General features: G+C 53.7%; 107 protein-coding genes and 1 rRNA gene (1 of these 108 running past the window's edge). 62 read left to right on the forward strand and 46 right to left on the reverse strand.

Going from position 1 to position 115,343, the window contains the following annotated elements:
- The 13 genes from WC359_09120 to corA form a co-directional block, all read left to right on the forward strand.
- A partial coding sequence (locus tag WC359_09120) for a molybdopterin dehydrogenase (GenBank protein MFA5400587.1) occupies positions 1-209 on the forward strand: 209 nt, incomplete at its 5' end.
- Between the two features lie 75 nt (positions 210-284).
- Positions 285-656: a hypothetical protein gene (locus tag WC359_09125; protein ID MFA5400588.1), complete on the forward strand. Its 372-nt coding sequence runs from the start codon at positions 285-287 to the stop codon at positions 654-656.
- A 31-nt stretch (positions 657-687) separates the two neighbouring features.
- Complete coding sequence (locus WC359_09130) at positions 688-921, forward strand: MoaD/ThiS family protein (protein ID MFA5400589.1); 234 nt, start codon at positions 688-690, stop codon at positions 919-921.
- Positions 922-983: 62 nt separating this feature from the next.
- A complete protein-coding gene (locus WC359_09135; protein ID MFA5400590.1) occupies positions 984-2,192 on the forward strand; it encodes an MFS transporter in 1,209 nt (402 codons plus the stop codon).
- A gap of 46 nt (positions 2,193-2,238) precedes the next feature.
- On the forward strand, positions 2,239-3,444 hold the full coding sequence (locus WC359_09140) for a DegT/DnrJ/EryC1/StrS family aminotransferase (GenBank protein ID MFA5400591.1): 1,206 nt from the start codon (positions 2,239-2,241) through the stop codon (positions 3,442-3,444).
- A 292-nt stretch (positions 3,445-3,736) separates the two neighbouring features.
- Complete coding sequence (locus tag WC359_09145; protein ID MFA5400592.1) at positions 3,737-4,723, forward strand: DUF362 domain-containing protein; 987 nt, start codon at positions 3,737-3,739, stop codon at positions 4,721-4,723.
- Positions 4,713-6,221, forward strand: a complete 1,509-nt coding sequence (locus WC359_09150) for a 4Fe-4S binding protein (GenBank protein MFA5400593.1) — start codon at positions 4,713-4,715, stop codon at positions 6,219-6,221. The genes WC359_09145 and WC359_09150 overlap by 11 nt, the downstream gene beginning before the upstream one ends.
- 100 nt (positions 6,222-6,321) lie before the next feature.
- Positions 6,322-6,537 (forward strand): twin-arginine translocase TatA/TatE family subunit, encoded by a 216-nt coding sequence (tatA, locus tag WC359_09155; GenBank protein MFA5400594.1) that lies wholly within the window; start codon positions 6,322-6,324, stop codon positions 6,535-6,537.
- Positions 6,538-6,584: 47 nt separating this feature from the next.
- Entirely contained in the window at positions 6,585-6,815 is a 231-nt protein-coding gene (locus WC359_09160) for a twin-arginine translocase TatA/TatE family subunit (protein MFA5400595.1), read from the forward strand.
- Positions 6,799-7,548 carry a twin-arginine translocase subunit TatC gene (gene tatC / locus WC359_09165; GenBank protein ID MFA5400596.1) on the forward strand — a complete coding sequence of 250 codons (750 nt, stop codon included), beginning with the start codon at positions 6,799-6,801 and terminating at the stop codon, positions 7,546-7,548. The genes WC359_09160 and tatC overlap by 17 nt, the downstream gene beginning before the upstream one ends.
- Before the next feature lie 109 nt (positions 7,549-7,657).
- The gene (locus WC359_09170) at positions 7,658-8,452 is read left to right on the forward strand and encodes a nitroreductase family protein (GenBank protein MFA5400597.1); all 795 of its coding nucleotides are present in this window, start codon (positions 7,658-7,660) and stop codon (positions 8,450-8,452) included.
- A gap of 17 nt (positions 8,453-8,469) precedes the next feature.
- Positions 8,470-9,852: an MFS transporter gene (locus WC359_09175; GenBank protein ID MFA5400598.1), complete on the forward strand. Its 1,383-nt coding sequence runs from the start codon at positions 8,470-8,472 to the stop codon at positions 9,850-9,852.
- A 16-nt stretch (positions 9,853-9,868) separates the two neighbouring features.
- A complete protein-coding gene (corA, locus tag WC359_09180; protein ID MFA5400599.1) occupies positions 9,869-10,864 on the forward strand; it encodes a magnesium/cobalt transporter CorA in 996 nt (331 codons plus the stop codon).
- Between the two features lie 3 nt (positions 10,865-10,867).
- Here corA and WC359_09185 read toward each other — a convergent pair whose 3' ends face one another.
- The 4 genes from WC359_09185 to WC359_09200 are packed head-to-tail and all read right to left on the reverse strand — an operon-like array spanning position 10,868 to position 15,441.
- Positions 10,868-12,406, reverse strand: coding sequence for a DHA2 family efflux MFS transporter permease subunit (locus WC359_09185; protein MFA5400600.1), 1,539 nt, complete (start codon positions 12,404-12,406; stop codon positions 10,868-10,870).
- Between the two features lie 11 nt (positions 12,407-12,417).
- A complete protein-coding gene (locus WC359_09190) occupies positions 12,418-13,140 on the reverse strand; it encodes an efflux RND transporter periplasmic adaptor subunit (protein ID MFA5400601.1) in 723 nt (240 codons plus the stop codon).
- Positions 13,141-13,192: 52 nt separating this feature from the next.
- On the reverse strand, positions 13,193-14,908 hold the full coding sequence (locus WC359_09195) for a biotin/lipoyl-binding protein (GenBank protein MFA5400602.1): 1,716 nt from the start codon (positions 14,906-14,908) through the stop codon (positions 13,193-13,195).
- A gap of 47 nt (positions 14,909-14,955) precedes the next feature.
- The gene (locus tag WC359_09200; GenBank protein MFA5400603.1) at positions 14,956-15,441 is read right to left on the reverse strand and encodes a MarR family transcriptional regulator; all 486 of its coding nucleotides are present in this window, start codon (positions 15,439-15,441) and stop codon (positions 14,956-14,958) included.
- Between the two features lie 89 nt (positions 15,442-15,530).
- Between WC359_09200 and gatB the strand changes: the two genes are divergently transcribed.
- From gatB to WC359_09215, 3 genes are read left to right on the forward strand one after another with little or no spacing between them, the layout of a single operon-like run.
- The gene (gene gatB, locus WC359_09205; protein MFA5400604.1) at positions 15,531-17,003 is read left to right on the forward strand and encodes an Asp-tRNA(Asn)/Glu-tRNA(Gln) amidotransferase subunit GatB; all 1,473 of its coding nucleotides are present in this window, start codon (positions 15,531-15,533) and stop codon (positions 17,001-17,003) included.
- A 1-nt stretch (position 17,004) separates the two neighbouring features.
- Entirely contained in the window at positions 17,005-17,229 is a 225-nt protein-coding gene (secG, locus tag WC359_09210) for a preprotein translocase subunit SecG (GenBank protein ID MFA5400605.1), read from the forward strand.
- Between the two features lie 17 nt (positions 17,230-17,246).
- Positions 17,247-18,092 (forward strand): SAM-dependent chlorinase/fluorinase, encoded by an 846-nt coding sequence (locus tag WC359_09215; GenBank protein MFA5400606.1) that lies wholly within the window; start codon positions 17,247-17,249, stop codon positions 18,090-18,092.
- On the opposite strand, the gene cysS is transcribed toward WC359_09215, so the two are convergent.
- The 9 genes from cysS to WC359_09260 all read right to left on the reverse strand — a co-directional run bounded on the left by cysS (position 18,089) and on the right by WC359_09260 (position 34,113).
- Entirely contained in the window at positions 18,089-19,453 is a 1,365-nt protein-coding gene (gene cysS, locus WC359_09220) for a cysteine--tRNA ligase (GenBank protein ID MFA5400607.1), read from the reverse strand. The genes WC359_09215 and cysS overlap by 4 nt on opposite strands.
- A gap of 23 nt (positions 19,454-19,476) precedes the next feature.
- Positions 19,477-19,947, reverse strand: coding sequence for a 2-C-methyl-D-erythritol 2,4-cyclodiphosphate synthase (gene ispF, locus WC359_09225; protein MFA5400608.1), 471 nt, complete (start codon positions 19,945-19,947; stop codon positions 19,477-19,479).
- A 4-nt stretch (positions 19,948-19,951) separates the two neighbouring features.
- Positions 19,952-20,632 carry a 2-C-methyl-D-erythritol 4-phosphate cytidylyltransferase gene (gene ispD / locus WC359_09230; protein MFA5400609.1) on the reverse strand — a complete coding sequence of 227 codons (681 nt, stop codon included), beginning with the start codon at positions 20,630-20,632 and terminating at the stop codon, positions 19,952-19,954.
- Complete coding sequence (gene radA / locus WC359_09235) at positions 20,625-22,028, reverse strand: DNA repair protein RadA (protein MFA5400610.1); 1,404 nt, start codon at positions 22,026-22,028, stop codon at positions 20,625-20,627. The genes ispD and radA overlap by 8 nt, the downstream gene beginning before the upstream one ends.
- Positions 22,029-22,170: 142 nt before the next feature.
- The gene (locus WC359_09240) at positions 22,171-24,690 is read right to left on the reverse strand and encodes an ATP-dependent Clp protease ATP-binding subunit (GenBank protein MFA5400611.1); all 2,520 of its coding nucleotides are present in this window, start codon (positions 24,688-24,690) and stop codon (positions 22,171-22,173) included.
- 151 nt (positions 24,691-24,841) lie between these two features.
- Positions 24,842-24,958: ribosomal RNA gene (gene rrf, locus WC359_09245) — 5S ribosomal RNA — on the reverse strand.
- A gap of 72 nt (positions 24,959-25,030) precedes the next feature.
- A complete protein-coding gene (gene ruvB, locus WC359_09250) occupies positions 25,031-26,068 on the reverse strand; it encodes a Holliday junction branch migration DNA helicase RuvB (GenBank protein MFA5400612.1) in 1,038 nt (345 codons plus the stop codon).
- A 133-nt stretch (positions 26,069-26,201) separates the two neighbouring features.
- Positions 26,202-30,374: a DNA-directed RNA polymerase subunit beta' gene (rpoC, locus tag WC359_09255; protein MFA5400613.1), complete on the reverse strand. Its 4,173-nt coding sequence runs from the start codon at positions 30,372-30,374 to the stop codon at positions 26,202-26,204.
- A 19-nt stretch (positions 30,375-30,393) separates the two neighbouring features.
- Positions 30,394-34,113 carry a DNA-directed RNA polymerase subunit beta gene (locus WC359_09260; GenBank protein ID MFA5400614.1) on the reverse strand — a complete coding sequence of 1,240 codons (3,720 nt, stop codon included), beginning with the start codon at positions 34,111-34,113 and terminating at the stop codon, positions 30,394-30,396.
- A gap of 266 nt (positions 34,114-34,379) precedes the next feature.
- On the opposite strand from WC359_09260, the gene WC359_09265 reads away from it, so the two are divergent.
- Complete coding sequence (locus WC359_09265) at positions 34,380-35,426, forward strand: DNA polymerase III subunit (GenBank protein MFA5400615.1); 1,047 nt, start codon at positions 34,380-34,382, stop codon at positions 35,424-35,426.
- On the forward strand, positions 35,426-36,238 hold the full coding sequence (gene ricT / locus WC359_09270; protein MFA5400616.1) for a regulatory iron-sulfur-containing complex subunit RicT: 813 nt from the start codon (positions 35,426-35,428) through the stop codon (positions 36,236-36,238). Before WC359_09265 ends, ricT begins: the two co-directional genes overlap by 1 nt.
- 11 nt (positions 36,239-36,249) lie before the next feature.
- Here ricT and WC359_09275 read toward each other — a convergent pair whose 3' ends face one another.
- The 5 genes from WC359_09275 to rplI all read right to left on the reverse strand — a co-directional run bounded on the left by WC359_09275 (position 36,250) and on the right by rplI (position 40,759).
- Positions 36,250-36,687 carry an HNH endonuclease gene (locus WC359_09275; GenBank protein MFA5400617.1) on the reverse strand — a complete coding sequence of 146 codons (438 nt, stop codon included), beginning with the start codon at positions 36,685-36,687 and terminating at the stop codon, positions 36,250-36,252.
- A 147-nt stretch (positions 36,688-36,834) separates the two neighbouring features.
- Positions 36,835-38,247, reverse strand: coding sequence for an ATP-binding protein (locus WC359_09280; GenBank protein MFA5400618.1), 1,413 nt, complete (start codon positions 38,245-38,247; stop codon positions 36,835-36,837).
- Positions 38,162-38,884, reverse strand: coding sequence for a DnaD domain protein (locus tag WC359_09285; GenBank protein ID MFA5400619.1), 723 nt, complete (start codon positions 38,882-38,884; stop codon positions 38,162-38,164). The genes WC359_09280 and WC359_09285 overlap by 86 nt, the downstream gene beginning before the upstream one ends.
- Positions 38,885-38,898: 14 nt before the next feature.
- Positions 38,899-40,302 (reverse strand): replicative DNA helicase, encoded by a 1,404-nt coding sequence (dnaB, locus tag WC359_09290; GenBank protein ID MFA5400620.1) that lies wholly within the window; start codon positions 40,300-40,302, stop codon positions 38,899-38,901.
- 4 nt (positions 40,303-40,306) lie between these two features.
- On the reverse strand, positions 40,307-40,759 hold the full coding sequence (rplI, locus tag WC359_09295; GenBank protein MFA5400621.1) for a 50S ribosomal protein L9: 453 nt from the start codon (positions 40,757-40,759) through the stop codon (positions 40,307-40,309).
- A gap of 964 nt (positions 40,760-41,723) precedes the next feature.
- On the opposite strand from rplI, the gene rpmF reads away from it, so the two are divergent.
- Genes rpmF through WC359_09315 form a run of 4 tightly spaced genes read left to right on the forward strand, consistent with a single transcriptional unit; the run spans position 41,724 to position 43,693 of the window.
- The gene (gene rpmF, locus WC359_09300; GenBank protein ID MFA5400622.1) at positions 41,724-41,924 is read left to right on the forward strand and encodes a 50S ribosomal protein L32; all 201 of its coding nucleotides are present in this window, start codon (positions 41,724-41,726) and stop codon (positions 41,922-41,924) included.
- A gap of 45 nt (positions 41,925-41,969) precedes the next feature.
- A complete protein-coding gene (gene fabD, locus WC359_09305; GenBank protein MFA5400623.1) occupies positions 41,970-42,923 on the forward strand; it encodes an ACP S-malonyltransferase in 954 nt (317 codons plus the stop codon).
- Positions 42,924-42,965: 42 nt separating this feature from the next.
- Entirely contained in the window at positions 42,966-43,397 is a 432-nt protein-coding gene (gene nusB, locus WC359_09310) for a transcription antitermination factor NusB (GenBank protein ID MFA5400624.1), read from the forward strand.
- 38 nt (positions 43,398-43,435) lie between these two features.
- A complete protein-coding gene (locus WC359_09315; protein ID MFA5400625.1) occupies positions 43,436-43,693 on the forward strand; it encodes an acyl carrier protein in 258 nt (85 codons plus the stop codon).
- On the opposite strand, the gene mfd is transcribed toward WC359_09315, so the two are convergent.
- Positions 43,690-47,043: a transcription-repair coupling factor gene (mfd, locus tag WC359_09320; protein MFA5400626.1), complete on the reverse strand. Its 3,354-nt coding sequence runs from the start codon at positions 47,041-47,043 to the stop codon at positions 43,690-43,692. The two genes, WC359_09315 and mfd, sit on opposite strands and share 4 nt — an antisense overlap.
- A 295-nt stretch (positions 47,044-47,338) precedes the next feature.
- Between mfd and WC359_09325 the strand changes: the two genes are divergently transcribed.
- Together WC359_09325 and nadC are read left to right on the forward strand one after the other, a co-directional pair.
- Complete coding sequence (locus tag WC359_09325; protein ID MFA5400627.1) at positions 47,339-47,827, forward strand: TspO/MBR family protein; 489 nt, start codon at positions 47,339-47,341, stop codon at positions 47,825-47,827.
- A 19-nt stretch (positions 47,828-47,846) separates the two neighbouring features.
- Complete coding sequence (nadC, locus tag WC359_09330) at positions 47,847-48,704, forward strand: carboxylating nicotinate-nucleotide diphosphorylase (protein MFA5400628.1); 858 nt, start codon at positions 47,847-47,849, stop codon at positions 48,702-48,704.
- Positions 48,705-48,794: 90 nt separating this feature from the next.
- Here nadC and WC359_09335 read toward each other — a convergent pair whose 3' ends face one another.
- From WC359_09335 to dtd, 7 genes are all read right to left on the reverse strand, one after another.
- A complete protein-coding gene (locus WC359_09335) occupies positions 48,795-52,550 on the reverse strand; it encodes a hypothetical protein (protein MFA5400629.1) in 3,756 nt (1,251 codons plus the stop codon).
- 32 nt (positions 52,551-52,582) lie between these two features.
- On the reverse strand, positions 52,583-53,326 hold the full coding sequence (locus WC359_09340; GenBank protein MFA5400630.1) for an ABC transporter ATP-binding protein: 744 nt from the start codon (positions 53,324-53,326) through the stop codon (positions 52,583-52,585).
- 3 nt (positions 53,327-53,329) lie between these two features.
- Entirely contained in the window at positions 53,330-54,100 is a 771-nt protein-coding gene (gene cbiQ, locus WC359_09345) for a cobalt ECF transporter T component CbiQ (GenBank protein ID MFA5400631.1), read from the reverse strand.
- Positions 54,090-54,374 carry a PDGLE domain-containing protein gene (locus tag WC359_09350; protein ID MFA5400632.1) on the reverse strand — a complete coding sequence of 95 codons (285 nt, stop codon included), beginning with the start codon at positions 54,372-54,374 and terminating at the stop codon, positions 54,090-54,092. Before WC359_09350 ends, cbiQ begins: the two co-directional genes overlap by 11 nt.
- A 13-nt stretch (positions 54,375-54,387) precedes the next feature.
- Positions 54,388-55,026 (reverse strand): energy-coupling factor ABC transporter permease, encoded by a 639-nt coding sequence (locus WC359_09355; protein MFA5400633.1) that lies wholly within the window; start codon positions 55,024-55,026, stop codon positions 54,388-54,390.
- A 40-nt stretch (positions 55,027-55,066) separates the two neighbouring features.
- Entirely contained in the window at positions 55,067-55,477 is a 411-nt protein-coding gene (locus tag WC359_09360; protein ID MFA5400634.1) for a Fur family transcriptional regulator, read from the reverse strand.
- Positions 55,478-55,541: 64 nt separating this feature from the next.
- The gene (dtd, locus tag WC359_09365) at positions 55,542-55,994 is read right to left on the reverse strand and encodes a D-aminoacyl-tRNA deacylase (GenBank protein MFA5400635.1); all 453 of its coding nucleotides are present in this window, start codon (positions 55,992-55,994) and stop codon (positions 55,542-55,544) included.
- 208 nt (positions 55,995-56,202) lie between these two features.
- Here dtd and WC359_09370 point away from each other — a divergent pair, with 208 nt between their 5' ends.
- The 10 genes from WC359_09370 (at position 56,203) to WC359_09415 (ending at position 64,072) form a co-directional block, all read left to right on the forward strand.
- Positions 56,203-56,985, forward strand: coding sequence for a bifunctional nuclease family protein (locus tag WC359_09370; GenBank protein MFA5400636.1), 783 nt, complete (start codon positions 56,203-56,205; stop codon positions 56,983-56,985).
- A 110-nt stretch (positions 56,986-57,095) separates the two neighbouring features.
- Positions 57,096-57,437, forward strand: coding sequence for an AtpZ/AtpI family protein (locus WC359_09375; protein ID MFA5400637.1), 342 nt, complete (start codon positions 57,096-57,098; stop codon positions 57,435-57,437).
- Positions 57,430-58,410 carry a FoF1 ATP synthase subunit a gene (locus WC359_09380; protein MFA5400638.1) on the forward strand — a complete coding sequence of 327 codons (981 nt, stop codon included), beginning with the start codon at positions 57,430-57,432 and terminating at the stop codon, positions 58,408-58,410. Before WC359_09375 ends, WC359_09380 begins: the two co-directional genes overlap by 8 nt.
- Before the next feature lie 28 nt (positions 58,411-58,438).
- A complete protein-coding gene (locus WC359_09385; protein MFA5400639.1) occupies positions 58,439-58,669 on the forward strand; it encodes an ATP synthase F0 subunit C in 231 nt (76 codons plus the stop codon).
- Between the two features lie 110 nt (positions 58,670-58,779).
- The gene (gene atpF / locus WC359_09390; protein MFA5400640.1) at positions 58,780-59,280 is read left to right on the forward strand and encodes a F0F1 ATP synthase subunit B; all 501 of its coding nucleotides are present in this window, start codon (positions 58,780-58,782) and stop codon (positions 59,278-59,280) included.
- Positions 59,281-59,293: 13 nt separating this feature from the next.
- Positions 59,294-59,833 carry an ATP synthase F1 subunit delta gene (gene atpH / locus WC359_09395; GenBank protein MFA5400641.1) on the forward strand — a complete coding sequence of 180 codons (540 nt, stop codon included), beginning with the start codon at positions 59,294-59,296 and terminating at the stop codon, positions 59,831-59,833.
- A 24-nt stretch (positions 59,834-59,857) separates the two neighbouring features.
- On the forward strand, positions 59,858-61,369 hold the full coding sequence (gene atpA / locus WC359_09400; protein ID MFA5400642.1) for a F0F1 ATP synthase subunit alpha: 1,512 nt from the start codon (positions 59,858-59,860) through the stop codon (positions 61,367-61,369).
- 9 nt (positions 61,370-61,378) lie between these two features.
- Positions 61,379-62,236: an ATP synthase F1 subunit gamma gene (gene atpG, locus WC359_09405; GenBank protein ID MFA5400643.1), complete on the forward strand. Its 858-nt coding sequence runs from the start codon at positions 61,379-61,381 to the stop codon at positions 62,234-62,236.
- 10 nt (positions 62,237-62,246) lie between these two features.
- The gene (gene atpD / locus WC359_09410) at positions 62,247-63,638 is read left to right on the forward strand and encodes a F0F1 ATP synthase subunit beta (GenBank protein MFA5400644.1); all 1,392 of its coding nucleotides are present in this window, start codon (positions 62,247-62,249) and stop codon (positions 63,636-63,638) included.
- A 2-nt stretch (positions 63,639-63,640) separates the two neighbouring features.
- The gene (locus tag WC359_09415) at positions 63,641-64,072 is read left to right on the forward strand and encodes a F0F1 ATP synthase subunit epsilon (GenBank protein ID MFA5400645.1); all 432 of its coding nucleotides are present in this window, start codon (positions 63,641-63,643) and stop codon (positions 64,070-64,072) included.
- Positions 64,073-64,141: 69 nt separating this feature from the next.
- Here the strand turns inward: WC359_09415 and WC359_09420 are convergent, their stop codons facing one another.
- Both WC359_09420 and rpsP read right to left on the reverse strand, forming a co-directional pair.
- The gene (locus tag WC359_09420; GenBank protein MFA5400646.1) at positions 64,142-64,369 is read right to left on the reverse strand and encodes a KH domain-containing protein; all 228 of its coding nucleotides are present in this window, start codon (positions 64,367-64,369) and stop codon (positions 64,142-64,144) included.
- A complete protein-coding gene (gene rpsP, locus WC359_09425) occupies positions 64,366-64,716 on the reverse strand; it encodes a 30S ribosomal protein S16 (protein MFA5400647.1) in 351 nt (116 codons plus the stop codon). The genes WC359_09420 and rpsP overlap by 4 nt, the downstream gene beginning before the upstream one ends.
- A 181-nt stretch (positions 64,717-64,897) precedes the next feature.
- Here rpsP and WC359_09430 point away from each other — a divergent pair, with 181 nt between their 5' ends.
- Positions 64,898-66,340: a CoA-binding protein gene (locus tag WC359_09430; protein ID MFA5400648.1), complete on the forward strand. Its 1,443-nt coding sequence runs from the start codon at positions 64,898-64,900 to the stop codon at positions 66,338-66,340.
- A 13-nt stretch (positions 66,341-66,353) separates the two neighbouring features.
- On the opposite strand, the gene WC359_09435 is transcribed toward WC359_09430, so the two are convergent.
- Positions 66,354-66,818, reverse strand: coding sequence for a hypothetical protein (locus tag WC359_09435; protein ID MFA5400649.1), 465 nt, complete (start codon positions 66,816-66,818; stop codon positions 66,354-66,356).
- A gap of 232 nt (positions 66,819-67,050) precedes the next feature.
- Here WC359_09435 and nfi point away from each other — a divergent pair, with 232 nt between their 5' ends.
- The 7 genes from nfi (at position 67,051) to WC359_09470 (ending at position 73,917) form a co-directional block, all read left to right on the forward strand.
- Positions 67,051-67,746 (forward strand): deoxyribonuclease V, encoded by a 696-nt coding sequence (gene nfi, locus WC359_09440; protein ID MFA5400650.1) that lies wholly within the window; start codon positions 67,051-67,053, stop codon positions 67,744-67,746.
- Between the two features lie 8 nt (positions 67,747-67,754).
- A protein-coding gene (prfB, locus tag WC359_09445) for a peptide chain release factor 2 (protein ID MFA5400651.1) occupies positions 67,755-68,859 on the forward strand; the annotation gives its coding sequence in 2 pieces (ribosomal slippage) (positions 67,755-67,820 and positions 67,822-68,859; 1,104 coding nt in all).
- Positions 68,856-70,049, forward strand: a complete 1,194-nt coding sequence (locus WC359_09450; GenBank protein ID MFA5400652.1) for a peptidase MA family metallohydrolase — start codon at positions 68,856-68,858, stop codon at positions 70,047-70,049. The genes prfB and WC359_09450 overlap by 4 nt, the downstream gene beginning before the upstream one ends.
- Positions 70,050-70,745, forward strand: a complete 696-nt coding sequence (gene radC, locus WC359_09455) for a DNA repair protein RadC (protein MFA5400653.1) — start codon at positions 70,050-70,052, stop codon at positions 70,743-70,745.
- Between the two features lie 8 nt (positions 70,746-70,753).
- A complete protein-coding gene (locus WC359_09460; protein ID MFA5400654.1) occupies positions 70,754-72,358 on the forward strand; it encodes a peptide ABC transporter substrate-binding protein in 1,605 nt (534 codons plus the stop codon).
- Between the two features lie 52 nt (positions 72,359-72,410).
- Positions 72,411-72,863, forward strand: a complete 453-nt coding sequence (locus WC359_09465) for a DUF3795 domain-containing protein (GenBank protein ID MFA5400655.1) — start codon at positions 72,411-72,413, stop codon at positions 72,861-72,863.
- A gap of 16 nt (positions 72,864-72,879) precedes the next feature.
- Positions 72,880-73,917, forward strand: coding sequence for a histone deacetylase (locus tag WC359_09470; GenBank protein ID MFA5400656.1), 1,038 nt, complete (start codon positions 72,880-72,882; stop codon positions 73,915-73,917).
- A gap of 62 nt (positions 73,918-73,979) precedes the next feature.
- On the opposite strand, the gene WC359_09475 is transcribed toward WC359_09470, so the two are convergent.
- The 4 genes from WC359_09475 to WC359_09490 are packed head-to-tail and all read right to left on the reverse strand — an operon-like array spanning position 73,980 to position 77,911.
- A complete protein-coding gene (locus tag WC359_09475) occupies positions 73,980-74,111 on the reverse strand; it encodes a hypothetical protein (protein ID MFA5400657.1) in 132 nt (43 codons plus the stop codon).
- Between the two features lie 48 nt (positions 74,112-74,159).
- Positions 74,160-75,056: a protein translocase subunit SecF gene (secF, locus tag WC359_09480; protein ID MFA5400658.1), complete on the reverse strand. Its 897-nt coding sequence runs from the start codon at positions 75,054-75,056 to the stop codon at positions 74,160-74,162.
- Positions 75,053-76,372, reverse strand: coding sequence for a protein translocase subunit SecD (gene secD / locus WC359_09485; protein MFA5400659.1), 1,320 nt, complete (start codon positions 76,370-76,372; stop codon positions 75,053-75,055). The genes secF and secD overlap by 4 nt, the downstream gene beginning before the upstream one ends.
- Before the next feature lie 57 nt (positions 76,373-76,429).
- A complete protein-coding gene (locus tag WC359_09490; GenBank protein ID MFA5400660.1) occupies positions 76,430-77,911 on the reverse strand; it encodes an HD domain-containing protein in 1,482 nt (493 codons plus the stop codon).
- A gap of 112 nt (positions 77,912-78,023) precedes the next feature.
- Between WC359_09490 and proB the strand changes: the two genes are divergently transcribed.
- Together proB and WC359_09500 are read left to right on the forward strand one after the other, a co-directional pair.
- Complete coding sequence (proB, locus tag WC359_09495; protein MFA5400661.1) at positions 78,024-79,136, forward strand: glutamate 5-kinase; 1,113 nt, start codon at positions 78,024-78,026, stop codon at positions 79,134-79,136.
- 19 nt (positions 79,137-79,155) lie between these two features.
- Positions 79,156-80,430 carry a glutamate-5-semialdehyde dehydrogenase gene (locus WC359_09500; protein ID MFA5400662.1) on the forward strand — a complete coding sequence of 425 codons (1,275 nt, stop codon included), beginning with the start codon at positions 79,156-79,158 and terminating at the stop codon, positions 80,428-80,430.
- Here WC359_09500 and rph read toward each other — a convergent pair.
- Positions 80,427-81,146 carry a ribonuclease PH gene (gene rph / locus WC359_09505; GenBank protein ID MFA5400663.1) on the reverse strand — a complete coding sequence of 240 codons (720 nt, stop codon included), beginning with the start codon at positions 81,144-81,146 and terminating at the stop codon, positions 80,427-80,429. The two genes, WC359_09500 and rph, sit on opposite strands and share 4 nt — an antisense overlap.
- Positions 81,147-81,227: 81 nt before the next feature.
- Here rph and WC359_09510 point away from each other — a divergent pair, with 81 nt between their 5' ends.
- From WC359_09510 to WC359_09530, 5 genes are read left to right on the forward strand one after another with little or no spacing between them, the layout of a single operon-like run.
- Positions 81,228-82,094, forward strand: coding sequence for a sulfite exporter TauE/SafE family protein (locus WC359_09510; protein ID MFA5400664.1), 867 nt, complete (start codon positions 81,228-81,230; stop codon positions 82,092-82,094).
- A gap of 1 nt (position 82,095) precedes the next feature.
- On the forward strand, positions 82,096-82,467 hold the full coding sequence (locus WC359_09515) for a DUF1634 domain-containing protein (protein MFA5400665.1): 372 nt from the start codon (positions 82,096-82,098) through the stop codon (positions 82,465-82,467).
- 39 nt (positions 82,468-82,506) lie between these two features.
- A complete protein-coding gene (locus WC359_09520; GenBank protein ID MFA5400666.1) occupies positions 82,507-83,103 on the forward strand; it encodes a uracil-DNA glycosylase in 597 nt (198 codons plus the stop codon).
- 6 nt (positions 83,104-83,109) lie between these two features.
- On the forward strand, positions 83,110-84,762 hold the full coding sequence (locus WC359_09525; GenBank protein MFA5400667.1) for a ribonuclease J: 1,653 nt from the start codon (positions 83,110-83,112) through the stop codon (positions 84,760-84,762).
- 12 nt (positions 84,763-84,774) lie between these two features.
- Positions 84,775-86,976 (forward strand): DNA translocase FtsK, encoded by a 2,202-nt coding sequence (locus WC359_09530; protein MFA5400668.1) that lies wholly within the window; start codon positions 84,775-84,777, stop codon positions 86,974-86,976.
- Positions 86,977-86,981: 5 nt separating this feature from the next.
- Here WC359_09530 and WC359_09535 read toward each other — a convergent pair whose 3' ends face one another.
- The 4 genes from WC359_09535 to WC359_09550 all read right to left on the reverse strand — a co-directional run bounded on the left by WC359_09535 (position 86,982) and on the right by WC359_09550 (position 90,119).
- Positions 86,982-87,953, reverse strand: a complete 972-nt coding sequence (locus WC359_09535) for a DUF4928 family protein (GenBank protein MFA5400669.1) — start codon at positions 87,951-87,953, stop codon at positions 86,982-86,984.
- Positions 87,934-89,556, reverse strand: a complete 1,623-nt coding sequence (gene vsr, locus WC359_09540; protein MFA5400670.1) for a DNA mismatch endonuclease Vsr — start codon at positions 89,554-89,556, stop codon at positions 87,934-87,936. The genes WC359_09535 and vsr overlap by 20 nt, the downstream gene beginning before the upstream one ends.
- A gap of 96 nt (positions 89,557-89,652) precedes the next feature.
- The gene (locus WC359_09545) at positions 89,653-89,847 is read right to left on the reverse strand and encodes a YwbE family protein (protein ID MFA5400671.1); all 195 of its coding nucleotides are present in this window, start codon (positions 89,845-89,847) and stop codon (positions 89,653-89,655) included.
- 29 nt (positions 89,848-89,876) lie between these two features.
- On the reverse strand, positions 89,877-90,119 hold the full coding sequence (locus tag WC359_09550; protein MFA5400672.1) for a DUF3820 family protein: 243 nt from the start codon (positions 90,117-90,119) through the stop codon (positions 89,877-89,879).
- Between the two features lie 170 nt (positions 90,120-90,289).
- On the opposite strand from WC359_09550, the gene WC359_09555 reads away from it, so the two are divergent.
- The 5 genes from WC359_09555 to WC359_09575 all read left to right on the forward strand — a co-directional run bounded on the left by WC359_09555 (position 90,290) and on the right by WC359_09575 (position 99,686).
- Positions 90,290-91,450 carry a Xaa-Pro peptidase family protein gene (locus tag WC359_09555; GenBank protein MFA5400673.1) on the forward strand — a complete coding sequence of 387 codons (1,161 nt, stop codon included), beginning with the start codon at positions 90,290-90,292 and terminating at the stop codon, positions 91,448-91,450.
- A 13-nt stretch (positions 91,451-91,463) separates the two neighbouring features.
- Positions 91,464-92,756 (forward strand): MFS transporter, encoded by a 1,293-nt coding sequence (locus tag WC359_09560; GenBank protein ID MFA5400674.1) that lies wholly within the window; start codon positions 91,464-91,466, stop codon positions 92,754-92,756.
- Between the two features lie 16 nt (positions 92,757-92,772).
- Positions 92,773-93,153 (forward strand): hypothetical protein, encoded by a 381-nt coding sequence (locus WC359_09565; protein MFA5400675.1) that lies wholly within the window; start codon positions 92,773-92,775, stop codon positions 93,151-93,153.
- Between the two features lie 135 nt (positions 93,154-93,288).
- Positions 93,289-95,829 (forward strand): PAS domain S-box protein, encoded by a 2,541-nt coding sequence (locus WC359_09570; protein ID MFA5400676.1) that lies wholly within the window; start codon positions 93,289-93,291, stop codon positions 95,827-95,829.
- Between the two features lie 185 nt (positions 95,830-96,014).
- On the forward strand, positions 96,015-99,686 hold the full coding sequence (locus tag WC359_09575; protein ID MFA5400677.1) for a PAS domain S-box protein: 3,672 nt from the start codon (positions 96,015-96,017) through the stop codon (positions 99,684-99,686).
- 13 nt (positions 99,687-99,699) lie between these two features.
- Here WC359_09575 and WC359_09580 read toward each other — a convergent pair whose 3' ends face one another.
- Together WC359_09580 and WC359_09585 are read right to left on the reverse strand one after the other, a co-directional pair.
- Entirely contained in the window at positions 99,700-100,764 is a 1,065-nt protein-coding gene (locus WC359_09580) for a DUF2804 domain-containing protein (protein ID MFA5400678.1), read from the reverse strand.
- 36 nt (positions 100,765-100,800) lie between these two features.
- Positions 100,801-102,198, reverse strand: coding sequence for a CoA-binding protein (locus WC359_09585; protein MFA5400679.1), 1,398 nt, complete (start codon positions 102,196-102,198; stop codon positions 100,801-100,803).
- A 175-nt stretch (positions 102,199-102,373) separates the two neighbouring features.
- Between WC359_09585 and WC359_09590 the strand changes: the two genes are divergently transcribed.
- From WC359_09590 to WC359_09605, 4 genes are all read left to right on the forward strand, one after another.
- A complete protein-coding gene (locus WC359_09590) occupies positions 102,374-103,126 on the forward strand; it encodes an enoyl-CoA hydratase/isomerase family protein (protein MFA5400680.1) in 753 nt (250 codons plus the stop codon).
- 247 nt (positions 103,127-103,373) lie between these two features.
- A complete protein-coding gene (locus WC359_09595; protein MFA5400681.1) occupies positions 103,374-104,339 on the forward strand; it encodes an alpha/beta hydrolase in 966 nt (321 codons plus the stop codon).
- A 17-nt stretch (positions 104,340-104,356) separates the two neighbouring features.
- Positions 104,357-104,761, forward strand: coding sequence for an SCP2 sterol-binding domain-containing protein (locus WC359_09600; GenBank protein ID MFA5400682.1), 405 nt, complete (start codon positions 104,357-104,359; stop codon positions 104,759-104,761).
- 18 nt (positions 104,762-104,779) lie between these two features.
- Positions 104,780-106,006, forward strand: coding sequence for a M24 family metallopeptidase (locus tag WC359_09605; protein MFA5400683.1), 1,227 nt, complete (start codon positions 104,780-104,782; stop codon positions 106,004-106,006).
- A 125-nt stretch (positions 106,007-106,131) separates the two neighbouring features.
- On the opposite strand, the gene WC359_09610 is transcribed toward WC359_09605, so the two are convergent.
- The 6 genes from WC359_09610 to WC359_09635 form a co-directional block, all read right to left on the reverse strand.
- Complete coding sequence (locus WC359_09610) at positions 106,132-106,482, reverse strand: hypothetical protein (GenBank protein ID MFA5400684.1); 351 nt, start codon at positions 106,480-106,482, stop codon at positions 106,132-106,134.
- A 64-nt stretch (positions 106,483-106,546) separates the two neighbouring features.
- Positions 106,547-108,541, reverse strand: a complete 1,995-nt coding sequence (gene uvrB, locus WC359_09615; protein MFA5400685.1) for an excinuclease ABC subunit UvrB — start codon at positions 108,539-108,541, stop codon at positions 106,547-106,549.
- Positions 108,542-108,710: 169 nt separating this feature from the next.
- Entirely contained in the window at positions 108,711-109,295 is a 585-nt protein-coding gene (ruvA, locus tag WC359_09620; protein ID MFA5400686.1) for a Holliday junction branch migration protein RuvA, read from the reverse strand.
- A 4-nt stretch (positions 109,296-109,299) separates the two neighbouring features.
- On the reverse strand, positions 109,300-109,806 hold the full coding sequence (gene ruvC / locus WC359_09625; GenBank protein ID MFA5400687.1) for a crossover junction endodeoxyribonuclease RuvC: 507 nt from the start codon (positions 109,804-109,806) through the stop codon (positions 109,300-109,302).
- A 16-nt stretch (positions 109,807-109,822) separates the two neighbouring features.
- The gene (locus tag WC359_09630) at positions 109,823-110,608 is read right to left on the reverse strand and encodes an Ada metal-binding domain-containing protein (GenBank protein MFA5400688.1); all 786 of its coding nucleotides are present in this window, start codon (positions 110,606-110,608) and stop codon (positions 109,823-109,825) included.
- Positions 110,609-110,704: 96 nt separating this feature from the next.
- On the reverse strand, positions 110,705-111,457 hold the full coding sequence (locus WC359_09635; GenBank protein MFA5400689.1) for a YebC/PmpR family DNA-binding transcriptional regulator: 753 nt from the start codon (positions 111,455-111,457) through the stop codon (positions 110,705-110,707).
- A gap of 149 nt (positions 111,458-111,606) precedes the next feature.
- Here WC359_09635 and WC359_09640 point away from each other — a divergent pair, with 149 nt between their 5' ends.
- The 4 genes from WC359_09640 to WC359_09655 form a co-directional block, all read left to right on the forward strand.
- Positions 111,607-112,320, forward strand: coding sequence for a hypothetical protein (locus WC359_09640; protein ID MFA5400690.1), 714 nt, complete (start codon positions 111,607-111,609; stop codon positions 112,318-112,320).
- Positions 112,317-112,946, forward strand: a complete 630-nt coding sequence (locus tag WC359_09645) for a VTT domain-containing protein (GenBank protein ID MFA5400691.1) — start codon at positions 112,317-112,319, stop codon at positions 112,944-112,946. Before WC359_09640 ends, WC359_09645 begins: the two co-directional genes overlap by 4 nt.
- 61 nt (positions 112,947-113,007) lie before the next feature.
- Entirely contained in the window at positions 113,008-114,546 is a 1,539-nt protein-coding gene (locus WC359_09650; GenBank protein ID MFA5400692.1) for an AMP-binding protein, read from the forward strand.
- Between the two features lie 38 nt (positions 114,547-114,584).
- Positions 114,585-115,343, forward strand: partial view of a M20/M25/M40 family metallo-hydrolase gene (locus WC359_09655; protein MFA5400693.1) — the 5' portion only. It continues 420 nt past the right edge of the window; the window shows 759 of its 1,179 coding nt (coding positions 1-759); it begins with the start codon at positions 114,585-114,587; its stop codon lies beyond the right edge, outside the window.

Raw genomic sequence — 115,343 nt, forward strand, 5'->3', positions numbered from 1 at the left:
GGATCTGCCTCAACGCCGTTCACGTCATACCCTACAGGGCGGTCCAGGCGGAGCAGGTGGTTATCGGCAAGAAAATAGATGAAGCGCTGGCTGAAGAAGCGGGCCAGGCCGCTGTATCCGCAGCCAAACCGCTCGAACACAACAAGTACATGGTGGCGGTCGCCAGGACGCTGGTTAAAAGGTGTATTCTCGCATGCGAGGGGAAATAGCAGGTGACGTTATGGCGTACGTAAAGAAGATTTCCAGTCACCTATCAGACGAATCGGTTCCAGGGGGTGCTTGACATGCTGTTTCGGCTGCTGTTGTCAATTCTCGATCTGGCTATAGGCATAGGCGCCAAACGCAATAAGGCGATGAAAGACATGATTAAATCACACAATCAGGCTTTCGTGATAAAGACCAGGGATGACAAGATCGGCAGGCGTTTCATTTTTAAGAATGGGAGATACTCATCCGATAAAGTGCTGACGGGATATGATATGGCCCTGGTGTTCGAAAGCGCTGACGCCGGATTTAAGGCCCTGGCGCTGGGTGGAGACGACGGGATACAGGATGCTATTAACGACTGGAAGCTGCTGATTCTGGGAGATGACTATCATATGATCTGGTTCGGTGTAATTATGCAGATGGCACTGGGCGCTTCAAAAAGGAAATGAACGCCATTCTTACGTTATTGGAGGTTGCTGCATGAAGATAACCATTGAATACAGCAAGTTAATCAGGATCGATAATTATGCCAGCAATTCCGTGATCGAGGTGCCTGATAACTGCGCGGTTCGTGACTTTCTTGCATTATTGAAATTGCCGCCCCACCTTCAGCAGTCCGTGATAGTCCTGGTCAACGATGAGCCAGTCTGGGCCTCAACCGTTTTAAAGGAAAATGATAGAGTCAAGCTAAATTCCATTATAACTGGCGGCTGAATTAAAAATAATACCGGATTGAGACATCCGTTAAAAATCTAATGAATAAGGAGAGGACGTCAATGAAACAGGAATACAAGGTATACGGGTCCCGGTGGGGAGTGCTGATTGTTTTCATGTACCTGGTCGCTCTGACACAGCTTTACTGGCTGAATTTTGCAGCGATTGAGACCTTCATTGAAGACTATCTGAAAATACCGCCCAGCGACGCAATGTGGTTGACTCTGGTGCAACCGGTCTTCATGATTCTGCTCACCATACCGGCCGGGATGATTATCGATAAAATCGGGCTCAAGTGGGGTGTGTGGATCGGCGCGCTGTTTACCGGCCTGGGTGCGATCCTGCGTGTTTTCGATCCGGCTTCTTTTACAGTGCTTCTGATCGGTCAGACTTTGATCGCAATCGGCCAGCCATTTATTCTGAACGGCTCGACGAAGATAGCCACCTTATGGTTCGCGCCCCGGGAAGAAGGCACCGCCATCGGGCTGGCTTCGCTGGCGCAATTTATCGGCATGATGGTGGCGCTGGGCTTGACGCCGTCTATCGTGGAGGGTGCGGGTTTCGATGCCATGATCTGGATATACGGCATAGCCGGACTGGCCGGCACCGTGGCCTTTTCCTTAGTCCCCAAACAGCCCAGGACACTCTCCAGGGCGCCTGATCAGGACCAGTCGGCAGTGCGCTGGGGGGGCATCGGCACTATTCTCAAAAACCGCAATTTTGTCCTGCTGGGCTTTATCGCATTCGCCGGCATCGGAGCCTTCAACGGCCTCGCCCTCTGGGTGGAGAAGATATTGAACGAGATGCACGGCATCGCCATGACGGACGCCGGCGCAATATCGGGAATCATGGTTATCAGCGCCACCATCGGCTGTTTTATCATACCTTTCATATCCGATAAGATCGGGAGAAGAAGGATTTTTATCTTTATTGCCACGCTGGTGGCGCCGGCCTGTCTGACCTTCATGATCTTTGCGCCTGACTTTACAGCCAACCTGATTAACGGCATATTAATAGGTTTCCTGTGGCTGTCCGCCCTTCCCATCATACTGACCATGTCTGCCGAGATGACCGGAGCCAAATACGCAGGTGTGGCAGCAGGATGGTTGTTCCTGCTGGGTAACATCGCAGCGCTGGTTCTGGGCGCTGCGGTGGAGTCTTTGCGCGGCCTTACCGGCAATTTCGTGGCCGCTCTGCTGATGCTTGCAGCAGTAATGCTCGCGGCCTTCTTCGTGGCGCTCTTCATGAAGGACACGCATCCTCAGCAGTGATCGGACATAATAAAAATCCTCTATCATGCTTTGAAGGAGCAGAAAAATGAATATTTACGAGAGCCTGGGAGTTAAGACTCTGATCAACTGCCAGGGCGAGGTGACACGCCTGGGCGGCGCCCTGATGGAGCAGGAGACGATCGATGCTATGGCTGAGGCGGCAAGGTACTCGGTGCGCATGGATGAGCTTCAGGCTGCGGCCAGCAGGATAATCGCCAGAGTAACCGGTGCGGAGGCGGGCTATGTCACCTCGGGAGCCTCTGCAGCACTGACACTGGCCACAGCCGCCTGCCTGGCGGGCCTTGACGTGGGCCGTATGAATCGACTGCCGGACACCAGCAACATGCCCAACGAGGTGCTGATGGATCAGCGCCAGCGGCAGGGCTACGACCATGCCATCCGGCTGGCCGGCGCAAAGATAATCAATGTGGGCATGCCAAATTTCAGGATACTTGGTGACGAGGCCTATACGACCAAATGGTGGGAATTCGAATCGGCCATAACCGAGCGAACGGCGGCCATCGCCTATTTCCAGGTGCCGGACCACAATCCTCCCATGGAGGAGATTGTCAGGCTTAGCCGCAAATACAAGCTACCGCTGATCGTGGATGCCGCAGAACAGGTCCCGCCCATGGAGAACCTGCGCAGGTTCATCGAGATGGGCGCCACGCTGGTGGCTTACAGCGGAGGCAAGGGAATCCGGGGCCCGCAGAACTCCGGCATACTTTGCGGGAAAAAGGAGCTGATCGCATCTGTAGCGCTGCAGAATCTCGACATGGGGCTGACCAACTTCGAAGCCTGGGAGATTTCCCCCGATCTCATAACGAAGGAGAAGCTGCGCGGCATACCGCAGCAGGGGCTTGGCCGCGGCATGAAGGCCAGCAAGGAGTCAATCGTCGGCCTGCTGGTAGCCCTGCAGCGCATGGAGAGCCGGAGCTCTACCAGCATGGAGCAGCTCAGCCGTAATATCCAGCCCATCGGGGAGATGGTGAAGGGTATCCCCGGTGTGGAGACCGAGATCAGGGCGCTCTTCCCCGGCAGCCACCCCATGCTAATGGTAAAGCTCGATGAGGGCAAAGTGGGCAAGAGCGCCGTCGACATTGTCAGGAAGTTGAAAGAGGGTGAGCCCAGCATCTATGTAACGGATATGCTGGCGCCCTTTGGTATGATATTTATCTCTGCGGTCAACATGATCTATAAAGAACAGGTGAAAATAGTCGGGCAACGGTTGCTGACCGCACTGAAAAATTAGCTGTAGCTGTACGACGGGTATACCGTTATATAAAGGCAGTCGTGTTTAAATAAACTACTGTCAGTAAGTTAGGCATCCAGTGACAAAGCTGTCGGTACCTGTATGAATATATGCCAAGCAAAAAGCACATTTTAGAGAAATGAAATTCGCCAAGGTAATTGAAATAACTGAAAATCCGGGCCTCTTCGGATTTTATTAAAAACCATACTGAAGTGACTATTTTTCCCAGTCATTCTGATCGACTTACGACACTATTTTGACCCTCTGCCTGCTGGCTTCCTATAATTCATTAATGGCAGAATTCACCCGCCGTGATTTCCTTAAATACGCCCTGGCCGGAGTTGGCGCCGTCCTGGCTGCCAGGTTCATCACCGCCTGCTCATCACCTCAGACCGCACAGAACAATCCACCGATGCCAGCACCCGTTACACCGGCGACAGAGGAAAATGACACTTCCGCAGTGAAATATCCCGACCTGGCTGTGGTACGCGGCGGAGAGCCGGAGGCACTGGCCAGAAAGGCTGTTGAACTGCTGGGCGGTATCAGACGATTTGTTAAGAAGGGAGACAACGTCATCATTAAACCCAACATCGGACCCGCAATGCGTACTTATGAGTATGCCGCCACCACCAACCCCTGGCTGGTGGCAGCCGTGGCCAGGCTGTGTCTGGAGGCCGGCGCCGGCAGGGTCCGGGTCATGGACCAGCCCTTCAGCGGTACCGCGGAATCGGGCTTTTTAAACAGCGGCATCCGGGAGGAGGTTGAAAAGGCAGGCGGGGAGATCGAGCTGATGTCGCGATTTAAATATGCGTCAACCGATATTCCACTGGGCAGGGACATCAAGAAATGGAACATCTACGAGGATATTCTCAAGGCCGACGTGCTGATCAACATACCCATCGCCAAACAGCACGGCTCAGCGCTGCTCACGCTGGGCATGAAAAACCTGATGGGCGCGGTCCAGGCCGCTCAGCTCTTTCACCTAAACCTCCACCAGCGCATCGCTGACCTGGCCAGCCGCGTCAGGCCGACACTGACCATACTCGACGCCATTCGCATACTCACGGCCAATGGCCCGACGGGAGGCGACCTCAGGGACGTTAAGAAACTCGATACCGTGATCGCCGGCTGCGATATAGTAGCGGTGGACAGCTACGCCACCTCTCTTTTCGGTCTCCGGCCGGACGATATACCGCACATAAAGATAGCCGCGGAGATGGGGCTGGGCAGCAACGACCTATATAAACTGAACATCAGGGAAGTAACGCTTGGCAGCTGAGAATAAAAGCAGCGCCGGCTGGAATACGCGTAGCTGGCTCAACCTGCGCACGGCCATACAGGCGCTGGCCTTTATCGGATTTCTGGCGCTCTTCCTGAACGCTGTCCCTCTTCTCATGCGCCTCGACCCCCTGGCCGTTCTGGCAAACTTTATCTCCGGCAGGAGCTTACCGCCTTTCGCATTCATAGCCCTTGCGATGACATTGCTGGCGCTTATCTTCGGACGCGCCTGGTGCGGATGGCTCTGCCCCATGGGCACGCTGCTGGAATGGATCTCCTTCAATAAGTGTCGTACGAAGAAGATCACGATACCCGACGGCTGGAGGTCGGTGAAATACGTCATTTTAATTGCCATCATCCTCGCCGCCGTCTTCTCCAACCTGACATTAATGATATTCGACCCGCTGACCATCATGGTACGCACCTTCGCCACCGCCATATGGCCCGGTCTCGACCTTGCCGTCAACGCCGCGGAGTCGCTGCTCAATAATGTGCCGGTATTCCAGGCCCCGCTGGCGCGCTTTGACAATGCTTTAAGGCCACTGCTCTTGCCGACGACCCAGCTCAGCTATCCGGAGGGTTGGATCTTTGCCGTTGTGCTAGCCGCGATAATACTGATGAACCTGGTTGCGGAACGGTTCTGGTGCCGCTGCCTCTGCCCACTTGGCGCGTTCTACGGGTTGGCCGGCAAGATCAGTCTCATTCGCCGCCGCGTCAACGAAAGCTGCATCAAATGCAAGCTTTGCGAGGACACCTGCCCCACCGGCACCATACGCAGGGATAAGGATTGCTCCAGCGATCCCGGCGAATGCATTGTGTGCCTTAAATGCATGGATTCCTGCCCCTGCTCCACCAGCGATTTCGGCCCGATGTTTTCCCCGGCTAAATTCAACAGTTACGATCCCGTGCGCCGCCAGCTTTTCCTGGGACTGGGCGCCGGCGCCGTACTGGCGCTGCTGTTCCGCCTGGGCCTACCGTCAAAGCAGCGTAATCCTTATGCCATCAGACCTCCGGGTGCCGGCGAGCAGGACATGACGGCTAAATGCATCCGCTGCGGCGAGTGCATCAAGGCCTGCCCGACAGGTGCCATACAGCCTTCGCAGATGGATAGCGGCCCCGAACAATTATGGACGCCCGTGATCGTGCCGCGCATCGGCTTCTGCCAGTATTCCTGCAACGCTTGCGGAAGTACCTGCCCGGTATCAGCCATACCTGCGCTTTCCCTTGCAGAGAAGAAGTCCACCATCATCGGCAGGGCTTTTATCGACCGCGACCGCTGCCTGCCCTGGGCCCAGAACACGCCCTGTATAGTCTGCGAGGAGATGTGCCCCGTGCCGCGCAAGGCCATACTACTGCACACGGTCCGGACTAAAAGAGAGGACGGCGGCACGATGCTGCTGCAGCTCCCCACAGTCCAGGCCGGGCGCTGCATCGGCTGCGGACTGTGCGAATACAAATGCCCGGTGGAAGGGGAGTCTGCCATCCGCGTCACGGCCTGAGCATACGATAAGCCCCTTTGACTAAGCAGCGTATTTGTGTTAGAAATTACCCGTACGTATCTGTTGTAAAGATACGACTGATTTGAACAGGAAGTGAGCTATGTTTCGCAGTTTCGGCATACCTGAGCTGTTACTTGTCCTTCTTATAGTGTTGCTCGTTTTCGGCGCGGCGCGACTGCCGCAGATCGGCGACGCCCTGGGCAAAGCCATACGCAATTTCCGCAAAGGCGCTTCGGGCGAGGGTGATAAAGATAAGGCGGATAACGTAAGCAAGTCCGATGCCGGGGCCGCCGATACAAATAGCCCCAAAACGTAATCTTAATAATCGCCGTTCCAACCATTTCTGTGAGGCAGTTGTAAGCCATGGACTTTTTCGGGATAGGTCTGCCGGAGATAATTTTCATCCTCCTCATCGCCTTTGTGCTTTTCGGTCCCAAACGCATCGTGGAGATCAGCAGATCGGCCGGCAACGTCATGCGTAACCTGTCAAAAGACGCCTCGGATATACAAAGAAAACTGAGCGAAGAACTGGAAGGAGAGAAACCGGGCGGGCACGGCACGCCGGATAGGAGCTCGGATGGGGCAAAGCCCTGAATCACACCTCATGAGCAAATCGAGTTCCAAAGGCATCTCGCTGCATCTTGAAGAATTGAGGCGGCGTTTAATAGTCAGCCTGATAGCCGTTGCCGCAGGCGTCATTATCTCCTTCGCCTTCGCCAACCAGCTTTTTGCCATACTCATCCAGCCCGCCGGGGGGGTCAGCCTGATTTTCGTAGAGGTGACCGAGATGCTGAGCACCTATATGCAGGTGTGCCTGATCGGCGGCATCATCCTTTCCATGCCTGTCCTGGTCTACGAACTAATCGCCTTCGTCACCCCGGCCTTAACAGCGCCGGAGAGAAAATATGTCTGGATAATCCTGCCCTTCATCATACTGATGTTCGCGGGAGGCGTACTTTTCGGCTATTTCATTCTCATCCCACCTGCCATGCAGTTCCTGCTCAACTTCGGCTCGGACATTGCCACGCCCCAGATCAGGATAGGCAACTACATCTCGCTCGTATCCAGGCTGCTTCTGGCCATCGGCCTGGTTTTCGAAACACCTGTCATCACCACCTTCCTGGCCAGGCTGGGCATACTGTCCTGGAAATGGCTGGCAAAGCAGTGGAAATGGGCCATCGTATTGGCCTTCGTGCTGGGCGCCCTGATCACGCCTACGCTCGATCCGGTCAACCAGACGCTGGTGGCCCTGCCATTGATCGTTCTTTATCTGCTGAGCATTCTGCTGGCGCGGCTGGTCCAGAAACGCAAGAGCGGACGCAGCTAAAGCAACGCCCCTACAAGATAAAACGTAGGGGCGGATTTTTAAATCCGCCCGAAACGGGCGTACCTGAAGGTACGCCCCTGCAGGATTCAAATCAGATATAATATTGGTCATGATGGAAATATCGCCAAACTGGTACCCGGCCATCAACGCGCGCCGATCGCGGCGCAGCTATGACAGGAACAGTGCTATAGATGCGGAGGCCCGCAGCCGTTTGCACGACGTATGCAGCGGCTTCAGACCATTCAACGGCGTGCGCGTGGAGTTCATCGACCAGCCCCCCGACGATATCTTTGCCAACGCGCTCGGCTTCTACGGGAACATCAAGGGCGCCCCTGCTTTTCTGGCCTTCATAGGCGACAGTGCCGACCTCAACGTGCAGGAGAAGATGGGGTATACGGGAGAGGCTGCCATACTCGAGGCAACCTCGCTGGGGCTGGGCACCTGCTGGGTGGCTCTCACCTACAACGCTAAAACGGTCAAATCCCTGATACAGCTGGAAAGGAGCGAGAAGCTGATCTGCGTTTCGCCGGTGGGCTATACCACCAATAAGTGGTCCTTCGGAGAAAATGTGTATAGCGGCTTCGGATCCAACCATCAGCGAAAACCGCTGCAAACCTTGGTCACCGGGCTTTCTGAAGCGCAGCGGCCGGACTGGGCAAAGACGGCTGTTGAAGCGGCACGCCTGGCCCCGTCGGCCATGAACCGCCAGCCGTGGGGTTTCCTCGTTGATGAGCGCAGCGTCACGGTGTACATTAAAGACCGCGGGCCGGAGTTCAACGTGGCCAGGCGTCTGGACTGCGGGATAGCCATGCTGCACATCGAGCTGGGCGCTTTGAGCAAAGGAGCGACAGGCAGCTGGACTTTCTTGAAGCATCCGCAGGTAGCACGTTTCACCGTGAGATAGCCGCCATTACCGTACCTATGGAAACACCACACAAGACCAAAAGCCACAAGATAGCCGTTATGCTGGTGACGTCCATCGCGGCGTTCGTCACGCCTTTCATGGCGGCGTCGGTCAACATAGCCCTGCCCTCCATCGCAAGAGATTACTCGATGGATGCGATCACCCTGAGCTGGATCGCCACATCATTCATACTTTCCGCCGCCGTTTTTCTCATACCTTTCGGCCGCATAGCCGATATCAGCGGAAGAAAAAGAGTCTTCATCTGGGGCGGCGCCATATTCGGCGCCGCATCGATACTGGCTGCACTGGCATGGTCACCCGTTATTCTCATCACCGTACGCGTTATACAGGGTATCGGCGGGGCAATGCTCTTCGGCACAAGCGCAGCCATCATCTCCTCGGTCTACCCACCCGGCGAGAGGGGTCGGGCCATGGGCATCAACATAGCCATAGTCTATCTGGGGCTGTCGCTGGGACCCTTCCTGGGCGGACTGATGACGCAGTACATGGGATGGCGCAGCATCTTTTGGCTCAATGCCCTGCTCTGCGCACTGCTGGTGATGATAACCGTATGGAGGCTCAAGCCTGAGTGGGCTGAAGCGCGCGGCGAGAGATTCGATTACTTCGGATCGTTCGTCTACGGGGCAGGGCTGGTGGCGCTGATGTATGGCCTGTCCGAACTGCCCTCCATACACGGGTTTGTCTCGCTGGGCGCCGGCCTGGTGATATTGCTGGTCTTCCTCAGATGGGAAGCCACCATCACCAGCCCTATACTCGATATAAACCTCTTTGCCGAAAACCGGGTTTTCGCCTTCTCCAATCTGGCGGCATTTATCAACTACAGCGCCACCTTCGCCGTCGGCTTCCTGCTCAGCCTGTATCTTCAATATATAAAGGGGCAGAATCCCAGCGATGCAGGAATGGTACTGGTAGCCATGCCGGTGGTGCAGGCCGTCTTTTCTCCGCTGGCAGGACGGCTGTCCGACAGAGTCGAACCGCGGCTGCTCGCCTCGGTGGGCATGACGCTCACGGCCGCCGGTCTGTTGCTACTGGTCTTCATCGGATCTGATACCGCCATCTGGTATATTATAATCAGCTTGGTAGTGCTCGGCGCCGGCTTCGCCCTCTTCTCCTCACCCAACGTCAACGCCGTGATGAGCTCGGTGGATAAGAAATCGCTGGGCGTGGCATCAGCTACACTGGCCACCATGCGCCTTACCGGTCAGATGTTCAGCCTGGGTATCGCCATGCTGCTGATCTCTCTTTTTATGGGACGTGTCGCAGTCTCGCCCGAAGTGTATCCACAGTATATCTTAAGCCTGCAGTCAGCCTTTGCCATCTTTACGACACTCTGCATTGGTGGTATATTTGCCTCGATGGCAAGGGGTAAAGCACATTGAATCGGGACGGGTACTTATGAGTGAACCAGGCGCTTCCGCAATCAGCATCATTCACTTCGACAAAACCGACTACCGGATCAAGACCGACGCCTCCATCGAAGACTGCAAAGCCTGCAGGGAGCAGGCCGGCATCACATGGATCAATGTCGACAGCGTCACCGATGCCGATCTGCTGCAAACGATCGGCAGCATCTTCAACCTGCACGAGCTGACTATCCAGGATATCTCCAACACGGGGCACAGGGTAAAGCAGGAGGACTTCGACGGCTACATGCTGATAATCCTAAAAATGCTGGAGTTCAACAAGGCCAGCAGCTCGATCGAAGCGGAGCAACTCAGCATCGTATTCGGCAAGAACTACCTGATAACCTTCCAGGAACAACCAGGGGATTTTTTCGGTGACCTGCGCGCCGAGATAAAGATCGCCGGCTCGGTGGTGCGCAAGATGGGCCCGGATTTCCTGGCCTGCCGTATTATAGATACCATCGTAGACAACTATTTCAACGCCATCGAGAGTTTCGGCGACCTGATAGAGGCCAGGCAGGACGAATTGATGGGCAATCCCACACGCCGGACACTCAATTCCATACAGGGCATCAAGAAGAGCATGATGCAGCTCAGGCAGTACGTATGGCCGGTGAGGGAGATACTGAGCGAGCTGGGCAAAAAGGAATCGCCGCTTATCATGGACAAGACCGTGGCTTACTTCCGCGATGTTTACGACCGCATTTTCGAGGCCATGGACCTGATAGAGAACACACGGGAGATGGTCGGCAGCCTGATAGATATCTATCTCTCCAGCATGAGCAATAAGACCAACGAGGTGATGAAGGTGCTGACCGTGGTTGCCACCATATTCATACCTCTCACCTTCATCGTGGGACTCTACGGCATGAACTTCCGCTATATGCCTGAATTAAACTCCGAATGGGGTTATCCGGGCGTGCTCCTGTTGATGCTGCTGGTGGCGGGAGGCATGCTGCTCTACTTCCACAGGAAAAAGTGGATTTAGGCTTTATTCCATGGGCATGGATGGACCACCGGCCTTCTTAATGCGCCCGAACGGCAGAAACAGGGCGGGGATGATGCCGACTATAACCACCAGTGCACTGATCACATAATCCATCTGAAAGGCCGTTACGCTGGCCCTTAGATTTATATACTGGTACAGGTAGGTGGCGGCCGCCTGCTGGGCAGCCTGCAGCGTCATGCCCAGCCGCATAAAGTAGACCTGCATCTGCGACAGCACCTGCAGCGCTATGACCGAGTCAGGGGTGATGGTCTGCACCATCATCGACAGGTTGGTCTTCTGGAATGTATCCAGCATGGTGGCGAAGACTGCAATGCCCAGTGAGGCGAAGATGGTCCTGGCTACATTTATCAGGGCCGAGGCCTGAGCCGTCATATGCTGGGGAACGGACGCCAGCGCATAGGTCATGACCGGCATCATGGCAAAGCCTACACCGATGCCCCTGATAAAAAGTATCCACCGCAGCGTATCGTCGGGCGTGGTGACGTCCAGCACCTGCAACCAGAGGGAGGTGATCCCGGTGATCACCAGGCCCACTACTGTTGGTAAGCGCGGCCCGATCCTATCGTAAAGCCGGCCGGCGAAGGGCATGGATATCATGGAGCCGATTACCGAGGGTAGCACCATCAGCCCGCTGGCCAGCGCGGAGAATCCGCGCAGGTTCTGCAAAAAAAGCGGCAACAGGAACACCAGTGAGAACAGCCCTATGGTGGTAACAAACGTTAAACCTATGGCAAGCGAGAAACCGCCTATCCTGAACATATGCAGGTCGAGCAACGGCGCCTTAACACGCAGCTCGACTATGATCCAGGCCAGTATGCAGGCGCAGCCCACGATCAGCAGCGTGACGATGCGCCAATCGTTCCATGTCCAGGTGGGCGCATAGGAAAACGCGTAGAGTATGGCGCTGAATCCAACCGCTGCCAGGAAGAAGCCTTTGATATCGAAGCTGGTATCCGTAGTGGATGTCTCCTCAATCCATGAGATGCCCAGCATGATGGCAATCAGCACAATGGGCACGTTTATATAGAAGACCATGCGCCAGCTCCAATAGTCCACGATGTAGCCCCCCAGAGTCGGCCCGATGGCGGGCGCCAGCATCATGGGTACTCCGAAGATGGCCATAGCCGTGCCTCTATCCTGAGGGGGGATATTTATAAAGAGGAAGGTCATGGCCAGCGGATTAAGCAAGCCTCCGGCCAGACCCTGCAATACCCTGAAGGTTATCAGCGAGCTCGTGTTCCAGGCAATACCGCACAGCACGGAGCCCAGCAGAAATCCCGCCTGGCTCCAGAGGTATACCTTCTTTATACCGAATCGCTGCGCCAGGAAGGCTGCGGCGGGCGTTGAGATGGCAGTAGCCATAAGATAAGCGGAAACCACAAGCTGTGCGCGATCGGTGGTCTCGTTGAAGACCGCCATGATATGCGGAAGTGCCACATTCATGATGGTCTGGTCCAGTATCACCATGAAGGTGCCGATGATGGCAACCGCCAGGACGCGTGATTCGCTGGTCTTGGGCATAAACTGACGCCTTATCTGGTGGTTATTTTGACCTCAACCGATGTGCCCGGTATCAGCACATAATTGTCCGGATTGTCCACCGAGATCTTGACCGGCACGACCTGTGCAACCTTGATGAAGTTGCCGGTCGTATTGTTCTGCGGCATCAGGGAGAAGGTCGCCGCCGTGGCGGCTGCTATACCGTCCACCCTGCCTTTGAGCCTGGCGCCCCCCAGGCTGTCGACGGTTATCTCGACCTCCTGTCCCGGCTGTATGCGGTGCAACTCGGCCTCGGCCACATTGGCCGTTATCCAGGTGTTGGACGCATCATATAAAGTTACGATCGAGGCGCCGGCCGACACCACCTGTCCGGGATAAGACCAGACCGCGGCCACGTAGCCGCTGACGGGAGCATCCAGGCTGGCCCGTCCCAGCGGCACATCTTTCAGACCCAGCCTGTCTGCCGGATTGTCAGGGCGTGGCACGCCCATAAGGGCTATTCTGTCACCTCTCTCTACATAGCTTCCCAGGTCGACATCAAGGCTGATGATCTGGCTGGAGGTCAGCGCAGGCACCGCTATAAGCGGGGCGCTGATGCGCGCGTTGTCGGTGCTGACATACTTATAGCTCTGGTAAAGCAGGAAGCCCAGCGTGATAAGGCCACCCACTACCACTACCAGCGCGACAATGAATATCACCTTCCCCCGTGTGGTGGAAAGGCTCGATTTCATTTTCTCAGATAACTTAGATGCCATAGTTGTTGCCTCCGCATGTATTTGGAACGGCTTGATTAATCTTCATAGCACTTTATTTACGCAGGGCATTGGCCGGAACAACAGCCTTATCAAGTACGACCATCTCACCCTCGACCAAACCCGAAGTAATCTCGGTATAATTTTTACTCTGCAGCCCGATTTCAACAGGACGCTCCTCGATCAGGCCCTTTTCCTCATCCTTTAGCACACGGACAGTATATATACCGCTCTGCTCGCTTACGGCGTTGTTCGGCACTATCAGCACCCCGCTGCGGGAATCGACCGTTATCTCCGCCGTCGCTGTCATACCGCCCGTCAGATAAGCGGTCTCAGCAGGGTCCAGGGCTATCTCGATCTCATAGGTCGGCAGCGTAGTCTGCACCGTGCCGTAATATTGTATGCCGGCGGCCTGTGAGGCGCCGAAGGAAGAGATAAAAGTGACACGGCCCTTGAACTCACGGCCGGGGAAGGCGTCAACCGATATCACAGGCTTCATTTCATCCAGCGGTTTGCCTGCTATCCTGCCGATATCGATCTCGTCCACAAGACCAACCATGCGTACGGAATTGACGTTTGCAAGCTGGATCACATAGGAATCGATTGGCATGCCCGTCACCGCGTACCTCTGGCTTATCATATCGCCTGCCCGCAGGTTGATATCTGTGACTCTGCCGTCGAAGGGGGCCATTAACTCGGTTTTCAGCAGGGCCTGCTTGGTACGCTGCAGATTTACAATAGCCGTTTGGACGGCGATATTGTAGTCACGCATGGTCTTGAGGTTGAGCCCCGCGCGAAATGTGGAGATATTCTCGTCCAGTATCTTCTCGGTCAGTTCCATATCGTGTTTAACGATCTGCAACGTTTCGGCGAATTTAACATCGTCGAATTCCTTCTGCTGCGAAATATCGTCCAACATCTTCAGCGAACTCTGTATCTCACTCACCATCGTGTATGCCGTGCAGGTATCGGGGTAAACGGAGTTCTGCGGGAGATGGTTCAGTCTCTTGACCACGCTGTGCGTATCCACCATCTCAGACAGTATCGACTGTATGGTGTCCGCAGCAGCGGAGTAGTCACCCTCTTTCAACAGCCCCTGCAGCACCGATAGTCCATTTATTTCCGCAGAGAGCTTCGCGATAGCCAGATCGATGTCATAGTCGGTAAAACCAGACTGTGTTATGTCTATAAGGTCGGACCTCACATGGCGGTAATTAGGATCACTGTAAAATGTCCGTGCGCTTTCGAGGTCGGATTTGGCCAGCGAGACCTGCACGGCTGCGTCTTCATACCTTCCCATCTGCATCAGTACACGCGCTTTCTCCAGCTCCTGCCGGGCAAATTCAAACCGCAGCAAAGCCACGGCGTTGCAATAAAATCCCGGCGAGCGGGTTACCCCGCAGCACACGGTCTGCACCACGTTATTGATCGCCAGCTCCAGCGCATACTGCGCCGCCTCCACCGCCATCCTCTGCGTTGTATCGTCCAGCTTGGCCAGTATCGTGCCGGCCCTGACCGTGTCACCTTTCTCAACGTATACAGCTTTAATACGTCCGCTGTAGGGAGGTGTGAACATGGTTGTATCGAAATAAAGATTGACCGCCGCGGGCATCTCGATCGCGCCATCAGCGGAGATCGTTACCTCAAGGTCGTCTTTCTGAACACGAGCCACAGACAGTTGTCCCGGCGCCGGCGCTCCGTTGCAGCCTCCTAAAATAACAGCCGCTACCATAACCATGGCAATCAATCCAGAAAAAAATCTCACGTTCATACCGGCTTTACTCCTGAGGAAATTCCTGATTATTTTCAGTAGCATAATTACATTTGGCTCATCTTCGAGATTATCTTATTGAAGGTATCGAGGGCCATATTGAGGCTGTCCAGCTCGACATGGTCCAGACCTGATAGATTATTCTTAATGCCTTTCCTGACCTGCTGAAGGCGGTTTGCCACAAACCTGCGGCCCCTTGCCGTGATGGCAATATGTATTACACGCCGGTCCTTCTCATCCGGCCTGCGTTCCACATGTCCCAGCACAATCAGTTTATCTATCAAAGCAGACACGTTGGGTTTGGAAATGCCCATCCTGATTCCAATGTCCGAAGGCTGCATCATTCCTGCGTGTGTGAGCATGATGAGCACGCGCAACTGCATGGTTATGGGATTCACCCTGTTGTTCCCATGCGCCAGCTTGAGTATGTTTTTATAAAATAACGGGAAAAACTGCAATATGTTTTCGCTGACCCTGTCCAGGCTGTCTTCCCTGTGTTTTGCAGAAATAGTTATGTTATCTGAACTATTCATAATTTATAATTGTTTCATTTATATAACTTTTTAATATCAATGTCAATAGTTTGAAGCGCGAGTACGATGCTGCTATACTATGCGACGTTGTGAACTATGAGACAGTCATAGGCCTGGAGGTCCACGCACAGCTGCTGACGGACAGCAAGATGTACTGCGCCTGCAGCACCAATTATGCCAGTGACCCTCCCAATACACATGTCTGCCCGGTCTGCATGGGCATGCCGGGCGTTCTGCCCACCATAAATCAGAAAGCAGTGGAGTTCACCATCATGACCGCCCTGGCGCTTAACTGCTCCATCCCGAATCATGCCAAGTTCGACCGCAAGAACTATCCATACCCTGACCTGATGAAGGGTTACCAGATATCGCAGTATGATATGCCGATGAGCGCCAGCGGCTACCTGATCATCGATATCGAGGGTAAAAAGAAAAAGATCGGCATCACGCGCGTTCATCTCGAGGAGGACGTGGCCAAATTGATGCACCGCACCTCCCCGGAAGGCGAAAGCTACAGCCTGGTTGACATCAACCGCGCCGGCATGCCGCTGATGGAGATAGTCAGCGAGCCGGATATGAGCTCGCCCGAAGAAGCTCGCCTTTATCTTGTAAAGCTCCGTGCCATCCTTCAATACCTCGGTGTGTCGACCGGCAATATGGAGGAGGGGAGCTTCCGCTGCGATGCCAATATCAGCATCCGCCCCACGGGGAGCAGTGAATACCTGGGCAAGGTCGAGGTCAAGAATATGAACAGCTTCCGCGGTGTGTACCGCGCCCTCGAATATGAGGAAAAACGGCAGCGCGAGGTGCTGGCGAGCGGCGGCAAGATAGCCCAGGAGACGCGTGGATGGGTGGACGATCGGGGCGTAACGGTCAGCCAGCGCAGCAAGGAATATGCCCACGACTACAGGTATTTCCCCGAGCCGGATCTGCCCCCTCTTTCCTTCAGCCGCGAGTTGGTGGAAAAAATAAGGGCCTCTTTGCCCGAGCTGCCTGAAGTAAAATTCGACCGCTTCGTCAGCCAATACAGCCTTACATCTTACGACGCCGGCCTGTTGACCGACAGCAGGCCGATGGCCGCTTATTTTGAGGAGTGCCTGGCCGGTGTACCGGCGAAGGGCAAACAGGAGATAACTAAAAAAGCCACAACTATTGCTCATTGGATGCTGGGAGATTTCGCCCGCCTGCTCAACTCGACCGGCAGGCAGATCGGTGACAGCCTCGTGCAGCCGGCGCAACTGGCGGAGTTGCTGGAGTTGATAGAAAAGGGAACCTTGAGCGGCCCGCTGGCCAAAACGGTCTTTGAAGAAATGTTCGAGACCGGAAAATCCGCTGCCGCCGTTGTCGCAGAGAAGGGTCTGGTTCAAATCAGCGACAGCGGAGAACTTGCTATAATAATAGACAGAGTAATAGCAGATAACGAGAAGGCCGCTGCCGACTATAGAGCGGGCAAGGAAGCATCGTTGACCTTCCTCATCGGGCAGGTCATGAAAGCTTCCAGGGGAAAGGCCAACCCAGCCGTCGTCAGGTCTATAATCGTTGATAAACTCGGAGGAAATTAGCATGCCCATATATCTGACCATCGCACAGATCGTACTGTCGCTCGCGCTTATCGTCATCCTGGCCTTGCAGGTCAAGGGCGGCGGCCTGGGCGGTATCTTCGGACAGGCCGACGGCGTGTACCGCACCAGGCGCGGCGTGGAGAAAACACTTTTCCAGGTCACCATCGTTATGTCCGTTCTGTTCATCATCCTTTCCATCGTGATAGTCAGGGTTAGCGCGGCTTAACAGGGAGGCACAGCGGCATGTCGCGTGTTATCACGCTGACGACCGATTTCGGCACAGGTGACGGCTACGTCGCAAGCATGAAAGGCGTCATCCTCGGGATCAATCCGCAGGCAAAGGTGGTGGATATCTCTCATTCTGTGGAACCCCAATCGATCCGGCAGGCCTCTTTCCTCCTTCACACCTCCTGGCGCTATTTCCCCGAGGGCAGTATACATGTGGTGGTAGTCGACCCGGGCGTGGGCAGCCACCGCAAGGCGGTCATACTGAAAACGCCCTCGGCTTGTTTTATTACACCCGATAACGGAGCTTTAAGCTATGTGCTCCACGAGATAGCCGAGACACAGGCGCAGCTTAGCCTCGCCAGGATAAGCCAGGCGACCAGCCGATCATTACCGGCTGAATGTGAGGCTGTCTCGATCACCAGGAAAGAGTACTGGAGGCATCCGGTGAGCGCTACTTTCCACGGCAGAGACATTTTCGCGCCCGTTGCCGCCCATCTTTCGCTGGACCTGCCTATTACGGAATTCGGTGAAAGCATCAGCAGCCTCACGGTTTTCCCCATCCCCACACCATTCCAGGACGCCACAGGCCAGATGGTGGGTCACATCATACATATCGACCGCTTCGGCAACCTGGTCACAAACCTGCGCAGCCGCCATATACCGCACGGCGGGGCCGCAATCGAGGTCAGGAATCAGCGTATAGACAATACCAGCAGGTACTATTCACAGGGCAGCGGATTGATGGCCCTGATAGGCGGCAATGACTACCTCGAGCTGTCATACAGGGATGGCAGCGCGGCTTCCGTACTGGGTGCACAGGTGGGGGACACGATAAAGCTGCTTAATCCGCCTGCCTACTAAACCTGCCTGGATATTTTCCAGACAGTTCCACTAGCAGTATCCTCGATTGCCACGCCCATTTTGGTCAGCTGGTCTCGCACTTCGTCGGCCTTCTTCCATTCTTTGGCCTTACGGTACTCACTGCGTGCGGCAATCAGCGCCTCTATCTCTTTTTCCTCCACTGCGGACAGCTTCTTGTTCTCCTGCAGTGTGAAACCGATCACGCCTGCCAGTTCCCTCAACATATCCTGCGCCGCCCGGATATCCAGGCCTTTCTCGTTGCCTCGATTGATCTCTCTCACGAGCTCGAACATGGCTGCCACCGCCTGCGGCGCGTTGAAATCGTCGTCCATGGCCTCGATGAAGCGGGACTTGAACTGCTCTGCCTCAAGCACGACACCACCCGGCTTTCCTTCCGCCTTAAGCGCCTGCCGCAGGCGATCAAGGCCGGTTTCGGCAGCGTCCAGCGCCTCCGTACTGTAGCGGAGGGGCATCCTGTAATAGGAGCTGATGATGAAGAGGCGTATGGCATCGGCGCTGTTGCGCGCCAGCGCCTCTTTGATGGTGACCAGATTGCCCAGGGACTTGCTCATCTTATCGGCGCCGAGCTGCAGGAACCCGTTATGCATCCAGATGCGCACGAAGGGAACGACGCCTGTATAGCATTCCGACTGGGCCATCTCGTTTTCGTGGTGCGGAAAGATAAGGTCCTGCCCGCCGCCGTGAATGTCCAGCGAGTTGCCCAGGTGGCCGGTGGACATGGCGGTACATTCGATATGCCAGCCGGGACGCCCCTCTCCCCAGGGGCTGGGCCAGGAAGGCTCATCCGTCTTTGAAGCCTTCCAGAGGGCGAAATCCAGAGGATCCTCTTTCTTCTCTGACTCGGACGTAGCCGTGACGCGCATATCGTCGGCGCTCTGGTGTGTGAGCCTGCCGTAGCCCGGGAAACTCCTGACGCGGAAATAAACGCTGCCCTCGGATTGATAGGCATGCCCTTTCTCAAGCAGTACCCTGATCACCTCGAGTATCCTCGGTATCTCCTCGGTGGCACGGGGGTAGAAGGTAGCTCTCTTGATATTCAGCGCATCGGTGTCGGCGTAATACTCCGCGATATATTTCTCCACCAGCTCCTGCCAGGGGATACCCCTTTCCCTGGAACGATTGATGATCTTATCGTCGATATCGGTGAAATTCTGCACATATTTCACCCTGTATCCCCGGTATTCGAGGTAACGCCTGATGACGTCGAAGGACACGTAACAGAGGGCGTGACCGAAATGGCAGACGTCGTAAACGGTCACGCCGCACACGTACATCTTTACCTCGTCGCCGGCGGGCGCAAAATCCTCTTTTTGCCCCGACAGAGTGTTGAATATCTTCATGGAACACCTCAAATCAAGAAAATTTATTCCCCCAGCATGGCAACAGCGTAGGCGGCCATCCCTTCACCCCTGCCCACAAATCCCAGCCCGTCCGTCGAAGTGGACTTCACCATCACCTGGTCCTCATCAATGCGCAGCGCCAGGGCGATATTATGCCTCATCTGATCGATATAGGGCGCCACTTTGGGCTCCTGGGCTATCAGCATACTATCGACATTTTTAATAATATAGCCGGCCGATGCAACCTTGCGCCCGACATGCTCCAGCATATGAATGCTGGCAGCATCCTTGTGCTGCGGGTCATCCGAGGGAAACTGATGCCCGATGTCCTTTAATCCGGCCGCGCCCAGCAGCGCGTCCATGACGGCATGCACCAGCACGTCGGCGTCGCTGTAGCCGTCCAGCCCTTTCTTAAAGGGAACGTTAACTCCTCCCAGCACCAGGGCGCGTCCTGCCACCAGTGGATGAACATCATAACCTATGCCTGCTCTCATATCGTCACCTTCGCTTTGCTATTATTTCCGCCAACACCAAGTCTTCCCGGGTGGTGATCTTGATATTATCGTAATCACCGGCATATAGCTTCACTTTCAAGCCGATGCGCTCCACGGCGGCGGCATCGTCCGTGACCTCACCGTCCAGCGAAGCGTAGGCATCTTTCAATATTTTATATCGAAAAACCTGCGGTGTCTGAACCGCCATCAGCCGGCTTCGCGGCAGGGTTGCAGACACGATCCCGTCATCATCCACCTGCTTGATGGTGTCCTTGACCGGCACAGCCGCAGCGGCGGACCCGGTGGAATCCGCAGCCTCAATGCCATCATCTATCAGCTTATCCGTGAGAAAAGGGCGAGCGGCATCGTGCACCAGAACCAGCTCGCAGTCCCGGATGAATTCCAGGCCTTTCCTCACCGAATCCTGCCGCAATTTGCCACCGGCACAGACATGCGTCACTTTGGACCATCCCCGCTCAGCCGCAAGGCATTTACCTTCATCCATGTTGTTATTATGTAAAACTAATACAATCTCGCTAATATGCTTGTTATGCTGTAGAACCTCAACCGGCCAGGCGATAACCGGCCTCCCCGCCAGATTTAAAAACGTCTTCTCCGCACCCATCCGACTGCCGCTGCCGGCGCCCACCACTATGGCAACCAGACCGCCGGCTGCCTTACTCATCGTCAATATCCTTTTTCCCGGACTTTTTCTCCAGGCCGACCTTGAGAGCCTCGGCTATGCTGCCTGCCCTGATGATCTCCAGACCGTCCGGTCCTCGAGGTATTTTTTTAACGGCGACAGGTATTATGCACCTGGTGAATCCCAGCCGGGCGGCCTCAGAGATCCTCCTGTCCATCTGCGGGACGGACCTGAGCTCACCGCTCAATCCTATCTCACCCACCGCCACAGTTCCGGGTATGGACCTGGCATCCCGGAAACTGGAGGCGATAGCCATGGCGATGCCCAGATCAGCGGCCGGCTCGGATATCCTTATACCTCCTGTGACGTTAACTATGACATCCTGGTTATACAATCCCACGCCTGCGCGCCTGGTCAATACGGCGCAAATCAGCAGGAGCCTGTTGAAATCGACGCCGTTGCTTATCCTCCTGGGAGGGCCGTAGGCAGCCGAACTGGTGAGTGCCTGAATCTCGACCAGCAGTGGACGGCTGCCTTCGAGGGTCGGCACAACCGCGGCGCCGATGGCTCCGTTAACGTATGATTCCAGGAAAAACTGCGAGGGATTGGCCACTTCGGTCAATCCGGCGCTGCCCATTTCGAAAACTCCGACCTCGTTGGTAGAGCCGAACCTGTTCTTGGTGCTCCTCAGTATACGATAACTGTTAAATGACTCGCCCTCCAGGCTCAGTACGACATCCACGATATGTTCGAGTGCTTTAGGCCCGGCGATCGATCCGTCCTTGGTCACGTGTCCCGAGATAAAGACCGGCACACCCGTCTTTTTAGACCATCTCAACAGGCGCAGAGTGCATTCCCTGATCTGGTTTATGCTGCCCGGCGCGCCGTTGATATCCTCCAGGTAGACGGTCTGAACCGAATCGACCACTACCAGCGACGGCTGCATCGATTCCAATCCAGCCATTATGTTTTCCATATTGGTTTCGGGATAGACATACAGGCGATCACCCCTGACACCCAGTCTCTCCGCACGCATCCTGAGCTGCTGTGACGATTCCTCGCCGGAAACATATACGACTTGGCCTTCTCTGCTTTTGGTTACCGCATCCGACACCTGCAACAATAGCGTCGACTTACCAATGCCGGGGTCGCCGCTGACCAGCACCACGGACCCTGCGACCAATCCACCTCCCAGAACGCGATCCAGCTCGCCGATGGTGAGGCTGATGCGCGAATAATCGTCACGCTTCAGTTTCACCAGCTCCAGCAGGCGACCGGCCGTGTCCGGCCTGCTTTCTGTTGAACGTTTGCCCGCCGTGACCGTGGTCTCAACCAGGCAGTTCCATTCCTGGCAACCGGGACAGCGCCCTTCCCACTTCGGGCTTTCCCTGCCGCATTTCTGGCAGACAAATACGGTTTTAAACTTCTGCTTTTCCAATTTTGTACCTGCGCCGTTTGACCGCCGGCCAGCAAATGATAACAAAAACAGACACAACTTTCTTTAATGAGCCCGTAAAACATCGAGGGCGCGCCGTACGACCGGTCACGCCCTCTCATATGATTCGATTGTATTGCGCCGCTTACGGATTGCTGCTGCCCAGCAGGTGGTTGCCTTCTCCCGCGAGCAACTTGCTCTCTGCGGCGGGTGCTACGGCTTTCTCAAGCTTTCGAATAATTACCTCGCTGCCGTCGTAGTCTACCAGTACCTTGGAACCGGCCTCGAATTTGCCCTGCAGAACGCTCTCCGATAGACGGTCCTCAACCTCCTGCTGAATGACGCGTCGCAGCGGCCGGGCGCCAAAATCAGGATCGTATCCCTTCTCCGCTATGAATTCCTTGGCGGCGTCGGATATCTCCAGAATTATCTGCTTTTCCCTCATGGAGTTGATCGCCTCCCGCAGCATGAGATCGACTATGAGGCGGATATGCTCCTTATTGAGCGCATGAAAAACCACAGAAGCATCGATGCGGTTGAGGAATTCAGGTCTGAAGACCTTTTTCATCTCGCGCATAACGATATCTTTCATATGTTCGTAGGCACTCTGCCTGCTCTTAACTTCGTCGGAGTGGACGCTGAAGCCCAGGCCCTTATTCTTCTTAATCTCCTCAGCGCCTACGTTCGATGTCATGACCAGTATGGTATTGCGAAAATCCACCCTCCTGCCTTTAGCGTCGGTCAGGTGGCCATCGTCCATGATCTGCAGCAGGATGTCATAAACGTTTTTATGCGCTTTCTCGATCTCGTCGAGGAGAACTACGCAATAAGGATTGCGCCTTACTGCCTCGGTCAACTGACCACCCTCTTCGTAGCCTATATATCCCGGAGGTGCGCCTACCAGCCGGGCTACGTTATGCTGCTCCATGAACTCCGACATGTCCAGCCTGACCATAGCGTCTTCGCTCTTGAACATGAACTTTGCCAGCGCCTTGACCAGCGCGGTCTTGCCCACACCGGTGGGACCCAGGAATATGAAACAGCCCATGGGACGCCTGGCCTCCTTCAGCCCCGCACGGGCGCGGCGGACGGCCTTGGCGATTGTGATGATGGCCTCATCCTGTCCCACGATATCCTGGTGGATACCCTCCTCCATCTTGAGCAGCCGTTCGGATTCGTCCATGGTTAAACTGATCACAGGTATGCCGGTCCACATGCCGACGACTTCGGCGATATCTTCCTTGGTCACGATGGGAGTTTCCTTCTTCTGCGTGTCCTGCCACTCCTGTTCCATGTTCTTGATCTTGGCCTGCAACTGCACCTCGCGATCCCGCAGCTCAGCCGCCATCTCGTACTGCTGTGAGCCGATGGCATTGTCCTTATCACGCCTGACGATCTCCAGCGCCTTCTGCGCCTCGGCGATGCCGATGGGAACCACCCCTTTCTTGATCCTGACACGTGATGCAGCCTCGTCCATAATATCAATAGCCTTATCCGGCAGGAATCGGTCGGAGATATAGCGCGATGCCATGGAGGCGGCTGCACTCAGAGCCTCATCGTGGATAATCAGCTTGTGGTAATCCTCGTAGTGGTGTTTGATGCCCTTTAAAATGGCCACCGTCTGCTCGACGGTCGGCTCCGCCACCGTCACGGGCTGGAACCGCCTCTCCAGGCCGGCATCCTTTTCAATATATTTGCGGTATTCATCCAGCGTCGTGGCCCCGATGAACTGAATCTCTCCCCTCGATAGCGAGGGCTTGAGTATATTTGAGGCGTCCACGGCACCCTCGGCCGCACCTGCCCCAACGATAGTGTGTAACTCATCGATGAAAACGATGCAGTTGCCGGCCCCTTTTATCTCGTCGAGGACTTTTTTCAGTCTCTCTTCAAATTCTCCGCGGTACTTGGTGCCGGCCACCAGTGACCCTATATCGAGGGTAACCAGCCTCTTGTTCCTGAGCGGCTCCGGAATATCACCGGTTATGATCTGCTGCGCCAGCTTGGTCACAATGGCTGATTTGCCCACGCCCGGCTCACCGATGAGCGCAGGATTATTCTTGGTGCGACGGCTGAGAATCTGGATGATACGCTCGCATTCCTTTTCCCTGCCGACGATGTTGTCCAGCTTGCCCTGGCGCGCCAGATTGGTCAGGTCTACACCGAGTTGGTCCAGGATGGGAGTCCTGGCCCCCTCCTTGGTTACAGCCCTGGCCTGACCGCCGGCCGCGTTCAGCAGCTTGTTGACCTCGGCCAGCACCTTGTCGAAAGTGACTCCCAGGCTCTCAAGCACACCGGCTGCCGAGCCTTCCCTCTCTTTGAGCAGCCCCAGCAACAGGTGCTCGGTGCCGATATAGCTGTGATTGAGGCGTCTCGCCTCGTCGACAGCCAGCTCGATGACTTTTTTAGCCCTCGGCGTAAGCCCGACTTCATTGGTATTAGGACGTCCGCCCCTTCCGACGATGAATTCAACGGCGGAACGAACCTTGCTGGTCGCCACGCCCAGGTTATTGAGCACCTGGCTGGCCACGCTGTCTTCTTCAGCGATCAATCCCAGCAATATATGTTCCGTATCGATATAGCTGTGTCCGAAATGCTGTGCCTCTTCCTGGGCGCGCGTAAGCGCCCGGCGGGCACGCTCCGAGAATTTCTCAAATCTACTGGCCATAGTAACCTCGAAAAGCGGGATTCAGATGTAACCTTGATAGGCTCTGTGTAATATGAATTATATGTCGTAGTATGAGGCAAGTCAAAGATCAACAGCTTCAAATGAAGCTGACAGGAGCGAACTACACGGGAAAAAGGGCAATAAAAAAAGTCCCTGGCAGTGGCATATTTTCCCGAGGAATCCCTCCCTCAGTATCGTCTGCGCTGAAGCGTTTCACTTCCGTGTTCGGGATGGGAACGGGTGGTTCCGCCTCGCTCTGACCACCAGAGGACTTTTAATGAATAATAGTTTATATAAATACTGCAGCTCTGTCAAATACCGGCCTGTGACTGCCACCCTTCTACCAGAGTGAACCCTGCGGAGAGCGCCCCCTTTTATAAGCGATACCGAGGTGCTCGTAGGCCAGCCGTGTGGCCACGCGTCCCCTGGGAGTCCTCTCCAGGAATCCCAGTTGCAGCAGGTAAGGCTCGTAAACACCTTCTATTGTGTCGGACTCCTCGCTGATGGAGGCCGCAATGGTATCCAGGCCCACCGGCCCGCCATCGAATTTCTGTATGATGGTCCTCATTACCTTGCGGTCGATCTCATCCAGTCCGAGCTGGTCCACCTCCAGTTTGCCCATCGCCTCGAGGGTTACTTCCTGCGTGACCACTCCATTGGCCTTGACCTGGGCATAGTCGCGGATGCGCTTGAGCAGGCGATTGGCCACGCGCGGGGTGCCGCGGGCGCGGCAGGCGATTAAATTTATGCTCCCGTCATCTATCTTCAGCTTCAAAATACGGGCCGAGCGATTGATAATAGAGCCGATGGCATCAACATCATAGAAATCCAGCCTGTGCACCGAGCCGAACCTGTCCCTCAGGGGGGAGCTCATAGCGGCATAGCGTGTGGTGGCGCCGATGAGTGTAAAGCGGGGCAGGTTCAGCCGCAGGCTCCTGGACCCCGGCCCCTTTCCCAAGATAATATCCAGAGCATAATCTTCCATTGCGGGATAGAGTATCTCCTCTACAATCCTGCTCAGCCTGTGAACCTCATCGATGAAGAGCACATCGCCCTTCTGCAGATTGGTCAGTATGGCCGCCAGGTCGCCAGGACGCTCGATGGCCGGCCCCGAGCTGACCTTGATATTTACGCCCATCTCACCGGCGATAATGAAAGCCAGCGTGGTCTTGCCCAGCCCGGGAGGCCCGTAAAGCAGGATGTGGTCGATGGCCTCGCCACGCTTCTGCGCAGCTTTTATCCCGATATCGAGGTTCTCTTTGACCTTATGCTGCCCGATAAAATCATCCAGCTTTTTGGGGCGGAGGTTGGCATCCAGCGTGGTATCCTCCGGACCCAGCTTACCTGATACTATGCGCGGTGATTCCTCTTCCTGCATTCCGGATACGCCTTAGTTATTCAGTAGCATTATAGCACACGGTTTAGCTGCCGAACGTTGCAGTTATCGGATGAAATAAAGCGACCCTGCCGCAGCGGCAGGGTCGCTCTGAATTACGCTGATATGACTATCATTATTCCTGTTCGACCTGGCTATCGGCCGGCTCTTCAGCCTCTACCTCGTCGACAGCCAGAGGATTAACGAAGTTGCTCACTGATTCGGCGAATACCTCGGGACTGTCCTCCAGCAACCTGTTGATGGGTTTGCCCAGCTTCTGTGTCAGGGTTATGGTGGACGGTATCAGCTTACCGATGATGACGTTCTCTTTGAGTCCGTGAAGCCTGTCGGTCTTGCCCCAGATGGCCGCTTCGGCCAGCACCCTCGTCGTCTCCTGGAAGGACGCTGCCGCCAGCCAGCTGTCAGTATTCAGCGATGCCCTGGTTATGCCCAACAGGACCGGCCTCGCAACGGCCTGGTCGCCGCCTTCAGCTTCCATCATGGCATTGATATTCTCGAAATCGAGCCTGTCGACCAGGTCGCCCACCAGCAGGTCGGTATCGCCCGAGAACTCCACCCTGACCATCCTCAGCATCTGCCTGACAATGGTCTCGATGTGCTTGTCGTTTATATTCACGCCTTGAGAGCGGTACACCTTCTGTACCTCGTCTATCAAGTAGCGCAGTACGTCCTGCCTGCCGTTGATATGAAGGATGTCCTGCGGATCTTTAACGCCCTCGATGAGCTTGTCACCGGCGCGAACATAATCGCCCTGTTTGACCAGGATATGCGCGGTCACCGGTATATCATCGTATTTGCGCTCGTCCTTCTCTTCGTAGGTCAGGGTGATTTTGCCACCCTCGATTTTAGTCACACCGTCTACACGGGCAAGCAGCGGCTTGAGGCCCTGTTCCCCCGATTTAACCAGCGAGGCATCAGGCTCAGCCAGAACATCGCCTCCCCTGACATAGGCGTTGTTCTCAGCCAGAGTCTTATAGCCGGCAGGTATATCGTAATCGATGGGGTATTTCTCGATATGCGTAATGATGATCTCGCGTTTCTTAAGAATCCCCTCTTCGACGACCTCGTTCAGGTTCACTGTGCCATCTATCTCCGTAAGTATAGCTTTGCCTTTGGGGATCCTGGCCTCGAAAAGCTCTTCCACGCGCGGCAGACCGGTGGTGATATCCATACCTACCACACCACCTGTGTGGAAGGTCCTCAGCGTCAGCTGTGTGCCCGGCTCGCCGATACTCTGGGCTGAGATGATACCGACCGCCGTGCCGATCTTAACCAGCTCGGTGGAGGACAGGTCCCGCCCGTAGCAATGGCGGCAGACGCCGCGCTTGGAGTTGCAGATGAGCGGAGATCGTATGCTTATCTCTTTAATATCGGCCTGGACGATCTGCTTTATCTTGTCCTCGTCGATCATTTCGTTCCTGGCAACGATGACTTCACCGGTCCCCGGATGAGCGATGTCCCTGGCTGCCAGCCGCCCCTTGATCCTCTCCTCAAATGAGGGCAGCAGCCCCTTCTCTTTATCGCCGTAGACGGCTGAGAATACAAGCCCTTCGCCGGAGTACCCGCAGTCCTCTTCCAGAATGATCAATTCCTGCGCCACATCTATCAGGCGACGTGTGAGGTAACCCGCGTCCGATGTCCTGAGCGCCGTATCGGCAAGGCCCTTGCGCGCTCCGTGGGTGGACATGAAATATTCCATCACCGATAGGCCTTCCCTGAAGCTCGCCTTGATAGGGAACGGGATGATGCGTCCGGAGGGGTCGGTCATGAGACCCCTCATGCCGGCCATCTGTCTGATCTGCGATATATTACCTTTGGCGCCGGAATTGGCCATCATGTAGACGCCGCCGTAGCGGTCCAGCGATTTTTTGATCTCATCCTCTATCTGATTGGTCGTGCGCGTCCATACGTCGATAGCCTGAGCCTCGTATTCTTCCTCGGTTATCAGGCCTTTGTTGTACTGGCTCTGCAGGATGGCGATGTCCTCGTCCCCCCTGCTCATGAGCTTCTGCTTGACCTTGGGCACCTCTATATCCCTGGCGGATATGGTAGTGCCGGATTTGGTTGTATACTCAAATCCCAGCCTTTTGAGCTCGTCCAGCATGCGCACTGTTTTTTCACGGCCGCACCAGCGAAAGCACTCTGATACAAGGCGACGCAGGTCGCCCTTGCTGGTGGCGAAGTTGCAGAACCCATTGTAGGGCTCATGGTATCTCAATTCGTCCGGCAATATCTGATTGAATATGATGCGTCCGATGCTGGTCTTGAATGTCCTGCTGTCCGGCCCCGGCAAACGCATCTCTTTGTATTGCGACGGCTCTGTTTCCGCAACGGCCTCTGTTTCCGCGGCCTCTGCTTCCGCAACGGCCTCTGTTTCGGCATCGATCTTCTCTTCCTCCGGCGCCTGTTCAGATCCCTTGATCCTGACCAGTATTTCCTCATGCAGGTCAGGGAAAGTGGCATCACCTGTGATCTTGAACATCTCGTAGGCAAGGATAGCCTCGGCGGGTCCGCCGAACAGCTTGGGTTTATCCACGGTGGACGGCTTCATATTAGTCAGGTAATAGCACCCAAGCACCATATCCAGGGTGGGCGTCATCACAGGCTCGCCCGAGCTGGGCAACAGCATATTGTGTACGCTCAGCATCTGCTCCCGCGCCTCGCGTACAGCCGACCTGGAGAGCGGCACATGCACGGCCATCTGGTCACCATCGAAGTCGGCGTTGAAAGCCGAGCATACCAGAGGATGCAGCTGAATAGCGCTGCCCTCGATCAGGGTGGGCTCGAAAGCCTGGATGCTCAGCCTGTGCAGCGTAGGAGCGCGGTTTAACATCACCGGACGTTCCTTGATCACCTCGGCCAATATATCCCAGACTTCCGCCCGGGCCCGCTCAACCTGTCTGCGGGCGCTTTTAATATTGTGCGCGTATCCCTGTTCTATCAGCCTGCGCATGACAAAGGGCTTGAAAAGCTCCAATGCCATATGCTTGGGCAGGCCGCACTGATGCAGCTTGAGTTCGGGCCCTACCACGATAACCGAGCGACCGCTGTAATCAACACGTTTTCCCAGCAGATTCTGGCGAAATCTTCCCTGCTTGCCTCGCAGCATATCTGAAAGCGACTTGAGTTTATGAGTGCTGGCGGCGCTGGGCAGCCTTCCCCTTCTGCCATTGTCGATCAGGGCATCGACCGCTTCCTGCAACATCCTTTTTTCGTTGCGCACGATGATCTCGGGCGCCCCGAGCTCCATCAGTTTCTTGAGACGGTTATTGCGGTTGATCACCCTGCGGTAAAGATCGTTAAGGTCGCTGGTGGCAAACCTGCCGCCGTCGAGTTGCACGATCGGGCGCAGCTCGGGAGGCAGCACCGGTAGTACCGTAAAGATCATCCATTCCGGCTTATTGCCGCTGCGCCAGAACGCTTCCACGATGCGGAGGCGCTTGCTTAATTTCTTGTGCTTCTGTCCTTCACTTTGCCTGATATCTTTGACCAGTTGCTGACGGAGTTCTTCCAGGCTCATCGCCCTTAAGATATTGAGTATGGCCTCGGCACCCATGCCCACCTCGAAGGCATCGCCGTATTTTTCCCTGTGTTGCTGGTACTCGTTCTCGCTCAATACCTGCATATGAAGCTTTTTGATCTCGGTATTATCGATCCTGTTGTCATTCTCCAGATCGGCCAGCTTCTCCTCGATTGCTCGCTTCTTCTCCTCCAGGCTCTCCTGATCAGCCTTATCAGACTTATCGGTTTTATCAGCCTTGTCGGCCTTATCGGGCTTATCGGCTTTGTGGCTGTTCTCAAGCTCTTCCAGGGAATTGAGCAGCGACTGTTTCTTATGGGAATAATAGGCTTCCAGCTTTTCACGGCAGGTCTCCTCGTTCCTTGAGACAACCACGTACTGGGCAAAATAGAGCACGCGCTCAAGGTTGCGCGGGGATATATCCAGCAGTAGGGCCAGCCGGCTGGGCACGCCCTTGGCAAACCAGATATGTGCAACCGGAGCGGCCAGGGTGATATGGCCCATGCGCTCACGGCGCACCTTGGAGTGCTCCACGGTGACACCGCACCTTTCGCAGGTAACACCGCGATAGCGGATTTTCTTGTACTTGCCGCAATAGCACTCGTAGTTCTTGACCGGGCCGAAGATCCTTTCGCAGAAGAGACCGTCCTTCTCTGGTTTAAGCGTACGGTAGTTGATGGTCTCCGGCTCGGTTACCTCGCCGTAAGACCAGTCCTCGATTTGTGTGGGCGACGCCAGGGAGATGCGTATTGCGTTAAAATCGTTTATTTCGAACACTTTATATCCCCTATCTTAAAGCTTTGGGCAGCCCGCCCATTTTTTTCTTATCTTCAAACAGGTTGATGCTCTGGTCCTCCTCGTTCAGTAGCTCCACCGCCAGTCCAAGGCTGCGTAGCTCCATAAAAAGAACCTTGAATGATTCGGGAACTCCCGGCTGCAACACATCCTCTCCCTTGACCAGTGCCTCGTATGCCTTGGCCCTGCCCTGGACATCATCCGATTTGACCGTCAGAAGTTCTTGCAGTGTGTGGCTGGCGCCGTAAGCCTCGAGCGCCCAAACTTCCATTTCACCGAAGCGTTGCCCTCCGAACTGCGCCTTCCCGCCCAGAGGCTGCTGTGTGATCAACGAGTAGGGTCCCGTCGACCTGGCATGAACTTTGTCATCCACCAGGTGGATCAATTTCATCATATAGATTATGCCCACGGTTACAGGCTGGTCGAAAAGCTCGCCTGTCTTGCCGTCGCGCAGTTGGATTTTGCCGAATGTGGGCGGTACGATCTTGGTCTGCATATATTCCGCCTCCACCTTCTCGTCCAGTTCCTCTTTGCTGATATCCCTGGGAACCGCTCCCTTTCCGCCGATCTCTTTTTCCAGCCACAATATCAGGCTGGCCCGCCTGGCCTCACCATGATACTTGCCGCTTTCATCAAACACCTTATCGGCGTTTATAACATGATCACTTAACCATTTCTTAACCAGTGCAAGCCCTTCGTCGTCAAGGCGATCCTGGTTTATAACGCCCTCTTCCCGGGCCCTGCGCACGATCCATGCCTTGCCCAGCGCATCTTCAACAGCCTCGGTATCCGCACCATCGAAGATGGGATTGATCACCCTCTCGCCGAAGATGTCGGCGGCCAGGCCCAGATGTGTTTCCAGTATCTGGCCGATATTCATTCTCGAGGGCACACCGATGGGATTGAGCACAATATCCACGGGCCTGCCATCAGGCATGAACGGCATATCCTCTTCCGGCAGAATAATAGAGATAACACCCTTGTTGCCGTGCCTTCCGGCCATCTTGTCTCCGACCGAGATCTTGCGGCGTTGGGCAATCCAGACTCTGACCAGTTTGATTACGTTTGCTGGAAGGTCAGCATGGTTATCGCTATTGAATTCCGTTACCTCGATTACTTTGCCGCCCTCACCGTGGGGCACCCGCAACGAGGTATCCTTAACTTCGCGCGCTTTCTCACCGAATATAGCCCTGAGCAGCTTCTCCTCTGCCGTCAGCTCAGTTTCACCTTTAGGTGTAATTTTGCCAACCAATATATCGCCCGGTCCGACCTCGGCACCGACCCTGATTACGCCGAACTCATCCAGGTCCCTCAGACTCTCTTCTCCGACATTGGGGATATCCTTGGTAATCTCCTCCTTGCCCAGCTTTGTTTCGCGCGCTTCAACCTCATACTTCTCAATATGGATTGAGGTAAACTTGTCCTGTTTTACCAGCCTTTCGCTGATGATAATGGCGTCTTCAAAGTTGTAGCCCCTCCACGTCATAAACGCGCAAAGCACGTTCTGGCCCAGGGCAAGCTCACCGTTTTGAGTGGCAGCCCCGTCAGCTATTACCTGTCCGGTTGTGACGATGTCTCCCCGCCTGACAACCGGGCGCTGGTTAATGCACGTCCCCTGGTTGGTGCGGTAAAATTTGGTCAGGTTATAATCACGTTTTCTGCCGTCGCTCTTGACGGTTATTTTCTTGCTGTCGACGGCCACGACCTCGCCTTTCTCTGCGGCGTAGACCACCTGCCCGCTGTACTTGGCAACCTCACTTTCCATGCCCGTGCCGATAAGGGGAGCTTCTGGTTTGACCAGGGGCACGCCCTGACGCTGCATATTCGAACCCATAAGCGCACGGTTGGCATCGTCGTGTTCAAGGAAAGGGATCAGTGCCGTGGTAACGCTGAAAACCTGTTTGGGTGAAACGTCCATATAGTCGATTTTCTCGGGCGGCTCCGTCACATATTTTCCGCTCCGGATAGCGCCGACACGCTCCTCCATGAATTCGTCCCTGGCATTGAGCGGCGCATTGGCCTGTGCAATACATTTATTGGTTTCCCTGTCAGCGGTGAAATATTCGATCTCACCTGAAACATACGGTACTATTTTGATGGCGCAGGATGGCAACGCGGCAATCTTTTTAGCCAGAGATTCGTCTATCAGCGTACCTGCCGCCGCCACCGGCTTTTTCTTGCTGTCGAGAACATCCTGCCGCAGCATCCTGCCGGGCAGCATTTCGGAGGTGTTGCTCAATTCTACATAAACCTTGCGGTAGGGAGTCTCTATGAAGCCCAGACCGTCTATGCGCGCATAGGTCGCCAGCGAACCGATAAGACCGATATTAGGACCTTCCGGAGTTTCGATCGGACATATCTTGCCGTAATGAGAATGGTGGACGTCGCGTACATCGAATCCGGCGCGCTCGCGGGAGAGGCCACCCGGCCCCATCGCAGAGAGTCGGCGCTTGTGAGTGAGCTCAGCCAGTGGATTGGTCTGATCCATAAACTGCGAGAGCTGAGAGCCGCCGAAAAATTCCCTCATGGAGGCAATGATGGGCCTGTTATTAATAAGGTTAGTGGGGGTGGGATCATCGCTCTGCAGGCTCATCCTTTCCTTTATTGTACGTTCCAGCCTGATGAGGCCGACCCTGAACTGGTTCTGGATCAGGTGGCCGGTCGTCCTGACGCGCCGGTTACCCAGATGGTCGATATCATCGGGCATCACCTTTTCATTATTTATCTGTATTATCTTGCGAATAATTTCAACCAGGTCGCGCGGTTTGAGAGCGCGCGAGGTCACTTTGTAACCAAGTTCCGCGTATTCCAGCCGCTTATTAAGCTTGAACCTGCCTATCCTGCCCAGGTCATATCTCCTGGGATGAAAAAACATATTAATTATTAAGCTTTTGGCGCTGTCGCCATCCGGCGGCTCGCCGGGACGCAGTTTCTTATAAATATCGATCAGCGATTCTTTCTTGGTCCTGATCGATTCCGGCTCCTTGTCGATTGTCGTAGAGATATACTTGTGCTCGGGATTATCATCATCGACCTTGAATAATTCCAGCAGTTCCTCATCCGTATTACAGTTCAGCGCATCTTCGGGATCGCCCTCCCCGCTGATGGCACGCAGCAAAGTCGTAACACCTATCTTGCGCCGCCCGTCTATCTTGGCCCAGATCACGTCTTTGCCGGAGGTCTCAAATTCGAGCCATGCGCCGTGCTCAGGGATCAGCTTGGCGTTGCAGAGCCGCCTCCCGCTGTCCTCTGTCACCAAGGTAAAATACACACCGGGCGAACGAATCAACTGGTTGACAACCACCCTCTCCGCACCACTGATGATGAACGTCCCGTTCTCAGTCATGAGAGGAATCTCGCCCAGAAAGACTTCCTGTTCCTTAATTTCCCCCGTCTCTTTTATCAGCAGGCTGGCACGCACATAAAGATTTGACTGATAGCTCATGTCTCTCTCACGACAATTAGCAACATCGTGCGTGGGAGGGCGAAATTCGTAACCCGTGAAAGAAAGCTCCATCTTGCCGCCCGTGAAGTCCTTTATAGGGGACACTTCCTGCAGCAGGTCCTTAATTCCTTCCTCCATAAACCATCTGAAAGAATCAAGCTGTACCTGTATAAGGTTGGGTATCTCGAGCACCTGGGGCAGGCGGGCATAATTTTTGCTCTTGACAACAGGCAGGTTGTTATTCTCTGCGGCGATAGAAATAGACATATCTTCTCCTGTCCTATTAGTTACCGGTCGTCTGCGAACTGCTTTGTCAAATTAAATAGAAGATGACAATAGCTGGAATATTTATACGGGACAATGATTTGACGCCCTAAGTAGAAATGGCATAATAGCAAATTTATAATATAGCAGTAATCTTATCATCTGTCAAATCGTATTAATGAACCGGCTGTTCAGAAGGGACAATGCCCTCCGGATTTCCCAGCAAAAGCAGGACAGCTTTTATACATAATTGTTGTATAATACCTAAAATGTGGCAAACGGCCGGCCAGGATCGAATTATAGAATTTCTCAGAGACTCCATAGCGAGGAGTTCCCTGGCTCACGCATATCTTCTGGTGGGGCCTCCGCATGTCGGTAAAATGACGCTTGCCCTGGATCTGGCCAGCGCCCTGAACTGCGGTGAGGGCGCATCCCCCTGCGGCTCATGCCGGGCCTGTCAACGCATTCAACAGGGCAAATATCCTGATGTAATCGTCATCGATAAATATGCAGGCCGTGATCAGAAAGACAGGAGGAAGGCAACTGAGATCGGCATAGATACGATAAGGGAACTGCTGCAGAGAGGTTCCAGTTTACCTCCTTATGAAGGCAACTACAAGGTCTATATTATCGACGATGCCGACCTGATGTCGGCGGAGGCGTCTAATTGTTTGCTTAAAACGCTGGAAGAGCCTCCGCGGCACGTGATTATTCTCTTGCTCACATCTCAGGAAAGTGCGCTTCTGCCTACGGTCGTTTCAAGATGCCAGCGCTTCGAGCTCAAGCCCGTAGCAATCGCCGAGATAGAAAACAGGCTGAATAAATTTAATGGGCTGAATCCCGATAAAATAAAATTATTATCGCGGCTCTCAGGCGGTTGCCTTGGTTGGGCTATATTGGCCCTCAAAGACGATGGCTACCTGCAAAGCCGGGACCAGAGACTGACTGAGTTTTCGGGCCTCCTGACCCGGTCATGGTCTGAAAGGTTAGCCTACATCCAGCAGATGCCTGCAGACAGAAACAGCGTGGAAGAGGTCATCAAGCTCTGGCTTTCATGGTGCCGGGACGTAATGCTGCTAAAATATAACTGTGAAGACGATGTAACCAACCTGGATAAGCTGAATGATATCAAATCGTGGGCAAATATGCTGACAATCCTTGAGATCAAAGAATTCATCAACAGCCTGAACAAGATGCTGATGAACCTGTCATATAATGCCAACCTGCATCTTCTCTTCGAAGTTATCATGCTGGATATGCCTAAGAAAGAGAAAAAAGCCGATTACTCCATGAATTCGGCAGGTGTAAATAACTGATGTCTAACGTAGTGGGAGTCAGGTTTATGCGGGCGGGTAAAATATATTCCTTCGACGCTGCCGGATTCGATCTTAAAGTGAATGACATGGTCATTGTCGAAACCAACCGTGGCATCGAGCTGGGAAAAGTGATCGTCGGCGTTAAGGAAGTGACTCCCGCTGAGAACGCCGAGCCATTCAAACCAGTCATACGTATAGCCACAACCGAAGATATGAATCAAGCGAAATTTCAAAAGGACCGCACCAAGAAAGCTCTCTCCAAATCCAAGGAACTGATCGAGAGCCTTAACCTTCCCATGAAAGTGATCTACCTCCAGTACAACCTGGACGGCAGCCACCTGATTATATTCTTCTATTCAGAGAAACGGGTTGACTTCCGTGAGCTTGTCCGCAAGCTCAGCCACGAATTGAGGACACATGTCGAGCTGCGCCAGGTTGGCGCCAGGGATGAAGCAAAGCTTATCGGCGGCGTCGGTAAATGCGGCTGCCAACTGTGCTGCGTCTCTTTTCTCAGCGAATTCATGCCCGTATCCATCAAAATGGCCAAGGAGCAGGATATCGCCCTTAATCCCATGAAGACTTCGGGGCTGTGTGGACGGCTTCTATGCTGCCTGAGCTATGAATATGAGCAGTACCACTGCATGAAGGGGAAATTGCCCGAAATGGGGCAGGAGATCCTCACAAAGATGGGGAAAGGCAAGATCGTCGGCAGAAACGTGATTAAAGAATCACTCATGGTGGAACTGGAAACCGGTATGACGATCGAGGTCCCCAATGCCGAGGCCACAGTCGTCAACCCCAGAAAGCCATAAGGCCGGAAATATCACCTTTTATGAGGCAGATATTTCTCCCATTCGGACCTGGCGCGTAAATACTGATAAGGCACGTAGAAACCGATGTTGCCGGGCGCGCGAGGGGACCTCAACAACGGCATCCCGGCTTCAGCCGGCGTCCGGCCCGCCTTCTTTCTGTTACAGGGGATACATGCCGCTACGATATTTTCCCATGTATGCTCTCCGTTCAGTCGCCTCGGCATAACATGGTCCAGCGTCAGCTCCTTCCCCTCCTTTCCACAGTACTGACACGTGTATTTATCACGGTTAAATATCTCCAGTTTGGTCATCTTGCGCGGGTGCGTCTGCTTGCGCACCAGGTAAACAAGCCTGATCACGGAAGGGATCTCGTAACTGCCGGAGCTGGCGGAAAAATACCCTCGCCCATTCTCCACCACCTCGGCTTTCCCCACCAGCACCAGAACCACTGCCCGCCGCACTCTGCAAATGTTCAGTGGGAGGTAGTTCTCATTTAAAACTAATACCGGTTGATTAACTATAGTGCTTTCCACTTTCGTATTAGAAAATATTTTATCAGGAAAAGCAGCCAGCTTCAAAGAACCGGCTGTGCCCGGTTAATTCTTAGCCCTTGGACGCGACCTCACCGTTCTCGAGGCTTTTATATCACCCCTGTAATCGGGAGCCATAATATTGAAGACCAGGCTGATGCTGGGATCAACCATCCGCGAGCTGACACGGTTTTCGATCTCTTCCAGATACAGGCAGGTGGTGATGACCGTAGCCAGGCGGGCGTTATAGCGGTAGTTTATTATTTGATACAGCTTCTCCTGAGCCCATGAAGTGGCAGAATGCTCTCCGAAATCATCCAGCACCAGTACGGGGATCTTCTTAATTTTTTCGAACAGCGCATCATAGGACACCCGGCTGTCGGGAGCGAAAGACGCTCTCAGGTGATCCAGCAGGTCCGGCACTACGATAAACAGAACTTCTTTGCCTGATTCACGAAGCTCGTTCGCTATTGCTGCCGCAAGGTGCGTCTTGCCGCACCCGTTCACACCCTGATAAATCAGCCAGCCCTGCGGAGCCCGGGCGAACTCACGGGCATTGTTAAACGCCTGTGCCAGGTTCTGCCTGACATCTTCTTGCAGGCTCAAACGCTTGCTGTCGAAATTGCTGAACTTCATATTCTTTAGCAGCTCGAGATCGAGACTATCGAGGCTCTGCAGGCTGGATGATTCCTTTTTCAAAATGAGGACCTTGCTGAGTTCAGGATCGTTCATATGGCCGGCATAATCAGTGGCAAAATCTTCCACCGACATGCCGGTGGTGATAAGCGTTGGCAGCCTGCCGTTGAAACGATGCTCGAGCAGTTGCTCGAGTTTACCCTTGGACCATACGGTTGTTGCCGAGTAATTCAGGTTATCAAGTATCAGCAGGGGGCTGTTCTTGATCTGCTCAAATAATTCATCATATTCGATCTCGCTGCTGGGGCTGTAAGCCGATCTGAGGTGATCAAGCAGCTCCGCGGCAGTGATGTAAAAAGCCGAATGGCCCTGGCTTATGCGAAGGTTGGCGACAGCGCAGGCCAGATGCGTTTTACCACTGCCGACGGGCCCGGCCAGCACGATCCACCCCTGTGGATTTTCCGCGAATTTGCGGATCTCATCCAAAGCGAGCTGAAAGAGTTTCTGCGATACCTGGTCGCTGCTTCGTCCCAGCGGAGCCAAATTGTTGAAAGACAGTTTCGAGAGGTTCCCCAGATTACTTAAAGCCTGAAGGCGTGCCGCTCTTCTTCGGTTGATATCGTCTTTCGCGCATATGCACGGCACCAGACGCGAATAATCGGAATCACCTGAGGGCAATGCGGGGTGAACGAAGCGTGTACCCCTGCATACGGGGCAGACTTCTACCGGTAGCCCGTCCGGTGCGGATTCCTCCGTACTATCGCCGGACCATATGTCCGTATTTTCCACTGATGTATTTATCGGGATCTCTTTCTTTTTGAGTATCTCCGACAGGTTTTCCATCTTTCTTTCCTTCGCGTTCCCAGCGCTTTAGAATGCCGTTTATATATTTCCAGTTCCTGACATTAGCTCTCAATGCCTCTCTAAAAGCATCATGTATCCATTCTGGAGGATAGCGGTGTTCCGCCTCCTGCAACTCCTCGGCCAGAATAGGAGTGAGCATACCGATATTGTGTTCATAGAGACTGTAGATATCCCGGGGCTGTTCACTGACGCGCTCCTCCTCATACCTGATCTCCACACTGGGTATCTTCAGAGCCCCGCTCACTATCTTATCGATGGTGTTCTTTTCGGTCTGATTGTTGATGAAGTAGGCTTCGTCCGATTTCCCGTCAACGTTGACAGGGATATGCAGCAAAATACCGTGCTTAACAGCAGATTGGAGAGCATCTCTCAGCAGTATATCTGCATCTCCCTTCATTTTATCCAACTCTTTCTCAATCACAGCATTGCGGCTCAACTCGCCAAAGCTCACAAACCTGGGATAACCTCTTCTGCGGCTGAGCAGGAAAAATATCTGCATAACCGTTTTCAGCTCAAGCAGACTATTAATATTCAACAACACCTCGCTGAAAAACACATTGGGCAGAGGAGTCACCTCGACCCTCGGAGGGAAACCCTTAAAACTGCTTCCTGGCATATTCTTTATACCTTTTAATATAAAGTCCCGACCTCAACCACGCTGCTGTCAAAGTTATCGAATTTGGTTGTTTCCTGTATAAACCTGAGCGGGACTTCACCCGTAGGACCATTGCGGTTCTTGGCTATGATGATCTGGGCAATGCCCTTGGGATAAGGTTGGTCTTCTCCAACTTCACGGATCCAGTCGTCCTCAGTGGCATAAATCTTGTCCCAGCGATGAATAAACATTACGACATCCGCATCCTGTTCTATGCTGCCGCTGTCGCGCAGGTCTGAGAGCTGTGGTTTGACCTGCTGCTTCAATCTTTTACCTTCCTGGCGGTGCTCGATATTGCGGCTCAACTGAGATAAAGCCAGGACGGGCGTGTCCAGCTCGCGGGCCAGCGCTTTAAGCGACTGTGTTATCTCGGTCATCTCCTGGACACGGTTATCGCTTTTAGAATCACCCCTTAACAGCTGAATATAGTCGAGGACAACCATATCGACACTGTGTTTTAGATGGAGCCTCTTGGCCTTGCTGCGCACCTCGCTGATACGCATGTTGGGAGTATCATCTATATATATGGATGTCTCGGCCAGCCTGGGTATTATGTCACGTTGAAGCAGACGCTCCTCGAGGTCCGAAAAGCGTCCCTTCCTGAAATGCTGCGATTCGATATTGGATTCACTCGATAATAACCTCTGGATTATCTCGCGCCGGGACATCTCGAGGCTGAAGAGGGCGATACAGGCCTTCTGATTAACGGCTGCGTTGCGGGCGATATTCAGGGCCAGGCTCGTCTTACCAATGCTGGTCCTGGCAGCCAGTATAACCAGTTCTGAGCGTTGCAACCCGCCCAGCGCATTATCAATAGCCTTAAAACCCGTCCTGATATTCTGGATATCCCTGTCGAGTGTAGTCCTGTGAGCCGCTTCCTCAAAATAGCGGTTGAGCGCATCCTGAATGGGAATAAATTCACCCCGCCCCTGTCTCGTCCTGAGCTTGAAGATGATATCCTCCGCCCGTGTAAGCGAGAGATCAACGTCGGGATCAGCTTTATATCCAAGCGATTCAATCTGACCGGCTGCGCTGATCAGGCGGCGCATGGTAGCCAGCCGGTACACAATCTGCGCGTAGTGCCTTACATGCAGGGACGTCGGCACCATGGATACGAGATGGCTGAGATAGGCGGCCCCCCCTGCATCATCCAACTTACCGAGCCTGACCAGTTCCTGAGCGACCGTTATTTGATTAATGGCTTCATCACGCTGGAACAGGTTGCGACAGGCGCCAAATACGAACTGGTTCTGCTCGCTAAAAAAATCCTCGGTTCCCACTATGGTGTCTATCTCTGTGATAGACTCGCTATCGATCAATAGTGAGCCGAGCACCGCTTCTTCGGCATCCAGGTCATAGGGCGGCAGGGTCTCTCTCATAGCTTCAGGCTGTTTCCCTCTCAATTATGACCATAATTTTGGCTGTCGCATCTTTGCTGAAAATCAGTTCGACCTCATATTCTCCGATGTTATGAAGAGAGCTTTTCATGGATATTTTTTTCTTATCGATGTCCACATTGACCAGATCAGACAATCTGTCGGCTATATCGGCTGCTGTGATCGATCCATGCAAAGTGCCCTTGGAGCTGGCCTTTCCCTTGAAACGCAGTTCCTTACCCTCAATCTGCCTGGCCAGTTCAACGTATTCCTCATGCATCCGCTCGCGCTTCCTCTCACGCTCCTGGGCGATTTTCTCGGCCGCTTTTACAGCGCCCGGGGTTGCAGGCAAGGCCAGACCTCTTGGCAATAAGTAATTTCTGGCATATCCGGCAGATACCTCTTTAATATCGCCTTTTTTCTCTTTGGCCGAGATGTCTTCAATAAATACGACTTTCATACCCTGTGTCTTTACTCCTTCTCAAGATTCTTTACAGGAACAGTTTAGCATTATCCGGAATAATTGACCGCCTAAATATTCTTTCCGAAAATATCCGCGAACCAGTCAAAACGGCAATTCAGCTGCGATCAGGGAAAATTGACCTGAATTCCTGGAGATGGGGGTGATTCACAGCTATTAAAACCGTCAGCATACACTTACTCTTCCCGCAGGTGGTACATGCCGCTGTCACCCCGGCGTTAGACAGTTTAAATCCTTTTATCAAGCTCAGTCAAGACATGTATGATCTTATGTTAAACGGTTGTTACTACTGTATACCAAATATTATACGGCTCGATATCCAACACGCCACACGGCGCTTACGCAGTAGCCAATATCCCGGCGACCTTTATTTTCTTGACATTACACATATCTCTACTTATAATGAGCCAAATTCGAAGTCGTATCTATCATAATGCAAATAAATGTCGCCCAGCTCCTCAAGGAGCCGGTCGGAGCAAAGCGTAATTACGAAATAGATGGGCCGGCCGGCGAAAATGGCGAGAACCACGTTATAGGAAATATTGAACTGATCCGCACCAGCCGAGGTATCCTCGCTGAAGGTACATTCCTTGTTGATATCAAAGGTTCCTGCTCACGCTGCCTGGCTGAAGTAAAAAAACAAATTTCATTTATAATGGAGGAGGAATTCTTTCCGATTATTGATATCGCTTCAGGCGCTCACCTTAATCCACCGCCTGAAGAATTTACGATCGCCGATAATCATATCCTTGACTTAAACGAAGCAATCAGACAGTATATAATCATGACGACACCGACCAGGCTATTGTGCAGGCCGGATTGTCCGGGCATATGCCCTGTCTGTGGCCAGGAACTCGCTCGCGGGGATTGTGGTCACACAAGCCGATCTCATGATAGCAGGTGGGACAGATTAACGCAGATAGAAAAGGAGAGCAAAATATAAATGGCACCACTTCCTAAAAAGAAATATCCCAAGGCACGCCAGGGGAAAAGACGCAGTCACCTTGCGAAGTCCCCTGCAGCAATTATCGAATGTTCCCGCTGTCACAGTTTAAAACTCCCTCACCAGGTATGCCCGTCTTGCGGCACTTACGATGGAAGGGAAGTAATCGAGATCAAAAGCCCCAAAAAGAAACGCAAATAAAAAGTTGCCTGCAAAGCTGATATGGTAAATCAAGGAGGGAATTAGATGGTAGAAGATGTGAAAGTGGCCTATGTGTTTCCTGGCCAGGAATCCAGGCAGGTCGGAATGGGGCTCGACTTTTACGTCCACTACAATTCTGCCAGGAAAGTGTTCGACGAAGTTGATAAGGCACTGGGATTTCCTCTCTCAAGGCTTTGTTTCGAGGGCCCGGAAGAGGACCTCGCGCAAACCATGAATGCCCAGGCGGCCATCATGACCGTAAGCATTGCCTGCCTTAGGGCCGGAGAGGAGATCAGCGGCGGAGCGCTTCCAACTCCTACACTGGTGGCAGGCCATGGATGCGGCGAATATGCCGCAATGGTGTCATCCGGCATGATGAAACTGGGAGACGCCGTCCGCTTGATTCGCGAGCGTGGGCGTCTCATGAACGAGGCCGGCCGCCGCAAGCCGGGCGGTATGCTGCAAATTATGGACCTCAGCAAGGATCTCGTCGAAGGTGTTTGCCTTACCACCGGAGTTGAACTGGCCAATATCAATGCGCCCGAAAATACGGTTATCAGCGGAGATGAGCATAAGCTGGCCAAGGCCAGGAGGCTGGCGCAGGTCAAAGGGGCAAAACGCATGCAGCCGGTTAAAGTCAGCGGCGCCTTTCACTCTTCATTGATGGAACCCGCCTTGGCCGGCATGATAAATGCCGTAGCACAATTTAATTATGAAACTCCACAGGTACCCGTCGTATCCAATGTTACGGCACAGCCCATGCATTCGCTTGAGGCTCTTAAGGAAGAGTTGATAAGCCAGATAGTACATTGTATTAAATGGCAGCAATCGGTTGAGACCATGCTTGCCCGTGGTATAACCACTTTCTTTGAAGTTGGTCCCGGAGACATCCTGACAAAATACATTAAATCAATTAGCCCCGGAGCATTGACTTTTAACCTCAGCAACGCTGAGAAAACGAATGAGATTATCAAGTGGCGTAAAGGCGGCAGGTTCTAGGTCAGGGACCACCGGCTGAAGTGACTCGCTCCCAGTGATTGTATGCCCACAGGTCTAAGACGTCTGGCCAGGATTGCTGCACTGCAAACACTCTTTGAACTGGAATTTGCAGCCAACAGCCCGGACTCCGTCCTTGAACGCACGCTCTCCCTTAAAGCGCTGACCGGCGACGGAGCCAGCTTTGCACGTGAGCTGGTGCACGGAGTGCTTGAAAACCAGGACCGGTTGAACAGCACGATTAAACGCTACGCAACTGCCTTTCCAGTGGACCAACTCGCCGGTATGGATCGTAATATCTTAAAAATTGCGCTTTACGAGATTTTATTGGATGATAAAACACCGGCTAAGGTGGCTATCAATGAGGCGATAGAGCTTGCCAAGGAGTTCGGCGCCGAGACCTCCCCCAAGTTTATCAACGGGGTGCTTGGAACTGCAATATCTAAGGAAGAAGAACGAAAAAAACAGATTGATTGACAGGTATCGCACATCGTATAATTGACCGGTAATATCAGATGTCAAAACTTTTCGATAAGATTAAGAAAATCCTGGTTGATGAACTGGGCGTGGACTCCGCTTCCATCGCGCCGTCCGCTTCATTCATCGAAGATCTGAACATGGACCCGGATGACCTGGCCGAATTCTTTACTACAGTTGAAGACAGCTTCAGCAAACCAGGAAATAAATTCGAAATACCAGAGAAAGACGCCGATAACCTGGTCACCGTTCAAGATATGATGGATTACCTACAGGACGCCGGTGTCGAGGACTAAGCGCCTTTTTCCCCCGCGGTCGATATTCCGGTGTAAGATAATTGCAGCACCAGTTCTTTTAACAGCTTCATCCATCTGTGCCCCGCTATCTCAGTATCAATCTTGATCTGTCTGTTGCCCCGCCTGACCGCTCTGTTTTCTAAAGCAATTATTTTGTCCGCATTCTTAATATCTCCGTCACCGCAGGATACGGTGACATTTTCACCGTCCCGAACGATCGATTCAATCCCCGCCGCGACAGCCGCCTGCCGTAATTCCACAACGTACAACAAATTGGTCACCTCTTCAGGCATATCGCCGAACCTGTCGATCATTTCCTCACTTATATCGCATACTTCTTGCGCAGTGACCATGCCGGCCAGCCTGTGATAGATGTTGAATCTCGTCCGCGTATTCTCGATATAATGATCCGGAATAAAAGCCGGTATCTTTAAATCAATAGTGACGGCGTCCGGCTCCACCTTTTTTGGCAGGGTGCGGCCCTCGCGCCGGGCTTTTATCTCTTCAACCGCCTCCTCAAGCAGATGACAATAATAGCTGAATCCCACAGTAGCGATATTGCCGCTCTGCTCAATCCCCAGCAGGTTACCCGCTCCCCTTATCTCAAGGTCTTTCATAGCGATGGCATAGCCTGCTCCCAGCTCGGTGGCCCGCGCAATCACCTTCAGCCGTTCAATGGCCTGGTCAGTCAGGCTTTTACCAGAATCAAATAAGAAGTAAGCATAAGCCGAATTTGCGCCACGTCCTACCCTGCCACGCAGCTGATAAAGCTGGGTCAAACCCATTTTATCCGCATTGTCTACGATCAGTGTATTTACATTCGGCATATCAAGACCCGACTCAATAATAGTTGTTGTAACCAGCACGTCGCTCTTACCCAGCATAAACTCAGACATAATGTCTTCCAGTTTATCCTCTTCCATCTGTCCATGCGCCACCGATATCCTGGCCTCCGGCGCCAGCTCCGCCACCTTTGATGCCAGTTCATTGATGCTGTGAACCCTGTTATGTACAAGGAACGCCTGACCATCCCGTTCCAACTCCCGCAGCAATGCTTGCCGAACCAGCCTGCCATTGTATTCCCCCACATGTGTGATCACAGGCAGACGGCTTTCCGGCGGTGTCTCAATTGTGCTCATATCGCGGATACCCGAAAGCGCCATGTGCATCGTCCTGGGTATAGGTGTAGCGCTCAGTGTCAGCACGTCAACCGATTGCCTCATTTTCTTGAAATGCTCCTTGTGCACTACGCCAAAACGTTGCTCCTCATCGATTATCACCAGCCCGAGATCCTTAAACCTCACGTCCTTTTGTAGCATCCTGTGTGTGCCTATGCATATATCCGTCGAACCCTCCGCCAGCCCTGCGATCACATCCGCCTGTTCCCTGGCCGAACAGAAGCGGCTGAGCACGGCAACTTTGACAGGGAAGGTCTTTAACCTGTCACTGAAAGTGCTCATATGCTGCTGCGCCAGGATCGTGGTCGGCACCATAATGGCCACCTGTTTGCTGTCCATGACAGCTTTAAAGGCGGCGCGCAGAGCAATCTCGGTTTTTCCATAACCCACATCGCCGCAAACCAGCCTGTCCATCGGCCGCGCCGATTCCATATCCGCTTTCACTGCCTCGATGGCCTCCATCTGGTCTGGAGTTTCTACGTAGGGGAAAGAAGCTTCCAGTTCTTTTTGCCAGAGGGTATCCCTGGAAAAAGCAATGCCTCCTCCTGCGGTTCGCCCGGCATACAGTTCAATAAGCTCACCCGCTATATTTGCCACAGATTCCTTCACCCTTTGCTGCGCCCTGATCCACTCCTGTGATCCCAGCCTGCTCAGAGATGGAGTTCTCTCACTTCCGCCTATATAAAGACTCACCCTGTCGACTTGATCTACAGGTACATAAAGTATGTCTCCACAAGCATATTCCAGCATCAAGTATTCCCTCTCCACTCCCGCAGAGACTTTCCTGACGGTTCCGGCAAAGCGCCCGATGCCGTGCTCAACATGTACTACTGCATCTCCGATATTTATATCGTTGAGGAAAAGGTGGTGTCTGACTGGTCTGGTTTTAGCAAAACGCCGCCGCTTTATGTTCCCGAAGAGTTCGGCATCGGTCAGCAGCAATAGCTCATTGTCAAGCTGCCATCCTTCATCCAGCGAACCCTGCAACAGGACGATAGAATTGCTTACCGGCAGCCCTTCAAGTGTTCTTAAAACGTCTATGCTGATATCGCGTTCCTGCAACAGTTCCCTTATCCTTTCAGCCTGCTGGCTGACGATCAAAACCCTGCCGCTCTCCCGCCTCAATTCCAATAGTCTATCTAAAAGCGCCGTAAATTTCGCAGAGAAATCAGGGGCGCCCCTGATAGGAAGACGATAATGTTGCTCATCCTGCACTGCAGCTTCATCCCAGCGGCTGAATTCCACAACCTGGTCCCGGCTCCTGATTTTATTTTCAATCGCCGCCCACTCAAAGCCACCGGGGGCGTTACCCGCCTCTCCGGCCGCGGATTGACCTGGGCTGCTGAACTCCCCCCTGATTCGCTCTACCTCGGACTCGATCTGCTGGACATCGTCCAACAACAGAATGGCCTCATCCGGCAGATAATCAAGTAAATTGGCGACACCGTCATTGGACGTCTCCTCTGCGGGAGGTATTAATAACACCGGCACTTTTTCCATCGACCGTTGCGATCTTGAATCATACAGCCTCAGGCTTTCTATCTCGTTCCCGAAAAATTCTATCCTGGCCGGCGAGTCGTGACCACAGGGATACACATCGACGATGCCGCCCCGCTTACTGAAAGTACCCGGTATCTCTACAACGTCCTCATATTTATAGCCCGCTGATTGCATCCTCTCAAGCAGGGTGGATTGATTCATGTTCATACCATTTATAATCCTGATGCAGCCTGATTTGTATCTGTCCCGCCCCACAGACCGGCTGATCAGAGCCGCCGCACAACACATAATAAAGGAAGAGGATTGCTGGCTTTCATCGGCGCTATTACAGCCGGCCAGGAGAGAGATTACTTTTATCCGTTCTGAATTGATAACAGGATCGTCCGGAGAGCCGTTACCGGGCAGACCGGCTTCCGGGAAAAACAGCGGCACAACCGTGTCAGGCAGCCACAGCTTAATCTGTTCGAAGCGACGCCTGGCAGCTTCGGCATGAGCTGTGACAAACAGAACTGTCCTGTTGAAACGACCGTAAATGGCTGCCGCCACAATCGGTGTAGCCTGGTCGGGAAGGGATAACCTCACCCTTTTACGCCGCTTATCAGACAGCGAGTCAAGCAGCCGTTCAAATTCAGGCAGGCCGTGAATTAACTGGCTTATATAATAGAGTTTCATATCAAATAGCAGGGGGATGGTTTCGACCGGTGCAGTCCAGAAGGGATTTTAGCACAGCAATTTGGAGGCAAACAAACATATCACGGCAGTTTAACACATGCCGTGCTCGATTCCTGAAGGGCGCAAGAAGAGGGTAACGGAGAGGCCAATCCCGGGATTGCACGGAACGAAGGTCCGTTCCACCCGGCAGGTAATACGATTTGAGTTCGTCGGCCTGTTGATATATTATTTCTCAAGATTTCGAATCCCTCATATGTCCGGTGTTTAATGTTTATCGGCAGTTGGTTCATAACTAATGCGCAATAAAAGACTGAGTGACATCATCAAGCTGCTTATCAGCCTGGTGGCCTGCTTCGGCGCAGGTTTCATCGGCTCGCTTTTCACGCGGGCAGCCATACCAAACTGGTACATATTGCTGGAAAAGCCTTCTTTCACTCCGCCCAACTGGCTGTTCGCCCCCGTGTGGTTCCTGCTTTACATCCTCATGGGCATATCGGCGTTCCTTGTATGGCGCAAGGGTATAAAGGTCTTTCATGTCAGAGAAGGACTGATCATCTTCATCATTCAGCTTGTGCTCAACACGCTTTGGTCTTACGCCTTCTTCGGGCTGAAATCTCCGCTCTGGGGACTTGTCGTGATTGTACCATTGTGGACAGCCATCCTTTTAACCATGATAAATTTCTACCGCGTGTCCAGAACCGCGTCATTATTGCTGATTCCTTATATTCTCTGGGTCAGTTATGCCACAGCCCTCAACTTCTCTATCTACCTGCTGAATCCATAAGCAAGAAGGTCAACCCTTGATGCAACTAAACGATTATATCCCTGAACTGGAAGACCTGGTGGAGAGGGCCCTGGACGAGGATCTGGCAGGTGGGGACGTCACGTCCAGTGCTCTGATCCCTGCCCATGTAATAGGCAGGGCCAGCTTCATAGTTAAGGATCGAGGCATACTGGCTGGTATCGAAGCAGCCAGGCTGGTATTTAATATCATCGATCCATTTTTGAAATTTTCCATCCTGACGGCAGACGGGAACCGGGTTAAACCGGGAGATATTGCAGCCAGGGTTGAGGGCGATATAGCCGATATTCTGAAAGGCGAGCGCACGGCCCTCAATTTTCTTCAGCACCTGAGCGGTATTGCGACACAAACGTCTTTGTATGTTGAGGCGGTCAGGGATTTCCCTGCCAAAATACTGGATACACGTAAGACCCTGCCCGGACTGCGCCTGCTGGAGAAGTATGCGGTATCCGTCGGCGGCGGCGTCAACCACCGTATGAACCTGGGAGACATGGTTCTTATCAAGGACAATCATATAGCCATACTTCGCCGCCGGGGAATGAGTATCTCCGAGATTGTCCGCCAGGCGAGGGACAAAACACCGCGAACTATCAAGATCGAGATCGAGACCACCAATCCTGAGGAAGCTGCAGAAGCTGCCGAAGCAGGGGCAGATATCGTCATGCTGGATAACATGAGCCTGGATCAAATGCGTCAGGCGGTCTCGTTGATTTCCCACAAGTCAATCGTGGAAGCTTCGGGTGGAGTAAGCCTGGATAATGCGCGGCTGATCGCGGAAACAGGTGTTGATTGGATTTCGGTGGGCGCGCTGACACATTCCGCCAGGGCGCTGGACATCAGTATGAAACTGACCCTCTAATCCGTTACCGGTTTACTATTTGTATAGTCAATAAATACAACATCATATTTTACTGAATAGAAAAAGGGGCGCTTATAAGCGCCCCTTTTTCTATTTACTGCGTACCCGCATGACAAGTATAAGAACGGTAATAACGAAGATGGCGCCGATAGCGATGATGACCCAGACCCACAGCGGGGTTGCAGGCTCTGAAGGAGCAGGCGCCGGCGGTTCCGGAGCTGCTTCTGTCTGCATGCTGAAGGTGGCGGACCAATCACTCGGGATGTTCCGGCCGTTGACTTCCAGGGCCTTCACACGCCAGAAGTAATTGGTGCTGTAGTCCAGGGTGCCGTCGTATTCGTAACCGGTGGTGGTGGTGGCGGCGGTTACGACCAGGCTCTTGAACTCAGGATCCTTGGCGAGGTCGAACTGATACTTGGTCGCCTCTTTCCAGGGGCTCCATGAGAAGGAGGCCGGCTTTACTTTGCAGCCGAGGCAGCCGTTGTTGGGGGCCAGCAACTGTACGCCGTAGTACGGGGTGTTGACGATGAATCCCGCCTTGACGGTGAAGCTGCGTGTCTCGGACCAGTCAGAATAGGCCAGTTGACCCGTGGCGCTGCGATATACACACACATGCCAATAGTAAATAGCTCCTGCTTCCGGCAAAGCCCCGGGTGCGATCCAGACAGCCGGACTTGTCATATTGGTTGCGTCCATATCGATCTGGATCTCGTCTATCACGGAACCAATCGTGGTCGCATTATTGAGTGTCGGATCTATTTTCAACGTGAAGTCTTCATCTTTGGCTATCTGTATCAGGTAACCAGTGGCCAGACAGAGCTGCTCCCAGGCCAGGTCCACCTGCTGGTTGCGGCCCGTTACCGGGTCGGCGCCCACCAGGAAACCATCAGCCGGGCTCTTCAGGATCGGTCCTCTCTTGGCCAGGCAATCGGTGTAAGCCCAGAGCATGCCGCGCCTGATAGTCGGCGCATAGCCGAATCCGGTGAGATCGGCTGCGGCGATGTACTGCGGGAAGTTCCACATGCGGCCGAGGAGCCTTGTGGCAAGGTAGTTGTTCCTCAGGCCTGCGATGTACTGCCAGTTGCCGCTCTCGTCATCAATGGCGTAGAGGGTGGTGTTGGTGTCGAGCGTGCAGCAGCCGCAGTATTTAAGCGAGGTCGGCTCGAGCGTGAACTTTACGCCGGCAGTGGTGATGGGCGCAAAGATGTCGAGACAATCCCAGGTGATGCCCGGCTTGGGCATGCCGTCGCGCGGCGCAAGCGTTCGGCACACAGCCGAATTATCCGCAAAGACTGAAGTCGTTACATTATCATGTGCGGCGTAGACTGCCGGATCAGGACTTCCGGTCCAAGCCTGAGCCAAACCGAAAACGCCTGTGATATGAGGCGGGCCAATCGTACCCACCGGCCACGCTATACCGGTGGGATTATTATCGATACTCATCATGTCGTTGTCGACCCACCTCTGGAACGAAGGAGCCGTGTTGCGATAGACGGTGCCCATGCCGGTGGCGGCCAGGGCGTCATCGCCGACGTAGATGAAGCTGTTGTTCTTGAAGTCAACGTCGAAAATGACATGCTCCCTGCCGTGGCCGGAGATGGACTCGGAGCCGGAGGTGAAGCTCACGCCCTTATCGGCGGAGTAGGCCACCGGGTAGGATGAGACTGCGCCTGCGCCGACCAGTACTTTACCGTCGGGAACAGCCACGATGGTGTGGGTGGTCTCGAGGTTGGACTGGTAGGTGGGCAGGTTGGTGGACCAGGCGGTGCCGGTGTAGGGCAGCCTCTGGACCATGCCTGATCCGTTAACGGTGTACATGGTGGTGCTGGTCTCGAAGGCGAAGTCCTGGATGGCGAAGCGCGGTGTGACTGTCGCCCAGTAATCGCCGTAGTCCGGAGACCAGGCCATTGCCCTTGTATTCTGCGCGGCCCAGCCGACGATCTCGCCGTCAGGCTTGTCGGTGCAGGACGGGACGACCCTCAGTATGGGCAGGTCGCTCTGCGGTCCCGGAGGGCAGGTCATGAGGGAGGTCGGGCGTGCGTACACGCGCTCCCAGTAGGTGCCCAGCGGGGGAACCGCGGGCAGCGGGGCAGCCACGTTGGGATTGATGGTGGCGCGCCACACGCTGTCAAACGAGTTACAGGTGGTGAGGCCAAGATTGGTGTTGGACGAGGCCAGGTAGATGGTGGTGCAATCGGGCGCTACCGCCACGTCGTTGAACCAATCGATGGTGGTGTTGATCAGGACGAGCTGGTTCCAGGTCTCGCCGTTGTTGCGGGAGATGGCGAATGCAGACTCGTCGTTGACTACCGGGATTGCATACTGCTGGAGATACCAGGGTGTGCCGAAAGCCTCGGCAGGCTGCGAGCCGGTGGCTGCGTAGCCCAGTGAGCCGTCGGCATTCCAGGCGACGATAGCTGCGCCCTCGCCGGTCTTGGCTACTGCGCAGGCTATGTTGGCGGCGCCGGTGGTCGGCTTAAGGGCCGGGTACCAGCACGGGATGGGACAGGTGGTCGGCGAATCCGTGAACCAGGTGGGCACGGTCGCCGAGCAGGAGAAGCCCATGCGCTCGCCTGCCAGCAGTTTGCCGGAGGCATAGGTGCCGAAGTAGGCGATGGTGTAGATCTGTTTGTCGGCGACGGCGGTGTTGTCCATCAGGGTGTAGACGGTGGTGTCGTCGACACGATAGATACCCTGGTTAAATCCGCCGCCGGGGATGACGTCAAGGCTGATGTATGCCCTGCGCAGCGAGGCCGACTGTCCGGAGAAGTCGGACGGGAGCTGCAGGGATACGTTCCTCAGCACGGCATTGGTGGCGACAACCGGTGCCGTCGGGTTGGCTACTACGATGCCCGGGAATGTGTAGGCGTAGGCTGTAGTAGTGTTCATGTTGAGGTCGCGCATAGCTACGTTGAAGTAGGTGGCTGCGGGGACGGAGTAGACCAGCGCTACCGCGGAGTCGCCGCTGTAGGTCGGCGAGAATTTGAGGGCATAGATACCGGTGTCAATAGCAGCCAGACCGCTCCACGGGCTGAGCTGCTGATTCCAGGTGGTGAAACCGGTGGAAGACCTGACATACCAGGCGCCGGTGCCGGCAGCGGTGACGGTGCCGAAACCGATGTCACGCTTTCCGCCGTAGTCTATCGAGATGTCGAGACAGCGGATGGTCGTGCCCGCTCCCAGTGTGTAGGTCGCGGTTGCGAAGTCATAACCCGCAAAAGCCAGGTCCCAGTTGTTGCCGCCGTCGGAGGAGTACCAGATGTTGACGGGGCCGGTGCCCGCGGCAACGGCACCCACTGAACCAACGTCGGAGGTGACGGCCATGACTTTGGGGTCGTCAGGGGCGATGGCAACCTGGAACAGGTTGGCGCCGCCGGGGAAGTTGGGGCTGCGCACCAGGGCCAGGTCGCGGGTGATGGTGGCAGCGATGCCTGAGTTGGTGCTGTAGTAAAGGCCGGTGAAATATCCACCGTTGGGATACAGAGCCCACTCAGCAGCGGGGTTGTTATTCACACCGACCGTGGTGCTGGTCGGGGCTACGGCCGTGACTACGCCCGCGGACACACGGTCAAACCACGTGCGGTCGATGAAGGCGATGGTCATGCCGTCGTTGCCGGCGGCCATGCCGTTAATGCTGCTGCCCATGCCGTTAAAGTTACCGATGGTGACGTCCTTTTCATTAAGGATGTCGTTCTTTCCCGATACCGACATCGGGGTCGAGACGGTGTCCCACTTCATGATGCCCGGGTCCGCAGACACCGCTGACGGCGCTGCGATATTGACCGGTACCACGAAGGAGGCAACCATCAATAAAATAAACAAACCGGAATACAGCTGTTTACCCATGGACTCCTCCTTGGCCTATTATTTACTGTCTCTTACGTCAGCGAAGGAGCTGCTTCAGCGGCCGGAACGGCCAGGCCGTGCTCCGCCAGCATTGTTTTGTCGCTAAGTATCTGCTCTGTCCTGCCATCCGCCACGATCTTTCCCTCGTCAAGAACAATAATCCTGTCACACAGGCATGAGACCAGGTCGAGATCATGAGAGGCGATAATCTTTGTCACGTGAAGACTGCGCAGCAGCTCGATCAGGGCCCACTTGCCCCGAGGATCGAGACTGCTGGTCGGTTCATCGAGAGCAAGTATCTCTGGATCCAGGGAAAGCACAGTTGCGATGGCCACCCGCTTTTTCTCCCCGATGCTGAGATGGTGGGATGATCTTTTCTCAAAACCCCGCATGCCCACTTTTTGAAGGGCCCGTTTGACCCTGCAATCAATCTCTTCCTGTGTAAATCCCATATTGACGGGGCCGAATGCCACGTCCTCAAATACATTTAAGGAGAAAAGCTGATCCTCAGGATCCTGAAAGACCATGCCTACCTTTTTTCTTATCTCCCTGATATTCTTGTCAGCTACCGATAACCCATGAATACTGACGGCAGTGCTCCCTCTTAAAATCCCATTTAAGTGCAATAGAAGCGTGGATTTCCCGGCCCCATTGGGACCGATTAAAGCCACGCTTTCTCCGCTACAAACCGTCAGGTCTATGTCCTTCAGGCCGCACTGGCCGTCGGGATAAACATAGGAGAGTCCCTTTATTGCAACTGCTTTATTAACTGACATAACTTACCACCACAGTACCGCCGGGCAAACCAGCAGCAGGCACAACGATAATGCGAAATAGGCGTCGGGCAAGCGGAACCTGAGCCGGTTTACCACAACAATGTCACCATTATAGCCCCGCGATAACATTGCGGCATAAATCCTCTCCGCGCGTTCATAACTGCGAATAAAAAGTATGCCTATCATATTCCCCAGCGTTTTAAAAATATTCCCTCTATTCAAACCGAAATTCCGGCTGTCCCTTGCCATCTGCATGCGCATGGCCTGATCGGCCAGCACAAACATATATCGGTACATAAATGAAGTTATCTGCACAAATACCAGAGGTACCTTCAGCTTGTGCATCCCGTGCAAAAGCTCCTCAAACCTGGTGGATGACGACAGCACTATCAGGCAGAGGATGCACAGCCATGACTTGATTATTACATTTACCAAAACTGCCAGCCCTTCATATGTAACAGCTATATGCCAGGCGCCTATATCATAACCAACAGCCTCATGTCCCTGTTTAAAAAAGGGCACAAAGACGACTATTACAATGACAAAAGGGAAGATGACCAGCGATCTTCTCAGTACATACCCGAGCGGCAGCCTGGATAGCAATATCAATACCAGCATGATAAGCAGATAGACTGCAAATGCCCTCCAGGTTCCTTCCGGTGTTAATACCACGGCCAGGATGAAAGCAAGGCTGCACAGCAGCTTGGTGCGCGGATCCAGGCGGTGCACGAAGCTGTCGAGACCGCTGTACTCATCGATAAAATTATGCTTCATTCTTTGTCTTCAAAAGACTTGCCAGGCCGAATACCAGGCCGAACAGTATTAAAGTGCCCAATACGCCCGCAATTATGGTGGCGGTCGCCTCGCTGGCAATGCCCGGGAAAGAATAATCCGGTATCATGCTAAAAGCCGGCTCGACGGCCTTGTCAACGAAGTTATTGTCCTCAGCAAACCTGTCCAACCCGTCGGGGAATTGAGAAGCTATGGGAGAAATAACAGCCAGAAGTAGCGCGATGCAAAGGCCGATAATCCACCATTTCGATTTCATAAAATCAGTCCTCCTAAGCAATCTGCAGTTTCAAGAGGTCCGCCCGGGTAGCCATGATAAGGCTGAGAACGGCCACCGTGATTAACCCTTCGCCGACACCGATCAGCATATGCACGCCGCCCATGGCGGAAATAGCTATCACCCAGGGAGATGTGCCGGACAGGGACAGCTCAACAGCGCATGCCAGTGAAGCCAGCACTACGGAGAACCACGCCCCCACCCCGGCACCGACAAGAGTTCCTGTCCTGCCATTTTTGAATAGCATGTCTATACCTTTATATATATAGTAGCTGCCGAAACCTGCGATCAATCCCATGTTCGTGATATTGGCGCCCAACGCAAGCAGTCCGCCGTCCTGAAAGACCAGCGATTGCACAACGAGCACGCTGCTTAAGATGAGCACGGTTGCCCATGGCCCCAGCAATACAGCGGCAAGCGCCGCACCTACGAAGTGGCCCGAGGTCCCTCCCACAACCGGAAAATTTAACATCTGAGCGGCAAATATAAAGGCTGCCAGCACTCCCATCATGGGAACCTGTTTCTCACCCATCTTCTTATTTGTCTCTTTTACAGCCACGGCAATCGCTGCCACCGCAACCACTCCCGTTGCCACTGCAACAGGCGCGCTGAGAAAACCATCCGGTATATGCATGCTAACCCCCAATTTTTCGGTTATTTATGAGGAAACAGACTCACACCTGGCATTTCGGGCACAGCCCGAAAATAGCCAGGTGTCTTACATCAGCTTTAAACCTGTACTTCGAGAGCAGGGAGTTTGCCAGCGGCTGCAGGTCAGCCTCGGGCAGCTCGATGGCATTTCCACATTTATTGCAGATTAGATGATGGTGTTTGCTATGTTCCCTGGCGTGATAACGCGCAATGCCGTCGCCAAGCTCTATCTCCGCTGCCAGACCCAGCTCTTTCAATAGCTCTAAAGTTCGATAGACTGTGGATATATTGGCATAGGGATATTTCTCTTTGAGCTTGTCGAAAATCTCATCGGCACTGATATGGGTTTCCACGCTGTGCAGAGCATCTACAACCATTATGCGCTGAGGAGTAAGCCTGTAACCTTTTTTTTGTAACGTCTCTATACAACTCATCAGTCACTATTATTACACAGAATAATAGCAATTGCAACTGGTCGCAATTAATACCGATTGCCAGTCAGGCAAGTTTATCTTTGCTGTCCAGCATTATAGTGACGGGGCCGTCATTAACGATACTGACCAGCATATGTGCCCCGAATACGCCGGCCTGGACTTTCAGGCCTGTTTCCGAGACGCGTCCGATGAAATAATTATAGAGTTTTTCCGCCATCTCCGGCGGCGCAGCCTCAGTAAAGCTGGGGCGGCGACCCCGGCTGGTATCCGCCAGCAGCGTAAACTGGCTTATCACCAGCAGTTCCGCTTTAATCTGCAGCGCTGACAGATTAAATTTACTATTGTCATCACTGAACATCCTGAGGTTGACTACTTTATCGGCCAGGTAATCGGCGTCTTTCTCGCCATCATCACCGCCCACACCAAGCAATATGACAAAACCCTGACCTATCCGGCCGGTTACTCTACCGTCAACCGTTACCTCTGCTCCTGTTACACGCTGTAAAAGTGCTTTCAAATCGTGTCAATCCTCATTACAATCCTCACTATTTTATTAAATACCAAAGCGGATAACAACGACGAACATCTGGCATTTCAAATCAAGCATCAGCAGACGTTTTTGTATACAACATTGTATATCGCATATGTATTTATAGTAATTGACACTACTGGGGTTTGGCGTTACAATCAATCCTAACTGAGCGACGATGCTCAGGAGGTTCCCTATGAAAGAGATGCAAATCGACAGTATACGTGTCAGCCTGATGAATTATCAGCATGTGGTCATACTTAAGGAGAGGCAGACCGACCGCTACCTGCCGATCTGGATAGGTCCAGCGGAGGCCGATGCCATTTCCATGAAGTTGCAGAACGTCGATGTTTCACGTCCCATGACACATGACCTGTTGAAAAATACCTTCTTTGCACTCAAATCGCTGTCAGGAACCAACATATCAAAGATTGTGGTCAACGACCTGCGTTCAGATACTTTTTATGCACAAATCGTCTTTGAATTCACTGAAGGTCCCCCTGTTGTTGAGCTTGAGGCTCGTTCGGGCCGCGGCCGTCTACAGGATCTGGACAGGGACGCCAAATTGTCTTTGGTATGGCAGGGCCATGAATTTAAATCCACTATTGTGAACAGGTGGCAGGACGGAAAAAAACACTTTATGGAAATCGATGGCGGGGAAGGCTGGGTGTTTGAAGTGTTCTACGACGAGCAGAATAAACGGTGGCTAATGACTAAAATGAAGCTGGACTCCCGTCCCAGTGATGCTATAGCCCTGGCTGTAAGGGTCACAGCGCCCATTTACGCGGAAGAATCGGTCCTCGATAAGGCCGGTATCATCCTCGACGGCGAATCGGGTAAGATCACCGCTCAACCCAAGGCCGGCGACGGCAGCGTCAACCCTGGAAAGGTCAACGAGCAGGAAATAATGAAATATCCGGCAATTTACGATTTCATTAACACTCTTGATCTGGATGACTTTGGCAAAAAGAAGTCCTGATTATTGAGCGCCTGCAATACACTGTAACCGACCTGATATTTACTATAGTAATCACTGCCACTTCTTAAAATGCGTAGTTACTAAGGCGTATACTATGTTGCCAAAAATCAATGGATTTTCCGTTGACGGTTAAAATACATGCTTGTTATAATGCAGTGATTAAAAAAGACAGCGAACTGAAACCAGATAAAAAACAGCTACTCAGAGGATTTTGGTTTCTCTTTAATGTCGGTTGGTATGTAGCGCTAAGTTTGATACTGCCAACGGCCCTCGGCCTGTGGTTGGATGCTCCAGAGCGATTGAACAGCAGGCCACTATGCACGTTGATTGGCTTTGTGCTTGGGACCTCGGCAGCAGGGTACGGATTGTACCGCATGCTGCGCCAGTTTATTGACGAGCAAAAGAAGATGGATGCAAAAAAGAACTCGATAAAGGAGCAGGACAGTGAGTAAACTTGGTTGCTCCAGCCGGTTAATGGTTATCCTCGGCATATTCCTTCTGGCACTCTTACTGACCTCATTTGTGATGGGCCCCCTCGGCAGCAAATTCTTTAATATCAGCGTGCCGCAGGACTTACAGGTCAGCAAGCCACATGTTGTGCTTCCCTCGGAAGCGATGTTCCATATAGGCGAGTTCAAGGTCACCAATACCCTTATCTCATCCTGGGTTACCATCCTGTTGCTTTTCCTCGTATTCTTCTTTGCCACCAGAAAAATGAAGGTAATACCAGGCAGGCTGCAGAGCTTTGCAGAGGTAGTAGTCGACGGCATCTACAATACTATTGAAGGCGTTGCCGGACCCAAGAACGTCCGCACTTTCTTCCCCATAGTTACAACGATATTTTTATATGTTGTCACCAATGCCCTGCTGGCGCTTGTGCCGCTCTGGGGCACATGGGGACCGGTTGAACACATAGGTGAAGGGTCCCACTCAGCCACCGTTGTTGTGCCATTCCTGCGTGCCGCCAATACGGATGTGAACCTCACACTTTCGATCGCGCTCGTTTCTTTCGTATTTATTGAATACCTCGGATTTTCCAAGATCGGCCCGCTTAAATACGTGGACTCGTTCTTCCAGTTCAGCGCACTGGGCAAGGCCTTCGGAGACCTTTTCAAAGGCAATGTGAAGCCATTCCTCAGCGGACTGGCGTTTGGGTTCATCAATATCTATGTCGGGCTGCTGGAAATATTAAGCCACTTCATCAGGATCGTCAGTTTTACCTTCCGTCTATTTGGCAACATGACTGCAGGAGAAATTCTGCTTGGCGTTATGACATTCCTGGTGGCCTTCATAGCACCTGTACCGTTCTATGGTCTGGAAACCCTTGTCGGTTTCCTGCAGGCTATGATTTTCGCAGGCCTGACACTCGTATTCGGTGTAATGGCAGTAACCTCGCACCATGAAGAGGGTGCTGAACACAATTAATCTGTACTCAAGTAAAAGGAGGGATCTAATGGACGCTGAAACTATGAAAATGCTGGGTGCTGGCCTTGCCGGTGGACTGGGTATGCTTGGGCCGGGCATCGGTCTTGGCCTTATCGGCCTGGGCGCCATGCAGGCGCTGGGCCGCAATCCTGAAGCCAGGGGCGTACTCCTGACCAACATGATCCTGATCGGCGCTCTGACGGAGGCGGTCGGCATCTATGCTCTGATCATAGCCATACTGCTCGCCATGGTAGTCTAATTCCTGTTTATTGCTGAGGAAGGACCGCTTCAATTGTCGTCCTTCCCGGTTCCGGCAATAAACGCCGGCGCCCTTTAAGAAAAAAACAGGATTGGAACTTTGAGGTAAATATGGAAAGTATCGGAATAAATTGGCAACTGCTGGTTGCATTTCTGATCAATTTCCTTGTCCTCTTCGGGCTGCTCACTGCGATTCTATACAAGCCGGTCCTTAAAATGCTTGACGAGCGGGCCGCCAAGATAAAGGAGAGCCTGGAACAGGCCGAGAAGATAAAGGAGCAGACGAGCCGCAGCGAGGAACAGATCAAAGCTGCTGTCGAAGCTGCACGCAGAGAAGGCCAGGTGATCATCACGCAGGCCTCTCAGATAGCCGATAAGATCAAGGAAGAGGCCAAAGATGGTGCACGCAAGGAAGCAGATGCAATCATAAACAAGGCCAGGGATGAGATCAAGCTCGAACGCGATAAATCCATCGCAGAGCTGCGGTCAGAGTTCTCCAGCCTCACTATCCTGGCGGCTGAAAAGGTCATCAATGAGTCTCTTGACGCACAGAAACACCGCAAGCTGATCAACGAGGTACTGGACCAGAGTAATACGTTCAAACAGAATTAAGCAGGATAGAAAAATGATTTCAACGATTTCTGCCAGGCGCTACGCGCAAGCGATCTTTCAGATCGCGCAGGCGAATAACAACCTGGATGAATGGAAAAAGGAGCTCCGCAAGCTGGCTGACCTGATGAAGGACAGTGAGATTGTGGATTTGATAGATCATCCCAAGGTCTCATTCAACCTGAAAGCGGAATTGATCAAACAGAAGCTTAATACGTCCAATGAGCTTGTCCTTAATCTGTGCTACCTGCTCATTCTGAAAGGCAGGATAAAGAACGCGGAACAGATAGCCGATGAATATGACAACCTGGTCGATGAACAGCGCGGCATCAAGCACGCGGTGGTCACGACGGCTGTCCCGATAGATGAAAACGATAAACAGAAGGTAACCGGTCAGCTCGAAAAGATAACCGGCAAGAAAGTTACCGTTAAGCTCAAGGTCAATCCTTCCATAATCGGCGGCATGGTAGCCCGCATTGAAGATACTTTAATAGACGGCAGTATCCGCAACAGGCTGGAACTGCTGAGGAAAGACCTTGTAGAAGCTACGAAATAAACAACCTTTAAGGGGGTGAGCAGATTGAAATCCCAGGAAAAAGATATAGTTTCGGTAATCAAGGAGCAAATCGAGCGCTTCGGCGCCACTGCCACCATGGTAGACGTTGGAACCGTGGTGGAGGTCGGCGACGGCGTTGCCCGCATACAGGGCCTGCGCAAAGCCAAGAACAATGAACTTCTGGCATTCCCCAACGGCATCATGGGACTGGCACTCAACCTGGAGGAAGACAATGTGGCCGCCGTGATCCTTGGCGAATACAGCCATATTAAGGAAGGCGACGAGGTCCATTGCACCGGCCGCGTAGTCGAGGTCCCTGTCGGCAACGAGCTCATCGGCCGCGTGGTAAACACACTCGGTCAGCCCCTCGACGGCCTTGGCCCCATCAAGACCTCTAAATCCCGGCCTGTCGAACGTATCGCCCCCAACGTCGTTGACAGGCAGCCGGTTAATGTATCCGTGCACACCGGTATTAAATGTGTCGATGCCCTGGTGCCCATCGGGCGAGGGCAACGTGAGCTGATCATCGGCGACCGCTCCATCGGCAAATCCGCGGTTGCCATCGACGCCATCATCGCCCAGAAAGGCAAAGACCTTATATGCATCTACGTGGCGATCGGCCAGAAGACGGCCAAGGTAGCAAACACTGTTGAAACGCTTAGAAAATACGGCGCCATGGAACACACCGTAGTGGTGGTTGCCACATCGTCCGACCCGGCGTCAATGCAATACCTGTCGGCATATGCGGGATGCGCTATCGGTGAAGAGTTCATGGAGCAGGGCAAGGACGCCCTCATTATATACGACGACCTTTCCAAGCATGCATGGGCATACCGCCAGGTATCGCTCATCCTGCGCCGTCCTCCCGGACGCGAAGCCTACCCCGGCGATGTTTTCTACCTGCACAGCAGGCTGCTTGAAAGGGCGGCCAAGCTCTCCGCCGAGCTGGGAGGAGGCTCGCTTACAGCTCTTCCCGTTATCGAAATTCAGGCCGGCGACATGTCGGCATATATTCCAACCAATGTCATCTCCATTACCGACGGACAGATCCTGCTCGAGACAGATATGTTCAACGCAGGCATCCGCCCGGCGCTTAACGTTGGCCTCTCCGTTTCCCGCGTAGGCGGCAATGCCCAGACCAAGGCCATGAGGCAGGTGGCGGGCAAATTGAGGCTCGATATGGCGCAATATGCCGAGCTGGCTACTTTCGCTCAATTCGGCGCTTCGGACCTGGACAAGGCCACCCTGGCACAGCTGGAGCGCGGCAAGCGCATGATTGAGATACTCAAACAGCCGCAATATGACCCGCTTTCACTGGAAAACGAGGTTATGATACTGTTTGCCGTCACCAACGGATATATCGACGATGTCCCGGTTGAGAAGGTTTCGGCCTTCGAGAATGCATTCTATAAATTCATGCTCAATAACCATCCCGCAGTCGGCAATACAATTGCGGCCGACAAGGCGTTAAAACCTGAAACTGAGGCAGAACTCAAAAAGGCCATAGCAGAATTTAAGCAGAGCTCTGCTTATTGAGGCGATTAGATGGTAAGTCCAAAAATACTTAGACGGCGGATCCGCAGTGTCCAGAGCACGGCCAAAATAACCCGTGCCATGGAGATGATCGCCACTGCCAAAATGAAGAAGGCCCAGGATATGGCCATCGCAGGCAGGCCTTACAGCGACAAGATCATGCACATCATAGCCGACCTGTCCGCCCAGGCTGCCGCCGGAGGAGCCAGTCACCCGCTGCTGGTAGCACGCCCCGTAAATAAAATAGGCATCGTGCATATAACGACTGACCGGGGTTTATGCGGCGGTTTGAACACCAACCTGAACCGGCTGGTAGGCAATTTTATTCTCGAACAGAAGGTCCCGGTCACGGTTATTACAGTGGGCTCCAAAGGCCGTGATTTCATGCGCCGATCGATGCGTGAGATCCGCGCCGAGTTCACCAAACTGGGTGACCGGCCCAAGATGGCAGACACCATGGCTATTTCGCAGATTGTGATAGACGACTACACCAACGGGCTCTATGACCGCGTCTATATCGCCTATTCCCGGTTCGTCAACCTGATGAGCCAGAAACCCGTACTGGAACTTTTACTGCCCGTGGAGCCGGCGCAGTTGCCCAAGACCGTCAGCCCGGAATATATTTTCGAACCCAACGCTATGCATGTCCTCGGCGAGCTACTGCCAAGGTTCGTCGAAATGCAGGTGTATCACTCCTTACTTGAATCAATCGCCAGCGAACAGTCGGCGCGCATGATGGCTATGCGCAATGCCACCGACAATGCCTACGATGTAATCGCCGAGCTTACGCTGACAATGAATAAAGCCCGCCAGGAGATGATCACCAAGGAACTGCTCGATATCGTCGCAGGCGTTGAAGGTCTCAAATAGGAGGTGCAATTTGGCAAAAGGTAAAGTAATTCAGGTCATCGGCACGGTAGTCGATGTCGAGTTTCCTCAGGAGGAATTGCCTGCGATTTACAACGCCCTCGAGATAATGCAGGACGGCGAGAAGATCGTGCTGGAGACGGTGCAACATATCGGCAATAACTGGGTGCGCTGCCTGTCCCTCTGCCCTACCGAGGGCCTTCAGAGGGGCGCGGTGGCCGTCGATACCGGTGCTCCCATCTCCGTACCGGTCGGCAAAGCCACACTCGGACGCCTGTTCAATGTGTTCGGAGATCCCCTGGACAGGCTGGGAGAGATAAAGACTAAAGACAAGTTGCCCATTCACCGCGATCCCCCCAGCCTGGCAGAACAGGAGACAACCATACAGATGCTGGAGACAGGCATCAAGGTTATCGACCTCATCACTCCTTTCACCAGGGGAGGCAAGATCGGAGCCTACGGCGGCGCCGGCGTGGGCAAGACGGTCATCATCCAGGAGCTAATCCACAATATCGCCACCGCGCACGGCGGCTTCTCGGTATTTGCCGGCGTGGGAGAGAGGTCCAGGGAAGGCAACGACCTCTGGCGTGAAATGAAAGAATCAGGCGTCATCGAGAAGACCATCATGGTCTTCGGCCAGATGAACGAGCCTCCCGGCGTCCGTGCCCGCGTGGCGCTCACCGGGGTAACATTTGCAGAACACTTCCGCGACCACGAGGGATTGGATGTGCTGCTTTTCGTCGATAACATTTACCGCCACATTCTCGCCAACATGGAAGTATCAGCGCTGCTCGGCCGCATGCCTTCAGCCGTGGGCTATCAGCCTACGCTGGGCACCGACGTGGCCGAGATGGAAGACCGCATCACGTCGACCAAGAAGGGTTCGATCACCTCGTTCCAGGCCATCTATGTGCCGGCGGATGACTACACCGATCCCGGCATCGTCACAACCTTCGGCCATCTCGATGGAGTCGTATCGCTCGAGCGCGCGATCGCGGCACAGGGTTTCTACCCGGCGGTGGACCCCCTAGCCTCCACCTCGCGCATTCTCGATCCACAGGTCGTGGGAGAGGACCACTACCAGGCTGCCCGCGGCATTCAGAAGGTGCTGCAGCGCTACAAGGACCTGCAGGACGTTATCGCCATCCTGGGAATGGAAGAGCTGAGCGAAGAAGACAAGGTGACCGTCAACAGGGCGCGCCGCATACAGAGATTCCTTACGCAGCCTATGTTCGTGGCGGAGCCTTTCACGGGCATACCGGGCAAATATGTGACGATTAAGGAGACCGTCCGCGGGTTTAAAGAGATACTTGAAGGCAAATGGGACCACCTCCCCGAATCTGCATTCGTAATGGTGGGTACTATTGAAGAAGCTGCAGAGAAAGCACAAAAATTAGAGGCGTAATCATGCCGACAATGAAGTTAGAGATAGTCACTGCCGAGCGCCAGATCTTTTCCGGCGATGTAACTACAGTCATTGCCGAGGGCACCGAGGGGCAGATGACCGTACTTCCCAAGCATGCCCCCCTCATCACCATGCTTGCACCGGGCGAGCTTGTCATACGTAAAGATGGAGACGAGCAATATATGGTTATCACCGGCGGTTTCATGGAGGTCATGCCGGAAAAAGTGATCGTGCTGGCCGACTCTTGCGAGAGATGCGATGAGATCGATCTTGAACGCGCCGCTGCAGCAAAGCAGCGAGCAGAAGAACGGCTCAAGTCAATCACCTCTGATATCGATCAGTCGAGGGCGGAGGCTGCCCTCAGGCGTTCTCTCGCCCGCCTGCGCGTTGCTGAAAAACGCCGCAGAACACCAGGCTACAAGCCCCGCGTATAGATTGCAGAAAAAATATAAGCCAATATCGATCGTTCGGTCGATATTGGCTTTTTAATTGCCGGCTAATATTTAGATTATCTCGAGTCTGACTCTGGTACCTTCTTTGGTGGCGACCACGCGCAAAAGGGTGCGCATGGCTTCAGCAACCCTTCCCTGCTTGCCGATTACCCGGCCCTTGTCCTCTGCATTGACCTCCAGCTTGATGACCACACCCCCCGCATCAGTCTCCTGCGTTACCTTGACATCATCGGGCGCGCTCACGATACACCGGGCAATGTATTCGACTAACTCCTTCATGCTGCCTTCACCTCAGTTGTAGATTTGGACTTCTTCTTCACCTTCTGAGTAGTCTTCTGTACTGCCTGTTTGAATTTTCTTGAAGGATGCGCCGCGTTAAATTTTGCCATCACGCCGGTTTTAGCCAGCAACCTGTATGTCGTCTCCGTCGGCTGGGCGCCTTTCTCCAGCCAGGCCAGAGCCTTGTCCTCATTTATATTTACAGTCTCAGGGTCATTTAGCGGATTATAATTCCCTATGACTTCAATGAAAGCGCCTTCTCGGGGTGACTTGCTGTCGGTCACCACAATCCTGTACATAGGCTTATGTCTGGCGCCTGTCCTTCTTAACCTGATTTTTACCATGATATCGGTTTACCTGTAGTCCTTTATTTTTTACTGGTTATTATGCCGGAAGCGTTCGTACCTGTCAACAATATCGCATATTACATCCATCGTTAATGCTCGTGACCCGGCATATATCCGGCCATGAAATCAGGAGGGGAAATGGTTTATAATCCATCCAACGCCTTTATCCGGAGGTCCTGCCTTGCCATCGATAATAGAGCAGCTCGATTGCATATTTAAACCTGGATCCATGGCCATCATCGGCGTCTCGGACAATATCGCCAAATGGGGATATATGATGGTCGAAAGGCCCTTGCGCACAGGCTATCGCGGCCGGATATATCCCGTTAATCCTCAGGGCGGCACATTACTGGGTTTGCCCTCTTACCGCTCAGTTAAAGACATACCCGGACAGGTGGACCTGGCCGTTAAAACGGTCCAGGCAATACATGTGCCTGCTGTTATGCAGGAATGCGTGGATAAGGGTGTCAGGGGAGCTATATTGATATCTGCCGGCTTCGCTGAAACAGGTGGAGCAGGAAAGGCGCTTCAGGAAAGAGTCATGAGTATCGCGGCGAATGGAGGCATACGCTGCGTGGGACCCAACTGCATGGGTATCTGGAGCGCGGCAGCTTGCCTCAACAACGCCTTCGAAAAGGCACCCAAACAGGGACATATCACCTTTATCTCGCAAAGCGGCACGTTCGGGGGATACATGGCGGACATGGCCGGTAGCAAGGGCTTCGGCCTCCGAACTTTCATCAGCATCGGCAACCAGGCTGACCTAACCGTTGCAGACTACATCGAATACTTCTCATGCGATGAAGAGACCAGGGTTATCATACTATACCTGGAAGGCATTAAAGACGGCAGAAGGTTCTTTGAGAGCTGTAAGGAAACTCTCCGGAAGAAGCCGATCGTGCTCTACAAGGGCGGAAGCTCGCCCGCCGGCGCCCGTGCAACCATGTCGCATACTGCATCCATCGCAGGTTCAGACCTGGTCTTCCAGAGCGCCTGCGAACAACTCGGCCTGATACGAGCGCAAGAGTCTTTCCAGACCTTCGATCTGGCGGTCGCGTTCCTCAGCTCGCCACTGCCTCCCGGCAAAAGAATTGGCGTGCTGGGTACCGGAGGGCAGGGTGTCGTATCAACTGACGCCTGTCAAAAGCTGGGACTTGAGGTGCCGGAGCTGGATAAAGATACCTGTGCAGCCCTGATGAAAATGCTTCCTCCCCACGCCCCACCTCCAACCAATCCCGTAGACTTTGCCGGAAGCTATCGCACGGCTATGGATGAAGCCAACGTAGTGGAAACCTTATTGAAGCTGGAATATATCGACGGCTTCATCAGCAACGTGCCGATCAATCCGTTCGTCTGGGGATTAAAGCTCGATAGTCTTCCCGCGGATGTGCTGAAAAACATAAAACGGCTCACCGATGAAGGGACGAATCGTTTTTGTGACCTGCCCCGTATCTACGGGAAGCCGGTGGTCTGTGTACGCTGGTACAGCGACGTTAAAGAAGACCCCGTATCGGATGCGCTGAAAGAGTCCGGTATCCCTGTATACGATACGCCGGAACAGTGCGCCCGGGCTATGGCCGCACTGGCCGGATACTCCCGCCTGCGCCGTTCACCGGATCTATAAATTATTGGCGCAACTATTTTATATCGAAAGGCACTGCCAGCTTCTCGATATTATTTACATAGAGCACGACTTTATAACTGCCTTTGTACCAGCCGCCCGCCGGCATGTGCTTGTAAAACGCCAGATAGTAAGCCTCACCGCCTCCCTGCGCGCTGGTATATATCTCATCGAGCAGTTCGTTGTCCTTTCCGACAGCTTCGCCATTAACGTAGTACCAGCTGGCTTTGATTAAATCCTCCTCCGTGACACCCGAGACCTTGAACGAACAATAGATGGCTGGCGTATCGGGTGCGAACACCGTGCTTACGGCACTGGTGGGTTTTGAATCGTTGTCCACAGAAGTGGTTATCACCCCTTCAGTGATTGCGGATTTATCGGGCCGGCTGACCTCTGTTCCCGGACTACTGCAGCCGGCGAATACGCACAGCAGAGCCGCCGCCATGATTGAAACAATAATATATGATCGTATTGATCTCATATCTATTAACCCCCTGTATTCGTTCCTCCGATAGTATCCTCTTATAAACGTGAATAATTCTATAGCCAATCCTATCATTTTTCAAAATTACGCGGGCCCCGCTGGCCACTTCATCCGCTGTTGAAGCGGATAAAACCGCAGTCGGCACGAAATATCAGTACCATCGCTGCAACCTTATGATTAAGCCGGCGTTATTTGTAATATACAGCGTTCAGCCTTTATAATCAGCTTTATGAAAATTCCCCCCTGCCATCGCTGGGACCTCAATGTCAGTCAGGCGCGTGAACTGCAGGTCAAACTCTCAGATAAGGTCATGCGCTGTAATGATAAAATGGATATTAAACTGATAGCCGGAATCGATGTTTCGGTATCCCGGTATTCAAGGACCGGACGCGCGGCAGTTGTTGTGGTGAATTACCCTGATCTCGAGGTCCGCGATATCTCTGTCGCCGAGGGCGCTATCGATTTCCCGTACGTCCCAGGCCTGTTATCGTTCAGGGAAGCGCCGCTGGCCTTGCAGGCGTGCAATGGATTAGAGACGCGACCCGACCTGCTGATGGTGGACGGACAGGGCCTCGCCCATCCCAGGAGGCTGGGGATCGCATCCCACCTCGGGTTGCTGTTGAATATACCGTCCATCGGGTGCGCCAAGTCCCGTTTGATCGGCACACATGATTCATTGCCTGAGGAAGCCGGGAGTTACAGCCTGCTCTTGGAGAAAGATGAGGTAATCGGAGCAGTGGTCAGGACGAAGCGTGCGGTTAAACCCCTTTACGTATCGATCGGGCACAGAACCGACCTTGACAGCGCCATCAGGCTGGTGCTGAGTTGCTGCCGGGGTTTCCGCCTACCGCAGCCTACCCGCCTGGCACATATTGCGGCCGGAGGATCATCCGATTTGTCCGCCTGTATGATGAACGGAAGATAAAATAGTCTATGCTGGAAGAAAAAACACGTATTGAAGAGCTGCGACGCAGGATCTCCGCCATCATGGAGCATCTTTGACATCGCGGGGAAAGAGAAACGACTATTTGAGCTGGAGGCAAAGACATCCGATCCCGGATTCTGGTCCGACCAGCAAACGGCGCAATCCGTTATGCGCCAGATAGGTTCGCTTAAAGATACTGCTGCACAGTGGCGCGACATAGAAAAGAGCGCATCCGGCGTAGCGGAGGTCATATCCATAGCCCTTGCCGAGAGCGATCAATCCTTAAAGACCGATGTCCACACAGAGATCGACCGTATTAAGGCGCATTTCGATCAGATTGAGGTACAGCTCATGCTGGACGGACCCTACGACAGCAGGGATGCCATACTCGCCATACATGCCGGCGCAGGGGGAACCGAATCACAGGACTGGGCCCAGATGCTGATGCGCATGTTCGTGCGCTGGGCCGAGCGGCACAAGCTGCAATCCGATGTACTGGATGTCTCACCCGGAGACGAGGCCGGAATTAAAAGCGCTACCATTGAGATCAAGGGGAATTTCTCGTACGGAAAACTCAAGTCCGAGCATGGCGTGCACAGGCTGGTGCGCCTCTCTCCCTTCGACGCCGACCATGCGCGTCATACATCTTTCGCCCTGGTAGAGGTCATGCCCGAAGCGGAGGCCCGGACCGATCTGCAGATCAACCCTGAAGATATCCGCGTAGACACCTTCAGGTCAAGCGGACCCGGGGGGCAGCACATGCAAAAAACCAGCAGCGCGGTGAGGATTACGCATATCCCCACCGGCCTGGTGGTAAGCTGCCAGAGCGAGCGCTCGCAACATCAGAACAAGGAGAGCGCACTCAGGGTGTTATACGCCCGCCTGCTTGAGATAGAGATCGAAAAAAGGGAGGCTGAGAAAGCCAAGATCAAAGGAAAACGCATCGACGCCGGCTGGGGCAACCAGATCAGGAGCTATGTGCTTCACCCTTACAAGATGGTCAAGGATCACAGGACGGAATACGAGACCAGCAATACCGCTGCCGTGCTGGAAGGCGAGATCGATGAGTTAATCAATGCGTATTTACGCTCGAAAGTTGGAGAAGATAAATGATAAGGCAGATTACTATTATCCTGCTGCTGTTGCTGATATACCTGATGCCGGCTGCCGTCTCTGCAGCCGACGATGTCAGGCTGCTGGATTCGAGCACGGAGGCAGATTTTCCCAACATGCTCACGTTTAAAGTTAGGGCCGAAAGCGCCGATCCCATTACGCGCATCAGGCTCCGCTACGAAGTCGACAAGAAAATGTACTCACCGACCTTTGCCGAGGCCTGGCTCGTGTTTCAGCCGGCCAGAAACATCGAGGCCGCCTGGAGCTGGGATATGCGCAAAGGCATGTTACCGCCCGGAGCCACAGTCACCTACTGGTGGGTAATCGAGGACGACGCAGGCAACAGGCTGACCACGCCAAAAAATATTATTACTTTCGATGATACACGTTACAAGTGGCAGAAGGTCAGCGATCAGAATATTAATATTTACTGGTACCGGGGAAGCAGTTCCTTTTCCGGCGACCTGCTCAAGGCCGCGACGGATGCAAAGGGAAGGTTGGAGAGGGATACGGGTGTAACTCTGGATAAACCGGTCCATATCTATATATACGCGAATTTCAGCGATCTTCGTGAATCCATTATAGCTCCCGACGAGTGGACGGGGGGCGTGGCCTACAGGGGATTTAACATCATCTCCATCGGTATTTCACCCAATAACCTGGCATGGGGTAAAAAAGCCGTAGCACACGAGTTGGGCCATCTGATGACGCAACAGGTCACGGTCAGCCCCTACGGGGAAACCAGACCATACTGGCTGGACGAGGGGCTGGCAATGCATGCCGAAGGAGAACAGAGCGAAGCCGCCAGGGAAGAGTTTCAAAGGTCCATTGAGGACGGCCGCATTGCTACCCTGCAATCCCTTACAAGCCCTTTTCCGGCCGATCCCCAGGAAGCCTATTTCGCTTATGCTCAGAGCCAGAGCGTAATAGAATACCTGATAAACGTTCACGGCAGGGAGAAGATCCACCGGTTGCTTGTTCTGATCAACGACGGCTACAGCCTTGACGACGCTTTGACCAATGTCTACGGATTCAACCTGAGTGGTCTGGACGATGCATGGTTGGAATATATGACAGCCGCGCCGCAGGCTAATGCCGTCCCGGGCGAGATCACTTCTCATGTGCCCGGTACAGCCTGCATCCTCAGCTTATCCCCTGTTGCCTATACGGTTGCCCGGGGAGGCGTTTAGATGGAGACCGAAAGGACTTATACGGTCCACGATCTGCCGCCCTCAGACAGGCCAAGGGAGCGCCTTAAAAGGCTGGGGGCAGAAGCGCTTTCAACAGCAGAGTTGCTTGCCTGCATCATGGGCAGCGGCACGCGGGGCGACTCGGTCGTTATGACGTCACAAAAATTGCTATCGGAGTTCGGCAACTTGCATAACATCGCCTCGGCATCCATCCAGGAGTTATCCAGGTCAAGAGGCATAGGCGAGGCCAGGGCCATTCAGTTGAAAGCCGCTTGCGAGATCGGCAAACGACTATTAGATCCTGATTATGCTGAGAAAGGGAAGCCCGTACAATCTCCCGAAGAAGCTTTTATATCCATGCAGGAGAAACTGCGGGGAAAGAAAAAGGAGCACTTCTACGTGCTCTGCCTGGATACACGTAATCGTGTCAGCAATAAAAAGCAGGTATCCATGGGCAACCTGGATAGCAGCATAGTCCACCCGCGCGAGGTGTTCAAGGACGCCATATCTTCGCTGGCGGCTGCGGTTATCTTCGTTCACAATCACCCCTCCGGCGATCTCGAGCCGTCGTCGGAAGATGTTAACCTGACCAGAAGGCTGGTGGAGGCGGGCGAACTGCTGGGCATACCGGTACTCGACCATATCATCGTCAGCGATAAGGGCTACACCAGCCTGAAATCAAGAAATTTAATTTGAGGTCAATAATGAAAAGGAACATTCTGATCAAGTTGATCGGCGCGGCAGTCATCAGCGCATTCGTTATATCAACACTTGCAGGGTGCAGCCTATTGGGGGTCGCTGACTCCGATATCCAAGAGGGCCCGGGCGGCACCCTTAAGCTCTGGGATATAGGGCCGCTTACTCTCGATCCGGCGATATCGGGCGAGATGTCATCCCATCTATACATCATGCAGATCTTCAACGGCCTGGTCAAATTAAATGAGAACCTTGAGCCCGTTTCTGACCTGGCAGAGCGCTGGACTGTAAGCCCTGACGGTAAAACATATACCTTTTTCCTGCGCCGGGACGCCCTTTTCCATGACGGCAAACCGGTCACTGCCTCCGATGTCAAGTACTCCTTGGAGAGAGCTTGCAACCCTGCCACAGGTTCACAGACGGCATCCACCTACCTTAATGATATAGTCGGCTCGACTGAAGTGCTGTCCGGCCAGGCTCAAAACCTCAGCGGTGTATCAGTTATCGACGACCATACCCTCTCGGTTACGATCGACGAGCCTAAAGTTTATTTTCTTTCCAAGCTGGCTTATCCCACTGCCTTCGTGGTGGACAGACGAAATGTCGAAACAGGAGGAGACTGGTGGTGGTACAAACCCAACGGTAGCGGACCGTACAGAATGGCCAGTTGGAATGTGGGCTCACTCATCATTTTGCAGCCCAGCCTGCATTATTACGGCAAGAAGGGCACCGCACGATTGTACTTCCAACTGCTGGACGGCGTGCCCATGTCCCTTTACGAGACGGGAAAGATAGACGTGGTTGAGATCAGCCAGTTATATTTAGATCGTGCTACAGACAGGACAGGGCCTTTCTTCGATCAACTTCACATATATCCGGAGTTCAGCCTGCAATATATCGGGTTCAATACCACCAGGCCACCCTTCGATGATCCCCTTGTCAGGGAAGCTTTCAGCCGCTCGGTGGACAAGGACCACATCATTAAAATCATAGAGAAAAACATGGTCAACCGCGCTGACGGAATTTTGCCTCCGGGCATGCCGGGTTACAACAAGGATTTGCAGGGGCTTGACTATGACCCTGACTATGCCAGGGAATTGCTGGCCAAATCCAGATATAGCTCCGGCCTGCCTCCTATCACCATCACTGTGCTTGGATGGGGAGGGTTGGACGTCGACCCTGCTCTGGGGGCTGTCATGCAGGATTGGAAAAAGAACCTGGGTGCGGAAGTATCGGTCAGGCTGCTTGAGCCCGACCCGTTTCATTACAACCTGCAACAGGAGGCTGATGAAATGTACGTGCTGGGCTGGGTGGCGGACTATCCCGATCCGCAGAACTTCCTGCAAACGCTTTTCTACACAGATACCGAATACAATCACGGCCGGTTCTCAAGCAGTGAATTTGATACTCTGATCGACAGGGCGGCCGTGGAGCAGGATCATGATAAACGGATAGAGCTTTACCGTCAGGCGGAGCAGGTCATCATCGACCAGGCGCCCGTTATTCCTCTCTGGTTCAATAAGAATTACGTCCTGGTCAATCCGCGAGTCAAGAACTACAGTATCGATCCGCTGGGGGTGCCACGTTTAAACCTCGTAAGTATTGAACATTAGCTATATAATTAGCATGCTCCCCGGTGAAACGATTATTAAAAAGGAGAGCGCCATGGATAAAAATGCATTGGAAGCACCATGCGGAATCCACTGCGGGCTTTGCCCTCTTAATCTGGCGATCAAAGATGAAAAGCTGAGGAACCGGCTCTCCGAGACGTTGAAGCTACCCCCGGATAAGGTCAATTGCACCGGCTGCAGGTCTATCGACGGTCATTGCCCGGTGATAGGGGAGCAGTGCGCCACCTGGATGTGCATCAAAGGCAAGGGATTGGAATTCTGTTCGGAGTGCATCGATTTTCCCTGCGTAAAGCTGATGCCGTGTTCCGACCGCGCCGATAGGCTCCCTCACAACATCAAGATAGCCAGCCTGGCGTTAAGAAAAAACAAGGGATCGTTCGAATGGGAAAAAGCTATTAAAGACATTTACTCACGTTATTTCCACGGCGTAATGGTCATAGGACAGGGTCCGCAACTTAAAGATAACTCTGCCGAAGAATCTGCATAAGGAAGCCCGAAAATAAATGCCAGTCGGCTACATAAGCAGCGAGTTATACCAGCATCATGACACGGGCAGCCATGTCGAGAACAAGGAACGCCTGAAGGCCATAGATACCATACTTGAGAAGACAAAGGTTAAAGAGCAGTTCCTTCATATCTCACCTCGGGCCGCCAGCATCGACGAGATAGCGGCAGTGCACGACCGTGAATATATCAGGAGCCTCAAAGCTGAGATCGACGGCGGCGGCGGCTGGCTGGATCCGGATACATATGCGTCCCCCGGATCATGGGAGGCAGCTATCTACGCTGCCGGCGGGGTTATGACGGCGGTCGAGCAGGTCATGAGCGGCAAGGCCGACAGCGTTTTTGCCGCGGTCAGGCCGCCGGGCCACCATGCCGTACATTCCCACCAGATGGGTTTCTGCCTGTTTAATAACGTGGCCATCGCCGCCCGCTTTGCATTGTCCAACTATGATATCAAGCGCATATTAATTATTGATTTCGACGTCCACCACGGCAACGGCACTCAGGAAGCATTCTACAGCGAATCACAGGTATTATATTGTTCCACTCACGAGTATCCCTGGTATCCATTCACCGGCGCAGCCGAAGACACCGGCAAAGGGGCGGGAGAGGGGTATACGGTAAATATCCCGCTTGAAGCAGGCCTGGGGGATAATGAATACCTCCAGGTTTTCAACGAGGTGCTGGTGCCCGTTGCCGGGCGTTTCCAGCCCGACCTGGTGCTGATATCGGCCGGATACGACGCCCACTGGCAGGACACGATATCCAACATGACGCTTACTACCATGGGATTTGCGCGCATGACCAAGATCATCAAGACGATTTCAGACCAGTTCTGCCGCAGCAGGCTGGTATTCAGCCTGGAGGGAGGTTACAACCACACGGCGCTGGCCTATTCCGTCACCGCAACCATCGAACTGCTGATGGGTCATGCCGAGGTTTATGATCCGCTGGGGCCTCCTCCCATGTCATACTCACCACGTGATTTCGGCGATTTCGTTAAATCCATACGTAATATTCACAAAATACAAGATTGAGCCTGATAAAACAAAGAATGCGGGGCGCTTGCCCCGCATTCTTATTATGCACAGATAAAAGCTCAGCCTTCCTTGCTTCCGATGCCGAGGAAAAGGATTACCGCAACGCCCAATATCATGCCCGCTATGCCCATGAATGTGGCCAGCGGGATCATGAGCAAGGCCCATAAACCGATAAACATGTTCCTATCCATAAAGCCCCCTTGTAATCTCCATCAATCGATAAGCATTGATCATCGTTATCATGCGGCCTTTGATTCAGTTTTGAGGCCACGGTCCCACAGCACCAGCAGCGGACCGGCCACAAATATTGAGTCATAGATACCCACTACCACTCCAACCAGCAGGGCCATGATGAATTGCTGAATTGTCACTCCGCCGAACAGGAACAACGCAAGGCCTGTTAAAATCACCACGAGGCTGGTATTGATACAGCGGGCGATCGTCTCCAGTATGCTCGAGTTCACGGTTGTGGCGAAATCCCTGCTTATGCCTTTGCGGACATTCTCGCGTATGCGGTCATAGACCACACAGGTATTGTTGATGGCGAACCCCACTATGGTCAGCATGGCTACGATGAACATGGAGTCAACCTGATAGCCGATAAGCCAGCCCAGTATGGAGAAGATGCCCATGACGATCAATACATCGTGCAGCAGGGCGATCACGGCGCTGACGCCCCATTTGAAGGGACTGGGCATATGGCGGAAGGCAAAGGCAATGTAAAGTATCATGAAAATGGATGCCACCAGAACGGCGATGGCCGCGTTGCGCGCCACCTCGCTGGCCACTACCGGCGATACGGTCTCGAAGTCCCTGATAGTCACTTCTGCATTCAGCCCTTTCTCAAGGCCGTCGATCAGAGCTATTTTTTCATCGGTATCGATGTCCCTGGTACGGACGAGGAAATCGCCGTCGCCGGTCTTCTGGATCGTGGCATCGTCGTACCCCAGTTGGGACATTTGCTGCCTGAGCACACCCTGTTCAACCTGCTGGCTGAATCGCAGCGTCATAACAGTGCCGCTGCTGAAATCGATGCCAAGTTTGAACCCGAATGCCAGCATCGAGATGATGCCCGGCACAAGCAAACAAATGGAAATAAGAAAGAACCACTTGCGGTTACCTACGATGTTGATCATGCTTTTACTCCGTATAACCAGGTATTCTTAACAGCCCTCGCCGCTAAGGAGAGGAATAACCTGCTGACCGTGATGGCGGTGAACATGCTGAGGGCTACACCTATGAAAAGTGTAAGCGCAAAGCCCTTGACCATGAAAGCTCCAAAAGTATCGCCGAACCAGAAAAGAACAATACAGGCTATGAATGTAGTCACATTGCTGTCGCGTATGGCCAGCCAGGCGCGGTTGAAGCCTGCGTCCACAGCGGCACCCATTGTGCGTCCCGCCCTGAGTTCCTCCTTCATACGTTCAAAGATAAGGATATTGGCGTCTACCGCCATGCCGATTGACACAACACCCGCTGCAATGCCGGCCATCGTCAACGTGACCGGCACCAGTTTAAAAATGGCGGTCAGAATGATGCCGTAGATTATTAAAGCCAGTGTCGCTACGACACCCGCCATACGGTAGTACAGGATCATGAACAGGACTACCAGGATAAGGCCGATGGCGCCTGCTACGATACTCTTTTTAATTGAGTCCGCTCCCAAAGTTGCGTCGACAGTCTGCTCCAGAATAACGGACAGGGGCACATCGAGTGAGCCCGAGTTGAGCTGAATGGCCAGGTTCTGCGCCTCTTTCATATCCATGCCTTCGATGATGCCGGCGTTTTTGATCACGGCGCGCACCGTAGGATACGAGATGAGCTGGCCGTCCAGGAATATGCCCAGGGGTTTATTAATATTACGTTTGGTGATCTGCTCGAAAAGTATCGCCCCCTCATCGTTCCATTCGAATGCCACAGTCGGCTCGTTGGTATTGGATGTAAGCTCAACCCTTGAGTTGGGCTTGAGGTATTTACCGGTCAATTCCCTGGTCTGTCCGTCGCTACCGACGCCTGTGGCGATGGTCCAGATATATTCGCCTTGTTCATCGGTCTGCGGCTGTCCCGACAGGTCCGTGGTAGTCTCTTTAAACTCCAGCAGGGCGACCTGGCCTATCAGCTTCTTTGCCTCATCCACATTTTTTTCGCCGGGCAACTGAACCAGGATACGATTCTCGCCCTGGCGTTGAATGATCGGTTCCTTAACGCCGAACGCATTGGCGCGTCGTTCTATCTTGTTGAGGACGCTGGTCATGACCTGGTCTACCGTCTGCGACGGATCTTTCTTCGACAGGTCGGCCTCGTACACAAGGTATGCGCCGCCTTTCAGGTCCAGGCCCAGGGTGAGACCCTGGCGGCCGAAGCGGTCGCCCTCCAGCGGCACTATGGCCCAGACGCTGAATCCGACCAGCACGGCTAAAAACAGAAGCAGCAATATATCACTTGTTTTCAATTATCCTTTCACCCTCCTGAGCAATGTTTCAATCGCAATCCGGTACATATACCTTACTCACGCTGCACAACAGGCGCCCCTGTCAATCTCATTCCTTACGTATTGCAGAGCGTCCTCCCTGGTGCTGATCTCACCGGCCGCCTGGGCTTCCCTGACCAGCTTGAGCAACCTGCCGATGTCTTTTCCAGGGTGCAGCTTGAACTCGTTGATTAAATCGTTACCTGTCAGCAGGCGGACCGGCAATATCTCACTTTCCTGTTTATTATGAACATCTATTATATACCTGACCTGCTCAGTATGCATATGCCACTCTCGGATATCGACGCGCGGGCCCGCCACCGCCAGGTAATCCGCCAGCGCCAGGTAAATAATATCGATACCGGCGCCCTCTGTGTCCCTGAAAAAACGGTATATCGCTCTGTGAGTGGGTAAACCTTCGTGGGACATCTGCGCCGGATGAAGATGGTGATATACCAGATTCTCCACATAGCGTATCTCGCTGGTGCTGAACCTCAGCCTTCCCAGCATGGCGGCGGCGGTAACAGCGCCGTCCTTGGTATGTCCCAGAAATCTTATGCGTCCGTTTTCCTCGACAGTTCTGTCCTCGGGCTTGGCGATATCGTGCAGCAGCAAGCCCAACTTCAACAACGTCCTGCGGCTGCTACCGCCGGCTATCTCCTCAGCAAAGTGCTTCTCGATCTCCGGCTGCCACGGGACCGCCTCCAGCAGGTTGCCTTTGCCGTAAACCCAGTCGCTCTCCCTCAATATATACTCGAGGGCGGCAATGGATTCGATGGAGTGATCGAAAACATCCCAGTAATGTTCCTTCGGTTGCTTCACTCCCTTCATCGCCTCAATCTCCGGCATAATCCTGCACAGCAGTCCCAGATCATCAAGGTAACGCACCGAGTTGCCTGCATAAGGCAGAGACAGTATCCTGAGCAGCTCTTCCCTGACTTTCTCACTGGGCACCGTCTCCACCAGGTTGTTGTTTAAGCGCATGGTATCCTCGGTAATGGGCTCAATCTCAAGGTTGAGCTCTCTGGAAAGCCTGACCGCGCGCATCAGGCGCGAGGGATCTCTGTCGAATATTCTGTCGCTGACCTGCCTCAACAGGCCCTTTTTCAGGTCCTCCTCTCCGCCTGCAGGGTCAAGCAGAGATATCTCGCCCTCCACAAAGGCAGCCAGGTCAAGCCCCATGGCGTTCACAGTGAAATCGCGCCGCAGCAGGTCATGTTCGATATCACCTTCATAAGACGTGATATCTATATGCCACGGATCGTTTTCCCCGGCCACCACCACCCGCCCCACTTGGTTATCCTCGTCCAGCATAACGTAACGGCCGTCTACAAGCTCAGCAGCTTCCTGGGCAATAGCCAGCGAATCGCCGCTGACCGCGATATCGAGGTCGATCGTATCCCTGCCCACCAGCCAGTCACGCACAAAGCCACCTACTAAAAACGCCTTACATTCAGGGGCTGTGCATACCGGCGTAAGCCTGGAGAGGACACTCATCAGGTCCTGGTTGATTTCGAACACAGGCAAAGATTATAGCCCCGTCTGATAGCCTTGTAAAGTTGCCTCTACCATATCCGCATAGCCCCCAACCGAAGCTCAGTCACATTTATCGCTGTGATATAATTTAGTCACCATGCAATACAAACGCATCGTAATCAAGCTCGGGACCAACCTGATCACCGGGGGAGGCGGCAGGCTGGACCTGAAAGTCATGGCCGATCTGGCCGGACAGGTTGCGGAGCTGCACCGCAAAGGGCATGAGATAATCATAGTGTCATCCGGCGCCGTAGCTGCAGGCGGCGAGCTGCTCGGCATAAAAAATAAACGCCGGGACATACCTTTCAAGCAGGTCATGGCCTCCGTAGGCCAGAACCGCCTGATGAACATCTATTACGGCCTTTTCCTGGAGCACGGTATCAACGTGGCACAGGCGCTTCTCACGCGGGCAGACCTGACCGACCGGGCGCATTATCTGAACGCGCGTAACACTCTTCTGGCCCTGATCGACCTCAAGGTCGTCTGCGTGGTCAACGAGAACGATGTAGTATGCACAGATGAACTAGGTGAGCAGAAGTTCGGCGACAACGACAACCTCTCTGCCATGGTAGCCAACCTCGTGGATGCGGACCTGCTGGTGCTGCTCTCCGACGTGGAAGGCCTTTACTCCTCGGACCCTCAGCAGAACCGCAAAGCAAAGCTTATACCGGTGGTTGATAAGATAGATAAAACAATAGAGGAGATGGCGGGCGGCGCAGGCAGTGCGCGCGGCACAGGCGGAATGGTCACCAAGCTCGAGGCGGCGCGCCTGGCCACCTCCTCCGGCGTATCGGTGGTTATCGCTAAAGGCTCGCTCCCCCGTGTGATAATCGAAGCGGCAACGGGCAAAAGCATCGGGACGTTTTTCACGGCCCGTGACAGCAAGATCGAGAGCCGCCAGCGCTGGCTGCTTTCAGGATTATCCTGCGCCGGACGCCTTACCATAGACAAGGGCGCCACCGCTGCCCTGCGCAGACAAAAGAAAAGCCTGCTTCCCGCCGGTATCGTCGACGTGGAGGGCAGCTTCCATCGCGGAGATGTGGTCGACATATGTGAGAAAGACGGTAGAAGGATCGGCAGCGGTATCACCAATTACAGCTCCGCCGACCTGCTCCGTATTAAAGGGGAGCGGTCGGGCGTAATAGCCGATATGCTCGGATATGAATACGGTGACGAGGCCATACACCGTGACAACCTGGCGCTGGTCTGAATATTAATGGAGGCTATTCATGCAGGTAGATGTAAACGAATTAAAAGAGAAAGCTGCGCAGGCCAGGCTTGCCTCTAAACGGCTATCCTTTATCCCCACCGGCGTAAAGGATGAGGCACTCACGGCAATAGCAAAGGCTTTGCTGGACAAGGAAGACATCATCCTCCGCAATAATGAGAAAGACTATAAAGAGGCCGAAGCCTCCGGCATGAGCGCGGCCATGCTGGACCGGCTTATGCTCGACTCCAAACGGATAAAGGGCATGTCGGAGGATGTGAAGACCGTTGCGGCGCTTCCTGATCCCGTGGGGGAGATCATCGAGGAGCGCACCCTGCCCAACGGCCTGGCTCTGAGCAAAAAGCGGGTACCGCTGGGTGTGATAGGCGCCATCTATGAGAGCAGGCCCAACGTAACGGTGGATATATCGGTTCTATGTCTTAAGGCCGGCAACGCCGTTATACTTCGCGGCGGTAAAGAGTCGGCTCGATCCAATCTCGCGCTGGCAGGCACGGTGCAGGAGGCGGCGTACAGATCGGGTATTCCGGCCGGATCTGTACAATTCATTGAATCGGCCGACCGAAGCTTAGTTGACCGCCTGTTAAAGATGAAGGAGTACATCGACCTGGTTATCCCCAGGGGAGGGGCCGCATTGATCAAATTCGTAAGGGACAACGCGGCCATGGCGGTGGTGGCCGGCGGCATAGGCGTCTGCCATCTGTATGTAGATCGTACGGCGGATATCCAGAAGGCTGCCGCCATCACCTACAATGCCAAGGTTCAGCGCCCCACAGTATGCAATGCACTCGACTGCGTACTGGTGCACAAAGATATCGCGGCGGGATTCCTTCCCGTAATGGCTAAGGAGCTGGCCCAAGCGGAGGTGGAATTACACTGTGATCACCGCTCTCTGGGTATACTCAAATCGATCACGGATCTGAGTATCAGACCGGCGTTGGATGATGACTGGGGCAGGGAGTACCTGTCCCTGGTGATGGCGGTCAAGGTCGTCGATTCTCTGGAAGAGGCGTTGCAGCATATCGACCGCTACGGATCAGGACACTCCGAGGCGATCGTGAGCGAAGATGAGAGTTCAATTCAGCGCTTCCTGAACGAGGTGGATGCCGCCTGTGTCTACGCCAACGCAAGCACGCGGTTCACCGACGGAGCGCAGTTCGGCATGGGCGCTGAGATCGGCATAAGCACGCAGAAGTTCCATGCCCGCGGACCCATGGCCTTGAGAGAGATCACAAGCTACAAGTGGTGCATCAGGGGCAACGGACAGGTCCGGCCTTAGCGCAGACTGTCTAATGCCTTTTTCTGTTCTGCAAAGAGCTGCTTTATTCCCTTATCCGCCAGCGCGATCAAAGTATCAATAGTCTCCTTGGAGAACGGCTTGCCCTCCGCCGTACCCTGAAGCTCAACAAACTCCCCTTTGTCGGTCATAACAACGTTGAAATCGACACCCGCGCGGAAGTCTTCGTCGTAACACAGGTCGAGAAGCTTAATCCTATCGACCACACCCACGCTGGTGGCAGCCACCGCACACTTCACCGGCATCACCTTGTAGATGCCCTGCTTTCTCAATTTTGCTATAGCCACATAAAGTGCAACGTAGGCGCCGGTGATGCTGGCGGTGCGTGTACCGCCGTCCGCCTGCAGAACATCGCAGTCAACGGCAAAAGTCCTTTCACCCAGCGAGTCCATATCCACGGACGCGCGCAAGCTGCGCCCGATCAACCGCTGTATCTCCTGCGAACGCCCCTGCTGCCTGTCGGGATTGCGTTGAGTGCGCGTATGTGTGGCGCGGGGCAGCATAGCATATTCGGCTGTCACCCAGCCGCTGCCCTGTCCCTTGAGGAAGGGCGGCACCCTCTCCTCTACGCTCACGGCGCATATAACACGTGTGTTTCCTATCTCGATCAGGGCCGATCCCTCGGGGTAATCCTGGTAGCCCAGGGTAATCTTCACCGGCCGCATCTCGTCATTTGCTCGCCCGTCTACTCTCGCCATAATACTTCCTTTTTGCACAAATTCCCGCGCAAGTATAGCACCTCGCAATGACGTGATGAAAGTGCTATCCTTTCACTCACTATGCCGGCCGACGTCAATATCTGGATACTGGGCGGCACCGGCTTCGCTGCCGGCCTTCTGGGCTCCATGCTGGGCGTGGGCGGCGGCTTCATCATCGTTCCGGTGCTCACTCTAGCGCTGGGCCTGCCCATCCAGTATGCCATCGGCAGCAGCCTGATCTCTATCGTGATCAATGCCTGCACCGCAACCAGCGTCTATATACGCTGTCATATGACTAATCTTCAGCTCGGTTTGCTGCTCTCGTGCGCTCTCGTACCGGGCGCGGTTGCCGGTGCTTTCCTGGCAGCGAGTCTATCATCCCCCGTTCTCACCATCATCTTCGGATTGCTGATGGTCTACGTAGCCTACCTCATGATGCCCAAGAAACGTCGCAGACTTGACCCTGAGCAGGTAGAGGCCTCTAAAAAGGTTAGTGAAAAAGACCATGCTCCACACGCCTGGCTGGACGGATGTTACTATGATCCATCCATAAACCGTGAGATCGACTATCAAGTTCATCGCCCTGTGACAGGGCTGTTGACCAGCTTTTTCGCGGGCGTTCTTTCCAGCCTGCTGGGCATCGGCGGTGGCATAATAAACGTTCCGGTCATGAACCGGTTCATGAAAGTTCCTCTCAAGGCTACTATTGCCACCAGCGCCATGCTGCTCGCTTTCACCACCATGACCGGCGCAATTATCTATATATTTAACGGGTATGTCGTGCCCTATATCGTTGCGCCGCTCATTATCTGCGTATTCCTGGGCGCCAGGCTGGGGGCCGCATTGGCTCACCGGGCCCGCAGCGCACTGCTCATGTGGATATTTACATTTTTCCTGGCCGTAACAGCGGTCCTTATGATTCTCAAAGCGCTCAATATACTGGGGTGAAATGAAGATGGAATGCCGGTACGACACCCGTCATGAAAAGCTGCACCGCCTCAACCGGCGCATCAGCCTGGTGCTGCGCGCGGGTATAGCGGTCAGCCTTATATTGATCGTCTGTGGACTCATCATTTTTCTGGTGAGCGGCGCCCCGCACACATCTCCACTGCTGCCGCTGCCCTCGCTGGTAGACGGATTTGCCGCGCTCAATCCGGCGGCTTTCATAACAGCCGGCGTGGTCCTTATCCTGCTCCTGCCCGTGGCCATGCTGATACTATCGCTTGCGTACTTCGCCGCCGTGAGGGAAAGGCAACCGGTCATCGTTTGCATCGTGCTTCTGATAATGCTGACAGCCAGCCTCATTTTAGTATTGAAATGAATTGACCGCAGGCATGGCCTGTGATATTATTCGAATTAGATGTCGCCTCTGACTGAACTTCACGCGGAAATAGAACGCTGTAAAAATTGTGACCTTGCCAGGCACCGTACCAGGGTTGTGCCGGGCGAGGGGCCCGATGACGCCAAGCTGCTTTTTATCGGTGAAGCGCCGGGCTATCATGAAGACCAGACCGGCCGGCCTTTCGTAGGCCAGGCGGGCCAGTACCTGGACCAGCTTATCGGCATGATCGGATATAAGCGCAACCAGGTCTACATAGCCAACGTAATCAAGTGCCGGCCACCCGAAAACCGCGATCCTCTGCCCGGCGAGATCATGGCCTGCAGCAAATGGCTGGAGCGCCAGCTCGACGTGATCAAGCCCCGCGTGATTGTAACCCTGGGTCGTTATTCCATGGCAAAATATTTTCCCGGCGAAAGTATCAGCAAGGTACACGGCCGGGCCAGACGCTCGGGGAATGTAATTTATTTCGCCATGTACCATCCGGCGGCGGCGCTGCACCAGGGCAACCTGCGCCGGGTGATAGAGGCCGACATACTCAAATTGCCGGCGGTACTGGCGGAGGCCGGCAAGATGGAGGAAGAAAAAGAAAGACCGGCCCAGCTTAATCTTTTCTAAAATGCAATGACCCGTCACAAGTTAAGAATTATCCCTCTCGGCGGCCTCGGCGAGATCGGCAAGAACATGATGGCCGTCGAATACGGCGAAGATATCCTTATCATCGACTGCGGCATGATGTTCCCCGAGGACGAGATGCTGGGAGTCGACCTGCTGATTCCGGATATAACCTATCTGCTCGAGCATAAACACAAACTACGCGGCATCGTCATCACACACGGCCACGAGGACCATATCGGCGCCCTCCCATATATACTGCCGCAACTCGACCTCCCCATATATGCCACAAAACTCACGCAGGGACTTATCTCGGTCAAGCTCAAGGAGCACCGCTCCCTGATCAAGGCGCGGCTCAAGCTGATAACACCGGGCGTGCGCTTCCAGGTGGGCAGCTTCAAGGTCGAGGCCTTCCCTGTCTGCCACAGCATACCCGACGCGGTGGGGCTGATTATATATACGCCGCTGGGCGCAATCGTCAACAGCGGCGATTTCAAGATAGATTACACGCCGGTGGACGGACGTCCCACCGACCTTTCCAAGCTGGCCAAGCTGGGCAACGAAGGCGTGCTGCTGCTGATGGCCGATTCCACCTACAGCGAACTGCCCGGCTATACTCCTTCAGAGAAAATCGTCGGCCAGACCCTGGAGCATATCATCGGCGATGCGCCCGGCCGTGTCATCATCGCCACTTTCTCATCGTTGATATCCCGCATCCAGATGGTCATCGATGCCGCCACCCACCACAAACGCCATGTCTTCATCGTAGGGCGCAGCATGCGCGATACAGTCAAGATGGCCCTGGAACTCGGCTACCTGCACGACCCGGGTCAAGTACTATGTACTGCAGATGACCTTAAGAAGTACAGCCACAGCCAGACCATTCTGCTCACCACCGGCAGCCAGGGCGAACCGACCTCGGCGCTGGTGCGCATCGCCAACCGCGACCATCCCGAGATACGTATACATCAGGGCGATACCGTGGTCATATCCGCCACACCCATTCCCGGCAACGAGTCGCTTATCAACCGCACCATCGACAATCTCTTCCGCCAGGGCGCCAACGTTATATACGGCTCGCGCTCCAACGTGCATGTGCACGGCCACGGCAGCCAGGAGGAGCTCAAGATGCTGCTCACACTGGCCAAGCCCAGGTTCTTCATGCCGATACACGGCGAGTACCGCCACCTCGTCATACATGCCGGCCTGGCTAAAAGCCTTGGTATACAGGAGAGCAATATCTTCGTCATGGATAACGGGAATATGCTTGAGATCGACGGCGAAAAGGCGCGCATAGCCGGCAAGCTACCGTATGGAAATGTCTACGTGGACGGTCTGGTGCTGGGGCGCCACGCGCAGGTGATACTGCGTGACCGCAAGCTGCTTTCGCGCGACGGCATCGTGGTGGTTATAGTGGCACTGGACAAGAATAAAGGTTGCCTGGTCGGCACGCCGGACATCGTATCCCGCGGCTTCGTGGATGCCGAGCATGACGGCACCGTGATCAACCAGGGGCGCGAGCTGGTGGCCAGTACGCTGGGCAAGGGACACCATACCGAGCAGAGCGCCATACATACGCGTATCAAGGAGACCTTGAGCAAATTCTTCTACGAGAAGACCAAACGGCGCCCCATGATAATTACAACTGCTATCGAGGTATAGTAGAATAAACCTATGCCCGCCAGGAAAAGCAGTAGTACCAACAGTAAAAAACCATCGCAGAAGAAATCCGGAAAAGGCTCAGGCAATGCGTTTCTCCACTTCCTTTTCTCTCCCCCCGTGCTGCTCGCCATCATATTCGTGATAGCCGTCTGCCTGATAGTGGCCCTCTGGGCGCTCATCACACAGGCCATGGGCGAGCTCGGCGCGGAGATCGCCTCCGCCCTCGATGCAGCCGGAGCTAATATCGTAAGCCTGATGGGCCTGGGCGTTATCTTCGTGATAATAGCCGTCATAGGGCTGCTGGTTATCATCGGCCGCCCCTCGTTCTTCGCGCGCAACTGGAATTATTTCATTGCTGCGGCCGCCTTCATGACGGCCGCCTGGGGCCTGCTTTCCTATCTTCGCCCATCCGGCTCCGGAATACTGGCACAGGTTACGCTGGGAGGCCTCATCGGGCAGGCTATTGTTACCGATTCTCCGGTTATAGGTATGTTGATTATTTTAGCGCTGGTTCTGCTGGGCGTATTCCTGGTGGCGCCCGAATGGACGCTGGGACTTTTCAAGCGCACGGCAAAAGGAACGGCGGGAGCAGTCGGCGGGATAGCTGAAGCAGTCAAAGACTCCAACTCGCAGAAAAAGGCTTTGCCGCCCGTAAAAGCGACGGAAGAAAAACAAACTGCGCTGATTGAGAAAGGTGAAGAACCGGTCGCGCCTATCGATACCGCTGTGATGGACAGGCTGCGTTCCGGCATAATCGTTGGCGGCTGGTCGCTGCCCAACATAAATATTCTTGACAGGATAGCCGAGACCGTCATCAGCGACAGCGAGATAGAGAAGCGCCGGGAGACCATCGAGGAGGCGCTGGCCAGCTATGGTGTTGAGGCAAAGGTGATCGAGGTGAACCGCGGTCCCACTGTCACGCAGTTCGGCGTCGAGCCCGGCTGGGACCGAAAATTCAAGGAGGTCCGTGAGAAGGACCGCGACGGCAACGTCTCCTCCAGGCAGGAGGAGGTCGGACGCACGCGCGTCAAGGTCGAGCGCATCAATTCTTTGTCCAACGACCTGGCGCTGGCGCTGGCGGCGCCCAGCATCAGGATCGAGGCGCCCGTGCCCGGCAAGTCCATGGTGGGCATCGAGGTGCCCAACACAACCTTCGGCTCAGTCGGCCTGCGCGGCGTGATGGAGAGCACGGCCTTTCAGAAGATGCTGGCTAAATCGCACCTGGCAATTGCGCTGGGCAAGGGCGCCGGTGGTGAGACCATCGTGGCCGACCTGACTAAAATGCCGCACCTGCTGATCGCCGGCGCCACAGGCAGCGGCAAAAGCGTATGCCTCAATTCCATCATCTGCTGCCTGATGATGAACAACACGCCTGACGCCGTGCGCTTCGTGATGGTGGACCCCAAGCGCGTCGAGCTGGTCAATTACAACAACATCCCGCACCTGGTATCGCCTGTAGTTGTGGACACGGAGAAAGCCGTGATGGCTTTGCGCTGGCTGAGCGCCGAGATGGACATCCGTTACAAGCGTTTCTCAGCCTCCAAGGCGCGTAATATAGAAGACTTCAATAAGAATAAGCAGCCCTCGGAATGCATGCCCTACATCATTGTCATAATCGACGAGCTGGCCGACCTGATGATGGCAGCATACGACGAGGTCGAGCACGCCCTCTGCCGCCTGGCGCAGCTTGCGCGCGCCACCGGCATACATTTGATCGTTGCCACGCAGAGGCCGTCCGTGGACGTTGTGACCGGACTGATCAAAGCCAATTTCCCCACGCGCATGAGCTTCGCGCTGACCTCGCAGGTGGACTCCCGCACCATCATCGATTCCGCCGGGGCTGAGAAGCTTCTGGGCAGGGGCGATATGCTTTATATGCCGCAGGACGTCTCCAAGCCCAAGCGCCTGCAGGGCACCATGGTCGGCGACGGTGAGATCGAGAGGCTTGTCACCTTCTGGGCCAACCAGCGCCGACAGGAGGCTCAGCCGGTAAAATTCGAGGAGATGGCCAGGGCAACCCCCGATGGCAAGAAATCAGCCGAGGACGAGTTGCTGGATGCCGCCCGTAAGCTCGCGCTGGAATCCAAGGAGCTCTCCACCTCCTACCTGCAGAGAAAGCTTGGGATAGGATTCCCACGCGCAGCCAGAATCATGGACAGGCTGAAAGAAGAGGGGTTCGGGAAAGAGAAGGAAAGAGAGAAAGGGGAAATGTGAACGGTTCAGTCTCGCATATTAGCAGGAATTGCTATTAGCAAAGATTTATCTGATTCAATATCATCGACTCGGCGATTATAAATCTCAAGTAGTCGCCGAAACTCACCAACAAGCTGGCTTCTTGAAAATGCGGATAGTTCCTCAACATTCTGGCCCACGAAGGATTCGATTGACTCCACAAATACCCTCCCTGGTAAAAGCATCTCAGCGTTGCCTTTAGCAGCCGCCAATAGACGGTCAGGAACCAGCAGATATACCCGAAAGCCGTCATCAACATTTGACTTGCATTTATCATAGACTGCTTGCATCGGTGAGACCGTAATGTGAAATATTGTATCGTTTATCAGGAAATCACCCCTCCGCTTTAGCTGTTCATCAGCGGTGCTGGAAGAATAATTTTCAACATCAATACTGGGATATCTCAACTTCAGCTTGGCACCAACCAAGTATTGCGCAATTTGCCCTTCTTTACCTCTGTCGCTAGCCGCCTTCAATAGGTTATGAATAAATTGCCAAGTGCTGAAAGAAGGATCATATAGTACTTTGAGTACCTGGCGATTATGAAAATCGTTGATCCTTTCCACCAAGAATTGTTGAAGCCGTTTCAGTACCAGATTACGCTCACGCTTTGACAGTCTATCCAGTTTCATTTCAGCTATCGATTGCAACATAAGTCCCATGTCTCCGGCGCCACCTCTATTCGTTCGACCACCCTCCCTTAGAAAAGGCCGGGTTTCACCGAATTTTTTCAAAATGCCAGCTATAGCAGACGCACTAAGCCCCGCAATCTGAGATTGACCTTTTTTAGTTCTATATGAATCTAAATCCAAATTGAACTCGTCCTGCAATTTATCAAGTATGAGTAAAGCCGCTGCTATTGTTCCCCTGGCAGGTCCTTCGGATACTTTATGTACCTTCAATTGAAAAAACCATATGTCGAATATGCGTAGCGCTCGATCAATTACATCTGATTCCATTATAAACCTCAACCTGCGGCTTCAATATAACTCCCCTGCTAAGCTCATTCACAAGGGGATTCAGATAGTAGTTCGCTAACCATTCTATCACGGGTATGCAGACCGCATCACCAAAGCCAAACAGAGCTTGGTTCAATGGTACAGCAACCTCATAGTCATCTGCCCCCATTAAACGCGCACATTCTCTAGGGTTAAGCAACCTAGCAAAACACTTGCCATCTCCGGCTTTGAGTAGTATTTGTCGCCCACTCCCACCCCTCGGGGTACGTAAACAACCTGCTAATCCATCAGACCGCAATTCCGCCATTGACTTGCCTTTTCTAACACGTCTAAATATTGTCCCATATGAATAATAGGAATTATTCATCATTTGCTCAACCACTTTTCGATGTTTTGCGCTCATCTGATTCAAGAGATAATCGACACGACTGGTACTCCACCACTCTTTCGATCCGTCGTCCAAATTTTCTATAATGTCCTCAAAACTGATCTTCCTTGATGGTTGGTTTGGCAACTTACGTAAACGCCATGTTATTTGTGGATGAAGCAAAACGAAATCTGCAAGCGCTTTTGGCCTCACGTTGCTCTCATAGAACTGGTAGCTTTCATTTATATTAAGAGGTTCAATACTATCCCCACATCCTCGAACACCAATAATGAATAGTCTTTGCCTGCTCTGTGGAACAAACTTCGCTGCATCCAGTATTAGGGCATCAACCTGATAGCCCAAGTTATTTAGCGCCGTTAATGCGTCTTCAAGATCCTTCCCATGATTTGAATTCAGAAATCCAACCACATTCTCAATCAACACAATTGGAGGGCGCCTCTTCCCCATTTCCTCCAATATCTTCACGAATCCCCAGAAGGCGGAAGATTGCTTGCCACGCAGCCCAGATCTCGATCCAGCTAGCGACAAGTCATTACATGGGAAGGAAGCAGTCGCAAGGGTAACCGATGGAACCGCGTCTCCTGAAATTGCGTGGATGTCCCCAAGTACAAAAATATCACTTGACTTATCAAAATTGTCTTCATACATCTCATGTTTTAGGGGATCTATGTCGTTCGCAAAGCGAATCGACCAGCCATGTTTTTCCAATCCCATGCGCATCAGGCCGATCCCCGCAAAAAACTCGGCAAATGTCTTATTGGTGACCATCGAATTGGAGTGATCCGTATGGCCGTTGTTGATCGCATCCAAAGTCAGACTAATACATTTCTCCAAGTTACTCTTAATCTCGGATTCCCAGAAACGCACAACCGTCCAACCATCAGACAGCAATTTTGTCACATTTCGACAATCACGATCCATATTACGACTAATTTTATTGATCCAATACTTTTTATCCTTTACATTTGTGAATTGCGCGTCTAGCGACGAAAGTCCGCGTATCCGCCATTGATGACCATGCCAAAAATCTCCATCAACAAAAACAATTACTTTCCGGGAAGGCAATACCAGATCAGGTTTACCAGGCAATGCTGGATCGTATAATTTGTATCTAAAACCGTGTGCCCACAGAGCTTTGCGGAATAGCATGTCGGGCTCCGTATCCTTGGAATGGACACGTCGCATGATTGCGGATGTTTCTTTCACTGTACGCATATTGGCCTTTCAACCGACCGGGCTGACTCTATCACGAATTATAACAACATTTAAGCCAGTATTGTACCGTCATACTTTGGGGAAGGGAGGAAGTCCCTAATTTATTATCTCAATAACTCGGCCGACCTGGCCGCTTTCCAGCCGGACCTTGATGCCATGGGAATGAAATGATGTATTTGTCAAAATATCCTTAACTATCCCTTCAGTCGGTTTTCCAGACCGTTGATCTGCCTTCATTACTATTGAGACCCGAAGGCCAACTTTTATATTTTCACGCTTTGTAACGCTCATATTGTAATTCTATCTCATATTATTCTTCTTCACTGTGAATATTTTCTGATCGGCTTCAGGAGATATCCCAATCCGTTAAGTTTGATTTCATAAAGAGCCGATAGTAGCGTACCAATTTTTCCCGGAGGGAAACCTTTCTGATGAAACCAGACCAGATAAGGTTCAGGCAGATCACAAAGGATATAGTCTTTGTATTTTCCAAAAGGCATTTTTATAGATACCAGGTCAACTAACATTTGGGGATTGATGGGATCGGCTATATTTTCATCCATTATTGCTTAGTCCAAATACAATACATACTATATCCGATGACCTTCCCTCTGTAAACCGAAATGACCGCACTCAGATTCCCACCCATTTTCCGACCTTCATATCAACTCATTTAATATCCCCGCATACTGCGGTATAATAGCGGGAAATTCCCGTTTAAAGGAGGCAGACCGTGAAGATTGAGCCTATCACCGCCAAACCGAGTAAAGAGGAGCTGGACGCGCGCCTTGAAAAGGTTCGCGAGCAGATGGAGAAGCAAAAACTGGACTACTATGTCTCTTTCTCCCCTATCAACGTCTATTACCTGACCAATTTCGCCAATCTTGTGCACGAGCGGCCGTTCATACTGGTGATTGGTAAAAAGGGGCCGATGAAAATGGTATGCCCGCTGCTGGAATCGACGCATGTTAAGGCCAGGGCTCGCTGCGACCTGGATTATGTCATTTACTACGAGTTCCCGGCGCCTGAGGGGCAGAACTGGTTCGACGTTTACAGGCCGCTCCTCAAAGACGACGACCGCGTCGGCATCGAGTCAGCCATGCCCGCAGGTATCCTCAAGGAAACCCGCGGAACTACAGTGATAACCAATATCATTGAGGATATCCGTGTCATCAAGAGCGAGTACGAGATCGGACGCCATGTGCACGCTTGCCAGGTGGTGGACGAGGGTATGAAAAAGGTGTTGGAGCTTACCAGGGTGGGAGTACCCCTCATCACCATCTACAGCGGGATAGTGCAGGCTATGATGGCCAAGGCACTCTTCGAGGTGGCAGACATCAACCTGATCGCCAGCAAGTTCCAGGGCGCTGTCTGGCCGCCCTCCATCTCGCACGACCCCCATATCATACCGACCGCATTTATGACCATGGAGGAGGGAGGGCCCTCCTGCTCGATCGTCGGTGCTACCGTGGACGGCTACGGCGTGGAAATAGAGCGCACGCTGTTCCTGGAGTATGTTCCGGATCACGCTAAGAAGCTGTTCGATATTATGATGAAGGGGCGCGCGCTGGCCTACAAGCTGGCACAGCCGGGCACCGTGCTGGAGGAGATAGATAAACAGGTACGTCAGGTCTTTATCGACGCCGGATACGAGAAGAACATCATACACCGCACGGGACACGGCTTCGGCATCACAGGACATGAGGATCCCTTCCTGGCGCTGGGCGATAAGCGCAAGCTGGCGCCGGGCATGATCGTCAGCATCGAGCCGGGCATCTATTTCCAGGGCAAGGGCGGCTACCGCCACTCCGATACCGTGCTGATCACCGAGAACGGCAACCTGAAATTGACCCATGCGCCCGATCAACTGGAAGAGCTACTCTTTAAGAAATAAGGGGGTTATGAATATGAAAGAACCGGTTAACACGCAACCCCGGGAATATAAAACGGGCGGCGGCAGCGCCATGTACATTCTGGTAATCTGCACATTGCTGTACGTCATCAACTACATCGACCGGCAGGTTTTCTCCGTGGTGCTGCAGCCCATGAAGGTCGAGCTGGGCCTGACCGATACCCAGTGCGGACTGGCGCAGACCCTGTTCATACTGGGCATGGCGCTCTTCTCCTTCCCTGTGGCGTACCTGGTCGACCGCTGGAGCCGCAATAAGACGATCGGTATCATGGCCCTACTCTGGAGCCTGTTCACCTTCCTGACCGGCTCCGCTAAAAGCTTCACGTCGTTGATAATACCGCGCAGCCTGGTGGGCGTTGGCGAGTCCGGCTTCACCGCAGGCGGTGTGGCCATGGTCAGCGCAGCCTACCCCCCGGAAAAGCGCGCCCGCATGCTGGGCATCTTCAATATCGGCATCCCGCTGGGCGCCGCCATCGGGGTTATCGCGGGTGGCGCTATCTCGGCCGCCATGGGCTGGCGCTGGGCTTTCTATATCTTCGCCATACCCGGCATCATCCTGGGCATCATGGCCTTTTTCATGAAGGATTATAAAACCCCGGCTCATTCGGACGCGACGGGTACAAAGAGTAATTTCGGCAAGTCTATCGCATCGCTGTTCCGCATACGCAGCCTGGTCCTGTATTTCTTCGGCTACGGCATCATGTGCTTTATGACGGTATCCGTACTGGTCTGGGCGCCGGCTCTGATGATGCGCCTGATGAATATATCAGAAGCGACGGCCGGCATGATTGTGGGTGGATGGGCACTGACGGCCATCATCGCAGCCCCGTTCGGCGGCTGGTTGGCCGACCACTGGCAGAAGAAGACCGGCAAGGGCCGGCTCTACCTCCCCGCACTGGCCTCCGTACTGGCCGCCATAGTGCTGGTGATCATGGTGATACTCAAATTCGGCCCTATCGGCATAGCATTGGGCTTCGTCTATGGGTTCCTCTCAGTGATCGGATCGCCGGCGCTCAACGCAGTCTCGCAGGACGTAGTGCCTGCGGCCCATAAGGGCCTCTCCATGGGGATGGCCGTGTTCGCCGCCTACATGTTCGGCGGCGCCTGGGGCCCCTCCGTGGTGGGAGCCATCTCCGACGCGCTGGGAGGAGACGCCCAGGGTCTCATGATGGCCATGCTAAGCACCACCATCGCGGGCCTTATCGCAGCGGTGCTGCTCTGGCTGGCTGCGCGCACCTATCCTGCCGATATGGCCAAAGTCCAACAGGAAACCCTCATCGCTAAATAAGCATGGAGAAAGAAACATGAAACTGACAACGCTGCTGCTGCTGCAGGTCATTTACTTCATACTGGGAATCCTGTATAACGGCGTCAGTCTATTTCTTATATCGCAGGGACAACCCGGGCTGGCGCCCACACAGCCGGTCATGGGCACGATATCGATGATAACCTATGCGCTTTTCCTTATTCCGGGCTACCTGCGCAAGCTCACGCTTTACAGGATATTAATGGGAGTGGCTATCATCGTTATAGGATACGGGGGCGTGGTCACTCACATCATCAACATCTTTATCCAGCCGCAACTTTACAGCTCGATCCTATCATGGACGCTGGCTGTGGGCATCAATCTCTTCGGTCTGGTACTGAATATCATAGCTGTATCGGGCAAGTTCAAGCGGGACTGAACTGTGCAGCACATGCTGTGCCGGAACCGGTAAGACCGGCTACGTTATGTTAATTTAATTATACGTGGTATGCTTAAGTTATCACAGGCTTGACTAACCCATTACTGACATAGCCGTGGTAGGAGAATAAGGTATATGGCCGGCAGGGCTGGCTATCCAGGGGTTGGGAAAAGCGCTGTTAAGCCGGCTGAGAAAAACGGCGCTGCGGCGGGGAATGCTGTATCATCATCTGTAAATGTACAGCCCAAAGCAAACAAGAAATTCATCCGCAAAGTCAGCATAACCGCTTCTCAAAAAAAGCAGAACCCGGATAAACTCGTACAAGCGTTGAAGATTCGCCTGGCCGAGCTCAAGCGGCAGAAAGAAGAGTTCCGTGAGCGAGAGCAAAAATACCGGCATCTGGCTGATTACTATGAACGGCTCAACGATATTTCCACTTCTTTTGTTAAGTCTTCCGACATAAAAGATTTGTACAAGCGTATTGCAGAGGGCTTCCGTCGCTTAACCGGTTCAATTGCTGCAACTTTCTCAGTTTATCATCAGGAAGCGCATACATTACAAGCCGTTTCTCTATCCGCCGATCCTGCTTTCCAACAGAAAATCGATACTTTCTTCGGCCAGGAGCTTTTCGAGATGCAGATGCCTTTCAGCCGGGATATGCGTGAACAAATGCACAGCCAGTTAATAAGAAGGCCAAAAGACCTGGTCGAACTTTCGATGGGAACAATATCCCGAGACATCTCTGACATCGTCATGGAGGCTATCGGTTGTGATCAGATAGTTGCACTTGCAATATGCTATGGATCAGAAATACAGGGATCATGTGTGGCATATATGCCGGCAAATACGCCGGTTGTGCCGGACGACGCGTTGAAGACTTTCCTTCATATGGCAGCACTGGCCATCAAACGCAAACAGACTGAAGCGGCGCTAAAGGAGAACGAGTCTCTCTATCGATTGCTGGCAAACAATACGGTTGATGGCATATGGCTTCTGGATATGGACCTCAAGCTTACTTACTGCAGTCCTTCATCTGCAAAACAAAGCGGCTTCACGTTGCAGGAGATAACGGAGATGTCACTGGAGCAATACTTCACTTCGGAGTCGCTCAAAATTGTGGCTGAGGCATTTTTAGAGGAGATGCCCAGGGTGCAGGCCGATCCCAATTACAATCCCGTCCTGACTCTTGATCTGGAATATTATAAAAAAGACGGCACAGCATTTTGGGCGGAAAGCAAGTTCAGCGTAATCAGGGATAAGCGCGGCAAACCGGAATCTATCTTGGGTGTGGCCAGAGATATTACTGAGCGCCGGCTGGCGGAGAAAGCGCATCGGGAGAGCGAAGAAAAATACCGCTACCTTTTTGATAACGCCGGCGAAGCTATCTTTGTTGCAGAGGCGGGCAATGTAATATTTCTAAATCCTCAGACGTCCAGAATGATCGGCCATCCCTCTGCGGAGATATTAGAAAGACCGTTTACTGAGTTCATTCATCCGGATGACAGGCAACTGGTGATCGACCGGCATATAAGGCGCTTAAAGGGGGCAGCGCTTCCAGGCCGGTATGAATTCCGCATTATCAATAAAAACGTCGCCATTAAATGGGTGGAACTGAATACGGTCGTAATAACCTGGGAGGGCAAACCGGCAACCCTGAATTTCCTGGATGACATCACCGAGCGCAAACATGCAGAGGAAGAACTGAGTATCCAGAATTCATTATTATCTGCTGTCGTAAACAGCCCAGAGGATATCATAATCTTCTCCGTCGATAGAAAATATTGTTATACGGCATTTAACATGAAACACCAAAATGAAATGCGTAGCGTCTGGAATGTTGATATTGAGATTGGCATGAACCTGTTGGAATGTATGACTATCCCTGAGTTGCGCGAGTCAGCGAAGCAAAGCATAGATCGTGCACTGACCGGGGTCCATTTTATGGAAGAACAGTATCAGACGGATAAGGATATTTTCTACGAGCTCGATTGGAATACCGTCCGTCAGAAAGATGGATTCATCATTGGCGCTACCTGTTTTGTTCGTGATATCACGGAGCGTAAGCGTGCGGAAGACAAATTGGCTAAAAGCTACCAATCCGTGAAGAAAACTTTGAATGATGCTATCAACACCATAGTTAAGATCGTGGAACTGAGAGACCCCTACACTGCAGGTCATCAGCAGAGAGTGGCCGACCTGGCGACCGCCATAGCCGGGGAAATGAAGCTGGATGATTCTCGAATCGATCAAATCAGGACTGCGGCATTAATTCATGATATAGGGAAAATGTATGTGCCGTCCGATATTCTCAGCAAACCGGGGAGGCTGTCGAATATCGAATTTAATCTGATAAAAACACACTCTCTGAGCGGCTACGATATTGTCAAAGGTATGGACTTCCCCTGTTCCGTAGCAAACGCGATTCTGCAGCACCATGAAAGGCTGGATGGCTCGGGTTATCCCGGCGGGATAGAGGATCATGAAGTAATTTTGGAAGCAAAAATACTGGCAGTTGCGGATGTGGTTGAAGCCATGGCTTCGCACCGTCCATACCGGTCGGCACCGGGCATATCCAGGGCGCTTGAAGAGATATCAGAGAACAAGGGCAGACTGTATGATGCCGATGTGGTGAATGCCTGCCTGGAGCTCTTCAGAAACAACAAATTTAAGTTCTAATCCATTTAATATTTCCATATTTTTACACCTCTATCTGCCAGGAAAAACCGCTTTGAACCCCTAAAACCGGAGTACCCGGTATATAAGGTTTATGGCTATTTATGTAATCCAATTATTCATGATATTATTAAATCATCCGGTCGATAAATCTCATATATCCATTCCTCGAGTAAAGGATATGAAGTATGGCAGGCAGGGCTGGGAAAAAAGAGGCCGGCAAAAGCAAAACAAAGCCGGCATTGAAAAAGGGCGTTGGGCGGGCGAAACGTGAGAAGAAGGTTGAGGAACAAACGCATATCGCGCTGGAAAAATACCGGATCCTCTTCGAATCATTCCCCCTGGGCATCAGCATCACGGATGACCGTGGCAACCTTATAGAAGCCAACAAAGAATCCGAGCGCCTGCTGGGCATGTCACGCGATGAGCATGATCAGCTCAAATATGACGGACCGGAATGGAAGATCGTTCGTCCCGACGGCACACCCATGCCGCCCGAAGAATACGCCAGTGTCCGCGCTTTGCGCGAAAACCGCCGCATCGAAAATGTGGAAATGGGGATCGTTAAAAACGGTGATGAGATCACCTGGATCAACGTAACCGCCGAACCTATTCCTCTGGAAAACTTCGGCGTGGCGATCACTTACGGGGACATCAGCTCACGCAAGAGACTCGAGAATGATCTGGAAAAACAACGCCGTGAATTCAAGCATATTATCGATTCTGCGCCGATAATAATTTTTTATAAAGATCTGGCAGGGAGAATGATCCGCGTAAACAAAACGTTTTCCGAAGCTCTAAATTTGTCTGAAGGTGAAATACTGGGGAAAACAGTCTTTGACGTATATTCGGCGCCTGTAGCTCAGGCCATGACTGACGACGATCAGGAAGTTCTCAGGACAGGGCGTCCCAAACTGAATATCGAAGAGCCTTATGAATCCGCCAGCGGTATTAGATGGGTGCGCACGGATAAAGTGCCAATTATCGACGATAGCGGCCGCACCGTCGGACTGGTAGGATTCGCCCAGGATATCACAGAGCGCAAACGTGCAGAGGAAGCACTACTGGAGAGCGAAAAACATGTCAAGATGAAGCTTGACGCAATTCTTTCGCCTCAGGGGGATATCGGAAAACTGGAACTGGGGGACATCCTTGATATCCAGGCCATTCAGTCGATCATGGATGATTTTCATAAACTCACCAATATATCGGCCTGGATACTCGACGTAAAAGGCAATATCCTCGTCTCTACGGGCTGGCGAGATATATGCACACAATTTCACAGGGCCAACATTGAGTTATGTGAGAACTGTATCGAGAGCGATACTCAGCTCTCCCAAGGGGTAGCGCCGGGCACATTTAAAATGTACAAATGCAAAAACAATATGTGGGACCTGGTGACACCCATAACCGTGGGAGGAAAACATATCGGCAACCTGTTCCTGGGACAGTTTCTATTTGACGATGAAACTGTGGATTACGAGCTGTTCCGCTCACAGGCGCGTCGACACGGGTTTAACGAGGCTGAGTATCTCGCAGCGCTCGAGCGTGTGCCCCGATTTAGCAGAGAGACTATCGACACCTCAATGAGCTTCTACTCTAAATTTGCTCACATGATCTCAACTCTCAGCCACAGCAATATCGCCCTGGCACGCTCGTTGACTGAGAAAAATGGTCTGCTGAGCGCACTGCAGGCGAGCGAAGAGCAGTACCGCCTGCTAGCGGAACATACCACCGACTTCGTATGGCTGATGGATATGAACCTCACTCCTACATACCAGAGCCCTTCCGCAGAAAGGCTCACCGGATTCACTCACGAGGAACTGGCCGCGCTTCCTTTTGAAAAACGCCTAACGCCTGAATCACTTCAGCTGGCAGCCGAAATGTTTCTCAAAGAGATGCCCCTGGTAGCTGCTGACCCGGAATATAATCCCATCCTCACGTTGGAGCTTGAGATCTACCGCAAGGATGGTAGCACCCTGTGGTCGGAGAATAAGTTCTCCATAATCAGGGATGAAAATGGTCAGCCGGTGTCCATCCTGGGTGAGGCCAGGGATATCACCAATCGCAAGCTGGCCGAAGCGGCGCTGCACGTGAGCGGAGAAAAGTATCGCAGCCTTGTGGAAACATCCGGAGCCGGTATCGCCTCTTTTGACCTCAAAGGCAATTTCATATTTACCAATGCTACGGTCTGCCTGTGGGCCGGCCTAACTGTGGCTGATATTATCGGCCAACCGTTAAATAACCTCATACATCCGGATGATACACCGGCCCTGGTGAAAATGCTCTCAAATATGACAGATGGTGAAACGGCCGGGTCTGACTTCGAGTTCAGAATAATCCACAAAGATGGAAACATCACCTGGCTGTATACTAATCCCACACCGATTATCCTGGATGGCAAATCAGTTGGTTTTAACGCCATCCTGCAAGACATCACCAGACGCAAGCAGGCAGAGGAGGCTCTACGTCAATCGGAAGCAAAATACAGCACTGTCCTGGAGCAAATTGAAGAGGCCTATTATGAAGTGGACCTTGACGGAAACCTGACCTTCTTCAATGAAGCAACTTGTCATCAGCTGGGTTATTCCGTAGAAGAGCTAAAAGGGATGAACTATCGGGTTTACACATCCAAAGAGGATATGAGGCACATATACGAGATATTCAATCAGGTCTACCTGACGGGGAAACCGAACACTGGATTTTCTGTATCTCGAATTAGAAAGGACGGATCGCGATTATTCACCGAGAATTCAGCCCTGCCCATGCGAGACGAGGCTGGCAAGATAATCGGCTTTCGTGGAGTCGCCCGTGATGTTACAGAGCGCAAGCGTGCGGAGGAGGCAATTCGTGAGAGCGAGGAGCAATACCGTCTGCTGGCGGAACACACTACTGACACCGTTTGGCTCTTAGATATGAATTTAAAGACCACGTATACCAGCCCCTCCTCGGAAAAGCTCCTGGGCTTCACGCAACAGGAGCTTATAGAAATGCCACTGGAGAAGTACCTCGTGCCGGATTCGCTCAATCTAGCAGCTGAAGCATTGTTTGCCGAGCTACCCAGGATAGAGGCCGACCCGAGCTACAATCCCATCGTGACGCTGGAGCTTGAGTATTACCGCAAGGACGGCACAACTCTGTGGGCGGAAAACAAGTTTAATCTAATACGGGATGCGAATGGCAAACCGGTTTCCATCCTTGGTGAGACAAGAGACATCACAGAACGCAGGGAGGCCAAGAAAAAGTTGGAACAAACGCTGGCGGCGCTGGAAAAGACCTTGCGCGATACCGTAATAGCCATATCCAAGATGGTCGAGATGAAAGACCCCTTTACAGCGGGCCACCAGATACGCGTGGCCCAACTGGCAAGCGCCATAGCCAGTAAAATGAATATGCCGGACGAACAGATCGCTATCCTCAATACGGCAGCAACCATCCACGACATCGGCAAGATCTATGTGCCTTCAGATATACTCAGCAAACCCGGCAAGCTGAACCCTCTGGAATACGAGATAATCCAGACGCATGTCCGCGGCAGTTACGAGATATTGATGGGGATAGATTTCGCCGGCCCCATCGCGGAGATCGTATTTCAGCACCACGAGAGGATGGACGGCTCAGGCTATCCCCGCGCCCTGAAGGGCGCCGATATACTTCCTGAAGCTAAAATACTGATCGTTGCAGATGTGGTGGAGGCGATGTCGTCACACAGGCCATACCGAGCTTCCATGGGCATTGACAAAGCCCTTGAAGAGATAAGCATCAACAGGGGCAAGCTATACGACGAAGCTGCAGTGGACGCCTGCCTGGATCTCTTCAATAACGACCGATTCTGGTTTAGCCCGGTTGAATCTTCGTGAATAGTGTGATCATTCACCAGCGGGCGTGGTGCTCCTCCGCCCAGCCGATAAGGTTATTAATCCCTATTCTCTCTCCAGTGTCGGTGACAAGCGTCCCGCTGTAGCGGCCGAACATCTGATGGACCTCGCTGGCCAATAGACCAACATCGGTCCTGGCCACCCGCTCGAAGAAAGGTTTGAATTCAAGCTCAAGCCGCCCGTCCGACGAGGTCATCAGCCAGGGCTTCTTAAAATTAGTATTGTCGTACTTGTAGTCCACGTTGCCCAATTTGTGTACTTTCCCCTCCAGTATGATTGCGTTATCGCTCAGCTCGGCATCGTTGCCGATGCCGCCACCGGCATTTATCCCGATGCTGCGTCCATCCGGCAGGAACCGGGAGAAACTGGCCCAGATCCAGAATGATCGATACGGCCACACTCCCGCACCCCAGTCCAGCGTCCCCAGACATTCATCGGGGCTGATGTGATATAACTTCAGTTTTTTATCACCGCCCTCTGCTGTTTCGGCCCACCCATACTCGATGGCGCCTTTCGCAGGCATGCAGTTGACCTTGCGCGTGTAGTAGAAACGCCTGTTTTCATAGGGAAATATATTAACTACAGATTCATGCCCTTCCCTGAGCAATAGCTCCACATCAGCCTTCAACCCTGACCCGCCGAAACCGGGCCAGTTGATCTCCAGCCTGCGCCGGTTATCATCCGGTATGTAAAAACGCACGTACATGCCGCCTTTTTCGTAGCGGCAATCGCCTGAAGTGCTGTTGCGCGGCAGGACGATCCCGCGGCCCAGGGGGATATTCAGCGTCTGCTCCTGGTAACACCCGGTGTTGAAATCGAGCACGTAGGCGAAGACGGGACCCAGGTAGCCGACATGGCTGAGTGTGAACGAAAAAAAATGCGTGGGCGTGGTAATGCCGAAGTACTGCCAGCGCTTGATGCGCAGCGGCTGTAGAAACTTAAGCGCGTAGATATTAACATTTTCTAAATTGGCATCCAGCAGCGGCTGCCGCGCCCACCCGTAATCGACCAGGTTTCCCTGCCCGTCCAGCAAAGGCCCGCTTTTGGTTATCTCTTTCATCTCTCGCCCTCCTGCTGCCGTTCTCAAGGCATTACATTATAGCTGTTTCATGCGCTCCGCCCTGCGCACCATGGACCCGATGCACCTGATGGCGTTGTCGGGCATGACGTAGGTGGGTATGCCGTCCATGGCCGCCAGTATCAAGCCATCCAGCTGGTCGGGCGGATTGGCGGGTATCAGCACAATGGGTTTCTTCAGACGGTCGCGCAGCTCCACCAGCTTCTGGCGGAACCAGGCGTCCTGAAGGAACACATAGGTGATTACCAGGCAGCTGTCCACATGCGGCATGATCATCTCCAGGCAATCGACGTATACCTTCGCCGCGCCCCCGATGGGCGCCCAGACGAGGTCCACAGGATTCTTGCGGTTTTTGGACGGCGGCACCTTGTCCTTGAGGTACTCGGCCAGTTTATTCTGAATATCCGCGGGAAACGGCCTGATGTTAAGCCCCTCCCGGGTGCAGGCGTCCGACGAAGCCACTGCCCCTCCGCCGGCCTCGATCAACAATCCGATATCCCTGCCCGGCGGCAGAACGGGACAGCTGAAAGCCACGGCCAGGTCGATGAGGTGCTCCATACCGTAGGCAGGTACAATCCCCGTCTGAGCGCACATGGCCTGGAAAACCTGGTAGCTGCCGGCCAGCGATCCTGTGTGAGAAGCAGCCGACCTGGCGCCCGCTTCCGAACTGCCGCCCTTCCAGACGATGATGGGCTTATGCGGGCAGATGTCCTGTGCCAGCTTTAAAAAGCGCTGTGGATTTTTCAGCCCTTCGACATATGCGGTGATAACCTTCGTGTCAGGATCGTTCCCCCAGTACGCTATTAAATCTTCCAGTGTCAGGTCGCTCTGGTTGCCGATGCTGATGATACCGCTGAAGCGCAAACCCCTTGCGCTGCCCAGGCGAAGCATAATCTCGGCCACCCAGCCGCTCTGGCCCACGAAGCCCACACCGCCGGGATCGAGCGGCATCCTGGCATAGGGGACAACCGTATTCACGCGTCCCCGCGATGTAAAGACGCCCATGCAGTTGGGCCCGATAACCCTCACGCCACCCTTGCGGGCGATAGCCACCATCCTCTTTTCCGCCTCCCTTCCCTCATCTCCCATCTCGCTGAAGCCCACCGCATGCACTACGGCAAACTTCACTCGCTTGCGGGCGCAGTCCTCCATAGCCTCAGGTATGGAGCGGGCCGGTATGGCCAGCACCGCCAGGTCGACCTCTCCGCGTATGGAGGAAAGATCCGGAAAGCACTTCAGGCCCATGATATCGCTTTCCCTGCGGTTGATGGGATAAATGGTGCCGGCATAGCTGTCTTTGAGCATGCTGTTGATAAACATGCCGCCGGATTTCCATTCGTCCTTCGAGGCCCCCACAATGGCCACCGAACGAGGCTTAAAAAGGTATTTCAAGTCTGGCGTAGCGAAACGGGTCATCGGATGCCTCCTGTGTTTATCAGTGAACCGGGATCTCAGCATGTATCGCCGACAAAACGGCTGTGGGACTTATTATCTTACTGCGCTTCGCCCGGTGTCAAAGCCTTGAATAATGTGCTATATTACTATCGCCGCATACGGTGGTAGAGGTCACCCTTAATCGAGGAGGAATATCATGGCATATGAGTCCATTACATACCATGTCAGCGCAGGCATAGGCAGGATCACCTTCAACCGTCCGCAGGTCATGAACGCGCTTACTCTCGCCATGCTTAAAGAGATAAAAGCGGCTGTACTCACAGCGGGCGACGATCCTGAGGTGAAGGTCATAGTCCTGACCGGCGCCGGCCGGGCCTTCTGCGCCGGTGTCGACCTCAAAGGCATGGGCGATGCCAAGCTGGTCAACGGCAAAGTGGGCGACTTCCTCGATGTACCTGCCAGAGAGTTAATAGATGCCATACGATCAGTTCCCAAGGCGGTTATCAATCTGGTCAACGGCTTCTGCTTCACAGGCGCGCTTGAGATCATGCTCGCCTGCGATATAATAATAGCCTCAGAGGACGCCAAGATCGGCGATACGCATGCCAAGTGGGGACTGCGGCCCACCTGGGGCATGAGCGCGCGTTTGCCTCGCAGAATCGGCTATCTCAAGGCCAAGGAGATGTCTTTCACAGCCGAGGCCGTCACCGCTAAGGAGGCCGAGCGTATCGGGCTGATAAACCTGGCGGTGCCGGGAGATAAGCTGGAAGAAGCATTGCAGACTATGGCGAACAAGATTATGGGCAACAGCGCCCAGTCCATCGCAGCCTACAAGAAACTCTACAACGCCAACGAGAACATGACGCTGGATAAAAGCCTCGAACTGGAATTCGGCAGCGATTTCGAGATCACCGACAGCCTGGATAGGCTGCTGAAATTCGTCAAGTAATAATAATTGTCATTGCGAGAAGCGAAGCGACGAAGCAATCCTGTGCGTGATCGCGGGAACACAAGATTGCCACGGCCTTCGGCCTCGCAATGACGAAGTGGAAAAAAATGCTCGCAATGACAGGTTTGATGCGGGCGCACCTGAAGGTACGCCCCTACATTACTCGCAATGACTCACGTTTTGATATCTTGACGTACAGTTGAAACGAATATAAACTAAGCGCAAGCGAATCAGGGGAGGTGTATCCATGTCATCTGCTAAAAGCCATCGCGGCTGGTGGACTGCAATCATCATCTGCGTCGTCATCCTTCTCATTATAATCACACCTCTTTCGCTTTACGCCACGGCAAATGTCGAGACAAAGGATCTCGACGATGCGGCCCGCGCTCAGGCGGGCGGCTCATACGTCAAGCTCCCTGAAGGGGTAACACACTACGAGTTGACAGGGCCCGAGGATGGTCAGGTTGTCGTATTAATACACGGCGCCACCATACCTATGTACATGTGGGACGCGCAGGTTGAGGCACTTGCCAGGTCCGGCTACCGGGTACTTCGCTACGACATGTATGGGAGGGGTTACTCGGACAGGCCGGATGGCGACTACAGCCAGGCGTTTTATCGCAAACAGCTCCTGGACCTGCTGGACGCGCTCAAGATAAAGCAGCCGGTGGACCTGGTGGGCGTCTCCATGGGCGGAGCCATGGCGGTGGACTTCACAGCCAGCTACACCGACCGGGTCAAGGACCTGGTGCTGATTGCACCGATGATCAACTCGCTCAAAAACGATACTAACTTCAAATTGATGAGGATACCCTTGCTGGGAGAGTTCCTCACACGGCTGATAGCAGTCAAGGTCATGTCGGAACGCGCTGCCCAGCTCATGCAGAAATCGCCCAAAGCTGCGGAGTATGCCAGGCAGTTCCAGGACCAGACCCGGTTCAAGGGCTTCGAGAAGGCGTCGCTGGCCGCAGTCCGCAGCGATGCATGGGCTGACTACACGGACGACTACCAAAAGGTCGGGCAGCAGAACCACAGGATATTGCTGATCTGGGGCACGGCTGACAGCGACATCTCGCCTGAGATGGTGCAGGCCATGCAGAAGGCGCTGCCCAGAGTTGAATTCAAGCAGCTTGACGGTGTCGGACACGATCCCCAGGTGGAAGTGCCCGACCAGGTCAACAGCCTGATACTGGACTTTTTAAAGCAGCAATAATATATAGGAGGTCCTAAATGCCTGAAAAGAAATTCAAGTACCTGAGCAAGGAGTGGGCGGATGAGGTCGCGAGGAGATGCAAGAAAACCCTTACACCCGAGAAAATGAAGAACATCACATCATCGATGATTACCATCTATAACAAGTGCCCGGACGGCAAGACCAGGGCCGTTTATTACAAGCTGGTGAAGGGGGTAGTTGAAACAGTCTCCATCGTGGAAGGCAAACTGCCCCAGGCCGAGTTTTCCATCACGTCCGATTATGAAGTCTTCGCTAAAATCTCGCGGGCGGAGCTCAAGGCGCGCGCCGCGCTCATGTCCGGCAAGATGCTGCTCAAAGGTAACCTGGTCAAGGCGCTGACCCTGTCTCCCACCGTCGACCGGCTGAACGAGGTCATCGCCACCGTTCCAACGGAGTATTAAAAGCTGGAGGACTGAGAAATGCCGCAAAAGAAACTGGCCAAGGATGATCCTTATTTCATAGATAATTCCAGGAGAGTCAAGGCCGTCCAGAAGGAAATGGCCAAACTGGGCATCGACGTTTACCTGGGCTCGCGCCTGCGCACCATGTCATGGATACTCGACGCCTTCTGCCCCTGGCGCACCTATGTCGTTATCCCTCCCGAGGGACTGCCCACAGCCGTCACATTCGTCATCGACGCCGCGCGCGTGGCTGACGAGTCCTGGCTGGACGGAGACCATGTCATCGGCTACGGTCCGATGGGCGGACAGGACCAGGTAGCCCTGCTGAGCATGCTGATGAAGCCTTACCTGAAGGGAGGAAAGGGTGTTATAGGCATGGAGACCGGCATGGGCAACTACCTGCCCGAGGGGCACCTCACCCTTTTCGAGTTCGTTATGCTCAAGGCTGCGATGCCCAAAGCCACTTTCAAGAATGCCCACGATATAATCGACCGGCTCTCTCTCATCAAGGACGAAGGCACCATCAACCGCTTCCGCGAGGCTTCACGTATAGTCGACGTCGGGCATAAGGTTGTGTACGATGCGATTAAAAACGGCGGCTTTCAGAAGATGACTGAGACCGAGGTGGGGGGACTGGCCGCCTACGCCATGCGCAAGGCTGGCAGCGAGTGGGAATGGTCATTCACGGGCGGCAACGAGATCGCCTCCGGCTACAGGTCCGGCCTCGCCGCGGGCGCCTGCACACCCGCGAGCAGAAGGAAACTCAAGGCGGGAGACCCCCTGATGGTGGACCTGCACGCCATGTACAGACTGGGCCTGGGCGACCATTCGCATAACTATTTCCTGGGCAAGGCCACCAAGCGCCAGATGTGGCACGCCAAGAATTTCGTGGACCTCATGAAGCAGGTGCTTATCACCTACAAGGCCGGCATCACACCCACCAGACTGGCCGACGAGATGCTGGCCTTCGCGGAGGAGAGGGGTTTCCAGGATTACCTGGTGCCCGGATTCGAGCACGGAATCGGCATGATGGGTGACGAATGGCGCATCGGCCTCAACGACGGCCCCTTCCAGTACTGGACCAATCCTGAGCACGTCTACAAGAAGAACGAGATGCTGATCTGCGCCGTGCAGTACGCCTGTCCAGAGGAAAACATCGGCTTCCGCTACGAAAATCCCATACTGATAAAAGAGAAGAACTGCGAGGCAATGTCCAGGTTCCCGCTCAGTATCAATGTAGTGTAGGGGCTTGCCGTGGGGGCGTTGCTTTAGCTGCGCCCGCAATTCGGGCGGACCTGAAGGTCCGCCCCTACATTATTTCCCGCTTTCCAGAGCGGGTTTAAAAATCCGCCCCTACATATCGGTGGCGGCTACTTGAATTCGCTGCGGCTTACAGTCGTGAGCACGATGGCCAGCACTCCCAGCACGAAACCCCAGAAGAAAAAAGTGAAGCTGCAAAAGAATGCAGCGATCGAGCCGGCCAGGGCGAATCCCCACGACTTCTTAACGATGTTCGCTATGCCGCCCGCCACTGCCAGGATCGCCAGTATGATAATGGGGATGGCTATGCTGAACAGGACAGTAGACACCCAGGCCGGGATATCAGGTATAACGCTGCTAATGCCCCCCATGATAAAAAGGGCGATCACAACGCACAGTGCCCAGACGCCGGCGATTATATCCAGGATGCCGGCTGTTGTTGACAGCCATTTACTCTCCATAAATTCACCTCCTGCCTTATTAACGTGTATCTGATATCAATATTATAGCCGCAATGCGCGACTATTACTTCTTTTTCCTGAACGGGGAGTAAAGCTCCTCGTCCTTTCTCAGTTCCACTATCCTGTCACGTAATAAAGCGGCTCTCTCGAATTCCAGATTTTTAGCCGCTTTTTTCATCTGGGTCTCAAAATCCTTTATCAATCTGGCGACCTCATCGGGCGGCACGTGTCCGGCATCGTATTTCCCTCTCTGCTCGGCCACCACTTTCACCCGCTCGGTTATGTCCTTGACCGCCTTTTTGATGCCCTGCGGCGTTATGCCGTGTTCCTTATTAAAATCCTCCTGTATCTTGCGTCTGCGGTACACTTCCTCGATGGCGCTGCTCATGGAGCCGGTCAGTTTATCGGCATACAGGATCACATGTCCGTCGACATGTCTGGCCGCCCTGCCCATGGTCTGGATCAGCGCATCCCTTGACCTTAAAAATCCTTCCTTGTCGGCGTCGAGTACAGCCACCAGGCTTACCTCGGGCAGGTCGAGCCCCTCGCGCAGCAGGTTGATGCCCACCACGACGTCGTACACTCCCAGGCGCAGGTCGCGCAGGATCTCTACGCGCTCAAGCGTATCGACCTCCGAGTGCAGGTAATGTGTTTTTACATCCATCTCCTTCAGATAATCGGCCAGCTCCTCGGCCATTTTCTTTGTGAGCGTGGTCACCAGACAGCGCTCAGCTTTGACCACGCGTGTCTTGATCTCATGGATGAGGTCATCGATCTGCCCTTTGGTGGGCTTGATCTCAATGGTCGGCTCCAGCAATCCAGTGGGCCTGACCAGTTGCTCCACCACCTGCCGGCTGTTGGCATGCTCATAAGGCCCGGGCGTGGCCGAAACATAAATAGCCCGCTTGATCAGCTTCTCGAACTCCGGGAAATTTAGAGGGCGGTTATCCAGCGCCGAGGGAAGGCGGAAGCCGTAATCGATCAGTGTTTTCTTGCGGCTCATATCACCGCCGTACATGCCTCGCACCTGCGGCAGGGTCATGTGGGACTCATCGACGAACAGGATAAAATCCTCGGGGAAATAATTAATCAACGTCCAGGGCGCGCTGCCCGGCGGCCGGCGCTGCAGATGGCGGGAGTAATTCTCGATTCCGCTGCAATAACCCAGCTGCATGAGCATCTCGATATCGTAATTGGTGCGTTGCTCGATGCGGGCAGCCTCGAGCAACTTGCCCTGCCGGTTGAACTCCTCCACCCTCTCAGCCATCTCAGCCCTGATATCAGCTACGGCCGTCTCCAGTTTTTCAGCCGAGATCACAAAGTGTTTGGCGGGGAAGATGTCTATCGATTCTTTCTCCACCAACAGTTCACCGGTGAGGCTGTCTATCTCCATAATTCTCTCGATGCTGTCACCCCAAAACTCGATACGGATGGCGATCTCCTCGTAGGCAGGTAGTATTTCGATAGTATCGCCCCTGATGCGGAACCTGCCACGCTGGAAGTCCATATCGTTTCTCTCGTACTGCATATCGACGAATTTGCGCACCAGCTTATTCCGTTCGATCTTTTGTCCTTTTGCCACATTCACTACAAAACTCTGATACTCTTCCGGCTCCCCCAGCGAGTAAATGCAGGATACCGACGCGACAATCAGTACGTCGCGCCTGGTTAAAAGGGCCCGTGTGGCCGCGTGGCGCAGCTTGTCGATCTCTTCATTTATATCGGTGTCCTTCTCGATATAGGTGTCGGTCCTGGGTATATAAGCTTCGGGCTGATAGTAGTCGTAATAGCTGACGAAGTATTCCACGGCGTTTTCCGGGAAAAACTCTTTGAATTCGGTGGCGAGCTGAGCGGCCAGCGTCTTATTGTGGCACATCACCAGCGTAGGCCTCTGTAGCCTGGCCACAACATTGGCCATAGTGAAGGTCTTGCCGCTGCCGGTGACACCCAGCAGTGTCTGGTGCCTGTGGCCGGCCTCAACGCCGCGCACCAGCGCATCCACAGCCTGCGGCTGGTCGCCGGTCATGTCGAAGTCGGAGACGATCTTGAATGGAGGCATAGCCATCTAATTATAAATTCAGGCGATTAAAAACCAAACTCTGCCGCAAACACCCCTCCCACCGGTAAAGCTGGAGGGGCTATCTGAAAGGAAGGCCTTCACCCTCCCGGGGGCGCCGCGGCAAAATCCCGCGGCGGCGCACTATTATAGCTAATCCGATAAAAGATATCTATTTCTTGGCCAGTTGCTGCAGCGCCTGACGGACGCGTTCCTCCACGCTCATGCCTTCCTTCTGTGGAACAGCGCTCAATGCTTGAGAGGCTTCCCTGATGGAATACCCCAGCCCGGTGAGTGCGGCCACGGCGTCGCTGTCGGAATCCGTCACCGCCGCCATTACGTCACCCTCCCATCCCTTCTCCAGCTTGCCCTTGAGGTCAAGTATAATGCGCGCCGCCGTTTTCTTGCCTATGCCCGGGACCTGGCTGAGCAGATCGGCGTTGCCGCCGATGATGGCAGCCGCGATCTGATCGGCGCTTAGTGCGGTCAACAGCGCCAGCGCAACCTTGGGACCGATGCCGCTGACCGTAATCAGTTGCTCAAAAAGCACCAGCTCCTGCCCGGAGGAGAAACCGTAGAGCGCCATTATGTCTTCTCGCACGTACAGATGCGTATACAGCATAATCGCGCTGCCGGGGTGGCCCAGCTTGCTTATTGTGGATCCAGGCACATTGATCTGCAGGCTGAGGGGGCCTGCCTTGACGATCACGGTGCCGGCGCCCCGGCTGACGAGTGTTCCCTCTACTGCGGCGATCATATGTTCACTCCTGATATCCCCGTTTAAGCACACGGTTGAGGTGTCCCTGGTTAAGGTGGCAGATAGCTACGGCCAGAGCGTCGGCGGCATCGCTTGCCTCGGGCAGATCGCTGACACCCAGCTGTAATTTTACCACCTGCCGCACCTGGTCTTTGCCGCTCCTGCCATAGCTGGTCACGAGCTGCTTGACCTGGGTGGGCATATAGCGTGAAACGGGCAATTTCGCCTGCGCCGCCGCGAGTATGGCCACGGCCTGAGCCCGGCCGATGGCCAGGGCGGAGCGCGCGTTGCCGGCGACAAAAGGCTCCTCTACAGCCGCCTCTGAAGGCCGGAAATCGGCGATGACTTTGATCAGTCCCTCGTAGAGAAGGCACAGCCTTTGCTCAACCGGCAGCTTCTGCGGCGCAGAAATGACACCACAGCCGACCATGGTTAAACGGTTTCCGTCCTGCTCTTCCACAACCCCATAGCCCATATTAAGCGTGCCGGGGTCAATGCCCAATACTCGCAATACTCACATCCCAACCTTATCTCGGCGGATGGCAGACCGGGCAAGGGTGATAGCCGGCGGCCTGAGCCTGGTTGACGGTGTTAAACCATACACGGGACGGCATAGGTATATGCTGAGCTATGCTGCATGACGGCCAGTGGTACTCGCGTGTATACGTGCTGGCCAACCAGTTATTAGCAGACGTACCGGATGGCCCAACCACGATTTGCGTGGAGGCAGTCACCGTACCCACGGCATTGCTGGCGGTTATGACATAAACCGTGGTGCTGTTGGGAGATACGCTGCGCGATCCGGACGGACTTACAGGCCCGATACCGTGGTTGATGCTTACATTGGAGGCATTGGCCGTATCCCAGCTCAATACAGCCGTCCCCGCCGGTGAAATGGCGCCGGGGTTCACATAGATATGCGCAACCGGCAGAGGGCCTGACGGTGCGGGCGATGTCGTTGTTGTGGTTGTGGTGGTGGTGGATCCGCTCTCCACCGCGACGGTAGTTGATGCGGTAACGGTTCCCGAGGCATTGACTGCGGTTAACGTGTAAGTGGTGGTGGCAGCGGGCGTTACTGTTGAGCTGCCGGCGGCGGAGACCGAGCCTATACCCTGGTCGATGATCAACGCGGTTGCGTTGGATACACTCCAGCTGAGAACAGAGGAGCTACCCGACGAAACCGTCGTAGGGCTGGCTGTAAATGAGTTTACCGTGGGAGCGCTCCCCCCGAACGGCCAGCTGATACACGACGCCAGCAAAAGCGGCAGAGGCAGTATGAGAGCCATAAGCAAATGAGAGAATTTACCCTTCATAATCCTGAACTACCCTCCTGAATAATAATCTCAGTAATATAACAAAGAAAAGCGCATTAAAGTTTATCTGCGCCGGTAACACCGCCAACAAAAGACCTATACTTCGGCTTTTAATTTTTCGATCAGCGCATCGCTGTAATCGAGGTTGGAGAACACACGCTGGACATCATCCAGCTCCTCCAGCTTCTCCAGCAGCTTCACCGTCTGCAGGGACTCCTTCTCCGGCAGGGAAACAGTGGTCTTGGGCAGCATGGTCACTTCGGCGGAGACGGGTTTTCTTCGTTTTTCAACAGCCAGTTTAACGTTCTCGAATTCTTTAGGGTCGGTATATATTTCGAGCAGCGATTTATCTTCTTTGGCATCTTTGGCGCCGGCATCTATGGCGTAGAGCGCCAGTTCATCGGCATCGATACCTGTCGTGTCCACGGTTATGACGCCCGTGTTTTCGAACATCCAGGAGACGCTGCCGTTCTCTCCCAGGTTTCCATTGTATTTCACGAATGTGCTTCTTATCTCCGAGACCGTGCGGTTGCGATTGTCCGTCATAGCCTCGAGAAGGATGGCCACACCGGCTGGACCGTACCCTTCCATTACCATCTCCGTAAAAGTAGTACCCTCCGCCGCCCCGCTCCCCTTCTTGACGGCATTCTCGATATTATCCTTGGGCATATTGTTGTCGCGCGCTTTTTGAATGGCCAGCCTCAGGCGGAAATTACCTTCAGGATTGGGACCGCCCTGCCTGGTAGCGATGATGATCTCGCGCGTGAGCTTGGTGAACATAGCTCCCCGCCGGGAATCTGCCACACCCTTCTGCCTCTTAATCTGCGCCCACTTTGAATGTCCGGACATATTTACCCCTCGCAGAACATATTTCCTTTGTGTATTAAGAATAAAACATATTACAATCATTGTGCAACAGGATAACCCGCTGTTTTCACAGGCCGGCACGACGGCATGTTATAATTCAAAATCTTATTCAGGGTGGACATGGGGCAGGCGTGAAAAATCAGCGTCACTTATTGAAGGCAACGGTCGAAAGCTATATGTATCGGGCGCCGATGGTGCACGAACACTGCGACCGCTGTCTTAGAAGCGCCCGCTGGCACGGCAGCGCACTGCTGATGGTCATCGACGCCGCATTCGACTCGATCGGCCTGAACTATTTTCAATCGGTCGTTCCCAAAGTCGAACTTTTCCGCCGAAATTACGTCGAAACAGGCCTCATCCTCACGCTGGAAGACCTTGTAACCGCCGATGTGGACGAGCTTCAGACAATATGGAAAAATGCGCGTTCCTGGCACGTCGCCAGGAAGATTGCAGCCCATTTGCTGGCCGTACAGGTTCGCAACAGGCTGGGCGACCTTGATGCCCTGATACATTGGGCTAAGCATGCACCGCTGGAAGGCTGGAAATCCGATCCCGTGGGAAGCATCGTCGGCGTGGGCATCAACACCTACCAGTACCTGCGGATGATGGGGGGAGTAGACACCATCATGCCGGACAAAATTGTTAAAAAAGTAATTTATGAGATACTTGATACTGCCGGCATGGAACGTCCCGACGGCGACCTGGAATTTATCAGGATGGTGGAAAAGTTGGCCCCTCGGACCGGATACCGGGCTATCGAACTCTGCTGGATGACCTGGCTGGTGCAGTCCGAAGCCGGCTTGAGCCGTACCGAGAAATACGCGGAACTGCTGCCCAAGATATGAGCGACGATAGGAAAGCTGATACGCGGTTGCCGGAGGATACCACTCAGTCGAGATCCGGTTTCTGGAACAAGGACAGGTTTCTCCAGCTCGGCTCACTGGTGCTGGCAATAGCGCTTGTCGCAATTATCGTCTGGCAGCGAGAGAATATAGCTTCCTTTGCCTTATGGCTGGCTAAATATCCCGGCCTCAAATACATCGGGATCTTCGTTATCTCTGCGGCCGCCTCGGCAACGCTGGTGATACCCATACCGGGGCTTGCCATGACATCGCTCATCGGGACGCTGTCGGTCAATCCCTGGGACCCACTCTGGATCGGCATAGCCTCAGGCCTGGGCGCCACCCTGGGCGAAATCACCGGCTATTTATTAGGATACAGCGGCAGGATGGCTATATCCGATACAGCGACATACGAAAAAGTGGTAGGATGGATGAAAAAATGGGGCAGCCTTACCATCTTTATACTTTCTCTGTTGCCGAACCCGCTGTTCGACATTGCGGGGCTGGCGGCGGGTGCGCTGAGGTATCCTCTGTGGAAATTCCTGCTGGTTGGCGCGGCCGGGAGACTGCCCAAGCATATACTCTTCTCATACCTTGGCTACTGGGGCATCCATGTGTTTCCAACCTGATTAAAGAGCCGATTTAATCGGATTAAAAGATATATCCTAAATAAAATACGGAGGAGGCAGGATGAGCAACAACATCGGGCGCTGGCTGGACGACAATGTCAGGAAGTACGGAGAGTACAAGCAGTTCATTTTCCTGGGGCCGGAGGGTGAGAAATCGTGGACCAACAAGCAGATACTGGACCAGGCCCGTGCGCTGGCGACGGGCCTGCGCGGGGCAGGCATCAAAAAGGGCGATATCATAGGTTCGGTAATCAGCAATATCCCGGAGATACCCGCGATAATGAACGGCGTCAACCGGATGGGAGCGGCTTACCTGCCCATCATCTACATGCTGACGCCGGCCGAGATCCGGTACATACTGGAGGACTCCGCCTGCAAGGTGGTCATCACGGAGGACGTGCTGCTCCCCAAGGTGCGCGAAGCGGCCGCAGGGCTCAAGAACATTGAGAAAATAATACTCATCGGAAAGGAAAGGGCGACTGATATCCTTCCCTACAGCGATTTGATCAAGCAAGCAGGGAATGCCGATATCACCGATGTGGATAAAGATGACATGGCCATACTCATGTACACCTCGGGCACTACCGGGTTCCCCAAAGGCGTGATGCTGACCCATTATAACTTGGAATCCCAGATGAAGACCGGCACATCGGTTTGGGGGGGCAACCACCTCGAGCCGCTGCTGACCACCATACCTATGAACCATATTTACGGCGTCCTCAGCTGCCTGGAAGGCTATTTCTCCGGGTTTGTCAACATCCTCATGCCGCCTTTCGACCCGAGAAAGGTGCTGGACGCGCTGAAAGAATATCAGGTCAAAGTCATACCGGTCGTACCCACCATGCTGATATTCATGATGATGGTGGCGGACCCCAAGAAGGACGACCTTTCGTTCATGGACCTGCTTATCTGCTCGGGCGGACCCCTCTCCATGGAAACGCTGAAACAATCAGAGACCGTTTTTCACAAGCAGATAACGCAGGGCTACGGTTGCACCGAGGTTGGCGGTTCGATCGCCAGGCAGCGCAGGGATTGGCCGCGCAAACCGGGCAGCGTGGGATTCCCCATGCCCGGCCTGGCGCTCAAGATAGTGGATGATGACGAGAATGAGGTCCCGCGCGGCAACGACGGTGAGATCATCTGTAAGGGTCCGATTGTGACCAGAGGTTACCTCAACAAACCGAAGGAGACAGCCGAGGCCATTAAAAACGGATGGCTTCACACGGGTGACATGGGAAGGATGGATGAAGACGGTGAACTCTACATCACGGGCAGGAAAAAGGACCTCATCATCAAGGGAGGCGAGAATATTGATCCGGGTGTGGCCGAAGGCTGGCTGTTCAAGCACCCGGCCGTGATGGAATGCGCCGTTATCGCCATACCGGACGCGACTTACGGGGAAAACGTGGGCGCGGCGGTGGTCCTCAAGCCGGGCCAGCAGGCGACGGAAGAAGAGTTGCTCAAATACCTGGGCGAGCACCTGCATCACTTCGTAGTCCCTGTCAGAATATTCTTTATGCCGTCGCTGCCCAAGACCGGCCTGGGCAAGATACTCAAAAGGGAGATACGCCGCATTATCAAAGAGCAGATGCAGGCGTGATATAATTCACCGCGGCAACGGGAAAAACGGAGGTGGTTATGGACCTTGCCGATATACTGGCACATCTGTCTGTTCCACGCCCCAACCACAGCGAGGCGCTGGGTGAGACCGCGGCGTATATAAAAGCGCTGCTGTCCTCCTGGGGTGTACCATTTTTCGTTCAGGAATTCACACTTCACCCCTACATGCAATTGCTGCTCGGCATCACCGTACTGCTGCTGGCAATTCTCCTGTTTATCTTCGTGTTCAAAAGGAAACCCCTGGCCGCCCTGATCACGGCGCTTGCCATTCCCCTGGTGCTCATCCTGGAGTTTGAGCTATTCGTACCTGTGGTCACAGCTCTCGTTGCCAAAGGTGGAGAAAACATCATCGTGAACTTTACGGTTCCCAATCCGGCCAGGGAATTGGTCTTCGCCGCCCATTACGACTCCAAGACCGATTTCTGGGACCATATCCAGCGCTCGAAGATATACGCTTTTATCCCGCTGGCCGTTATCATCGGCCTGGCTGTATCCATATTTACTTTTTTCGTTAAACGTTATGCAGCCCTGCGGAAAAAAGCCGTGACGGTGGTTGCACTCGTCCTGGCCGCGGCTGTAGTCGTATACTGGGGACTGATTTTCCTGGGCTTCGGAGGTTACATCTTCATACCGCCCGACCGGCAGAGCTTCGGGTCGGTGGATGACGGAGGCTCGGTGGCGGCGTTGCTGGCCCTATCCAAAGATATACATGACGGAAATGTCGACATTGGAAACAGCAATATCACTATAATCCTTACCTCCGGCGAGGAGGTGAGT

The sequence above is a fragment of the Dehalococcoidia bacterium genome (assembly GCA_041653995.1).
GTDB lineage: Bacteria > Chloroflexota > Dehalococcoidia > GIF9 > UBA5629 > CAIMUM01.

Bases quoted from the DNA above. Each gene is read 5' to 3' on its own strand.
- radC (MFA5400653.1), top strand. From the start codon at position 70,050: ATGGAGACCGAAAGGACTTATACGGTCCACGATCTGCCGCCCTCAGAC.
- rplI (MFA5400621.1), bottom strand. From the start codon at position 40,759: ATGAAAGTCGTATTTATTGAAGACATCTCGGCCAAAGAGAAAAAAGGC.
- WC359_09450 (MFA5400652.1), top strand. From the start codon at position 68,856: ATGATAAGGCAGATTACTATTATCCTGCTGCTGTTGCTGATATACCTG.
- ruvA (MFA5400686.1), bottom strand. From the start codon at position 109,295: ATGATCGCCGCAGTAGAGGGAACACTCGTCAGCCGGGGCGCCGGCACC.
- WC359_09385 (MFA5400639.1), top strand. From the start codon at position 58,439: ATGGACGCTGAAACTATGAAAATGCTGGGTGCTGGCCTTGCCGGTGGA.
- WC359_09125 (MFA5400588.1), top strand. From the start codon at position 285: ATGCTGTTTCGGCTGCTGTTGTCAATTCTCGATCTGGCTATAGGCATA.
- secG (MFA5400605.1), top strand. From the start codon at position 17,005: ATGCCCATATATCTGACCATCGCACAGATCGTACTGTCGCTCGCGCTT.
- atpG (MFA5400643.1), top strand. From the start codon at position 61,379: ATGGTAAGTCCAAAAATACTTAGACGGCGGATCCGCAGTGTCCAGAGC.
- tatC (MFA5400596.1), top strand. From the start codon at position 6,799: ATGGGGCAAAGCCCTGAATCACACCTCATGAGCAAATCGAGTTCCAAA.
- tatA (MFA5400594.1), top strand. From the start codon at position 6,322: ATGTTTCGCAGTTTCGGCATACCTGAGCTGTTACTTGTCCTTCTTATA.
- WC359_09515 (MFA5400665.1), top strand. From the start codon at position 82,096: ATGAAGATGGAATGCCGGTACGACACCCGTCATGAAAAGCTGCACCGC.
- WC359_09575 (MFA5400677.1), top strand. From the start codon at position 96,015: ATGGCAGGCAGGGCTGGGAAAAAAGAGGCCGGCAAAAGCAAAACAAAG.
- rpmF (MFA5400622.1), top strand. From the start codon at position 41,724: ATGGCACCACTTCCTAAAAAGAAATATCCCAAGGCACGCCAGGGGAAA.
- secF (MFA5400658.1), bottom strand. From the start codon at position 75,056: ATGATCAACATCGTAGGTAACCGCAAGTGGTTCTTTCTTATTTCCATT.
- WC359_09500 (MFA5400662.1), top strand. From the start codon at position 79,156: ATGCAGGTAGATGTAAACGAATTAAAAGAGAAAGCTGCGCAGGCCAGG.
- WC359_09465 (MFA5400655.1), top strand. From the start codon at position 72,411: ATGGATAAAAATGCATTGGAAGCACCATGCGGAATCCACTGCGGGCTT.
- WC359_09370 (MFA5400636.1), top strand. From the start codon at position 56,203: ATGAAAGAGATGCAAATCGACAGTATACGTGTCAGCCTGATGAATTAT.
- WC359_09200 (MFA5400603.1), bottom strand. From the start codon at position 15,441: ATGAATAGTTCAGATAACATAACTATTTCTGCAAAACACAGGGAAGAC.
- WC359_09260 (MFA5400614.1), bottom strand. From the start codon at position 34,113: ATGTCTATTTCTATCGCCGCAGAGAATAACAACCTGCCTGTTGTCAAG.
- WC359_09350 (MFA5400632.1), bottom strand. From the start codon at position 54,374: ATGAAATCGAAATGGTGGATTATCGGCCTTTGCATCGCGCTACTTCTG.
- WC359_09170 (MFA5400597.1), top strand. From the start codon at position 7,658: ATGATGGAAATATCGCCAAACTGGTACCCGGCCATCAACGCGCGCCGA.
- WC359_09160 (MFA5400595.1), top strand. From the start codon at position 6,585: ATGGACTTTTTCGGGATAGGTCTGCCGGAGATAATTTTCATCCTCCTC.
- WC359_09420 (MFA5400646.1), bottom strand. From the start codon at position 64,369: ATGAAGGAGTTAGTCGAATACATTGCCCGGTGTATCGTGAGCGCGCCC.
- WC359_09195 (MFA5400602.1), bottom strand. From the start codon at position 14,908: ATGAACGTGAGATTTTTTTCTGGATTGATTGCCATGGTTATGGTAGCG.
- rph (MFA5400663.1), bottom strand. From the start codon at position 81,146: ATGGCGAGAGTAGACGGGCGAGCAAATGACGAGATGCGGCCGGTGAAG.
- WC359_09375 (MFA5400637.1), top strand. From the start codon at position 57,096: ATGGATTTTCCGTTGACGGTTAAAATACATGCTTGTTATAATGCAGTG.
- WC359_09530 (MFA5400668.1), top strand. From the start codon at position 84,775: ATGCCCGCCAGGAAAAGCAGTAGTACCAACAGTAAAAAACCATCGCAG.
- uvrB (MFA5400685.1), bottom strand. From the start codon at position 108,541: ATGCCTCCATTCAAGATCGTCTCCGACTTCGACATGACCGGCGACCAG.
- WC359_09565 (MFA5400675.1), top strand. From the start codon at position 92,773: ATGAAACTGACAACGCTGCTGCTGCTGCAGGTCATTTACTTCATACTG.
- WC359_09145 (MFA5400592.1), top strand. From the start codon at position 3,737: ATGGCAGAATTCACCCGCCGTGATTTCCTTAAATACGCCCTGGCCGGA.
- WC359_09280 (MFA5400618.1), bottom strand. From the start codon at position 38,247: ATGGAAAACCTGTCGGAGATACTCAAAAAGAAAGAGATCCCGATAAAT.
- WC359_09340 (MFA5400630.1), bottom strand. From the start codon at position 53,326: ATGTCAGTTAATAAAGCAGTTGCAATAAAGGGACTCTCCTATGTTTAT.
- WC359_09130 (MFA5400589.1), top strand. From the start codon at position 688: ATGAAGATAACCATTGAATACAGCAAGTTAATCAGGATCGATAATTAT.
- WC359_09215 (MFA5400606.1), top strand. From the start codon at position 17,247: ATGTCGCGTGTTATCACGCTGACGACCGATTTCGGCACAGGTGACGGC.
- nfi (MFA5400650.1), top strand. From the start codon at position 67,051: ATGAAAATTCCCCCCTGCCATCGCTGGGACCTCAATGTCAGTCAGGCG.
- proB (MFA5400661.1), top strand. From the start codon at position 78,024: ATGCAATACAAACGCATCGTAATCAAGCTCGGGACCAACCTGATCACC.
- atpF (MFA5400640.1), top strand. From the start codon at position 58,780: ATGGAAAGTATCGGAATAAATTGGCAACTGCTGGTTGCATTTCTGATC.
- vsr (MFA5400670.1), bottom strand. From the start codon at position 89,556: ATGCGTACAGTGAAAGAAACATCCGCAATCATGCGACGTGTCCATTCC.
- WC359_09190 (MFA5400601.1), bottom strand. From the start codon at position 13,140: ATGGCATCTAAGTTATCTGAGAAAATGAAATCGAGCCTTTCCACCACA.
- ispD (MFA5400609.1), bottom strand. From the start codon at position 20,632: ATGAGTAAGGCAGCCGGCGGTCTGGTTGCCATAGTGGTGGGCGCCGGC.
- WC359_09610 (MFA5400684.1), bottom strand. From the start codon at position 106,482: ATGGAGAGTAAATGGCTGTCAACAACAGCCGGCATCCTGGATATAATC.
- WC359_09525 (MFA5400667.1), top strand. From the start codon at position 83,110: ATGACCCGTCACAAGTTAAGAATTATCCCTCTCGGCGGCCTCGGCGAG.
- WC359_09645 (MFA5400691.1), top strand. From the start codon at position 112,317: ATGAGCGACGATAGGAAAGCTGATACGCGGTTGCCGGAGGATACCACT.
- WC359_09355 (MFA5400633.1), bottom strand. From the start codon at position 55,026: ATGCATATACCGGATGGTTTTCTCAGCGCGCCTGTTGCAGTGGCAACG.
- fabD (MFA5400623.1), top strand. From the start codon at position 41,970: ATGGTAGAAGATGTGAAAGTGGCCTATGTGTTTCCTGGCCAGGAATCC.
- WC359_09470 (MFA5400656.1), top strand. From the start codon at position 72,880: ATGCCAGTCGGCTACATAAGCAGCGAGTTATACCAGCATCATGACACG.
- WC359_09570 (MFA5400676.1), top strand. From the start codon at position 93,289: ATGGCCGGCAGGGCTGGCTATCCAGGGGTTGGGAAAAGCGCTGTTAAG.
- WC359_09140 (MFA5400591.1), top strand. From the start codon at position 2,239: ATGAATATTTACGAGAGCCTGGGAGTTAAGACTCTGATCAACTGCCAG.
- WC359_09415 (MFA5400645.1), top strand. From the start codon at position 63,641: ATGCCGACAATGAAGTTAGAGATAGTCACTGCCGAGCGCCAGATCTTT.
- WC359_09335 (MFA5400629.1), bottom strand. From the start codon at position 52,550: ATGGGTAAACAGCTGTATTCCGGTTTGTTTATTTTATTGATGGTTGCC.
- WC359_09635 (MFA5400689.1), bottom strand. From the start codon at position 111,457: ATGTCCGGACATTCAAAGTGGGCGCAGATTAAGAGGCAGAAGGGTGTG.
- WC359_09630 (MFA5400688.1), bottom strand. From the start codon at position 110,608: ATGAAGGGTAAATTCTCTCATTTGCTTATGGCTCTCATACTGCCTCTG.
- WC359_09600 (MFA5400682.1), top strand. From the start codon at position 104,357: ATGCCTGAAAAGAAATTCAAGTACCTGAGCAAGGAGTGGGCGGATGAG.
- WC359_09535 (MFA5400669.1), bottom strand. From the start codon at position 87,953: ATGGAATCAGATGTAATTGATCGAGCGCTACGCATATTCGACATATGG.
- WC359_09590 (MFA5400680.1), top strand. From the start codon at position 102,374: ATGGCATATGAGTCCATTACATACCATGTCAGCGCAGGCATAGGCAGG.
- WC359_09585 (MFA5400679.1), bottom strand. From the start codon at position 102,198: ATGACCCGTTTCGCTACGCCAGACTTGAAATACCTTTTTAAGCCTCGT.
- WC359_09605 (MFA5400683.1), top strand. From the start codon at position 104,780: ATGCCGCAAAAGAAACTGGCCAAGGATGATCCTTATTTCATAGATAAT.
- ispF (MFA5400608.1), bottom strand. From the start codon at position 19,947: ATGAGAGCAGGCATAGGTTATGATGTTCATCCACTGGTGGCAGGACGC.
- dnaB (MFA5400620.1), bottom strand. From the start codon at position 40,302: ATGAGAGAGACCCTGCCGCCCTATGACCTGGATGCCGAAGAAGCGGTG.
- WC359_09185 (MFA5400600.1), bottom strand. From the start codon at position 12,406: ATGCCCAAGACCAGCGAATCACGCGTCCTGGCGGTTGCCATCATCGGC.
- mfd (MFA5400626.1), bottom strand. From the start codon at position 47,043: ATGAAACTCTATTATATAAGCCAGTTAATTCACGGCCTGCCTGAATTT.
- WC359_09520 (MFA5400666.1), top strand. From the start codon at position 82,507: ATGTCGCCTCTGACTGAACTTCACGCGGAAATAGAACGCTGTAAAAAT.
- cysS (MFA5400607.1), bottom strand. From the start codon at position 19,453: ATGAAGATATTCAACACTCTGTCGGGGCAAAAAGAGGATTTTGCGCCC.
- WC359_09435 (MFA5400649.1), bottom strand. From the start codon at position 66,818: ATGAGATCAATACGATCATATATTATTGTTTCAATCATGGCGGCGGCT.
- WC359_09240 (MFA5400611.1), bottom strand. From the start codon at position 24,690: ATGGCCAGTAGATTTGAGAAATTCTCGGAGCGTGCCCGCCGGGCGCTT.
- cbiQ (MFA5400631.1), bottom strand. From the start codon at position 54,100: ATGAAGCATAATTTTATCGATGAGTACAGCGGTCTCGACAGCTTCGTG.
- WC359_09560 (MFA5400674.1), top strand. From the start codon at position 91,464: ATGAAAGAACCGGTTAACACGCAACCCCGGGAATATAAAACGGGCGGC.
- corA (MFA5400599.1), top strand. From the start codon at position 9,869: ATGAGTGAACCAGGCGCTTCCGCAATCAGCATCATTCACTTCGACAAA.
- WC359_09510 (MFA5400664.1), top strand. From the start codon at position 81,228: ATGCCGGCCGACGTCAATATCTGGATACTGGGCGGCACCGGCTTCGCT.
- WC359_09475 (MFA5400657.1), bottom strand. From the start codon at position 74,111: ATGGATAGGAACATGTTTATCGGTTTATGGGCCTTGCTCATGATCCCG.
- ruvB (MFA5400612.1), bottom strand. From the start codon at position 26,068: ATGCAGGAAGAGGAATCACCGCGCATAGTATCAGGTAAGCTGGGTCCG.
- WC359_09325 (MFA5400627.1), top strand. From the start codon at position 47,339: ATGCGCAATAAAAGACTGAGTGACATCATCAAGCTGCTTATCAGCCTG.
- WC359_09460 (MFA5400654.1), top strand. From the start codon at position 70,754: ATGAAAAGGAACATTCTGATCAAGTTGATCGGCGCGGCAGTCATCAGC.
- WC359_09135 (MFA5400590.1), top strand. From the start codon at position 984: ATGAAACAGGAATACAAGGTATACGGGTCCCGGTGGGGAGTGCTGATT.
- nadC (MFA5400628.1), top strand. From the start codon at position 47,847: ATGCAACTAAACGATTATATCCCTGAACTGGAAGACCTGGTGGAGAGG.
- WC359_09265 (MFA5400615.1), top strand. From the start codon at position 34,380: ATGTGGCAAACGGCCGGCCAGGATCGAATTATAGAATTTCTCAGAGAC.
- WC359_09175 (MFA5400598.1), top strand. From the start codon at position 8,470: ATGGAAACACCACACAAGACCAAAAGCCACAAGATAGCCGTTATGCTG.
- WC359_09545 (MFA5400671.1), bottom strand. From the start codon at position 89,847: ATGAGCGTTACAAAGCGTGAAAATATAAAAGTTGGCCTTCGGGTCTCA.
- WC359_09595 (MFA5400681.1), top strand. From the start codon at position 103,374: ATGTCATCTGCTAAAAGCCATCGCGGCTGGTGGACTGCAATCATCATC.
- WC359_09315 (MFA5400625.1), top strand. From the start codon at position 43,436: ATGTCAAAACTTTTCGATAAGATTAAGAAAATCCTGGTTGATGAACTG.
- WC359_09360 (MFA5400634.1), bottom strand. From the start codon at position 55,477: ATGAGTTGTATAGAGACGTTACAAAAAAAAGGTTACAGGCTTACTCCT.
- WC359_09580 (MFA5400678.1), bottom strand. From the start codon at position 100,764: ATGAAAGAGATAACCAAAAGCGGGCCTTTGCTGGACGGGCAGGGAAAC.
- WC359_09285 (MFA5400619.1), bottom strand. From the start codon at position 38,884: ATGCCAGGAAGCAGTTTTAAGGGTTTCCCTCCGAGGGTCGAGGTGACT.
- atpH (MFA5400641.1), top strand. From the start codon at position 59,294: ATGATTTCAACGATTTCTGCCAGGCGCTACGCGCAAGCGATCTTTCAG.
- WC359_09550 (MFA5400672.1), bottom strand. From the start codon at position 90,119: ATGGATGAAAATATAGCCGATCCCATCAATCCCCAAATGTTAGTTGAC.
- WC359_09650 (MFA5400692.1), top strand. From the start codon at position 113,008: ATGAGCAACAACATCGGGCGCTGGCTGGACGACAATGTCAGGAAGTAC.
- nusB (MFA5400624.1), top strand. From the start codon at position 42,966: ATGCCCACAGGTCTAAGACGTCTGGCCAGGATTGCTGCACTGCAAACA.
- ricT (MFA5400616.1), top strand. From the start codon at position 35,426: ATGTCTAACGTAGTGGGAGTCAGGTTTATGCGGGCGGGTAAAATATAT.